This window comes from Rubrivirga litoralis, from assembly GCF_031846415.1.
GTDB classification, from domain to species: domain Bacteria; phylum Bacteroidota; class Rhodothermia; order Rhodothermales; family Rubricoccaceae; genus Rubrivirga; species Rubrivirga litoralis.
Map to the genome: position 1 here is coordinate 1 of NZ_JAVRHT010000017.1, position 85,398 is coordinate 85,398.

Below are 85,398 nucleotides of genomic sequence, written 5' to 3' on the forward strand. Positions count from 1 at the left end.
CTGCTCTACCTGCTCTACCTGCTCTACCTGCTGCGCGGGGCGGCCCCTCCGCTCCCCCGGCGTGTCCTAGATTGGCGGGCCGCCCTGCTCCCGCGCCCATGCCCATTGGAGGCGACGACGTCATCCGCTGCTCGTTCTGCAGCCGGACCGCCCACGAGGTCACCTCGATGGTGGCCGGCCCCGACGTCTACATCTGCGACCGCTGCATCCACGACGCCTCCGGGATCGTCCGGGGCGACCTCCAGCCCTACGTGCCGGCCGCCAGCCGCGTCGGGCGGGGCGGGGCGGGGCGGCCGCAGCGGATGCGGCCGCGCGAGATCAAGGCGGCCCTCGACGCCCACGTGATCGGGCAGGACGGGGCCAAGCGCGCGCTCTCGGTCGCCGTCTACAACCACTACAAGCGGATCGAGTCCGAGGAGTACCTCCACGCCTACGACGACGTCGAGGTCGAAAAGTCGAACATCCTGCTCCTCGGGCCGTCGGGGACGGGCAAGACGCTGCTCGCGCGGACGCTCGCGCGCGTGCTCGACGTCCCGTTCTCGATCGCCGACGCGACGGCGCTCACCGAGGCCGGCTACGTCGGCGAGGACGTCGAGTCCATCCTCTCGCACCTCCTCCAGGCGGCCGACTACGACGTCGAGCGGGCCGAGCACGGGATCATCTACGTCGACGAGGTCGACAAGCTCTCGCGCAAGGGCGACAACGCGTCGATCACGCGCGACGTCTCGGGCGAGGGCGTGCAGCAGGCGCTCCTTAAGATGCTCGAGGGGACCGTCGCGGGCGTGCCCCCGAAGGGCGGCCGCAAGCACCCGGAGCAGTCGCTGGTCCAGTTCGACACGCGGAACGTGCTCTTCATCTGCGGCGGCGCCTTCGACGGGCTCGCCGGCCAGATCGCGCGGCGCCTCTCGCGCGGCCAGATCGGGTTCCAGCTCGACGACGGCGGCCCGCGGCCGGTCAACCCGAAAGACCCCACGCTCTTCCGCTACGCCGAGCCCGACGACCTCCTCCGGTACGGGCTCATCCCGGAGCTTATCGGCCGGCTCCCGGTCCTCACGGCGCTCGACGCGCTCACGCCGGCCGACCTCCGGCGGATCCTGACCGAGCCCAAGAACGCGCTCGTGCGGCAGTACCAGAAGCTGTTCGCCATGGACGGCATCGAGCTCGTGGTCGACGACGAGGCGCTCGACGCCGTCGTGGCCCGGGCCATCGACCTCAAGACGGGCGCGCGCGGGCTCCGGTCCGTCCTCGAAGACGCCATGCTCGACCTCATGTTCGAGGCGCCGGACACGCGCGCCGGCACGATCTGCCGCGTGACGGCCGCGACGATCACCGACGGCGCCGCCCCGCTCTACGAGGAGCGCAAGGCGTCGGCGTAGGCGGACCGGCGACGACCGCCCCGCTCCCGGTGACCATGACCGCGTTCCTCCCCGCCCGCCGCAGGCGTTGCGGAGCGCCCCCGGCGGGCGCCCGCCCCGCCGATAACCGCCCCGCCCGCGGGGCCGCGTCGTGAGCCGCTGGACGCCGGCCCGGATCGGGCTCTGGGGCGGGGCGGCGCTCCTCGTCGCCCTCCTCCTCCTCCCCGCCCCCGACGGGCTGAGCGGGGCGGGGTGGCGCGTGGCGGCGGTCGGGCTGGCGATGGCCGTGTGGTGGATGACCGAGGCGCTGCCGATCGCGGCGACGTCGCTCGTCCCCGTGGTCGCGTTCCCGGTCCTCGGCGTGGCGTCGGTCGACGAGGCGGCGGCGCCGTACGCGAGCCCCATCGTGCTCCTGTTCCTCGGCGGGTTCTTGCTCGCCAAGGCGATGGAGCGGTGGGGGCTCCACCGCCGCGTCGCGCTCTCCGTGCTCGACCGCGTCGGCGGCGCCCCGCGCCGCGTGCTGGCCGGCTTTATCGCGACGGCCGGGCTCCTCTCGATGGGCATCTCGAACACGGCCACGGCCGTCATGATGCTGCCCATCGCGTCGTCGGCCGCCGCCACGCTCCGCGAGGACGGGGCGCCGGGCGCGTTCGACACCACGCTCCTGCTCGGCGTGGCCTACGCGTGCTCGGTCGGCGGCATGGGCACGCTGATCGGGACGCCGACGAACGCGCTCCTGGCCGGCTTCGTGGCCGAGGCCTACGGCGTCGACCTCTCGTTCGCGGGGTGGCTCGCCGTCGGGCTCCCGTTCGCGCTCCTCGGGCTGGCCGTCGTCTACGCCGTCCTCCTCCGGTTCCCGGCCCGCGTGGGCGGGGTGGCGCCCGAGCGCGCGGCGGCGTTCGCGGCGTGGGTGCGCGCGACGCGCGCCGAGCTGGGGCCGGCCAGCCCGCCCGAGCGCCGCGTCGGCGCCGTGTTCGCGGCCGTCGCCGCGCTGTGGACGACGCGGCCGCTGTGGGGCGCCCTCGTGCCGGGCGCGAGCGACGCCGGCGTGGCCCTGCTCGGCGCGCTCGTCTTGTTCGCGGCCCCGGCCGGCCGGTCCGCCCCGCCCCGCCCTCGCTCCGCAGAAGCGGGCGGGGCGGAGTCTGCGGGCGGGGCGGCGCGGCTGCTCGACTGGCCCACCGCCGTCACGATCCCCTGGGGCGTGCTGCTCCTGTTCGGCGGTGGCCTCTCGCTCGCGGCGGCCGTCGACGGCTCCGGCCTGGCCGTGTGGATCGGCGGCCGCCTGGGCGGGGCGGCCGCGCTCCCGCCCCTGCTCGTCGTGGGCGCCGTCGTCGCCGTCGTCGTCGTCCTCACCGAGCTGACGAGCAACACGGCCACGGCCGCTGCCTTCCTGCCCGTGCTCGCCGCGCTCCCGTTCGCGGCCGACCCGCTCGTGGTCCTCGTCGCGGTCACGTTCGCGGCGTCGTGCGCGTTCATGCTCCCCGTCGCCACCCCGCCCAACGCGATCGTGTTCGGGAGCGGGCGCGTCGAGATCGGCCAGATGATGCGGGCGGGCGCCGTGCTCAACGTGGTGTTCGTGGTGCTCGCGACGGCGTGGTGCGCGCTGGCGGTGCCGGCCCTCGTCGACCTCGTGCTGCCGGGCCTCCCCGCCCCGCCCGCAGGCGCGCCCGGCCCGTAGGCCCGCCGGGCGGGGCGGCGACCGTGCCGCCCCTGATGGCCGGCCCGTGTGAGCGTTCGTACTCTCCCCGGCCATGCTCCGCACCGCCTCCCATCACGCCCGCCGCGCGCTCGGCCCGTCCAAGTACTACGGGTCCGGGCTGCTCAAGGTGTTGATGACGGACCCCATCTTCCTGTGGGCGCAGGCGATCTCGTTCAAGACGCTCGTCACGCTGCTCCCGCTGCTCCTGCTGGCGGCCGGCGTGTTCGGGCTCATTCTGCGGGGGCAGGACTCGTTCACGACCGTGGCCTCGTTCCTGCGCACGTTCCTGCCGCCGGGCCAGAGCGACGAACTGGTCGCGCTCGTGTTCGAGCTCCAGAAGGCGTCGGGCCAGCTCACGATCGTCGGCGCGGCGGTCTTCCTGTTCACCGTCGTGACGCTGTTCGCCACGCTCCGCTACGTGGTCGGGGCGGCCATGGGCGAGCGGCGCCACCAGATGCGGTCGCTCTTCGGGGGGTACGCCTTCGACCTCCGAATGATGGTCCAGGTGGGGGTCCTGTTCCTGCTCTCGCTCGCCATCACGGCCGTCGCCACCGTGATCCAGTCGCGGAGCGGGGCGGTCGCCGGCGAGGTCGGACTCGACCCCGCCCTCGCCGAGGCCGCGGGCGGGGTGGTGGCCCGGGTGCTCCTGTTCGTCGTGCCCTACGTGCTGACGGTGGGCATGCTCGTCCAGCTCTACTACTACGTGCCGCGGCCGCACCCCCCGTGGCGGAGCGCGCTGTGGGGGGCGGCCGTGGGGGCCGTCGTGTTCGAGGCGGCCAAGCGCGGGTTCACGTTCTACGCGACCTACCTGGCCGACTTCGACCGCTACGCGGCGCAGGGTCCCGAGGCCGGCGCGCTCGGCGGGCTCGGCGGCGTGTTCGGGCTCGTGCTCGCGTTCGTGTTCTGGGTCTACTTCTCGGGCCTCATCCTCGTCGTCGGCGCGTCGGTGGCCGCCCTCCACGAGCGGCGGCACCGGCCGCGGCGCTCGCGGATCCGCCGGCTGTGGACGCAGATGGGCGCCACGCGGCGGCGCCGCGCGCGGGCCTCCGGCGGCCTCCTGCGCCGGGCGGGGCGGGAGGCCGCCGGCGACGGCCGGGCGCCGGACGCCCTGGGCCGCTCGGACCCCGCCCCGGTCGTCCGGCCGCCGTCGTGAGGCGCCCCCGCCCCGCCCGCCGCCCCGCCCGGGGCGCCCTCCCCCCGACTGCCCCCCGCGTGCCCGCCGTCCGCCCCGCCCTCCTCCTGCTCGCGCTCGCCGCCCTGGCCCCCGCCACTGTGCGGGCGCAGGCCCCGCTCTCGCTCGTCAACGACCGGACGACCGTGTCGTCGATCTCGTTCGATGGGCTCGGGCCGCTCCTCGAGGACAACGTGCGCGAGGTGATCGCGACGACGGAGCCCCAGGTGTCGGTCATCGGGAAGATTACAGGGTTCGCCGCTTCGCTCCTGGGGCGGGGCGACGAGAACGTGTACCCGTTCAGCCCAGTCGAGTTGGCCAAGGACGCCGTCCGCGTTCGGCGGTACTACGCCGAGAGCGGGTTCCCGCGCGCGTCGGTCGGCTACGACGTCCAGCTCGACACGTCGGACAACGCCGTCGACGTCACCTTCCTGATCGAGCGCGGGCCGCCGCTCGTGCTCGACGAGGTCACGTTCGCGGGGCCGGGCCAGACGCCGGTGACCGCGCAGCTCCCGCCGTCGCTCCACGACGACTGGGAGGACTACACGCAGAGCATCCGGCTGCGGAGCGGGACGCGGCTCGACCAGTCGTCGCTGGCCGACCTCCAGCGCCAGACGACGTCGTGGTTCGCCAACCGCGGCTACGCGTTCGCCTACGCCGGGGCCGAGCGGTTCGCGGACTCGACCGGGCTCCGGGCCGACGTCCGCGTCAAGGTCGACGCCGGGCCGCGCGCGCGGATCGGCGACGTCCGGCTGGAGCCCATCGGCGGGCCGCTCTCGGTCAGCGACCGGGTCGTGCTCCGCGAGCTCCCGTTCCAGCCCGGCGACCTCTACGACGCGTCGGAGCTGATCGAGGGGCAGCGCCAGATCTTCGGGCTCGGCCTGTTCCAGCTCGCCCTCGTCAACCTCGCCGAGGGCCAGCCGCGCGACTCGACGGTCGACGTGGTCGTCCAGGTCCGCCAGGGCGACGTCCGCTCGGTCACGGGCTACGCCGGCTACGCGACCGAGGGCGGGGTGACGGGGCGGGGCCAGTTTACGCACCGCAACTTTTTCGGCGGCGCCCGGACGCTCACGCCGGCCCTCGTGTGGCGGACCGGCCTGGGCGGGGAGACGGTCGGGGCCAACCCGGCCACGGCCATCTCGGACTTCCAGGCGACGCTCACGCTCCAGCAGCCGTACGTCTTCGACCGGCGCCTCTCGGCCACGGTCTCCGGCCTGTACCGGCGGCGGAACGACCGGATCGAGCGGTCGAACCAGGTCGAGGCCAGCACGGCCCTCCTGTTTACGCGGAACACGCTCCAAACCGCTTCGCTAACGGCGACCGTCAACTCGCGGACGCTCCTGAACAGCCGCGTGAACGGACTCGGCCTGCTCTCCGAGGACGTCCTCGTCAGCGACTCGACGTCGCTCATGTCGCGGGTGGCGTCGCTCGAACTGGGCGGGACCTACGGCGTCGTCGACGACCCGCTCGCGCCGCGGCGCGGGTTCGTGCTCCGGCCCTCGGCCGCCGTCGCCGGCGGCCCCGTCGGCGGCCTCTCGTTCGGGCGGGGCCGGCTCACGGCCACGGCGCTCTACCCGTTCAACGACCGGGTCGGGCTCGTGGCCCGGGCCACGGGCGGGGTGCTGGCCCCGTACAGCGGCACCGACATCGGCGGCATCCGCGACTACCTCCTCCTCCGCGACCGCCTGTTCTACGCCGGCGGCACGAACGACGTCCGCGGGTGGGGCGAGGGGCTGCTGGGGCCGAAGGTGTTCGACTTCGACCTGGCCCGGATCGACTCGGCGGAGATCGCAGCGACGTACACCGGCGTCGGCGGGCGCGGCAAGGCGTCGGCGTCGGTCCAGCTCAACCTCCCGCTCCCGGTCGGGCCGCAGTGGGGGGCCAACGTGTTCGTCGACGCCGGCCGGGTGTTCGCGCCGGCCGGCGCGCTCGACGGTCTGTTTACGCCGGCCGCGTTCTACGACCCGGGCGAGCCCGTCCCGTCCGGCGTCCCCGGCGCGCTCGACGACGTCCTGGCCCTGTACCGCGACGAGGGCGGGGTCCGCGTCGGGGCCGGGGCCGGCCTCCAGTACCTCACGCCGGTCGGCTTCGTCAGCGTGGCGTTGGGCGTGAAGCTCAACCCGTCGTACTTCGACCGCCGCCCGGCCGAGTCCGGCCCGGCGCTGCTGCTCGCGGCCGGCCTCGCCGGGCTCTCGCCCGACGACCTCGACACCGACGCCGGCCTCGCCGAAGCCCAGCGCGTGTTCGACCAGAACGGGTTCACGAACGCGAGCGACGAGCCGTTCGACGTCGAGGAGGCGCTCTCGCCCAGCTTTTTCAGCCGGCTCCAGTTCCACCTCAGCCTCGGGCAGACGTTCTAGCCCGCCCGCAGAGCGGGGCCGCCCCGCCCGGCCCCCGCCGGTGCGTACCGTTCGGACGGGACGCCCCGCCCAGCGAGCCGACCGCTCCCCACCCAGACCGACGAGCCGCCGCCCCACCGGCAGATCGGCCTGGACCTACTGAACCGCCGCCCCGCCCGTTCACGCCCCCGTGCCCACGCAACCGACCCGCTCCGACTCGTCGCTCGGCGACGGCGCCGCCTCCAAAGCGGCCCGCCCCGCCCCGCCCGACCGCGAGGGCGGGGCGGGGCGGTGGTCGCTCGGGCGGCGGCTGGGCGTCGCCGCGCTCGTGGTGCTCGCGGTCGTCGTCGTGGCGGTCGTCGGCGTCGTGGTGTACCTCCAGACGGAGTCGGGCCGCGCGCGCGTCCAGACGGTCGCCGTCGAGCAGATCCAGAACCTCCTGGCCGACGACGCGACGGTGTCGGTCGAGCGGCTGGACGGCACCTTCCTGACCGGCGCCCGGCTCGTCGGGCTGGACATCGAGCGGGGCGGCGAGACGGTCGTGGCCGTCGACACGCTGACGATCGACTACAACCTGGCGTCGCTGCTCCGGCGGACGTTCTCGGCGAGCGACGTCTACGTGGCCGGGCCGTCGGTCTACGTCCGCCAGCGGGCCGACAGCACGTTCAACGTGTCGGACCTGCTCAAGCCGGCGGCCGACACGTCGTCGTCGGGCGGCTTCGCCGTCGAGCTCGGCCGGGTCCGCGTGCGGCGCGGGCGGGCCGAGGTCCACTGGCTGAACGCCGAGCGCGACTCGGTCCACACGGTGCGCGACCTGCGCGCCGACGTCCAGGACCTCGTCTCGCGCGACGGGACGGTCGAGGGCGCCCTCGACGCGCTCCGCCTGGAGGCCGTGGCCCCGAGCGACGCCGGCCTCCTGCGGGTGGCGGCGGCCGGGCGGTTCTCCTCCGACGAGGTGGCCCTGACCCAGTTCGACGTCCGCAGCCGGGCCGGCACGGACGTGGGCGGGGCGGCGCGGCTGGCGTTCCAGGACGGGGCGCTGCCGGTCTTCGAGGCCGACATCGAGGCCGCCCCGCTCGCGCTCGAGGACGCCCGCGCGTTCGCCGGCGTCGAGCTCTACGGCGACCCGCGCCTCCGGCTCCGGGCCGACTCCGACGGCGGCGCGCTCACGTTCGCGCTCAACGCCGCGCTCGGCGAGGGCGCGCTGACGCTCGACGGCGAGCTCTCGCGCGAGCCCGACGGGCCGGTGGGCTACCGCGCCGAGGGCACGCTCCGCCGGTTCGACCCGTCGGTGCTGACGCGGAACGAGGCGCTCGCGGCCGACATCACGGGCGACCTCCGCCTGGACCTCCGGGGCGAGGGGCTGGAGACGCTGACCGGGCCGTTCGACGTCTCGCTCCGCGAGAGCCGCGTGGCGGGGCGGCAGATCGACCGGCTCGTGGTCGACGGCGCCTTCGAGGCCGGCAGCGTCACGTTCGACGTGAACGGCGCGCTCCCCGGCCTGGACCTCGTGGCCGAGGGCCGCGCGCGGCCGTTCGAGGACGTCCCCTCGTTCCGCGTCGCCGGGCGGGCCGACGACGTCGACCTGGGGCGGCTGCTGCCGGGGGCGGGGCGGTCGGACGCGTTCGCGGGCGAGTTCGCGGTCATCGGGCGCGGCACGTCGCTCGACACGTTCTCGGGGTCGGTCGCCCTCGGCCTCTCGCGCGCCGAGATCGACCTGGGCGACCGGCGGCTCCGGCTGCGCGCGTTCGACCTCGACGCCGACGTCGCCGACGGCCGCGCGGCCTTCGACGCGGCCGCCGTGCTGCCCGACGGTGGGCTCGTGGCGGCGGTCGGGACGGCCGACCTGGGCGCCGACCCGCTGGCGTACACGGTCACCGACGGCCGGCTCCAAGACGTCAACCTCGCCGTGCTCACCGGCGACCCGTCGCAGACCTCGGACGTGACGGGCTCGTTCACGCTGGACGGCCGGGGCCTCGACCCGCAGACGGCCCGCGTCGACCTCGCGGCCCGCCTCCGCCCGTCGAGCTACGGCGACTACCGGCTGGAGAGCGGCCGCCTCGCCCTCGGCCTCCGCCGCGGCGTGGCGACGGTCGACCTCGCCGCCGACCTGGGCGTGGGCGGGGCGGTCACGGCCGCCGGGACGGTCCGCCCGTTCGCCACCCCGCTCGCGTACGACCTCTCGGGGACGGTGCGGAACCTGGACCTCGCGGCGTTCACGGGTAACCCGGACCAGGCGAGCGACCTGACGGGCACGTTCACGGCGACGGGCGCCGGCATCGACCCGGCGACGCTCGACGCGACGGCGCGCGTCCAGATCACGGAGCCGTCGAGCTACGGCGCCCGGCTGCTCGACGACGCCGACCTCACGCTCCGCCTCGCGCGCGGCGACCTCGCGCTCGACGGGACGGTCGGGACGCCCGAGGGCCGGTTCGACGTTGCCGTCACGGGCCGCCCGTTCGACGGCGACCCCAGCTTCGCGTTCGAGGAGACGTGCTTTTCGGGCCTCGACCTGTCGCGGTTCGCGGCCGCCGCCCCGCGCTCGGACCTCAACGGGTGCCTGAGCGGCTCGGTCAGCGGGCTCGCCGACCTCGAGATGGCCCGCGGCGACGGCGTCGTCACGCTCCGCCCGTCGACGATCAACGGGGCCGAGGTCGAGGACGGGCGCGTCGTGTTCGACCTCGTGGACGGGGCCGTCGCGGCCACGCTCACGCTCGACCTCGCCGAGGGCGGGGCGGTCGTGGCCGCGCTCCAGGGCCGGCCGTTCGACGAGACGCCCACGTTCTCGCTCCGCGGGCGGACCGACGCGCTCGACGCGGCCGTGCTCCTGGACCTCCCGCCCGATCAGCCGCTCCGGCTCACGACGACGTTCGACGTCGACCTTCGGGGGACCGACCCCGAGACGCTGTCGCTGACGGCGTCGCTGGCCGGCGGGTCGTCGGTGGCCGGGCCGGTCTCCGTCGACACGCTCCGCGCCGAGCTCGCGCTCGACCGCGGCGTGCTCCGCGTGGACACGCTGCTCCTGGACTCGGACGTGGCCGACCTCACGGGCGGCGGCACGCTCGCGCTCCTCGACGCGGGCGCGGCGTCGGACTTCCGGCTCGCGGGCGAGATCGAGAGCCTGACCCCGATCGCGTCGTACACCGGCGGCACGCTCGGGCTCGAGAGCGGGTCGTTCGCGCTCGCCGCGCGGGCCGCGCCGGGCGACCCGCTCGCGATCACGGGCACCGTCGAGGCCCAGCAGCTCGTGGTCGGCGAGTACGCCGCGACCGGGATCGACGCCGACCTCGACCTGACGTGGGACCGGGCCGCCGCCGACTCGCTGGGGCTGGCCGCGCTCGCGGGCGGGGCGGACGCGTCGTTCTCGGTCCTCTCGACGCCCCAGTTCCTCGTCCAGGAGGGGGAGGCGACCGTGGCCCTCGACGACGGCGAGGTCACGCTCGACGGCTCGGTGCTGCTCGACGAGCGCCGGGACCTCGAGTTTTTCGCCCGCCTCGAAGCCGGCGCCACCCCGCCCACCGTGCTCCTGGAGCGGGGACAGTTCACGATCGACGGCCAGACGTGGGCGCTCCTCCAGCCCGCCCGCATCACGGCCGCCGACGGCGTCGTCGACGTGCGCGGGCTGCTGCTGGCCGCCGACGGCGGAGGCCAGCAGATCGCGGCCGACGGCGAGATCGACTTCAACGGCGACCAGAACTTTATCGTGACCGCCGAGGACGTCGAGATCGGCGGCGTCACCGACCTCCTGGGCTACGACGGTCTGGGCGGCCGGCTCACCGCCACGCTCGTGCTTTCCGGCCCGGCCGCCGCCCCGCTCATCGACGGGACCGTCGCGCTCGACAGCCTCACGTCGCGGGACGACCTTGTCGGCTCGCTGGCCGCGACGGTCGCCTACGCCGACCGCCAGCTCGACCTCGACGCCGTGCTCACGCACGTCGACGGCCAGGCGCTCACGGTGGCCGGCACGCTCCCGCTCGCGTTCTCGCTCGCGCCGGGCGACTCGGCCGCCGCCCCGCCCGCGGCGGCCGGCGTCGACCTCCGCGCGCAGGCCGACGCGTTCCCGATCGCGTGGGCGCAGCCGTTCCTCGCCGACCGCGGCATCACGGCGCTCGGCGGCGACCTCCGGCTCGACCTCGCGGTGAGCGGCACGCAGGGCGCGCCGCGGCTCGACGGGACGGCCCTGCTCCGCGGCGGCCGGCTCGGGATCGAGGCGACGGGCCAGGTGTTCGAGCCGGTCCGCGCCGACCTCCGGTTCGAGAACGACCGCATCGTGCTCAACGACGTCCGCGTGCTCGACGGCGCCCGCCAGGCCCTGTCCGTCGAGGGCTCGGTCCGGCTCCGCGAGCTGTCGGTCGGCGAGCTCGACCTGACGATCGTGCCCGACGACTTTGTCGCCCTCGACACGCCCACGTTCCGGCGGCTCACGCTCGACCGCGGTTCGGAGCCCATCCGGCTCACCGGCACGATCGACCGGCCCGTGCTCCGGGGCGCCGTCGCCCTCGAGTCCGGCGACATCTACCTCACCAACGAGCTGACGGCCAACGACGTCGACGCCGTCGAGCTGACCGACGCCCAGCTCCTCGAGCTCGAGGCCACGTTCGGGCGGACGATCACGGCCCGCGACACGGCCGTCAACCGCTTTGTCGACGCGCTCGACTACGACATCACGGCCGAGATCCGGCAGAACGTCTGGCTCCGCTCGAACGCGCCGGACCTCCAGTTCGACATCGAGTTCGAGGGGAACGTCGAGGCCGTGAAGCCGTCGTTCGCCGAGTCGTCCCGGCTGTTCGGCCAGATCGACCTCGTCCGTGGGACGGTCAATCCGTTCCCGTTCTCGGGCCGCGACTTCGAGATCGTGAACGGGACGCTCACGTTCAACGGCGACCCGCTCGCCGTCGTCCTCGACATCCGCGCCGAGTCCGACGTCCGCCTCCAGGGCAGCGCGCAGGGGAGCGCGGCGACGATCGTGTTCACGTTGCAGGGGCCGTTCAACGAGAACCCCGAGATCACGCTCAGCTCGGACCCCCCGCTCCCCGAGGCCGACCTCATCTCGCTCATCGCGACGGGCCAGCTCTCCGGCGAGGTCGGCGCGAGCGGGGTGGGCGCCGGGTTCCTCCGCAACCAGCTCCAGTCGGTCGGGGGCGGGTTGGTCCCGCTCGACCTGTTCCAGATCGACGTGAACGCCCAGAACCAGGTCGTCATCCGGCTCGGCAAGTACCTCAGCGACCGGCTTTTCATATCGGGCAGCTTCCCCGTGAACAACGGCGGCAACACGCGGCTCGACACGTTCACCGACTCTTACCAGGCGACGCTGGAGTACCAGCTTCGCCGCTGGCTCGCGCTCCAGGGCGCCTACGGCGACCAGACGGGGGTCGAGGCCGGCGCCCAGGCCCAGATCTCCTGGTAGCGCCCGCCCCGCCCGGAGGCGTCCCGCCCCGCTCGGAGGAGAAGAGGGCGGGGAGACGGGGCGGGGCGGCCGCCGAACCGCCCGGGTCCCCGCCCCGCCCCCGTTCCCCCTCCTCGCCCCGGCTACCTTCCGCCCATGGAGTCCCCGCCCCGCCTTCCCGCCCCGCCCGCCGGCCGCCTGGACGGCCCGCCTGACGAATCGCTCACGCAGCGGCTCCGGGCGGGGCGGCGGGCGCGGCAGAACGAGAAGATCCTCCAGGACAAGGAGATCGAGGACAAGGTGGCCCAGCAGGAGGCGGCCGCCCGCGAGCGCCAGGAGTCCCGCCCGTTCGAGGGGTTCCTGAGCGAGGCGGGGCGGCTCTTCGAGTTTGTCGGCCGCTTTTTCTCGCAGTTCTGGCGCCGGCCGTTCGAGTGGCGCGAGCTCACGGCGCAGATGGACGAGGTCGGCGCGAAGAGCCTGACGCTGACCGGCGTCGTCGGCTTCTCGATCGGGATCGTGCTGGCCATGCAGAGCCGGGGGACGCTCGCGCGGTTCGGGGCCGAGAGCTTCCTGCCGTCGATGCTCGCGCTGTCGGTCATCAAAGAGATCGGGCCGGTCCTCACGAGCCTCGTGCTGGCGGGGCGGCTGGGCGCCGGCATGGGGGCCGAGCTGGGCTCGATGAAGGTGACCGAGCAGATCGACGCGCTCGAGGTCGCGGCCCTCAAGCCGTTCCGCTACCTCGTCGTGACGCGCGTGCTGGCGTGCGTCATCATGTTCCCCGTCATGACGGTCCTGACCGACCTCTTGGCCCTGCTTGGGGGCTTCCTGGAGTCCGTGTTCTCGGGCGGCATGGACTACCGCGTCTTTATCGCGACGGCCTTCGACACGATGCGCTTCGTCGACGTCGTGGTGGACACGATGAAGACGTCGGTGTTCGGGTTCATCGTCGGCATCGTGAGCTGCTACCTGGGCTACTCGGTCCGGGGCGGCACGCGCGAGGTGGGCCGGGCGGCCATGCAGGCCGTCGTCGTGTCCAGCCTGCTCATCCTCATCGCCGACGTCGTCATCGTCCGCGCCTCGCTCCTCATCTTCGGCGACATCTCGGGCTCGTCGTAGGGGTTCAGGGTGGGCCGGCTCGGGGCTGGAGCCCTCCCGGCCGGTGCCTCGCCCCCTGAACCGTCGCCCCCTGACCCACCCCGCCCATGTCCCTCTTTTCGCGCCGCGCCGACCGTCACCGAGACGAGGAGACCGGCCGGGCCGCCGACGCCCGACCGGACCCGCTGGGGCCGGAGGGCGAGGTCGGCGACGGTCCCGAGACGCGCCCCGGCGACGAGCCCACGGGCGCCCCGCGCGCCGGCGTCCCCGCCCCGCGCACCGAGGGCGGGGCGGGCGGCGACGGGCGGGACGGCGGCCAGGGCACCGACCGCGGCCTCGACGGCGAGCCGGTCACGGGCAACGCCCCGCCCCCGCCCGACAACGTCGTCGTCGAGCTCCGCGACGTGTACAAGTCGTTCGGCCCCAAGGAGATCCTGAAGGGCGTCAACCTCGCCGTCGAGCGCGGGACGAGCGCCGTGGTCCTGGGCGGGTCGGGGACGGGCAAGAGCGTGCTGACCAAGCACGTCGTCGGGCTCCTCACGCCGACCGCGGGCGAGGTCTGGGTGCTCGGCGACCGCGTCGACCTGCTGGACCAGGACCAGCTCGACCGGAAGCGGACGCGGCTGGGGTACCTGTTCCAGGGCGGCGCCCTCTTCGACTCGATGACGGTCTACGAGAACATGCGGTTCTTCCTCGACCGCCTGACGACGCTCGACCGGGGCGAGAAAGACGACCTCATCGACGAGAGCCTCGAAGACGTGAACCTGCCGGAGACGCTGCACCAGTACCCGGCCGAGCTGTCGGGCGGCCAGAAAAAGCGGGTCGGCCTGGCCCGGACGCTCATCCTCCGCCCCGACATCATCCTCTACGACGAGCCCACGACGGGGCTCGACCCGGTCAGCGTCCGCGTCGTCTCCGAGCTCATCGTCCAGCTCCGCGACACGCGCGGGATCTCGTCGATCGCCATCACGCACGACCTGCTCGCCGCCGAGATCATCACGGACCAGGCCCACTTTCTCAGCGAGGGCCGCATCGTCGCGAACGGGACGCTCCAGGAGGTCCGCCGCTCGGACAACCCCGTCGTCGAGGAGTTTTTCAAGGGGACCGAGGCGTACGGCGCCGCCTGAGGCCCGCCGCTCCGCCCCGTCCGGCGCGGGGCGGGGCGGCACGGCCGCGTGACTTGCCCGCCCCCCCGCCCGACCGTACCCTGCCCCGCCCGGGCGCCCGCCCGGGGTCCCCCACCCCGCCCTCATGTCTCGTCAAGCCCGCCTCGGCCTCGTCGTCATCGTCGGCCTCCTCGGAGCCGTCGGCTTCATGTTCGTCATCGCGAGCCAGGGCAACCTGCTCGGGAGCTCGTTCGGCCTCCGGTCCCAGTTCAACAACATCGGAGGCCTCCTGCCGGGGGCCAAGGTGCTCTACGGCGGCTACGGCGTCGGTCGCGTGACGGGCATCCAGCTCCCGAACGCGCCGGGCCAGCCAATCACCGTGTTCATGCAGGTCGACGAGGAGGTCCGCCCGCTCATCCGCGAGGACAGCCGAGCGGCCATCCAGACCGACGGGCTCGTGGGCAACGTGATCGTCTCGCTCACGCCCGGCAGCCCCGACCTCCCCGAGGTGGCCACGAACGGGGTGCTCGAAGGCGTGGACCCGTTCGTGATCTCGGCCGTGACCGACCGGCTGTTCGCGTCGGTCAGCCGGTTCGACTCGCTGACCCTCAACCTCACCGACATCACGAGCGACATCCGCTCGGGGCAGGGCACGCTCGGCCAGTTCCTCTACGACGAGGCGCTCTACGACAACACCGTGGCTACGACCGAGGAGTTCCAGAACACGCTCCGCACGTTCACGACCCGCGCCGACGCGCTCGTCTCCGTCGCCGAGGACGCCTCGCAGAGCGTGGACCAGATCCTGGCCAAGGTCAACACCGGCGGCGGGACCGTCGCCCGCTTCCTCAACGAGGACGACGTGTACGAGACGTTCCTCGAGACGGCCCAGCAGCTCCAGGCGGGGGCCGCCCAGCTCCAGACCGTCTCGGCCGACGTCCGCGCCATCACGGACCGCTTTAACCAGGCGGCCGGGTTCGCCACGCTGGGCGCGTTCCGGTTCGCCGAGCTGATGGAGGCCGGCAAGCACAACTTCCTGTTCCGCGGCTACTTCGAGGACCGAGGCTACTACGAAATGGCCCCGTTCGAAGTCCGCGAGCGGGCGATTGCCGAGACGCTCGCCGACCTCCAGGAGTGGGAGCGCCGGCTGCTCGCGCAGCAGCAGGAGATCGACGCCGCGCTCCTCGAGCTCGAACGGCGCGGGATCACGCTGCCGGACGCCCCGCCGTCGGACGCCGCGACGCCGGTCGTCCCGCCGCCCGTGGTCCCGAACACCGACGTCCCCCCCCGCCCCGCGCCTGTCCAGACGGGCGGGGCGGCAGACGGGCAGTGAGGGCGGGGCGGGCACCCGTCGCGGCGCGGCGTGCCGGGCGGGGCGGGCTCGCCTGACCACCCCGCCCCTGCGCAGCCTGGCAGGACCGCCCCGCCCACACGCGACACGGCGCGCCGTGTCCCTCCGCCTACGCCGTGGATTACCGCCTGCTCATCGCGCGTCGCTACCTCGCCAGCCGGCGGCGCGTGACGCTGATCTCGGTGATCTCCGGGATCTCGGTCGCTGGCGTCGCGCTCGGGGTCGCCGCGCTCGTCGTGGTCCTGAGCGTGATGAACGGGTTCTACGACGTGGTCCGCGACCTGCTCGTGAGCTACGACCCTCACGTCCGCGTCGAGGCGGCGGACGGGCGCGGGCTGGAGTCGCCGGACTCGCTCGTCGACCTCGCGCGCGGGCTCCCCGGCGTCGTTAGCGCGGCGCCCTACGTCGAGGGCAAGGCGCTGCTCACGACCGACGGCGGCGGCACGCTCAACCAGGTGGTCGTCGTGCGCGGCGTGGACGCGCGGGCGCTCGACGCTGAGGTCGAGCGTTCGGTCCGCGACGGGTCCTTCGACCTCGAACGGCGGGGCGGGGCGGCGGGCGTGGTCATGGGCGGGGCGCTCGCGGCGCGCTCCGGCGTCTACGCCGCCGACCCAGGCGAGGCGGACGCGGGCGGGGCGGCCGTCGCCGGTAGCCGGGTCACGCTGCTCTCGGCGCAGGCGCTCGAACGGGCCGTCGTGCAGTATCCGTTCGGGCTCCCCGACCAGCGCGCGTTCACGGTCCGCGGGACGTTCGAGCTTGAGCCGACCTACGACGAGACGCACGTGTTCGTGGCGCTCGACGAGGCGCAGCGCCTGTTCGGGACGCCCGGGCTGGTGACGGGCGTCGACCTCCGCCTGGACGACCTCGACGACGCGCCGGCCCTCGCCGAAGCGCTCCAGGGCCGGCTGGACGCGGCGGCGCCGGGCCGGTTCAGGGTCCAGACGTGGGCCGACCTCCAGGGCTCGCTCTACAGCGTGATGCGGCTCGAAAAGTGGGCGGCCAGCGCCATCCTCGGCCTCATCATCGTGGTCGCCGCGTTCAACATCGTCGGGGCGCTGACCATGATCGTGATCGAGAAGCGGCGGGACCTGGGCGCGCTCCAGGCCATGGGCGCGAGCCGCCGCGACGTCCGCCGCATCTTCCTGCTCGAAGGGCTCCTCGTGGGCGGGGTGGGGACGGGCATCGGGCTGGCCGTCGGGCTCTCGATCTCGCTCGCGCAGCAGGCGTTCGGGATCGTGAAGCTGGCCGAGGCCGGCTCGTTCGTGATCGACGCCTACCCCGTCGCCATCCGGCTCGTGGACGTGGGCGGGGTGGCAGTCGCGGCGGTCGGGCTGTGCGCGCTCGCGGCGGTGTACCCGGCCAGCCGCGCGGCGCACGTGGACCCGGCGCGGGCGGTGCAGTCGGGGGCGTAGGGCAGCGGGCAGCGGGCAGCGGGCAGCGGGCAGCGACATGCACCACCCCGCCCACAACGCGCGGGCGGGGTGGCGTCGTGGAGGCGACTGGCGGTCGCCCGTGGGCGGGGCGGGCGGGGCAGGAACGCAGGGACACCACGCGTGACGTCCGCATCGGGGGCGCGGTACGCCACCCCGCCCGCAGGAGGCGCGGGCGGGGCGGCGCCGTCCAGGACCGCCCCGCCCTTTGGGTCTGCCCGCGTCGGACACGACGCGTCGTGTCCCTACGGGTGCCCGCCGACGGGCGGGGCGGTTACGGGCGGGGTGGATTTCTGGACTCGCGGCCCGCCGGCCCGTGAACTCGCCGCGAGGCTGGATCCGCCGGGGGGTCGGCAGGTTGGATCGATGCAATCAAGACCTCACGGTCCGAATTAAAAGCGCCCGCCATGCTTCTCTCCCAACGCTGCGAGTACGCCGTCCGCGCCGCCCTCTACCTGGCGGCGGCCGACCGCACGGGGTATGTCGCCGTCCGAGAGATCAGCGAGGCGCTCGGAATCCCCCGCTCGTTCCTCGCCAAGACGGTCCAGGACCTCACGGCCGCCGGCGTCTTTACCTCGATGCGCGGGCCGTCCGGCGGCCTCGCCCTCGCCCGCCCCGCCCACCGGACCACGATTGAGGAGGTGGTCCTCGCCGTCGACGGGTCCGCCCTCTTTACCGAGTGCGTCCTCGGGCTCCCCGGCTGCGACGACCTCCGGCCGTGCCCGCTCCACGCTCAGTGGAGGCCGATGCGCGCCCGCGTCCGCGCCATGTTCGCCGGCGCGACGTTGGGGGACACAGCCGTCCAAGTCCGAGACGGGAAGTTCCGCCTCGCGCTGGAGGCCGGCTGAGTTTTTTTCGACCTAATTAGGACCATTTAGTCTTGATTATATCACCCCGCCCCTATGACCCGCCCCCTCCTCCTCGTCCTCGCGGCGGTCGCCGTGATCGTCCTCGTTGGACTGACCGCGTTCGGCGTCGGTCGGAGCTCCGCCGACGGCGTCGCCTCCGACGTCGCGTTCGCCGAGACCGCCGAGATCACGCTCCCCGAGATCGTGGGGCAGGAGACCGCCGTGCTGACGCAGGCCCCCAACGTCCCGCCGCCGATCGACCGCGACTACGCTTCCCGCGTCGTCGTCGAGATGGAGACGGTCGAGCTCACGAAGGAGCTGGCCGACGGCGTCGAGTACACGTTCTGGACGTTCGACGGCGAGGTCCCCGGGCCGTTCGTCCGCGTGCGCGAAGGCGACCTCGTCGAGTTCCACCTCGCCAACGCCGCCTCCAGCACGGTCCCCCACAACATCGACCTCCACGCGGTCACGGGGACCGGCGGTGGCGCCGAGATCTCGCTCGTCGTGCCCGGCCAAGAGACGGCGTTCGAGTTCCGGGCCATCAAGCCCGGCCTCTACGTCTACCACTGCGCGACGGCGCCCGTCGGGCTCCACGTCGCCAACGGGATGTACGGCCTGATCCTGGTCGAGCCCGAGGGCGGCCTGCCGCCGGTCGACAAGGAGTTCTACGTGATGCAGAGCGAGTTCTACACGGCCGGCGCGACGGGCGAGCCGGGCGTGCAGCCGTTTAGCCTCGAAAAGGCCCGCGACGAGGAGCCCGAGTACGTCGTCTTCAACGGGCGCGTGGGCTCGATGACGGGCGAGGACGCGCTCCAGGCGTCGGTGGGCGAGACCGTCCGCCTCTTCGTCGGCAACGGCGGCCCCAACCTCACGTCGAGCTTCCACGTGATCGGCGAGATGTTCGACCGCGTCTACGGCGAGGGCGGGACGGCCGTGAGCCAGGGCAACGTCCAGACGACGGGCGTGCCGGCGGGCGGCTCGACGATGGTCGAGTTCCTGGTCGACGTCCCCGGCCGCTACACGCTCGTGGACCACGCGCTCTTCCGGGCCTTCAACAAGGGGGCCGTCGGCCTTCTCGAGGTGAGCGGCGACGAGCACCCGGAGATCCTGTCCCGCGTCTCCGCGCTCTGACCGCCCCGCCCTTCCTGACCTCCCCGCCCTTTCCGGCCACTCCGCCCTACGACCTCCCTGCTGCGGCCCCTGCCCAGCGCCGGTCTCCCTCTACACCCACATCCACACCCTCATCCCCATGACCCGCCTCCCCGCCCTCGCCCTCACCTTCGGCCTCGCCCTCTCCGCCTGCGCCGACGCCCCGGCCCCCGACGCCGCCCCGCCCCCGACACAGGCCACAGCGCCGGAGGCCACGGCGCCGGCCCAGGCCGCCGCCGAGATCGCCCCTTATGACGGCCCCGCCGCCGACGTCACGATCACGCCGGTCGGCGAACTGATGGAGTACGCCGAAAAAGAGATCACCGTCCACCCCGGCCAGACCGTCCGGCTCACGTTCGAGAACACGGCGACCAGTGAGGCCATGAGCCACAACGTCGTCGTGCTCCAGCAGAACGCGAGCGTGAACGACATCGGGCAGGCGGCCATGTCGGCGGTCGACACCGACTACATCCCGTCCGGCTTCGACGACCAGATCATCGCGCACACGGCCATGTCCGCGCCGGGCGAGACGGTGACGGTCGAGTTCACGGCGCCGGCCGAGGGCGACTACACCTACATCTGCACGTTCCCCGGCCACTACATGGTGATGCAGGGGACGATGCACGTCGTCCCCGCCTGACCCGCCCCGACCCGCCCCGCCCGCCGAGGGCGGGGTGGTGTCCCCCTACCTTTTCTCCGACCATGTCCCTCGACTCTTCCACCGTCGCCCCACTCGACCGGCTGGCGCCGGACGCGCCCGACGCCGTCGCCAGCCGCGTGCTCCTCAAGGCCGGCGGCGGCTCGGCCACGCTCTTTTCCATCGCCGAGGGCGACGGCCTAAAGGAGCATGCGACGCCGCACGAGGCGCTCTTTACGGTACTGGGCGGGGCGGCCGAGGTCGCGCTCGGCGGGGCGACCCACACGGTCCGCGCGGGCGAGGCGATCCGGTTTCCGGCCCGCGCGCCGCACTCCGTCCGCGCCGTCTCCGACCTCCGGTTTCTCCTCGTCCTCCTCCGCGCCTGACCCGATGCCCCACCTCCCCGACATCGAGACCGAGGCCGACGTCGCCGCCGTCGTCCACGCCTTCTACCACGACATGGAGGCCGACCCCGTGCTCGGCACCTACTTCGCCGGGCTCGACTGGCAGGCGCACCTGCCCAAGATGGTCTCGTTCTGGTCGTCGGTCGTGTTCCAGACCGGCGCGTACCGGGGCCGCCCGTTCGACCCGCACGCGCGGATGCCGGGGCTGGAGCGCCGGCACTTTGCGCACTGGGTCGAGCGGTTCCACGGCACGGTCGACGCCCTCTTCGCCGGCCCGCGCGCCGACCTCATGAAGGGGCGGGCCGAGCAGATCGCGGGCGTGTTCCAGGTCAAGCTCGGGCTCTGGCCCACGCTCGACGCCGAGGCCGCATGAACCGCTCCGCCGCCCTCGAACCGCTCTCGCACGATCACCACGAGGGGCTCGCCTTCGTCGCCCGGCTCCGCCGTGCGCGGCGCGCGGGCGAGGACCCCGCCCCGCTCGCGGCCGACGTCGGCGCGTTCTGGCGCGGCCACCTCGTGCCGCACTTCGAGGAGGAAGAGGCCTACGTGCTCCCGGTCCTCGAGCGGGGCGCCCCGGACCTCGCCGCGCAGATGGTCGAGGAGCACCGGGCGATCCGCGCGCTCGCCGAGGCCGCCGAGGCCGCCGAGGCCGGGACGGCGGCGTGGGACCGCTTGGACGCCTTTGCCGACGCGCTCGCCGGCCACATCCGGTTCGAGGAGCGCGAGGCGTTCCCCGCCGCCGAGCGGCTGGCGAGCGCCGACACGCTCGCCCGCCTCGGCGACGACATCCGCGCCGCCCACGACGCCCGTCCGCCTGCGCCCTGACCCGGGTGCCCGCCACCCCGCCCCGCTCCTGCGATGGCGGGGCGGGCTAGGCCAGCTCGACGACGGTCACGCCGTCGCCGCCCTGGTCGGGCGGGGCGGCGGCGAAGGCGGCCACGTCGGGGCGGCCGGCCAGCTGGTCGTGGATGGCCTGGCGGAGCGCGCCGGTGCCCTTGCCGTGCAGGATCTCGACAGACGGGACGCCGCCCACGAGCGCCTCGTCGACGAACCGCTGCACGCGGCCGAGCGCCTCGTCGACGCGCGCGCCGCGGAGGTCGATGCGCGTGGCGGCCGTCGAGACGGCGACGGAGCCCGTGTCCTCGCCGCGCCGCCCCCGCCCGGGCGCCCGCCGCCCCGCCCCCACGCGGACGGTCTGCTTGGTCGGGCCACCCACCTTCGTCAGCCGGTCCAGCTTGACGCGGCTCGTAAGCGCGCCCAGCGCGAGGACGGCCTCCTTCCCGTTTAGCTCCAGCACCTCGCCGATCGCGTCGGCGTCGTCCAGGCGCACGCGGTCGCCGACGGAGATCGGGCCGGCCGCCGCGGGCGGGGCGGGCTTGGCCGAGACGGGCGCCCGCTGTTTCTGCTTGCGCTGCACCTTTTTCGTGCGGCGCTCGACGCGCGCGCGGGCCTCGTCCAGCTTCGCCCGCGCCTCCTGCGTCCGCTCGCGCTCGGCGCCGGCCTCCTTGATCTCGCGGACCGTGTTCTCGACCGTCGCGTTGGCCTCGGCCAGAATCCTCTCGGCTTCCGCGAGCGCCTGGGCGCGGCGGTTGTCGGCGTCGGCGCGGAGCCGGTCGAGCCGCTGCTCGTAGTCCTTTTGGATTCGCTCGGCCTCGCGCCGCCCCGCCCGCGCGTCGTCGAGCTCGCGGGCGGCTTGCGTGGACCGCTCCTCGAACTCGGCGATCAGGTCTTCGAGGCGGCTCTTCCCCGCCCCGACCAGGTCGCGCGCGTCGCGGACGACGGGGCGGTCGATGCCCACGCGGTCGGCGATCTCGAAGGCGTACGACGAGCCGGGCACGCCGGCGCGGAAGCGGTAGGTCGGCGAGAGGGTTTCGCGGTCGAACTCCATCGACCCGTTCTCGACGCCGTCGGCGTTGTGCGCGAACGCTTTGAGCGCGCCGATGTGCGTCGTGGCGACGGTCAGCGTGCCGCGCCGCGTGAGGCGCTGGAGGACGGCCTCGGAGAGCGCCCCGCCCTCGGCCGGGTCGGTCCCGGTGCCGGCCTCGTCGATCAGGCACAGCGAGCGGTCGTCGGCCGCCTCCAGCATCCGCCGGACGTTCGTGAGGTGGCTCGTGAACGTCGACAAATCGTCCTGGATCGACTGCTGGTCGCCCAGGTCCACGAACAGGCGCGTCACGAGCGGGAGCCGCGTGCCGGGGTCGGCCGGGACCGGCAGGCCGTGCGCGGCCATGAGCGCGAGGAGCCCGACCGTCTTCATCGCGACCGACTTGCCGCCGGCGTTCGGGCCGGTGATGACGAGCGTGTTCGCCGCCCCGCCCCCCAGCTCCAGGTCGAGCGGGACGATGGCGTCGGGCACGTTCGGCGGGCGCTCGGCGTCGGGCAGCGACCGCGCCTCGCGGACGCGGAGGAGCAGGGCGGGGTGGCGCGCACGGACCAGCCGGAGCGCCCCGCCCGCGCCGACCTCGGGGACGAGCGCGTCGAGGTCGGCGGCCAGCCGCCCCACGGCGGCGAGCGCGTCGAGGTGACCGACGGCGTCGAGCGTCCGCTCGATGTCGCGGCGGTGGTGGCGGACGTGGCCGCTCAGCGCTTGCAGGATCCGCCGGACCTCGCGGCCCCGCTCCAGCTCGATCTCGCGGATCTCGTTGTTGAGGTCGAGGACCGACGCCGGCTCGATGTAGACCGTCTGCCCCGTCGAGGACACGTCGTGGACGAACCCTTCCACCTTCCGCTTGGCCTCGGCGCGGACCGGGATGACGGCGCGGCCGCCGCGGATCGTCGGCTGGTCTTCGGTCGCGTATCCCTTGGCGGTCGCGTCGCGGAGCGCCGAGAGGAGCGACGACCGGAGCCGGCTCTGCCGCGCGGCCAGCTCGCGCGAGATCCGCTGCAGCTCGGGGCTCGCGTCGTCGCGGACGCGGCCGTCGTCGCCGATCGTGTCGCCAATCCGCTCTTCGAGCGACTTCAGCACAGCGATGCGCGCCGCGATCTCCCACAGGGCTGGCGCCGCCTCGCGCCGCCGGTGGTGGTAGTCGTGGACTTGGCGCCCGGTCTCGAGCACACGGGCGACCTGGAGGAGGTCGGCGCCGTCGGCCGCGGCGTCCTTCGGCTGGACGCGCCGGAGCACGGCCTCCAGCCGGTCGACCTCGCGGAGCGGCGGGGGCTCGCCGGAGCGGACGAGCTCGGCCATCTGCCCCGACCGTTCGAGCCGCCCGCGCACGAGCGCGACGTCGGCAGACGGCGCGAGCGTTTCGAGCCGGTCGCGGCCGTAGGGCGTCCGCGCGTAGCCGACGAGGCGCTGGCGGACGGCGCCAAACCCGAGCCGGCGGTCGGCGTCGGGGGGGTGGAGCTGGACGGGGTCGGGTGGGGTGGAGCTGCTCATCCCGTCGTGAACGCACCTGGGCGGGGCGGCGTCCCCGGCACGCGCGAAGTCACTCCGAAACCGGGACGCCGCGGTCACGGCACCACGCGGCGAGCTCGGGCTCGCCGAGTTCGCCGGCGGCCACGCCGAGCATGACGGCGACGACCTCGGGCTCCACGGTCTCGATCCAGACTCCGTTCGAGCCCAAGAACGAGTAGAGCGTCATGAACGCCGTCCGTTTGTTGCCGTCGACGAACGGGTGGTTCTTCGCGATCCCAAAGCCGTAGGCCGCCGCGAGATCTGCGAGGTCCACGTCGTCCTCGTACGCCCACCGTTGCCGGGGACGGGCGAGCGCCGATTCCAGGAGGTTCTCGTCGCGGAGGCCAAACCGACCACCGTGCTCGCGGAGTTGCTCTTGGTGGATGGCTTCGGCGAGGTCTCGGGAAATCCAGATCGGCTCGGTCATCACTTCGAGAGCTCGCGGAGAGCGTTCTTGTACTGCTCGGCGCCCTTCCGGTAGGCGGCCATGCCGCGCTCGAAGTCCTCGTCGTACTTCTTTAAGAGCAAGCCGTCCGCCGTCTGGACGACGTGCCAGGTGCTCTTCTCGTCGATCCCGGCGGCCTCCACGACCTCCTTTGGGAACGTGGCGCCGATCGAGTTGCCGATCTTGCGGAACGTGATAGTAGCCGTGGCGCTTTCGGCCTTGTTTGTAGCGGGCGGGGTGGGCATGACGGCGGGGGCGGGGTGGCGTGCCTACGAACGTAACACGTGACTACAGTCGTGCCACCGCCCCGCCCTGTATTCACGCCGCCGCCCCGCCCCGCTCTTCGCGAGCGGCGCCCCAAACACAACCACCCCGCCCGACGTGCTCGGGCGGGGTGGTAGAACGAAGACGACGGGCGGACCCAAAGGGCGGGGCGGCCTACGACTCGACGCCGACCGTCGCGTGGTCGCCGATGTTGAGCTCGCCGGCGAACCCGCGGACGGCCGCGTGGTGGCCCACCATGGACCCGTCGAGCGACGAGCCCTCGACGGACGCCTCGCCAAAGACGATCGTGTTGCGGACGGCCGAGCTCTCGATGGTCGCTCCGCCGTGGACGGCCGCGTACGGGCCGACAACCGAATCACGGACGACGGCGCCCTCGGCGATAAAGACGGGATCGATGATCTGGCTGTTCTCGACGGTCCCCTCGGTGCGGGCCTCGCCCTCATGGTCGAGCACGATCTGCGACGTGCTCTTGATGGCCGGGATCGTCCCGCAGTCGAGCCACTCGGTCACGCGCGCCGTCTTGAACGTGGCGCCGTCCTTGAGCATCCGGTCGAGCGCGTCGGTAAGCTGGAACTCGCCGCCCTTGCCGCGGACGTCCTCGTCCATGAGGTGCTGGATCTCGCGGCCCAGCCGCTCGCCCTCCTTCACGTAGTAGATGCCGACGATGGCCTCGTTCGAGATCGGCGTCTCCGGCTTCTCGACGAAGTCGGTGATCTGCTCGCCGTCCTTGACCACGACCCCGAACCGGGACGGGTCCTCGACCTCCATGACCCAGACGACGGCGTCGGCGTCGAGGTCGGGGGCCTGGTCCATGGTGAAGAGCGTGTCGGCAAAGACGAGCACGCACTCGCCGTCGAGCTTGTCGCCGGCCTGGGCGATGGCGTGGGCCGTGCCCTCGGCCGTCTCTTGGACGCCGAACGAGGCCTCGATCCCGAACCGCGAGCAGATCTCCGTGAGCTGGTCGCGGACCTCGTCGCCGAAGTCCGGCCCGAGCACGAACACGGCCTCGTCGAAGTCGCGCGGGAGCGAGTCCACGAACGTCTCGACGATCCGCTCGACCATGGTCCGCCCGACGACGGGCAGGAGCGGCTTGGGGGTGACGTGGGTGTGCGGGCGGAGGCGCGTGCCGCGGCCGGCCATGGGGACGATGAGCTTCACGGGGTAGAGGGGGCGGGGTGGGGGGAACGGAGTGCCCAACCTAACTCGGACGGCGGCGCCCCGACCGCCGCCGGAGGGGCCGCCCCGCCCCGCCCACGCCCACCGGCCGCGACGGCGGTGTCTAGGGCCGAGGGCGCCGGAGGCCCCGTGCGGGCCGATTTGGCGCGTCCGGGCGGGGCGGCATGGAACTTGGCTCTGGGGCAGGTGTGAGACCCTGTTCGAGGCTCACACTTCCCCCCCGTCACCTCCCCCCACTCATGTACACGTTCCGCATCCGCTACGCGGCGCTCGCGTTTGCCCTCCTGTTGGGCATCACACAGACCGGCTGTTCCAGCCTCAACAACACCGGCAAGGGCGCCATCGGCGGCGCGGCCGCCGGCACCGTCCTCGGCGGCGTCATCGGCAAGATCACGGGCTCGACGGCCCGCGGCGCCATCATCGGAGCCGCCGTAGGCGGGGCGGCCGGCGCCGTCGTCGGTCGGCAGATGGACAAGCAGGCCGAGGAGCTCGACAACGACCTCGAAAACGCCGAAGTGACGCCGATCCCCGGCGACGATGGCGAGACGGCCGGGATCGCGGTCCGGTTCGACAACGACCTCCTGTTCGACCTCGGTGAGTCCACGCTCCGCCCGGGCGTCCAGGCCGACCTCCGCGACCTCGCCTCGAGCCTCCGTAACTACCCGGGCCACGACGCCGTCGTCGTCGGGCACGCCTCGACGGACGGGCCGACGCAGCTCAACCAGAACCTCTCGCAGGCCCGCGCCCAGGCCGTCGAGAACTTCCTGATCAGCCAGGGCCTCGCTGCCTCGCGCCTCCAGGCGTACGGCGTGGGCGAGAGCGAGCCGCTCGCCGGCATCCCGGGCACCGACCCGGCCAACCGCCGCGTCGAGATCGCGATCTACCCGAACGAGCAGTACCGCCAGCAGGTCGAGTCCGAGTACAACTAGGACCCGCCCCGCCCGCTCCGGCGGGCTAGTTTTCGCGGCCCCCGCCCTCTCCGGCGGGGGCCGCGTCTGTTTAGGTCCCCCCGCCCCGCCCCCGATGTCCGACACCACGCCCGTCCAGACCCCCTTCGACGCCGACCGGCCGATGACCCCGCGCGAGCTCGCCGAGTGGCACCAGCGCCGGTCCGAGGACACGTGGCGCGTGTTTCGGATCATGAGCGAGTTTGTCGAAGGGTTCGGGCGGCTCTCGTCGGTCGGCCCGAGCGTGTCCGTGTTCGGGTCGGCGCGGACGCCTCCGGGGACGCCGTACTACGACCTGGGCGTGGCCGTCGGGCGGACGCTCGCCGAGCGGGGCTACGCCGTCATTACCGGGGGCGGGCCGGGCATCATGGAGGCCGCGAACAAAGGCGCGCAGGAGGCGGGCGGGGCGTCGGTCGGGCTCAACATCGCGCTCCCCCACGAGCAAGGCTCGAACCCCTACGTGGACCCCGACAAGAACCTCCTGTTCGAGTTCTTCTTTGCCCGGAAGACCATGTTCGTCCGCTACGCGCAGGGCTACATCGTGCTCCCGGGCGGGTTCGGGACGATGGACGAGCTGTTTGAGAGCCTGACGCTCATCCAGACGCGGAAAACGGCCCGGTTTCCGGTCGTCCTCATGGGCACGTCCTACTGGGGCGGCCTCCTCGACTGGATCCGGAGCACGCTCCTCGACGGCGGCTACATCTCGGCCGGCGACCCCGACCTGCTCACGGTCACGGACGACCCCGACGAGGCGGTCGACGTGATCGATCGGTTCAGCGAAGAGGCCGGCATCTCGCCCAACTTCTGAGGGTTCTCGGAGGGTTGCCTTCGCTCCCCGAACCACCCCGCCCCGCCTGATCGGGCGGGGCGGGGACCAGAGGCGGTTTCTAGGGGCGGGGTGGACGCGGCCGTCTAGTGGAGCAGACACGGGAGGAGCACGAAGGGCGCGAGAACGGCCGTTCTCATCACGGTACGGTCTCTGTAGTTTCGTCCATCGCCCCCGCCCGTTTTCCCCCACCAGGATGTCCCGACTGTCTTTCCTCGCCGCCCCCGCGCTCGCGCTCGCGCTCACGGTCCCCGCCTCCGCGCAGGAGTCGACCCCGGACACGGTGGCCGTCCCGGCCGACTCGGTCGTGGCCGATTCCGTCATGGCCGACTCGGTCGCCGCCGAACCCGTCGTCGCGCCCGACCCGGACCGCGCCCGCGAGTTTTACGAAGAGGGCCGCGCGGCCCTCACCGCCCAGAACTACGACGAGGCGCTGGCCCAGTTTGACCAGGCCCTCCTCTACAACGACGCGTACGCCGTCGCCGCGCTCGGCCGCGGCCAGGCGCTCGCTCAGCTCGGCCGCCTCGAAGACTCCCGGTCGGCCCTCGAATCCGCCGTCGAGATGGCCGAGGCTTCGGACGCCGCGAACGCCGACGACGTCGTGCGGACCACGCAGCGGTACCTCGACCAGATCAACGGCGCGATCGAATCGCGCGCAGCGAACGCCGCCCAGCAGCAGCAGGAGCAGGCGGCTCAGGCCGCGGCGTCCGAAGCCGAGGCGACAAACCAGAAGGTCGAGGAGGCCATCGCCATCCTCCAGGCCAACGAGGTCACGGAGGCCCAGGCCATCGACGCCTACGCGCTCCTCGAGCAGGCCCGGCTCGCCGGCTACGACACGGACCAGATCGCGTTCTACTACGCTAAGGCCCTCAACACGATGAACCGCGGGGCCGACGCAATCCCGTACGCCGAGACCGCTCTCGCCCAGAGCGAGGGGCAGGACGACCGCTCGCTGTACTACATCCAGCTCGGCATCGCCAACATGGAGGCCGGCAACGTGGACGAGGCCCGAGCCGCCTTCGAGGCCATCGACGAAGGCCAGTCCTGGCACAGCTGGGCGCAGCATTACCTCCGCGAGCTCGACCAGAGCTAGGCGGCCGCCCCGCCCCAACCAACTGCGCGCCGCGCCTGGGACCGTCCCGGGCGCGGCGCGCGGCGTTTCTAGCCCGACGGCCGGGCGGGGCGGTCCTAGACCGTGTTCCGACTCCCGTACCACCAGATGGCGGCGAGGAGCAGGATGGGGACGAGGACGCTGAGGTAGACGAGCGGCTCGAGGCCGACGCCGTAGCCCTCGGGGGTCGGGGCGAGGAGCGCGAGGAGGAGGGCGGGCATGCGGGGGGTAGCTTGGGAACGCCCCGTCCGTACGCCCCGCCCCGCCCCGGGGTCCGCCGCCCCGCCCCGCCATGTCCGTCGCCCCCACCGCTCAGGTTCACGCTTCGGCCCACCTCGGCGCCGGCGTCGATGTCGGCCACTTTAGCGTCGTCGGACCGGGCGTCGACGTGGGGGCGGGGTGCCAGATCGGGCACCACGTCGTGCTCCACGAGGGGACCCGGCTCGGGGCCGGCGTGCGCGTCGACGACCACGCGGTCGTCGGCAAGCGGCCGATGCGGGCGGCGCGGAGCGCGACGACGGCCGAGGGCGGGGACCTCCCCCCCGCCCAGATCGGCGACGGGTGCCTCGTCGGGACCGGCGCCGTGATCTACCGCGGCTGCCGCCTGGGCGAGCGCGTCCTCGTGGCCGACCTCGCGACGGTCCGCGAGCGCGTAGCGGTGGGCGACGAGACCATCGTCGGGCGCGGCGTGGCGGTCGAGAACGACACGACGGTCGGCGCCCGGTGCAAGCTGGAGACGAACGCCTACCTCTGCGCCTACACCATGCTCGGCGACGACGTGTTCGTGGCGCCGGGCGTGCTCACGAGCAACGACGCCTTCCTCGGGCGGACCGAAGCGCGCAAGGCTCGGTTCGGCGGGCCGACGGTCCGCGACGGCGCGCGCCTGGGCGTGGGGGCCGTGCTGCTCCCCGGCCGCGAGGTCGAGGTCGAGGCCGTCGTCGGCGCCGGCGCCGTGCTCACGGGCGACGCGCGGGCGGGGCGGGTCTGGATTGGCGTGCCGGCCCGCGACGCGCGGGCGGTGGCGCCGGAGCAATTGAGGGAGAACGGCGGGTGAGCGGGCAGCGGAGCCACCCCGCCCGTACCGTGGCGGGGTGGCTGCCGTAGGGGCGACCGGCGGTCGCCCGTGGGCGAGGCGGCGCCGTTCGGGACCGCCCCGCCCGCATCGTCCGCCACCCCGCCCGCGCCTGGGCGGGGCGGAACAAAACGAGCACCGCCCCGCCCGCGCGTCCCCAGTCCCCTGCCCTCGCTACCTTTGCCCGCCCCGCCCCGGAACGCCCCGCCCTCGATGGATCTCCAGATGGTCGACCTGCGCGCGCAGGTGGCCGCGCTCCGTCCCGAGATCGACGCGGCCATCGCCGCCGTGCTCGACCGCGGCGCGTTCGTGCGGGGGCCGTTCGTGGCCGCCTTCGAGGCCGAGCTCGCCGCCTACGTCGCGGGACTGGCGGAGGGCGGGGCGGTGCACGCGCTCGGGGTCGGGAACGGGACGGACGCGCTCCAGGTCGCGCTCATGGCGCTGGGCGTCGGGCCGGGCGACGAGGTCGTGTGCCCGGCGTTCACGTTCGTCGCGACGGCCGAGGCGGCGGCGCTCTTGGGCGCGCGGCCCGTCTTCGCCGACATCGACCCCGAGACGTTCAACCTGGACCCGGAGCGGGTCGCCGACGCCGTCACGGAGCGGACGAAGGCGGTCGTGCCGGTCCACCTGTTCGGGCAGATGGCGGACCTCGCGGCCATCCGGGACGCCGCCGGTGACGTGCCCATCGTCGAGGACGCGGCGCAGGCGCTCGGGGCGACGCGCGACGGCCAGGCCGCCGGGACGGCCGGGGCCGTGGGCACGCTCTCGTTCTACCCGTCGAAAAACCTGGGCGCGTTCGGCGACGGCGGAGCAGTCCTCACGACCGATGCCGACCTCGCCGCGCGCGTGCGGGCGATCGCCAACCACGGCGCCGAGCGGAAGTACCACCACACGCGCGTCGGCGTAAACAGCCGGCTCGACGCGCTCCAGGCCGCGATCCTGTCCGTCCAGCTCCGGCACCTCCCGGCGTTCACCGACGCCCGCCGCGCCGCCGCTGCCCTGTACGACGCGCACCTCGACGGGCTAGACGAAGTCGTCCGCCCCGCCCGGGCTGCGGGCGCGTGCCACGTGTTCCACCAGTACACGGTCCGCGTGCCGGCCGCGCTCCGCAACGGGCTCCGCGCGCACCTCGCTGCGCGCGGCGTGCCGACGATGGTGTACTACCCCGAGCCGCTCCACCGGATGGCGCCCTACGCGGGCGGGGCGGCGGACCTGCCGGAGACGGATCGGGCCTGCGCCGAGGTCCTCTCGCTCCCCATGCACCCGCACCTGACGGCGAGCCAAGTCGCTTCGGTCGCCGAGGCCGTCGCGGCGTTCGTTCGCACCGCGTAGCGGGCGGGGCGGCCACCCCGCCCCGGCGCCCGTCCCTTTCCCCGTTACCCGCCCCGCCCGTGTCCTCGTTCGCGTTTTCGGAAGCCGTCCGCATCGGGCACGTCGGCGTGGGACGGTGGGGGCTGAACCTGCTCCGCAACACGGCCGCGCTGCCGGGCGCCGAGGTCGTCGCCGTGTGCGACCGGCGCGACCCCGCGCTCGCCGCCGCGGCCCGCCTCGCGCCCGGCGCCCGCGCCGTCCGCGACGTCGACGCGCTCCTGGCCGACGCCGCCGTCGAGGCCGTCGTGGTCGCCGTCGAGACGCCGCTCCACTACGAGGTGGCGCTGGCGGCGCTGGAGGCGGGGAAGCACGTGTTCGTCGAGAAGCCGCTGGCCCAGACGGCGGCCGAGGCCGAGCGGCTGGTCCGCGAGGCGCGCGAGCGGGGGCTCCGCCTCATGGTCGGGCACCTCCTCCGGTACCACCCCGCCTTCCGCCACGTCGAGCGGCTGGCGGCGGACGGCGCGCTCGGCGAGATCCGCTACGTGCACAGCATGCGCGTCAACCTGGGCGTGGTCCGCGACCGCGAGAACGCGTTCGACAGTCTGGCGCCGCACGACCTCGCCGTGGCGCAGGCGCTCCTCCCGGGCCGCCCGGTCGCCGTCGCGGCGCAGGGGCAGGCGTTCCTCCAGCCCGGCGTCGAGGACGTCGTGTTCGCGACGGTGACGTACGAGGGCGGCCAGATCGCGCACCTCCACTGCTCCTGGCTCGACCCCCACAAGGTCCGCCGGACGACGGTCGTGGGGAGCGAGAAGATGGCGACGGTCGACGACATGGAGCCGGCCGAGAAGGTCCGCGTCTACGACAAGGGGATTGACCCGAGCGCCGAGGCCGGCTACGCCTCGTTCGCCGGCGCGCTGACGGTCCGCTCGGGCGACATCGTCGTGCCGCGCATCGCGCCGGCTGAGCCGCTGCGGCTCGAAGTCGAGGAGTTCGTGGCGTCGGTCCGCGAGGGCCGCCCCGCCCTCACCGACGGCGACGACGGCCTCGCCGTCGTCCGCGTGCTGGAGGCGGCCCGTCGCTCGCTCGCCGAGGGCGGGGCGCGCGTCGAGATCCCGTAGCCGCGGGCGGGGCGGGGCATCAGGACATGGGGACTGGGGAAAGTGCCTCCGCCCCGCCCCCAGCGCTTTGGGCGGGGCGGGCTTTCTAAACCGCCCCGCCCTCTCTCGCCCAGGAGGAAGAGGACCAGCGTTACCGCCCCGCCCCGGCTCCCCTTCCGCCTTCTGCCTTCCGCCTTCCGCCTTCCGCCGCCCACTCGTCCACTGATGGCCCCACCCCGTCGCGCCAGTCGAGCGGGGCGAGGCCGAGGGCCGCGAGCGACGGGGCGATCTCCAACTCGACGCGGGCGGGGCGGCGGGCGGCCGTCGGGTAGCCGGCCGTCGCGATGGGGTCGACGGGCACGGCCGGCGTCACGCCCCGCTCGGCGCCGGCGGCGACGGCGGCCTCGGCCAGCCCGTGCCACGTCGTGAGCGGGGCGCCGGCGACGTGCCACGTCCCCCACGGCGCCCGGCCCTCGGCCGCGAGCGCCGCGGCGTGGAGGCAGGCCCGCGCGAGGGCCGTCGCCCACGTCGGGTGCCCCCACTGGTCGGCGACGACGCCAAGGCGGGGGCGCTCGGACGCCAGGCGCAGCATGGTCGACACGAACGAGCCGGGGCGGCCGCTGAAGACCCACGCCGTGCGCAGGATGAGGTGCTGGTCTAGCCTCTCGCGGACCGCCGTCTCGCCGGCCGCCTTTGACGCCCCGTACACGCCGAGCGGGGCGGGCGGGTCGTCGGGCACGTACGGCGTCCCTTTCGTCCCGTCGAACACGTAGTCCGTCGAGAGATGGACGAGCGGGACGCCCGCACGCGCGCACGCCTCAGCGACGTGGGCCGCCCCGTCACGGTTGACGGCGTACGCGCGGTCAGCCTCGGCCTCAGCGCGGTCGACGGCCGTATACGCCGCCGCGTGGACGACGACATCGGGCTCGGCTTGCTCGACGGCGCGGAGCACGGCGTCGCGGTCCGTCACGTCGAGGCCGCCCCGCCCTACGCCCACGACGCCCGCCCCGCCCAGGCGCACGGCCTCGGCGCCGACTTGGCCGCCGGCCCCGGTCACGAGCGCCCTCACGAGACCGCGACCTGCGGGAGGTCGTCGGCGCCGAGCGCGTCGAGCCGCGGGTACGCCCGGTCCTTGTCCGAGAGCAGCGGCTTGTCGACCGGCCACGGGATGGCGAGCCCGGGGTCGTCCCAGACCACCCCGCCTTCGTCGCCGGGGCGGTAGACGTCGGTGCACTTGTAGACCACGTCGGCCTGTTCCGAGAGCACGGCGAACCCGTGGCCGAAGCCGGGCGGCACCCACAGCTGGCGCGGCGCCTCGTCGGAGAGCGTGAACGCCTCCCACTCCCCGAACGTGGCCGACCCGGCCCGGAGGTCGACAACGACGTCCCAAATCGCCCCCCGCACGGCCGCGACGAGCTTCCCCTGCGGGTGCCGCTTCTGGAAGTGGAGGCCGCGAATCGCGCCCTGCCGGCTCCGACTGTGGTTGTCCTGCACGAACGGTGCAGCAATCCCGGCTTCGGCGTAGCGTGCAGCGTGGTACTGCTCGAGGAAGAACCCACGGGCGTCGGCAAACACGCGGGGCTCAATGACGAAGACGCCAGGGAGGGAGGTGTCGTGGACGGTCACGGGGCGGGGTGGAAGCCTGAGTCGGGGAAGCTAGCGGGGTCCGCCCCGCCCGCCGCACGGCGTGGCAGGCAGATCGGGGCGGGGCAGCCGTCTTTGCGTCCGCTCCACACGCCCCCGTTGCCCCCGACCCGGGACGGGGCCTACCTTGGTCGACCTGCCCGCCGGAGCCGGCGTCCGCCCTCCAGCGACTCCGTAGCTCAGTTGGCAGAGCAGCTGGCTTTTAACCAGCGGGTCGTAGGTTCGAGCCCTACCGGAGTCACCCAGGCTCATCTTCGGCCTTGTTCTTTCGCGCCTCGGCGCCCACCCCGCCCGGGTGGTGAAATTGGTAGACACGCACGCTTGAGGGGCGTGTGGCTTAACCGCCGTGCTGGTTCGAGTCCAGTCCCGGGCACCCACGCAAAGCCGCCTGGTCTTCGGACCGGGCGGCTTTCGTCGTCTTGGGCCGACGCGCGGGCAGGGCGGCTCCGGGCGAGCGGTCCCCGCCCCGCTGGCGCGGGCGGGGTGGGGACCGCCGTCAGAGCGCGCGGACGACGGGGACGCCGCGGCCCACCTGCCCGTCGCCCGAGTGCCCGCCGGCCGACGCCCCGCTCCCCGTCGGAGCCGCCGCCTCGGGGCGGTAGGTCGGGACGAGGCCGCGGAACGCCTGGCGGACGGCGTCGCCGTCGCCAGAGCGGGCGGCCTCGAACAGGGCGTCGAGGAGCGGCGTGATGTCGCCGGCCGGCCGCGACTTCCGGGCGACGAAGATCTTCTCGTGCGGGGACGGCTCCGTTCCCTCCTCTGAGAGCAGGAGCTCCTCGTAGAGCTTCTCGCCGGGGCGCGCGCCGGTGTACTCGATGTCGATGTCGCGTCCGGGCTCGAGCCCCGAGAGCAGGATGAGGTCGCGGGCGAGGTCCGCGATCCGCACCGGCTCGCCCATGTCGAGCACGTAGACGCGGCCGCTCTCGGCGACGGCGCCGGCCTGGAGCACGAGACCGGCGGCCTCGGGGATTGTCATGAAGTAGCGGACCATGTCGGGGTGCGTCACGGTCACCGGCCCGCCCCGCCGGATCTGGTCGCGGAACAGCGGGACCACGCTTCCCCGGCTTCCGAGCACGTTCCCGAACCGGACCGACACCATCGTGCACCCCGCGCACCGCCGGGCGGCGTCGGCGACGACCATCTCGGCCACGCGCTTCGAGGCGCCCATCACGTTCGTCGGGTTGACGGCCTTGTCCGTCGAGACGTTGACGAGCGTGTCGACCCCGAACTCGACGGCGAGGCGCGCGAGCGCGAGCGTGCCGCCGACGTTGTTCCACACGGCCTGCTCGGGGTTGGCCTCCATGAGCGGGACGTGCTTGTGGGCCGCGGCGTGGAACACGACCTCGGGTCGATGCGCCTCGAACACGGCCCGGAGCGACCGCTCGTCGCGGACGTCGCAGATTACCGGCCGCCGTGCGAGGGCGGGGTGGCTCCGGGCCAGCTCGCCGTCGATCCGGAACACGCTGTTCTCGCCCCGCCCGAGGAGGACGATCTCGCCGGGCGCAAACGGGGCAATCTGACGCACGACCTCGGACCCGATCGACCCGCCCGCCCCAGTCACGAGGACCGTCCGGCCTGAAACGAGCGCCTCAATGGGACCCGTCTCGAGGCGGACGGACTTCCGCCCCAGGAGGTCCTCGACGTCGACGCGGCGGATGTTCGAGACCGAGACGCGGCCGCTGACGAGGTCGAGGAGCCCCGGAACCGTCCGGTGCTGAAGGCCCGCCTTGCTCGCCCGCTCAACCACGCGCCGCACCACGCCGCCGTCGTGCGACGGCATGGCGATCAGAACTTCGTCGGCATCGACGCGGTCGGCGACGACGGCCAACTCGTCGATCTCCCCGAGCACGGGGAGGCCCGCCACCCTCTTGCGCAGCTTCGACGGATCGTCGTCAACGAACCCGACCGGCCACCGGCCGGCTTTCGGGTGGCGAAGCATCTCACGTACGACAGCGACGCCAGCGTCGCCGGCCCCGGCCACGATCACGCGCCGGCCGCGCTCACCGCGGCGGCGGCTCTGGAGAATCCCCCTTTCCTCGTAGTACAGCCGCGCCGCAAACCGGAGCCCCGCGAGGCCTAGGATCGCAAGCATGGCCTCGATCAGCGGGACGCTTCGGGGGACGAACACGTCGCCCACGCTGGCGGCGGCGGCCACGAACTCCACCAGAGCAACGGCCACGACCGCCACCAGCAGGGGGACCATGTCGCGCAGTCCAACCCGATGCCACGAGCGGACGCGCCGGTTCATCCCGATGAGGACGACCGCCTTGAGCAGCCCACCCACCGCCGTGTACGTCAGCACGTCGGCCCCGAACGCGAACGCGCCCGCGTCGAGCCGGAGCACGAACGCGAGGGGCGCGGCGAGGAGCCACACCCCGTAGTCGAGGGAGGACTTTAGAACGAGTCGTGTCATGCAGGGGACCAGAACCCAGGGACAGCGGGTCCTAATGACGGTGGGGGGGAACGCGAAAGTACCGGGGCCGCTCGGGGGCGGGGCGGCGCCACATGTGGAAACCGGGTGGACGGGGGTCCGGCGCTGGGGCCGGCGCGCTCTTGGCGCGTGGGGCAGACGCTTTTCGCACATGCGCTTGCATCTTCTCCTACACGTGCCGCACCGCTCCGCCCCGGCTTCACCAATTTATCTCTGCGCTCCCGGCCCGTAGGTCAAACAGGTGTGGCCCACGTCACACCGCCCCGCCCGGGGGGCCAGCGGGCTCCAGCTGAGGGGAATGAGACGCACCCGGCACGGGCGGCTGGGGGGGGGCGGTAGCGCGGAGCGCTGCGAAAAGAACGATGGGCACGCCCGCACCCACTCCGATCAACAACCATACCGCCCCGCCCAACCAGGCAAGTCCCGCGGCGGCCGAGACCGCACCGAGCGCGCCGTAAAGGGCGGCGACCGCGCGGTGCCCCGCACCGGTCACGACGAGGCGCTGGTAGAGGTGCGAGCGGTGCGCCGCGAACACGTTCTCTCCGCGGAGGAGGCGGCGCACGAGCGTGAACCCGCCGTCGAACACGAACGGCCACACGAACGCGAGCGCCGCTAGCGGCAGGCGTGGGTCGCTGCCGACGAGAGCCAGGGCCGCGAACGTGAAACCGAGAAAAGCGCTCCCTACGTCGCCCATGAACACCCGCGCCGGCGCCCAGTTGTGGACGAGAAAGCCCAGCGCCGCCCCGCCCATGGCCGCGCCCGTCCACCCCGCGACGAGGCCGCCCCCAAGCGCGCCGACAGCCGCCCACGCCGCACCCGCGACGACGGCCTGGAGACCGGCGATCCCGTCGATCCCGTCCATGAAGTTGTAGACGTTGGTCAGTCCGACCACCCAAAGCCCCGCGACGAGTCCGCCCGCCGCGCCGAGCGGGACGGCGCCGAGGCCAGGAAGCGTGACGGCGGTCCACGCGCCGAGCGCCCAGACGGCGGCGGCGGCGGCGGCGACCTGGACGGCCAGCCGGAGGCCCGCCCCGAGCGGCCGGACGTCGTCCGCCCCGCCCAGCGCCGCGACGGCGAGGGCGGGGAGGCCGAGCCCGAAAACCGAGCGGGGTGGGGCGCCAGCGGCGAGCGCGAGCGCCCACGCGGCGGCGGCGCAGAGCACGAGCGCGAGGCCACCGCCGCGCGGCGTCGGCGTGGTGTGTGAGCTCCGCTCGTTGGGGACGTCGAGGACGCCGCGCCGGAGCGCGAGGCGCCGCACGGCGCCAACGAGCGCCCACGACGCGGCGGCCGCGCCCGCGGCGAGGAACACGAGCGTCACGGCGCGCTCAGGAGAGTCGCCCACCCCGCCCTCAGGTCGGCGTGGGCGGGGCGGTAGGTGGTCTCATCGATCAGGCGTCGCCCGTCGACGGCCACGTCCTCGGTAATCTTGTCGACGGCCGACGCGCCTGGGACGTCCCGGCCCAGGCGCGCGGCGACGGCCGACGCCGCCGCGGCCGCCGCGCGCACGGGCGGGGCGGGCACGTAGAGCACGCTCGGCCGACGGTCAACAGCCTGCTGCATCGCCCGCACGACGGCGTTGAACGTCCAAACGCGGCCGTCCGTCAGGTTGTAGAGCGCGCTCGGGAGCGGGGTGGTGGCGGCCAGAGCGAACGCCGCCGCGGCGTCCTCGACGTGGACGAGCGTCCGCCGGTTCTGGCCCGTCCCGGGCAGCACGCGGAGCCCGCGGCGGAGAGCGCCCAAGAGCTGCCGGTAGTTTCCCCGCATGCCCGGCCCGTAGACGGCGGCGAGGCGCAGGACCACCCCGCCCGCGAGGTCGGCGACGATGCCCTCGGCCTCGCGCTTGGTGCGGGCGTAGGGCGTCTCGGGCGCCGTCGGATCGGCCTCGGTCCAGGGCGCGCGGCCGGCGCTCGGACCGTACACGTTGATCGTGCTCGCGAACGCGAACCGGGCCACGCCAGCGCGCTCGGCCGCCGCCGCCAGTCGCTCGGTCCCGCCTACGTTGACGCGCGCGTACTCGTCGGCCAGCTCGGGCGGCGGGTCGACCACGTGGAGGAGAGCCGCGAGGTGGACCACAGCGTCGGCCCCGTCGGCGCCGCGCGCGAGCGCGTCGGCATCGGCGAGCGACCCGGCCACACGCTCGGCGCCGGCCGGGAGCGGCGCCGCCGCGTCCCGCGTGAGCACGCGGACGTCCGCCCCGCCCGCGACGAGTCGGCGGACGACGGCCGGGCCGACGGCGCCAGTCCCTCCGGTCACGAAAACGGTCACCGCCCCACCCCGCCCGCGACCGGCTCGCGGACCGGCTCTCCCAGAAGAGCCCCCATGACGATCGCGTTGATCCGGCGGTAGTCGTAGCGCTCCTCGGCCAAGCGCCGCCCCTCCTCCCCCATCCGGGCCACGCGGGCGGGGCGGCCCACGAGCGACTGCATGGCGTCGGCCAGGGCGGCCGGGTCGCGGGGCGGCACGACGAGCCCGTTGACGCCGTCAGCCACGGCCTCGCGGCACCCGGGGTTGTCCGTCGTGATGACGGCGCGGCCGGTCGCCATGGCCTCCATGATGCTCCGCGGGTAGCCCTCGCGGTAGAACGACGGGAGCACGAACACGTCGGCCTCGCGGAGCCAGCCCTCGACGTCGTCGACGTGGCCCCGCCATTCGACGCCAGCGGCGTCCGTGCGCCGGCGGAGCTCCGCTTCCGAAACGGCGTCGTAGCTGTCGTCCGCCCCGCCCAGCATGACGAACCGGGTGCCCGGGTGCTCGGCCTTCACGCGGCGCGCGGCCTCGACGAAGTCCCACACCCCCTTCTGCTCTAGCATCCGACCGACGTAGAGGAACGTCGGAGCGGGGCGGCCCGGGGGCGGGGCGGGTGCGAACTGGTCGAGGTCGATGCCCATCCCCTCGACCCGCCGCAGACGGTCCGCTCGCAGCCCGACATCGTCGCGGAAGTACGCCTCGTCCTCGGCGTTGAGGACGAACAATGTGTCGTAGGCGGTGCCGGCCACGCGGTAGGCGGCTGCGAGGACCCGCCGCCGCTTCCCGTTCCCGCCACCGCTGACCCCGAGCCCCTCGATCATCGCCACCCGGCGGGGAATCCCGAGCCCGGCCGTCGCGACCGCCGTGTAGAGGACGGGCTTGACGAAGTGAGAGAAGACGGCGTCGGGGCGGAGGCCGCGGAGCGCCCGGCGGATCGAGAGGACGGAGCGGGCCTCGTAGGTGAGGCTCCCTTTCGAGCGGTCGAACGCGATCGGCGCCGTCTCGGCGCCGGCCGCCTGCAGAACGTCGCGCGACGCGGGGTCGCAGTCCCACCCCGGCGAAAACACGACGACCCGGTGCCCGGCTGTCGTCAGGTCGCGGACGAGGAGGGTCCTGAACCGGGCCAGCGCAAAAGGCTGGTTCCCAACGAAGGCAACGGTTTGCCGCCCCGCCGTAGGACGGCCGAGGCGAGGGGCGGGGTGGCGGGCGACGAACGGCGCGGTCATGGCGTAGGGTCAAGTCGGGGGGCGCCCGGCGTGAGGCCGGCGGCCTCTCGGAGCGTGGCGTCGAGCCGGGGGGCCACGCTCGCGAGAGAGTACCCGTCGCGGACGCGGGCGCGGCCCCGCTCCCCCATCGTCTGGCCCAAGGAGCGGTCGGCGCGGAGCCGATCGAACGCCGCGTGCCACGCGTCGGGGCCGTCGGCGAGGAACCCGTTCCACCCGTCCGTCACGATCTCGGCGTTAACGCCGACGGGCGAGGCGACGACCGGGCGCCCGGCGGCCATGCATTGGACGAGCTTGAACCCGCACTTCCCCCGCTCCCACGGCTCGTCCGGGAGCGGCATGATTCCGACGTGGAAGCGCCCCATCTCAGCCACCTCCGTCGCCCCGCTCCACGGCCGGACCTCGACCGGGACGTCACCGAGCGGGCGCCCCTCGACACCGACGAGGACTACGCGCGTATCGGGGCGGGCAGCCTCTCTAGCGAGGACGTCCCGGAGGACGTGGAGCACCCGCTGCGAGCCGGGGGACCCGATCCACCCGATAGTAAATGGCCCTTCGGGCAAGGGCGCTACCGGCCCGTAGCAGTCGAGGTCGACTACGCTCGGGAGCACCTCAATGTGCCGAGCTCCGGCCGTCCTCGCCCGAGCGGCAAGGTAGCCGTTTCCCGCAACGACCGTCCGTGCACCTCGCATCAAACGGTCCACCTTCCGGCCGAACACGCGGCGGACAGCCGCGCGGCGGTGGGTGTCGTACGTGTGGAATGTAGCGTCGTCGTAGTCGACTACGTAGGGCCGCCCCCTGAAAAGCGCCCGCTCGGCGGCGTACGGGACGAACGGGAGCAGTTCCTTCTCGACCCAGATCAAGTCGTGGTCCGCGCGCCCGAGGAGCCGGGCAGCCCGCCGGAGGTAGGCCCAGGCGAGCCGGTCCGGCCGGCGCCCCCCCGTCTCGTAGAGGCGGCGGACGTAGGCATCGTCGAGCAGCCCCGCCCGCTCCACCCGCCACCCCGCCCGGCGGAGGGCGGGGACGAACTGGCTCCCGCGGACCCGGCTGCTCGACCCCAGGTCGCCGTACCGCGTCAGCATCAGGAGCCGGCCCGTCGAGCGGTCCGGCGGCGGGGCGGCGGGGCTCCCCCGGTCCGCTGAGGCCGCGCCGGTCATACCACCTGAGCCACGAGAGCCGCGGGCCGTGCCTGCCGGCGCGCAGTAAGGCTCCGTCGCCTGAGCTGGGCTACCCACAGTTCGCACGCGAAGACGAGGAACACGAGCTGCATGCCAAGAACCCGGAGCCGGAGGGCCGTCCCGAGGTTGTCGTTGTAGATCGCGATCAGGCCGAACCAGGCGAGTGCGAGGAGGAGGAGGTACCGACCTCCCGGCGTCTTGCGTACCTGCCCCCGGAAGACGCGGTAAAGCGCGTACGCAATAACCGGGACTTCAAACACGAACCCAACCAGCGTCGACAGGCTGTTCACCTGGAAGGGGAGCGGCCCGACCGCATTCGACACGAAGCTGTACGCGTAGAGAGCGAGGAATCCCCAGGGAGTAGTGGCCGACGCGAAATCGATACCCAACGTCGACCCTCCCTCCATCGCCTCAAAAGTCTGCCGAAAACGGAGGTAGTGCATGAAGTCGGCAAAGAAGTTCATACGCACGAGCAAGGCAAGCATCAGGAGGCCGAGGGCCGCCCCCGAAGCCAGAATGGCCCCCTTCCGCCGGCTCTGCCGGAGCCCCACGACGCCTAACCACGCAACCGTTCCTGCGACGAACGCGACGGCCGCGTACCACCGGAACGCAAAGAGGCCGCCTAATGAGATCACGAGCCCGATGCCACCCCGCGCCCTCCGGACGAACACCTCGTACCCGTAGTACGCGCACGCGAGATAGGACGCGTAGATCATGAGGTCGCGGTAGATCGAGAACGAGCCGTAATACACAACCGTAGGGAACAGACCGAGAAGCACCAATGTGACAGCCTGAGACCGAACGGATGGCCGCTGCCGCGTAGCTTCCCACGACAGCCGGTCGAGGAGGCGGAGCCCATAGACCAGGACGAGGACCGAGGCGACAAACAGGAATGCTTTGAACAGGAACAAGCCCCGGAGGCCCATCCAGTGCATGAGAAGCCCAATGGCGAGTGGCCACACGTTCGGCGCCCCCGGAAGCCGCCCGGTCTCCGCTACGTGGCCCGCGATCCGCCGGTACGTAATTCCGTCGTCGCCTCCGAGTATGATGGGGCTCAACCCTCCCATCCCCACGTCGACCGACCATACATGGACGAAGATGACGACGGCGAGCTTCGCAAGCGCGATGAGGAGCAGGAGCAGGATGGTTTGAGTTCGCACAGCGGATTACCTGCACCAACGCCGAAGGACACCAGCAATGTAAATGGACGGCTCCGACACCAATCGGTAGGATCGGGTAAATCCGACTGCCAATCCCTAGTTGGAGTGGGCGGGGCGGACGGCATCGAACGCTCGACGATACTCGCTCGTGCTCCGGTCGAGGCTGAACCGCTCAACGCCCCGCGCTCTTGCCCGGCCGCGGTATGCTTCCCGTTTTGAGATAACGTCCGATATGATCCAGTCGGCAGCGAGCTCCATCCAGTCCCCCCGCCCCCCCGCGACGAGGAACCCCACGCCTTCGACGGCCACCCCCTCTCCAATCCCGGCAGAGGCCACCGTCGGCACCCCGCACAGGAGGTACTCAGCGATTTTGACCGGAGCCACGGCGCGCTGCGAGAAGAAGGGGGTACGTAGGGCGAGGCCGACGTCGGCTGCCGCGAGATAGCGCGGGACCTCCAGCGGAGGAACGCGCCGCACGATGGCGGCCCCGCCCACCCCGCTCGCCTCAACGAGCGGGCGGGCCAGGTCCGGCTCCCCCGTCAGGAGCAAGAACCGAGCATCGGGACGGCGGCGGCAGACGGCGCTGAACAGCGCGATCATGTCGCCAACGCGGTACTGAGGTCCCATACTGCCGGCGTAGACGAGGAGCGGGGCAGCGAGCGCCACGCCGAGTTCCTGGCGCGTCCGCGAGCGGTCGCTCTCCATTCCCGGCGCGAAGACGTTGGGGTCGCGGCCGTTCGAGACCACGAAGGCACGCCCGCCGAGGTCCCGCCCCGCCCGCTCAGCCAGGACACCGACTGCCCATTCGGTCCGCGTAACGACGGCGTCAGCCTGGGCGACCGCCCTGTCTTCGAAGGCTCGGAGGAGCCGGTACGCCTTCCCGTCCCGGCTCCAGCCCCCGAAGTCGGCACGCTCGTCGGCCATTAAGCCGTCCGCGTCGTAAAGGAGGCCTGCGGGTGGGGCGAGGCGGCGGGCGCCTAGCGCCATCCCTGCACACAGGTTGCTCCGCGGCATGACCACGTCGACCCTGTGTCGCCGCACTTCGCTAGCGACGGCGAGCGCCCCCCGCCCGACGCTCGCCAACGTGGCCGGCCCGAGCGGGCGCCGCCACACGGAGACGAACCGGAGGTCCACGCCAGCCTTGGCTGCGAGCCGCTTCGCCTCATCCTCGCGGTGCGCCTGATCCCACCCGAAGTGGAGCACGCGGAGCTGGTCGCCGCCGCGAAGGGCTCCGGTTAGGAGCGGGAGGAAGAGAGACTCGAGGTACCGTGTGTTCGGCCCCTCCCAGTTGACGAACAGTACAGTCATAGGAGCGGTTGTGACCTCACCGCCCGCAGGCCTCGGAGCCACGAACGGAGCGACGCCGGGAGCAGACCGAGCGTGAGGCTGCGGGCAGATCGGGTTACCCATTCAGCGTAGGGACGCGGACTTTTCTGGAGCCGTGCGGCCTCCCGGTAGGCCCCGAGTGCCAAAAGGCGGCGGCCTGAGCCGGCCGCTGAGCGGCCCTTCGAGAGGTACACGTTGGCGAGCGCTACAGAATACTCCTCTGCATCCAAGTGGGACTCGTATTTATGGACCGTCCTCAGGTGAGCCTCAAAGTTCCCCTCCACGTTCAGACCCAGATTGCTTCCCGTGTACGTTTTGACCACCAGAGGCTCGGGGATGTAATGGAGCTTGTGCCCGTGAAAGGCAATCGCTGCATAGAAATCGAGGTCCTCCGCAACGAGCGACTCGTCAAACCCTCCTACCTCCTCATACACCTCTCTCTTGAACAGTACGGATGGGGCGACGGCAGTGACCTGGAGCGACACGAGCTCGAAGAATTGGGCGCCCTTCGCCGCCGGATACAGCCCAGTGATGTCGATGAGCCGCCCGTCCATGTGGTCATTGTACGCTGACGTGTGGATCAGTCCGTAGTCTGGGCCAAGGGCCGCGAGGGCCGTGACCTGCTTCTCGATCTTCGAGGGGAGGAAGTAGTCATCTGACGCGAGTACAGCTACCAAGCTGCCGCGCGTCCGTGCAATTCCGTAGTTCAGCGTCGACGACACGCCCCCGTTTCCCTTCTGGAACGCTTCGAATCGCCGATTGGTCGCCTCTTGCACGCGCTGGACCTCCTCCCACGACCCATCCGTTGACCCGTCGTCGACGACGACGAGTTCGATGTGGGGATACGTCTGGTCGAGCACGCTCTGGATGGACCGTGCTACATACGCTTCGTGGTTGTACGAAGGGATCACGACGCTCACGAGGGGCAGTTCGCCCTCTCCGCCGAGGAAAGGCAGTTCGCTCATGTTTTGACTCCCCCGGTGGGGAGTCGGCTCCAGGTGCGGAGGAAAATGTAGGCAACGATGTGGCCCGGCCGCATGCGAGGCCAGTCGCGCAACTGCATGTGATGGCCCAGTTCCGTCATCAGCCCTGACATCCTCCGACGCACTTCGGACGTGCCGAGCGCGCGGCGCTGCTGGTAGGTGGCCCACCCCGTCCCGATAGCGACCTCGACTGCTCGAATGACGTCAGGACGGCTGAAGTTCTCGATCGTGAACCGAACGAGCCACCTCTGCGAGTCCAGCACGTCGACCCGGTGCCGGTGGAGGCCTACCGAGGTCGAAGAGGGGTTGAGCCGGTAGAAGTACTTTTTGTTGCACAGCCCGACAGCCGTCGCACGCAAGAGCACCCGGCGTGTGAGAAGCTCGTCCGCGTTGTAGCCGGGCTCGCGGAAGCCAGCGTATGCGTCGGCATAAAGTGATTTTCGGGCGAGGCCAAGGGGGTGCATCTGCCAACCTCCGAGCGTTCGGCGAGCCGCTTCCCGGCCCGTCATCGGAAAGTCAGCCGGGTCGAGCGGGACAAGGTGCCACAGGCGCTCACCATCAGTCTTCCACAACTGCCAGACGCATAGGTCACACCCCGTGTCGAGGACTCGGTCGAAGGCCGCGGCTACGGCTCCCTCCTCTACTGTGTCGTCAGCGTCGACGAGCGCAATCCAGTCACACGCAGCTCGTTTGACGCCGGTCCGGCGGGCCTCGACCGCCCCGCCATTCTCATCCCTCCTCACCACCTCGACGTTGCCGTACTCGGAAGCGAGGTGGCTGGCCACCTCGTCGGACCCGTCGGTAGATACGTCGTCGACGATCACGATCTGCTCCGGCCGAGTGCCTCTATTGATGGATTCGACGCACTCGACGAGGTACGCCCCCGAGTTGTAGTTCGGGATCACGACGGTGACGGGGATGGTGCGGCTCATTCGGGGCGGGGTGGTCTGCGGACCATACTGAGGAGCCGGCTGAGACGGCCTGCGACAGAGGGCATCGCATCCATCTCGCGGAAGCGGTGGATCGCGAACGAGGCCGCCAAGGCCGACAGCGCCAGCCCCACCGCAGCTGACGCCCCGTCGGATACCTGGGAGGCCCCCGCCGTTAGAATAGCCGCGCCGAGGAGGGCGGCGAGGTAGAAGGCCGGCCGACGGTGCATGGACACGCCGTGCCACGGGCGGACGCCTCCCCAGCCGATGGCGACGCTCCACACGAGATAGAGGCAGAATGCGGCCCCCACTCCGACCAATCCCACGCGGGGGACGAGGAGGTGCGTGGCACCCGCGAACACCGCCTGCCCCGTTAGCTCGAGAGCGAGGAACGCTGCAGACCGCCCCCTCGCGAGAAGGGCGAACCCGATCGTCCAAGTCGCCATCTTCAGCACGTCGGCGACCACGAGCCCACGCAGGAGGTCGTCGCCGGCGCGGAAGTCGGACGAGTAGAGGGCGGTGAGGACCCACGGGGCCAGCCCTAACACGGCGAGCAAAAGAGGTCCAGCCAGCAGCACGGCCACCTCCAGCTGCTCGTTGACGGCCGCCCGGAACGCCTCTGGGCGGTCCGCGACTTGAGCGAGGCGCGGATAGTAGTCGGCTGCCATCGCTCCTAGAATCAGCCCGAGGTACTGGATCGAGATGGCGGAGGCTGCCTGGTATTGGCCGGCCGCGTCGACGCCGAGGTGACGGGCGAGGACCGACCGGACGAAGAGATCGACCACCCCGCCCGCGACGCCGGCCACCATCAGCACCCAGCCGAGGCTGATCATGGCGCGCCACTGGGACCACACAGCCGCCCCGGGCGGGGCGGCGGCACCCCGCACCGGGCGGAGCGAGCGTGTAAACCAAAAGGCAGCCCCCATAGTGGCTACTGGGGTTGAGATCACGAACCACCGAATTCCGTCGCTCCGGAAGATCGCCAGCAGCGTCAGCCCGGCGGCAGCGGCGACGACCGCCCCGGTGACGCTCGCCCGCGCAAGGTCGCCGGTCCGCCGGAGCCCCTGGAGCAGGGCCATCTGCGCCCCAGCCACGAGAGCGGCTAACACGCCGACGCTCACCCACGCCACGTCGGCCGCCCGGGCACCCGAGCCGAAGACGTACCGCGCGATGGGGACGCTCAGCAGGGACAAGGCGGCGAGGCCTACGAGGCCGAGCAGAACATTGGACCGCCAGAGTGCACGGCGAATCGCACCGAGGGCGGCGGGGTCTCCTACTGCCGCTGCCACTGAGCGGACGCTGCTGCTGGCCAGCCCCAGCCCGAGAACGGTCGTCGCCGTCGTCATCACAGACGTCAGCAACCCGATGATCCCCAGGCCCGCCGGACCGATGAGGAGGGCGACGCCCTTTGCCCGGGCGAGCCCGACGAGGATCGTAATTAGGCTCCCCCCCCCGACGATCGATGTCGCGCGGAGGATAGACCGATACGTGGGCTCGTCCGAGAGCGGCTGGCCCTCCTCCTCAATCTGACTCGGCGCGGCCGCGGCCACCGGCTGCTCGGTGCTCATCCGAAGGACCGGACCGCCTGGACTACCCGTGCCGCACCCTCGGGACTCAGGTGGGGGCCAATCGGAAGGCTTAGGACCTCGCGGTGGACCGCCTCCGCCACAGGGAGGCTCCCCTCCCCCATTGCGAGATCCGCATACGCCGGCTGGAGATGCGGCGGGACCGGATAATGGACGAGTGTCTGAACGCCCCGCCCCGCGAGGTGGGCTGCGAGCGCGTCGCGCCGGGCGTGGCGGACGACAAACAGGTGCCATACGGGATCCACCCCGCTCAGCACATAAGGCAGGACCACCCCGCCCACGTCGCTCAAGCCGTCGAGGTAACGATCAGCGACTGCAGAGCGACGTGCGTTCCAGGCGTCCAGGTGAGCGAGCTTAACGCGGAGGAACGCCGCCTGGAGCGGGTCGAGGCGCGAGTTGAAGCCGACGACCTCGTTGCGGTATTTCTCGCGGGACCCGTAGTTACGAAGCACGCGGACACGGTCGGCGAGGTCGGCGTCGTCGGTCGTTATGGCGCCGGCATCGCCAAAGGCGCCCAGGTTCTTACCGGGGTAGAAGCTGAAGGCGGCCGCGTCGCCGAGCGCTCCGACGCGGCGGCCGTGGTAGCGAGCGCCGTGGGCCTGCGCGGCGTCTTCGATCACCGGCACGCCGTGGCGGCGGGCCACCTCCCGAATCGGGTCCATGTCCGCCGGCTGCCCATAGAGGTGCACGGCGACGATCGCCTTCGTCCGCGGCGTGATGGCGGCTTCGAGGCAGGCGGGGTCCAGGTTGTACGTGGCCGCGTCAGGCTCGACCGGAACCGGCCTCGCATTGGTGTAAGTGGCCGCGAGCCACGTCGCGATGTACGTGTTCGATGGGACGATCACTTCGTCGCCTTCCTCTACTCCGTACGCCCGGAGGAGGAGGTGAATGGCTTCGAGCCCGTTCCCGACGCCGACGCAGTACTCGGCGCCGCAGTAGGCGGCGAACTCCGCCTCGAACGTCTCGACCTCCGCCCCGCCCACGTACCACCCCGATTCCATCACGCGCCGGTAGGCGGCGTCGAGGTTGCCGCGGAGTTCGTCGTAGGCCGCGTGGAGGTCGAGAAACGGAACGTTGGAATCAATCACGGACGGCGTGGAGGAAGTTGTCGTAGTCGCGGATGTAGTCGGCCTCATCGTAATGGTCCGACGCAAGCACGAGGTAGATGGACCCGGGGTCAAAGTTGACCTCTGATGCCCAAATCATTGGAGGAATGTGGAGACCCCGCCACGGCCGGTTGATGTGGATAGTCTCCTCCGCCTCTCCATCGTCGACACGGACGTCCAGGCTGCCGGAGAGGCAGACGATGAATTGGTGGAGGCTGCGGTGTGCGTGAGCCCCTCGATTGGTCCCGGTTGGTACGTCATAGACGTAGAACACGCGCCGGATCTCGAAAGGCACGTGCCCTCCCCCCTCGATGAACGTGAGGTTCCCGCGGGGGTCCGTCATCTTAGGGAGGTCGATGAGGACGCAGTCTTGGACCGACGCATGGGGGACGGGGCGGCTCATTCCACCTCCTCTGGGCTTAGCTCGCGCACCGCCTCGCGCGAGTTGTCTAGCGCGTAGGCAGTCCCTTCTCGGTCCTGCGCGCGACCCCTCTCGTCAAACGCCAGCCGCGTTCCGTCTCGGCCCACCCAGCCCACGATGCGCGCGGGGCTCCCAACAACGAGCGCAAAGTCTGGCACGTCCCGCGTGATGAGCGCCGCCGCCCCGACAAGCGCCCACCGTCCGACCCGCCGACCCGCCAAGACTGTCGCGTTTGCGCCGATGCTGCATCCTTCGGATAAAACAGTCTGGTCGTACTGCTCGGGTCGGCGCCGGCTCCGAGGTAGGAGGTCGTTCGTAAACACAGCACTCGGACCAATAAAGACGTCGTCCTCCACGCAAACACCATCCCACAGGTACACGCCGCACTTCACCGTCACGCGGTCTCCTACGATGGCGCCGCCCTCGACAAACGTATGGTCGCACACGTTGCAGTCGGCACCGACGGCGGCTCCGGCCGCGATGTGCGCAAACGCCCACACGCGCGTACGCGCGCCAACAGTGGCACCATCGTCGACAAGGGCGTGAGAGTGGAGAGCGGCGTCAGGGTGAACGCTGGACGGGGCGGACGCGCTCATGCCACCACCTCCGCCTCGGCGGCCAAGCGCAGCAGGTACTGCCCGTACGCGTTCTTCGCGAGCTGGGCGGCCAGCCGCTCGACATCCTCGGCCGAGATCCACCCCTGCTCGAAGGCCACCTCCTCGGGGCACGCGATCTTCTGCCCCTGCCGCTGCTCGATGGTCTCGACGAAGTTGCCGGCCTGGAGTAGGCTCTCGTGCGTCCCCGTGTCGAGCCACGCGAAGCCCCGCCCCATCCGCTCGACGGCGAGGTCGCCGCGCTCGAGGTAGACCCGGTTCACGTCGGTAATCTCGTACTCGCCCCGCGCCGACGGCGCGAGCCCGGCCGCGACGTCCAGCACGTCGTTGTCGTAGAAGTAGAGCCCCGTCACGGCGTAGTGCGAGCGCGGCACGGAGGGCTTCTCCTCGATCGACACCGCCTGCCCGTCGTCGTCGAACGAGACCACTCCGTAGCGCTCGGGGTCCGAGACCCGGTACCCGAAGACCGTCGCACCCCGCTCGCGCTCGGCCGCGCGGCCGAGCATGTCCTGGAGCCCCGCCCCGTAGAAGATGTTGTCGCCCAACACCAGCGCCACGCGGTCCGCGCCCACAAAGTCACGGCCGATCGTGAACGCCTGCGCGAGCCCGTCCGGCGACGGCTGCTCGGCGTACGAGAGCGACATGCCCCACCCCGCCCCGTCGCCCAGGAGCCGCTGGAAGTGCGGGAGGTCCGTGGGCGTCGAGATCAGGAGCACGTCGCGGATGCCGGCCAGCATCAGCGTCGTCAGCGGGTAGTACACCATCGGCTTGTCGTAGACCGGGAGCAGCTGCTTGCTCACGCCCTGCGTGATGGGGTAGAGGCGAGTGCCGGAGCCTCCGGCGAGGACGATGCCTTTCATGTCGGGGTCGAGCCGTGTCGGGGGTGAGCCGCCCCGCCCGCGGGCGGGGTGGCGGGCGGGGGCGACGTTACGCCGCGGCGCCGAGGCGCTCCAGGTCGTAGCGGTCGCGGAGGACGGTCTCGCACCAGTCGGCGTGGTCGAGGTACCACCGAACCGTCCGCTCCATCCCGCTCTCGAACGTCTCGTCCGGCGTCCAGTCCAGATCCCGCCCGATCTTGCCGGCGTCGATGGCATAGCGGAAGTCGTGGCCTGGCCGGTCACGGACGTGCTCGACGAGCGAGCCGTAACCGCCGTCCGGCGCGCGCTCCGGCGCCAGCCGGTCCAGGTGCCCGCAGAGAGTCTCAACCACGTCCAGGTTCGTCCGCTCGTTGTGACCGCCCACGTTGTAGGTCTCGCCCGGCGCGCCCCGCTCGAGCACGCGGACGAGTGCACGCACGTGGTCGTCCACGAACAGCCAGTCGCGGACGTTCTGGCCGCTCCCGTAAACCGGGATGGGCCGGCCGCGCAACGCGTTCAGGATCACGACCGGGACCAGCTTCTCGGGGTACTGGTACGGCCCGTAGTTGTTGGAGCAGTTCGTGGTCACGACCGGAAGCCCGAACGTGTGGTGCCACGCCCGGGCGAGGTGGTCCGAGGCGGCCTTCGTCGCCGAGTACGGCGAGTTCGGGGCGTACGGCGTCGTCTCGGTAAACAGGTCGCTCTCGCCCAATGTCCCGTACACCTCGTCTGTCGAGACGTGGACGAAGCGGAAGGCGTCAGCCGCCCCGCCCGAGAGACGGTCGCGGTGCGCGCGGGCCGCTTCGAGGAGCGTGTAGGTCCCGACCACGTTGGTGCGCACAAAGTCGGCCGGGCCGTCGATCGAGCGGTCGACGTGGCTCTCGGCCGCGAGGTGCACGACGGCGTCTGGCGCGTGCTCGCGGAACACGCGGGCGACCTCGGCGGCGTCCGCGACGTCCACGTGCTCGAACGCGTAGCGGTCGCTGCCCGCGACCGGCGCGACGGTCGACGGGTGCCCCGCGTACGTCAGCGCGTCGACGTTGACGACCGAATGGTCGGTTTCCCGAACGAGGTGGCGGACGAGGGCCGAGCCGATAAAGCCGGCGCCGCCGGTGACGAGGATGCGCATGGGCGGGGCGGCCTAGTTGCTGCCGGAGAGCTGCGAGACGATGACGACGGCGGCAGTGACGAGCCCGGCTACGCCGCCCGCGATCCCGATCACGTCGCGGAACGTGGTCCCCGACCGCTGGCGAACCGCCACCTCGATCACGTCGCCGTCCTGGGGGGGTGGGAGGGATACCCGGCTGCGCGCAAAGGCGTCGAGCGCCCCCTCGAACAGCGGCTCCTCAAGTCCGGGACGGACGTAGCGGACGGTCACCTCCCGTTTGTCGTTGTTGAACAGAGGCGGCAGGAGCGGGCCACCCGCCAGCGACAGGATCCCCTGCGCGTCGACCTCCGGTCCGACTTCGTAGAGCCCCGGCTGCTGAACGGCCCCCCACACATCGACGCGTGCAACGGCCTCGACACCCACCGTCAGCACGTCTCCTTCGGTGAGGGCGGGGTGGGCCTCTGGCTCGACGACGAACTGCGAGACCGGCGCGTTGTAGAGCAGTCGGCCTTCACTCGGCCGGTACACGCGGACGTACACCTCGGGGTCGCCCGGCTCCTGCTCGGCCTCGACGGACAGGCCGGCCAGCGAGAGCACGCCCTGGACGTCGAACCCACTTCCTACCTCGTAGACGCCGGGATTCTGAACCCCGCCCCAGACGTAGACGCGCGTCGTGGGCTCCCCCGGACGGGCGTTCACGTAGTACCCGCCCGTCGTAGCCTCGCGACCCTCGACGCGCCCGATCGTCTGGGCGAGGGCGGGGGGGGCGGCGAGGGCCGCGGCCAAAACGAGCGCCGTGAGGGCGGGGCGGAGTAGCATGGATTAGGCAGCGGGAGAGCCGTAAGCGTAGTCGCTCCCGTAGCGGCTCGCGTACTTGCTCTTGTAGCCGTACGACTTGGCAATGTCGAACCCGTTGAGGACCGACCCGATCACGCTCGCCCCCACGCCGCGAAGAGCCTCCAGCGCCGCCTCTACGTCGTGGTCGTTCGTCTGGCCCGCCCGGCACACGACCACCGTCGCGTCGCACTGCGTCGAGAGGAGCGCGGAGTCGGTCGCCGCGAGGACAGGCGGGGTGTCGAAGACGACCACGTCGAACTGGTCGCGGAGGTCCTCGATCACGTCGCGCATCCGCTTCGAACCCAAGAGCTCGGACGTGTTGGGGACGAGCTTGCCGGCCGGGAGCAGCCAGAGGTCGTCGGCCACCTCGGGGAGCGAGGCCACGTCGACCGGCCCGCTCTCGAACAGGTGCTGGACGAGGCCGGGCTCGCGCGGCACGCCGAACTTCTTGTGCGCGGTCGGCTTGCGGAGGTCGGCGTCGACGAGCAGCACGCGCCGCCCCGCTTGGGCGAGAACCACGGCGAGGTTCGCCGCCGTCGTGCTCTTCCCCTCCGACGGGTTCGAGCTCGTGACGAGGACCGTCTTGACGACCACATCGGGCCGGCTAAACTGGACCGCCGTGCGGAGCGCCCGGTACGCCTCGCTGGCCGCGGCCATCGGGTTGAGGAGCGAGACGAGGTGCGCGTCGACCTCGCGGCCTCCGACGTCCACCGCCTCCTTTCCTCCGAAGTCGCGCTGGATCAAGTCCGTCGTGCTCGGGATTGTCGCGAGGACGGGGGCACCGAGCGCCTTGAGGTCGTCCGGCCGGTGGATCCGGTGATCGAGGCGAACCTTCCCCACAGCGACGACGCACCCGATGACGAGCCCGAGGAGCCCCCCCAGCGCCACGTTGCGGAGCCGGTGGGGCGCAAACGGGTACGCCGCGACAAAGGCGGGGCGAATGACCTGGGCGTAGCCTAGCTGCGACTCCTCAGCCAGCCGGGCCTCCTGGAGGCTCACTTCGAGCCCACCGTAGAGCTGCTCCCGGGCCTCCCGCTCGCGCTCGAGCTGAGCGAGTGCGACAAGCTGCTCTGGGACCCGGCTGAGCTCGCCCTCGTAGTCGCTCAGCCGTGCCGCGAGTTGGTCGCGCTGCGCGATCGCCTCGTCGAGCGACACACGCTCGTCGGCCATCCGCGAGCGGAGCTCAGCGGCCCGCTCGAACCCTGAGCGCTGGTCGCCCGGGCCGGTCGCCGTCGCCAGCGACTGGTCCGTGAGCCGCTCCGAGATCTCGCGGATCCGGTCGCGCGCCAGGCCGACCTCGCGGCGGAGCTGCAAGACGCGCTCGCCCGGCGCGGCCGACTCGCGGAGCCGGGGGTTCTCAGAGTAGAATGTGTCGAGGTCGCCTTGGAGCTCGACGAGCCGCTCCTGCGCCGCCTCAAGCTCGGCATCAAGGCCCGATCCAAGCCGGCCGGCCAGGTTCGGCTCGATCCGCTGGAGCTCCTCTTCGAGCGCAGAGATCGATGCCCGTCGCGTTTCGACCTCAATTCCGGCCTCGTCACGCTGAGCCTGGAGGTCGGCAATCCGTTCGACGATCCGGCTCGACTCCTCGTCAAGAGCAATGCCTCCCTCGGTCTCTAGGTAGCGGCGGACGGCGGCGTCCGCGTCCTTGAGCCGGTCCTCCTGCGTGGCCACCTGCCGCTCGAGGTACTCTCGCGACTCAGTAATCCCGGACCGGCTCGACTCCTGCGTCCGGTCCTGGAAGGCGGCCGCGTAGAGGTTGGCGACGAAAGCAGCCTCCTCGGGGTCCGTGCTCTCCACCCCGACACGGATGGCGTCGGCGTCGGGCTCTTCGAGCTCGCTCGTCACGTACTCCCCCTGGAGCCGGAACGCGACCTCCCGAGCCGAGGGCGGGGCGGCGTCGCCGTCGGCCGGTTCTAAGATCGTGAGCGGCCGGTCGGTCCCCGGGATCCGCTTCTGCTGGAGGAGCCGCTCGGCGACCGAGAGCGCGAGCGGGTACGACTGCCGGAGCACGAGGAGCTCGTTGCTCAGGTTGCGCTCGCTCCCGAACGCACCGCCGCCGACGGCGTTGGGGAGCTTCGGGAGGATCGCTCCAAAGTCTCCCTCTTTTTTCTGGACCAGGAGGACGGCGTAGGAGCTGTACCGCGAGGGCGTGACTAGGCTGTAGACCCCGGCCAGTACAACGCCGATGAGGAACGCCCCCAGGACGATCCACTTGCCCCGAAGGAGGACGTCGAGCAGCCCGCGGAGGTCGACCCCGTCGTCGCCCCGGGCGTAGAACGGTTCCTCGACCGGGAGCCGTGCTCCCGGCGCGAGGTCGGCCGGCGCGATCTTGTGGGGGGGCAGCGACATGGAGACGATCGAGGGCCTTAGCAGAGACCCGGGGGCGGGGCGGCCAAGGTAGAGGACACGGTGACTTCCCTACGGGGACTCCTCCGCCAAGAGTATGTGCAGTCTCCGGGGACTCCGCGCGCCCCGCTCCGCCCCGCCCGCCCCGCCCGTTCTTTCGCCCCGCCCCGCCCCGCCCCGCCCCGCCCCGCCCCGCCTGTGCGCCTCGCCGTCCTCTCCGACATCCACGCCAACGCGGCCGCTCTCACAGCGGCCCTCGCCGAGGTCGACCGCCGGGGGGCCGACGCCGTGGTGTGCCTGGGCGACGTCGTCGGGTACGGCCCGGACCCCGGCGTGTGCGTCGACCTCGTGCGCGCGCGGTCGGCAGCGACCGTCCTCGGCAACCACGACGCGGCCTTCGCCGACGACGCGGAGCTCGCACGGCTCCCCCGCGACGGGCAGACGGCGATCCGCCTCCACCGCGAGCTCCTGAGCCCGGACCAAGCCGCGTGGCTAGCGGGCCTGCCGCTCGTGGACATGTACGAGGGGACGACCCTCGTCCACGCCGCCCCGCTGGAGCCGGCTCTGTGGACCCGGCTCGACGCGTTCGACGCCGTCCGCAACCAGTTCGCGGCGTTCGACACGGCCGTCTGCTTTGTCGGTCACTCGCACGTGCCGGCCGTCGTCTCCGACACCGTCGGGGCGTTCAAGGTGCGGCCGGGCCGGCGCTACCTCATCAACGTGGGGAGCGTGGGGCAGCCGCGCGACGGCGACCCGCGGCTGTCGTTCGGGCTCTTCGACACGGACGCGTTCACGTACGAGAACGTCCGGGCGCACTACGACGTGGCGCGGACCGTGGCGCGGGTCCGCGAGCGGGGCCTCCCCGAGAGCCTCGGCCAACGGCTCGTCCGAGGCGCCTGAGCAGAGGGCAGCCCGCGCCGCCTCCACCCCGCCCGACTGTCCTACGGGATGCGGCGGAGCTCGACGCGGTCGGCGTCGTCGGGGTCGAGGCCGAGGACGTCGGCCGCAGCCGCCGAGAGCTCGACGAGATAAGACTGACTGACCGGGCCGCGGTCGGTGACGCGGACGAACGTGCTCCGGCCGGTCGCCGGGTTCGTCACGAGGAGGACCGATCCCAGCGGGACCTCGCGGTGGCTCGCCGTAAAGGCTTCGGGGTCGTAGGGCTCGCCGCTCTCGGTCCGCCGCCCCGCCATGACGTCGGGGTAGACGAGGGCGAGGCCCTCGGCGAACGGCGGCGGGAGCGCGCGGCGGGAGGCCTCGGCCGGGTCGACGGGCCGGGTCAGGTACACGGCCGTGCCCGGCGCGAGCGGGGCGGTCGTGAGCGCGTTGCCGGCCGCGAGCTCGTCGACCGAGAGCCCGAGCGAGGCGGCGATCGAGTACAACGTCTCGCCGGGCTCGGCAAAGTGGACGAGGTCGGCCGGGACCGTCGTCTCGTTCACCGACCACGGGCGGGCGGTCCCAAAGCGGACCGGCTCGACAGGCGCCGCCCCGCCCGGAACGACGGCCGCCCCGCCCGAGGCGACCGCCCCGCCCGGAGCGGCGGCGGTCGAGGCGGCCGCCCCGTCCCCCAGGGCGAGGCGCTGGCCGACCTGGATCTGGTCGCCCTCGATCCCGTTGAGCCGCCGGAGCTCGTCGACCGTCGTGTCGTAGCGGAGGGCGATGCGGAACAGGGACTCGCCGGGCTCGACCACGTGGACGCCAGCGGCCGGAGCGGCGGCCGCGACCGCGGGCGGGGCGGCCGCGACCGCGGGCGGGGCGGCCGTCGGGAGCCGCGGCGGGGTCGCCGCCGGCTGGGGCATGGGGCGGGGCGGCGGACCGGCCTGGGCAGGCGCGCCGTCGGCCACGCGAAGCCGCTGGCCCACCGAGATGGCGTCGCCTTCGAGCCCGTTGAGCTCGCGGAGGCGCTCGACAGTCAGCCCGTACGACCGCGAGATGCGGAACAGGGTCTCGCCGGGCTCGACGACGTGGACGCCCGCCGTTTGCGCAGACGCGCCGAGCGGGGCGAGGAGGACAGCCGCGAGCGCGAGCCAGGTGCGTGTGTGCGTCATCTAGTCGTCGAATCCCAGGCCCTCGGCCTCGAGGAGAGCGCCCTGAAGCTCGGCCCGGGCATGGGGGTCGCCCGCGGCGGTCGCCACGGCGATGCCGGCGCGGAGCGTGGCGCGGGCGTCGTCGTCGCGGCCGAGGGCGCGGTAGAGCGCGCCGAGGTGGTAGTAGGTCCCGACGTAGTCGGCGTGCTCGCGGACGAGCCCCTCGTAGTAGCCCAGCGCCTCGTCGGTCTCGCCCCGCCCCGCGTGCTCCTGGGCGAGCGCGAACCGCGTGAACGGGTCGTCGGGGTCGTCCTGGAGGAAGGTGCGGAGGGCGGCGAGACGGTCCATGCCCGAAGATAGCGGCCGCGCCGGGGCGGGGCGGCGTTGTGCCCTCGCCCGCCGCGCCGTCACCACGAGCCGCCCGCACCGCCCCCGCCGCCGAAGCCGCCGCCGAAGCCGCCGAACCCGCCGCCTCCCCCGAAGCCGCCGCCGCCGAACCCGCCCCCGCCGCCGAAGCCGCCACCCCCGAACCCTCCGCCGAAGCCCGGAAGCACGATGATCCCCGGCCCGCTCCGCCGCCGCCGCCCCGCCCCGCCCGAGCCGCGCGACGACGGGGGCGGCCCCTTCCGCGACGAGATCACCACGAGGACGATGAACAGGACGAACAGGAAGCAGAGGACCGACTGGATGGCTCCGCCGTCGCCGCTCGGCTCCCGCGCCGTGGGCGCCGCGAACTGGCCCGACAGCGCGGACGCGATGGCGTCCGTCGCCGCGTCGATGCCGGCGTAGAACGCGCCCTGGCGGAACCGGGGGACGATCACGTTGCGGACGATGTCGGACGAGATCGCGTCCGTGAGCGCCGTCTCCGCCCCGTACCCCGTCGCGATAAACACGTCGCGGTCCTCGACGGCCACGAGCAGGACCACGCCGTCGTCCTCGCCGGCCCGCCCGACGCCCCACGCTCGCAGGACGTCCGTCGCGTAGTCCGCCGGCGCCACCCCGCCCGTCGTCGGCACGGCGACGACGGCGATCTGGCTCCCCGACGACTCGGCGAACGCGGTCAGCTTCCGCTCCAGGGCTTCGGCCTCCCCGCCCGAGAGCACGCCCGCAAAGTCGTTGACGAGGCGGGGCGGCGTCGGCCGCGCGGGGATGTCGTACCGGGCCTCGTAGGGCCGCCCGTTCTGCGCGCTGGCGGCGGCCGCCGCGAAAAGGACGACGGCGAATGCGAGACGGCGGATCACGGGCGGGGCGGGGTGGCGGACGAGGAGCGGTGGGCGGCGAGCCGGACCGGCCCTGCGGGCACAGCGGCCGAGGTTGGACCGCGGCGTGGCGGAGAGCGCGGTGCTCGTCAAGCCTCACGAGGGCGAGCAGCAGAGCGAGGGCGGGGCGGCGCGAGGTGAGCCGCCCGGAGGCGCTCTAGAACTGCACCTCCGGGGGACGCTCGGCGCCCTCGGTCGCCTCGAACGGCGTCCGGCGGTCGACGCCGGCGATCCCGGCGACGAGGTTGGACGGGAACGAGCGGACGCGGCCGTTGAGGTCGGCGACGGCCTGGTTATAGTCGATCCGCTCGGTCCGAATCCGGTTCTCGATCCCTTCGAGCTGGCTCTGAAGGCGGAGGAAGCCTTCGTTGGCCTGGAGCTGCGGGTACGCCTCCGACACGGCGAGGAGCCGCCCGAGCGAGGCCCCGAGCGCCGTCTGCGCCTCCTGGTAGCGCGCGAGCGCGGCAGGGTCGTCGAGGTCGTCGGGCGACACCTGGATCGACGTCGCCCGGCTCCGCGCCTCGATCACGTCCTGGAGCGTCTCGCTCTCAAAGTCGGCCTGGCCCTGGACCGTGTTGACGAGGTTGGGGACGAGGTCGGCCCGGCTCTGGTAGGCGGCCTCGACGTCGGCCCAGGCGCCGGCGACCTGCTCGTCCTCCTGGACGAGGCTGTTGTACGTGCCGCAGCCGGCGCAGCCGGCGAAACCGACGAGCAGGACGACGACGAGGAGGGCGATGGCTCCGGTGCTTCTCATGGCGGGGCGGTCGGGGGCAGGTGGGCAGAGCGCCTTCCTACGCAGTCCCGTCCAAAAGGATGCTCCCCTCCGGCACGACCCCGCCCCGCCCCGGCTAGAAGAGCGCGGGGCGGGGCGGCGATCGCGGGCGGGGCCGCAGCACCGCCTACAAACCAGCGCGGACGCCCCACTGGGGAGCGCCCGCGAAACGTACCGGCAAACACCGCGGGGCTACATCCCGGACCCGGTGGGGCGAGCGCCCGCCCCGCCCATCGCGGTCATCGGCCGCATCATGGCGTCGCGTCGGGCCGAGTAGAACCCGGCGTCCACGAGGCCCAGGCGGTCCGTGGCCTGCTGCCGAGCGGCGGCGTCGAACCCGCGCCGGCTCATGCCGCGGACGGTGCCCAGCTCGCGCTGGTACTGGTCCCGCTGGCGGCGGAGGGAGATCAGGTCGCGGGCGGCGTCGGAGCGCGCGTCGCCCGTGGCCCGGTCGTAGCGGCCGCGGAGGTCGCCGATCTGGTCGTCGTACTGGTCGAGGCGGTCGGACGCCGTGCGGAGGTAGGCGCTGCGGTTCGGGGCCGACGACAGCTGCGAGCGGTACACGTTGCCGGCGAGCTCGTCGTAGCGGCGGCCGTAGTCCTGGCGCATCCGCTGGGCGGCCTCGGGGTCCGACATCGCGGCGTCCGACGAGCCGAAGTCGGTGCGGAGCTCGTCGTAGGACCGGCGGAGATCGTCGTAATCCGCCCGCGTCTCGTCGTCCGCCGAGCGGCCGAGCACGTCGAGGTCCTGACCGAGCCGGTCCAGGTCGGACTCGTACGACGCCCGGTAGTCGTCCATCATGCCGGTCTGGTCCATCATCCCGGTCTGGGACGTCTGGGGCGGGGTGGTCGTCGGGGGCGTCTGGGCCACCGCCGGCACAGCGATGAGGCCGGCCGCGAGGAGGAGAAAGCGTTTCATAAGGGTGGGGGAAGGGAAAAGCCCTTGTACCCGCGCGGCCGCCCGCCTGGGTCCGCCGCCGCGCACGTTCCGGCCCCGCCCGACGGCGCCCCGGGCGCCCCGCCTGTGGCCTGCCTCGTCCCTCTCCCCACCCCGCCCCGGCGGAACCGCGCACGCGGGGCGGGGCGGTCGCCACCCCGCCCGCTCGTCCTCAGTACAGCCCGACCGGGTCCACGTCGAGGTTGACGCGGTGGCCGCCGGGCGCCCCGACGCGGTCGCGGACCGCGCGCACGACGGCGGCGAGCACCGACGGCGGGAGCGTCCGCGGGGCCTTGACCAGCAGGTGGTACCGCCACCACTTTTTGACGCGGCCGACGAGGGCGGGGGCCGGGCCGAGCACCTCGACGCCGGCCACCTTCTGCGCCTCCTGCCCGAGCGCCACGCCCCACCGCTCGGCGAGCGCCTCGGTCGACCGCTGCTCCGGCCCCTTCACCTCGACGCCGACCAGCCGGCCGTACGGCGGGTAGCCCAGCGCCAGCCGCTCGGCCATCTCGACGTGCGCGAACCCGTGGAAGTCGTGGGCGAGCGCGAACCGGATGGCCGCGTGGTCCGGGTTCCGCGTTTGCAGCAGCACCTCGCCCTGGAGCTCGTGCCGCCCCGCCCGCCCCGCCACCTGGGCCAAGAGCTGGAACGTCCGCTCGGACGCGCGGAAGTCGGGCAGGAGCATGCCCGTGTCGGCGTCGACCACGCCGACGAGCGTGACGCGCGGGAAGTCGAGGCCCTTGGCGACCATCTGCGTGCCCAGCAGGATGTCGGCGTCGCCCCGCCCGAAGCGGTCGAGGATCTTGCGGTGGGCGCCCTTGCGGCTCGTCGTGTCGAGGTCCATGCGGAGCACGCGGGCCTCGGGGAAGACCTCGGCGATCTCCTCCTCGACGCGCTGCGTGCCCTGCCCGAGCAGGCGGAGGTCGCGCTCGCCGCACTCGGGGCACGCGGGCTGGAGCCGCTCCGTCAGCCCGCAGTAGTGACAGCGGAGCTGGTCCGAGAGCTTCCCGTAGCGGTCGCGGTGGACGGTCAGCGAGACGGCGCAGTCGGTGCACGTGGGCGTCCACCCGCAGTCCTCGCACGTGACCACGGGCGCGTAGCCGCGCCGGTTCTGGAGGAGGATCGTCTGCTCGCCCCGCCCCAGTCGCGCCTCGATCGCGAGTCGGAGGTCGTGGCTGAGGGCGCCCTTTAGCCGGCGGACCTGCTTTTCGCGGCCCAGGTCGATCACGCGGACCGGCGGGAGCGGGGCGGGCGCGTGCGTCGTGCCGTCGGGGCCGCGGACCGGCACGCGGTCGGGCATCTCGAGCCGCGTGTACTTGCCCGCGTTCGCGTTCGCGACCGACTCCAGCGACGGCGTCGCGCTGCCCAGCACGCAGACCGCGCCGGCCCGGTGCGCCCGCATCACGGCCACGTCGCGGGCGTGGTAGCGCGGGGCGGGGTCGAACTGCTTGTAGCTCGCCTCGTGCTCCTCGTCGACCACGATCACGCCGAGGTTGTCGAGCGGGGCGAAGACGGCCGAGCGCGGGCCGATGACGATGGGGTAGCGGCCGTCGCGGATGCGCGTCCACGCGTCGAGCCGCTCGCCCGGGCTCATCCGGCTGTGGAGGACGGCCACGGCGTCGCCGAACGGCGCCCGGAAGCGGCGGACGGTCTGCGGCGTGAGCGCGATCTCGGGGACGAGCACGATGGCCGTCTTCCCCTTGTCCAGCGCCGCCCGCAGCGCGCGGAGGTAGACCTCGGTCTTGCCGCTCCCGGTCACGCCGTGGAGCAGGAACGTCCCGCCCCGCCCCGCCCGGATCGCGCCCGCGATGGCGTCGGTCGCCGCCTCCTGGGCGGGGTGGAGGTCGACGGGCGGGGCGGCCTCGGGGGCCGGCCCGTCGAGGCCGTCGGCGCGGCGCTCGACCTCGGCGTCGAAGGCCTCGACCAGCCCGCGCGCCTCCAGGCTCTTGACCGTCGACGACGTGGCGCCGGTCGCGGCGAACGCCTCGGCTTGCACCGCCCCGCCCTCGCCGACGCCGGCGAGGTGCTCCAGGAGCGCCGTCTGCCGGGCGCCGCGGACCGTCCTGCTGTTGCCGCCCGCGGGCGGGGTGGCGAGGCGGAGGTGGCGGGCGGTCTTGGCGCGCGCCCGCGCCTCCTGGACCTCGTCATCGAGGCGGACGGCGCCGGCGGCCTCCAGGCGCCGCAGGAGGTTCTGGGGGACCGTCTTGCGCCCGAGCACGCCGGCCACCTGGGCGACGGGCAACCCGGCCCCGTTCCGCTCCTGGAGCGCGCGGAGCACCTTCCGCCCGCGCGGCTCGTCCCAGGCGTCGGGCGGGGCGAGGCCGTGGACGACGCGGCGGCTCTCGACGCCGGTCCCGCTCGGGAGCGCGGCTTTGAGCGCCTCGCCCCAGGTGCAGAGCGTGTAGTCGGCCACCCACTTCGTCAGCGCGAGCAGGTCGGCCGGCACGGCGGGGCGGGCGTCGAGGACGTCGTACAGCGGCTTGAGCTTGGGGGCCGTCTCCGGGTCCAGGTCGTCGTCGCCGAAGCGCTCGACCACGACGCCCGTGAGCGTCCGCCGCCCAAACGGGACGACGACGCGGGCGCCGGCCACGGCCTCGGCGTCCATCTCGGGCGGCACGCGGTACGTGTAGACGCCGTCGACGGGCGTGAGCGGGACGACCTGGGCGAGCGGCGCGGCGGGCGGGGCGGGCATGGCCGCAAGCTAGCGGGCGGGGCGGGGGGATTGGGGGAGGGATTGGCGGATGCGGGGTGGAGGCGCGGCGCTCGGCGTCCGTCCCGCGCTCGGCGTCCGCCCCGCCCGCTCACAAGCGGAGGCGCACCAGCTCGCGGGCCGTCTCGTCGTCGAGACCGGGCGGGGCGGGGGGCACGCCGCGTAGGGCGGCCGGCACCTCAGCGCGCCGGCCCTGCCGGTCGAGCGCCCGCGCGAGGCCGACGCGCGCGCCCACGGCGTCCGGGTGGCCGGGCGGGTAGGCCGCGTCGAACCGCCGGGCGGCCTCGCGGAAGGCGGCTTCGGCGTCGGCGTCGCGGCCGGCGTCGTGGTAGAGGGCGCCGAGGAGTGCCCAGTCGACGCCGACCTCGACGTGGTCGTCGCCCAGGCTGGCGCGGTCGCGGGCGAGAGCGTCCTGGTAGTACCGCTCGGCGTCGGCGTAGCGGCCGCCGTCGTGGTACGCCGACCCGATGTTGACGAGCGCGATGGCCACGTAGGGGTGACTGTCGCCGAGCGTCGTGCGCCATGTGCCGAGGGCTGCGCGGTACTCGCGGAGCGCGCCGTCCAGGTCGCCCTGCTCCTGGGCGAGCGCGCCCAGGTTGTTCCGCACGGCGGCCACGTCGTCATGAGCTTCGCCGTGGTGCGTCCGGTAGACGGCGAGCGCGCGTCGGTAGAGGGCCTCGGCCTGGGCGGGGCGGCCCCGATCCTGCTCAACGACGGCGAGGCTGTTGAGCGTGAGCGCCGTGTGGAGGTGGTCCGGCCCGAGCGCCTGCTCTTTGATGCGGAGCGCCTCGCGGAGCGCACGGGCGCCCTCGTCAGGGCGCCCGAGATCGGCCCGGAGCACGCCGACGTTGTGGAGGTCGGTCGAGAGGTGGGCCGAGTCGCCGTCTGTGCGGCGCGCGTCGAGGACGAGCGCGTAGAGGCTGTCCGACGCCGCGAGGTCGCCCTGGAGCCGGAGCACGTTGGCGAGCCCGCCCAGCGCGTGGAGCCGGTTCTCGGGCGGGGCGGCCGCGAACGCCCGCCGGTAGACGCGCTCCGCACCGTCGTAGTCGCCCCGGATCTTGAGCACGCTGGCGAGCCCCAGGTGGGCCTCGGTCCAGAGCGGGGTGCCGGTTGGGGCAAGCGCGCCGGCGGCCCGGTACAGCGAGTCGGCGCGGCCGAAGTCGCCCAGGTTCCGGTGGATCCGGGCCAGCGCCACCTGGAGCCGCCCCCGCTCGCGCGGGTGGTCGGCGAACGCCGCGCGGACCTGGGCCGTCCCCCGGTCGAGGAGGTCGTAGACCGTCGCCGTGTCGCCGCGGGCTTCGAGCGGGTCGCCCTCCTCGAACAGGCCGATCAGGAAGTCGACCGTGGCGTCGGACGCCGCCCGCTCGGCCTCGGCCTCGGCGCGGGCGCTCGACAGGCGGAGCGTGTAGCCGGTCACGAGGGCGGCTACGAGCACGACGCCCGCTGCAGTCGCCGCCACGCCCTGCCGGTGGCGGCGGACGAACGACCGAGCGCGGTAGCTGACCGAGTCGGGCCGGGCCTCGACGGGGAGCCCGGCGAGGTGGCGTTCGAGGTCGCGCGCGAGCGCGGCCGGTCCGTCGTACCGGCGCTCGGGCTCTTTGCGGAGCGCCTTGAGCACGATCCGGTCGAGGTCGCCGCGGAGCCGGCGCCGGAGCCGGGCGGGGTCCGTCGACCGCGCGGCGGCCCGGGCCTCCGCCCCACCCTCGGCCGTGGTCACCGACGGCTCGGGCGGGGTGGCCTCCAGGACGGCCCGCTCGACGGCCGCCCGGGTCCGGCCGTCGGCGGCGTAGGGGCGCCGGCCCGTGAGGAGCTCGTAGAGCAGGGCGCCCAGCCCGTAGACGTCGGTCGCCGTCGTGGCGTCCTCGCCGCGGACCTGCTCGGGCGCCGCGTACTGCGGCGTCATCACGCGCCGGTCGGCGGCGGTCACGGGCGCCGTGAACGGGGCGGCCTCGTCGAGCAGCTTGGCGATCCCGAAGTCGAGGAGCTTGACGCGCCCCGCCCCGCCCCCAGAGGTCTCGCTTGCCGCCCCGCCCCCAGAGGCCGCGCCTGCCGAGTCCGCGCCCGGGGTCTCCTCGACGAGCACGTTCGACGGCTTGATGTCGCGGTGGACGACCAGCATCCGGTGGGCGTAAGCGACGGCCTGGCAGACCTCGCCGAACAGGGCGAGGCGCTCGGCGACGCCGAGCTGCCGGCGGTCGCAGTAGTCCGTGATCGGCTCGCCGCGGACGTAGCCTAGCGCGAGGTAGGGGCGCCCGTCCGACGCCGTGCCGCCGTCGAGGAGACGGGCGATGGCGGGGTGATCGAGCCGGGCGAGCACGTGGCGCTCGGCCCGGAACCGGGCGACGAGGTCGGGCGCGAGCCCGGGCCGCACCAGCTTGACGGCGGCCTCGGCGCGGTAGGCCCCGTCGGCCCGCTCGGCCCGCCACACCTCGCCCATCCCGCCCTCGCCGACGCGCTCGACGAGCCGCCACGGGCCGGCCCGCTCCGGCGGCGGGAGGGACAGGCCGTCGCCGTAGACGGGCACGCCGTCGCCCGCGTCGCCGTCGAGGTCGAGCAGTCGCTCGACCTCGGCGCGGAGCGCGGGGTCGGGGCCGCCGTCGGGAGCGCGGACCTCGCGGTCGAGGTACGCGCTCCGATCTTGCACGTCGATGTCGGCGGCGGCGTCGAACAGGCGGGACACCCGTCGCCAGCGGTCGGGGGTCATGGGGCCACAGTCAATTGCTAGAGTGTAAGGCTTTGGCGGCCGGGTCCTCCCGTGCACGTCGCGGGCACCGCCCCGCCCCCTGGCGCGGAACGGAGGACCATGCGGGATCGAGCGACGTCGGCACCGGCCACGAGGCAAACACGGGAGCCAACTCCCGCACGCGCACGTCCCGTTCCAGACGCCGCCATTCAGAAGCTAGCCTGCACCCTCTGGCGTGGTCAAAAAAGAGCGCCCGTTTGCCCCAGTTCACGGCCATGTCGCCGGGCGGGGCGAGCGCTGGAAAAGCCGCACCGCCTCGCCAGGAACCGTCTCCGCCCCGCCCTACGCCAGCGTCGAGATCGCGTCGGGCGGGGCGGCCCCGAGCTCGCCGCGGAGCCACGCCCGCGCGCGGCGCCAGTCGCGCGTGACGGTCGCCTCGGAGACGCCGAGCGCGGCGGCCGTCTCGTCGATCGAGAGCCCGCCGAAGACGCGGGACTCGACGACGCGGGCCGCCCGCTCGTCGAGCGCCGCCAGCCGCCGGAGCGCGCCGTCGACCGTCAGGATTTCCTCGATCTGGGGCTCGGTGAGGAGCGCCTCGGGCGGGGCGGCGTCGAGCGAGGCCGCCACCAGGCCGCCGCCCCGCTTGAGCGCCCGCTGCGACTCGGCGTAGCTCACGAGCACCTGCCGCATGGCCCGGCTGGCGACGCCGAGAAAGTGGCCGTGGCCCTCGAACGGGTCGGCCCCGGCGACTTTGAGGTACGCCTCGTGGACGATCGCCGTCGTGTTCAGCGTGTGGTTCCCGTGCCACCGCGCCCGGTGCGCCTTGGCGAGCCGGCGGAGGTCGTCGTAGAGCCGCCGCGTGAGGACGTCCGGCGTGCGGTCGGCGGCGCGCGAGTCGGCGCGGAGGGCGATGACGAGGTCGCGGGCTGGAGCGTCGACGTCCAGAACGGCGGGTTCCATCGGGACAGGGGTGGAACGCTCCAAAGTAGGGGCGGGCATCGGCATTCGGCATCAGGTGACTCCGCAGCTGTGGGCTGCCTGGGCGGGGCGGGCACGGGGGAGCTTCGGCGCCTCTCCCTCCTCCTCCCACGCATTCTGGCCCGACGTCGTGTCACGGCCCGCCCCGCCCCGCCCTTACGTCTCGAGAATCCCTACTGCACGGGGAAGTCGAAGTACGTGCCCGGGTGCGGCTCGCCGCGGAGCGAGAAGTGCCACCACTCCTTGGAGTAATTCTGGAACCCGCGCCGGCCCATGGCCGCCCGGAGCCGGTCGCGGTTGCGGCGGGCCTCGGCCGAGAGGCCCGGGCTGTCGGTGGCGGCGAGCGGCGAGAGGCAGTCGTAGGCCGTCCCCATATCGAGGTCGCCCTCGTCGAGCCGCTCGCCCCACGCGCCGTCGCACCGGGGGAGCGGGTCGGGCGGGGCGGGGAACGACGTGCGCACGGCGTCCTCGGCCGGGAGGCGGACGACCGTGAGGTCGACGGTCGAGCCCCGGCTGTGGCCGCTCCGGGTCGAGATGTAGCCGCGCGCGAAGAGCCACCCCTTCGGCTCCGTCGGGTAGAACGCCTCCTTCATCGTCGTGTCGCGGAGGCCGGTCCACCGGGCAAAGTGGCGGACGGCCGTCTGGGGCCGGTAGCAGTCGTAGACCTTGAGCCCGAGGTCCTGCCGCGCGAGGTCGTCGGCGACGGCGGCGAGCGCGTCGGCGGCCTCGCTCGTCAGAATGCACTCGGGGGCGTCGTAGCCGTCGATCGGCTCGCCGACGAAGTTGAACGCCGTCGTGTACCGGATTTCCTGGGCCACGCTGGGCGCCACGTCGCGGAGGCGCACGAACCCGTCCGGCAGCGGCGGCCGGGCCGCCGTGTCACGCCGGGCCGTCCCCACGTCCGCCGCCCCGCCCCGCTTCGACTCCAGCGACACGAGGGCGACGTCCGCCTCGGGCGGGGTGGCCGCCGCCCCGCCCCCGTCGGCGGGCGGGGCGGGCGTGGGGCCGCACGCGGCGAGGAGCGCGACGAGGAGCGCGGCGAGCGGGGCGGGGCGGGCGCTCAGGGGCGGGGGCATCGGGACACCGGGCGGGGACGGCGGGTAAGCTATCGCTCCGAACGCTCCGCCCCGCCCGCCCATGCCCCTCCCCCTCCCCGAGTACGACGACCTCGACGCCACGGGCCTCGCCGCCCTGGCCCGCCGCGGCGACGTTTCGGCGGCCGAGCTCGCCGACGCCGCGCTCGCGCGGGCCGAGGCCCGTGACCTGGGCGCGTTCGCGCACCTCGATCCCGCCGCCGCCGTCCGCCGACGGGCGGAGGCCGCCCCGCCCGGGCCGTTCCAGGGCGTCCCGTTTGCCGTCAAGGACCTGGTACACCCGGTCGCCGGGATGCCGATGCGCGAGGGGTCCGACGCGCTCCGCCACCACGTGCCCACGACCGACGCCACGCTCGTCCAGCGCTACCGGGCGGCCGGGCTCGTGCTCCTGGGCAAGACCACGACGCCGGAGTTCGGGCTGATGGGCGTGACCGAGCCCGAGGCGTACGGCCCGACGCGGAACCCGTGGGCGCCGGACCGGACGCCCGGTGGATCGAGCGGGGGCGCCGCCGCCGCCGTCGCCGCGCGCGTGCTCCCGGCCGCCGACGCGTCCGACGGGGGCGGCTCGATCCGCATCCCCAGCGGGTACTCGGGGCTGTTCGGGCTCAAGCCCTCGCGCGGGCGCGTCCCCGACGGCCCGACCGTGGGCGAGGTGTGGCACGGGGCGAACGCGAGCCTCCCCGTCACGCGGACGGTCCGCGATGCGGCCGCTTTCCTCGACGCCGTCGCCGGCCCGTCCCCGGGCGACCCCGTCGCGCTCCCCCGCCCCGCCCGCCCGTTCGCCGACGCCGTCGGCGAGGACCCGGGGCGGCTCCGGGTCGGGTTTTCCGTGCGGTCGCCGCTGGGAACTGACGTCGACCCGGCGTGCGTCGAGGCCGTCGAGGACGCCGCGGCGCTCCTCGCCGAGCTCGGACACGACGTCGAGGAGGCCGCGCCCGAGGTCGACGGGCGCGCGCTCGCCCGGAGCTACTTCATGATGTACTTCGGGCAGGTCGCCGCCTCCGTCCGCCGCGCCGAGGCGATCGCGCCCGGCGCCCGGCGGCGCGTCGAGCCGGTCACGCGGCTCTTGGCCGAGGTTGGCGAGCGCGTCTCGGCCGCCGAGTACGCCGCGTCGCTCGACGGGTGGAACGTCTACGCCCGCGCCGTCGGCCGCTTCCACGAACGGTACGACCTCTACCTCACGCCGACGACGGCCGTGCTCGCGCCGCACGTCGGGGCGCAGGCGCCGACGGCCACCGAGCGCCTCCTCGCCGGGGCCGCGGCGCGGGCGCGGGCGGGGCGGCTCCTGCTCAAGAGCGGGTTCGTCGAGCAGCTCGTCATCGAGCGGCTCGCGGACACGCCGTTTACGCAGCTGGCCAACCTCGCGGGCCTCCCCGCCATGTCGGTCCCGCTCACTCAGACCGCCCCGCTCCCGGGCGCCCCGCGCGGGCTCCCGGTCGGCGTCCAGTTCGTGGGCCGCCCGGCGAGCGAGGCCGGGCTCCTCCGGCTCGCGGCCCAGCTCGAGGCCGCGCGCCCGTGGGCCGACCGCCGCCCCGCCCTCGTGGGCTGACGCCGCCCCGCCCGTCCCGTTACGCGGGGGCGGGGTGGGAGCGCAACGCACCGACGCGAGGTTGGCTCGGTCCGTGACGCGTGACGTTGCTTCTGGGGGCTCCCTCACGCACCACGAACCACGCGTCCGCTCACGCGCGGCCCCGCCTCGCGCGCCGCCCCGCCCCTCACGCGCGGCGCAGTCGTCGGGGGCGGGGCGGGGCGGCGCAGACCGTAGCTTCTGCGGCCCGCCACCCCGCCCCCTGGGACCGCCTCATGTCCACGCCCCTCGTTACGATCGCCGCCGTCGTCGTGCTCGGCATTGGCGCGCAGTGGGTCGCGTGGCGGACCCGGCTGCCGTCGATCCTCCTGCTCCTCGCCGCCGGCTTCCTGGCCGGGCCGGTCACCGGATTTCTGCCGCAGGAGGCGCTTCAGGGCGAGTGGCTGTTCCCGTTCGTCTCGCTGGCCGTCGGGATCATCCTGTTCGAGGGCGGGCTCACGCTCCGGTTCGACGAGTTCCGCGAGGTGGGCCGGTCGGTCATCAACCTCATCACGATCGGCGTGGGCGTGACGGGCGTGCTCGGCGCCGTCGGCGCCCACTACCTCGCTGGGTTCTCGTGGGAGGTGGCGATCGTGCTCGGCGCGCTCCTGACCGTCACCGGCCCGACGGTCGTGCTCCCGCTGCTCCGCCAGGTCCGCCCGGCGGGGCGCGTGGGGACGATCGCGAAGTGGGAGGGGATCACGATCGACCCCATCGGGGCCATCCTCGCCGTCCTCGTCTTGGAGACCGTCATCCTGCTCCGCGAGCCGGCCGAGGCCGTCGTGGGCGAGCACGCGAGCCCGTGGAGCGCGCTCGCGACCGGGATCGCTTACGAGGTCGTGGTCGGCGTGGGCGTGGCGGCGCTCTCGGCGGGCCTGCTCATCCTGCTCCTCCGCCGCCGCCTCGTGCCCGACTGGCTCCAGAACCCGGTGGCGCTCATGGTGGTCATCGCCGCGTTCGCGATCTCGAACGCGCTCCAGGAGGAGGCCGGGCTCCTCGAGGCGACGCTGCTGGGCATCTTCATGGCGAACCAGAAGTACGTCTCGGTCCGCCGGATCGTCGAGTTCAAGGAGGACCTCCGCGTGCTCCTCATCTCGCTCTTGTTCATCGTGCTCTCGGCCCGGCTCGACCCCTCGGCGTTCGAGGTCATGCTGGCGCCGGGGCCGCTCCTGTTCCTCGGCGCGCTCATGCTCGTCGTGCGCCCGCTCGCCGTCGTGCTCTCCAGCCTCGGCACCGGCCTGACGTGGAAGGAGCAGGCGTTCCTGTCGTGGCTGGCCCCGCGCGGGATCGTGGCGGCGGCGGTCGCGAGCCTGTTCGCGTTCCGGCTCGAGGAGTTCTTCCCCGAGGAGGCCGCCCTCATCGTCCCCGTCGTGTTCCTCATCATCGTGGGGACCGTCGCCGTCTACGGCCTGACGATCTCGCCGGTGGCGCGGGCGCTGGGGCTGGCGCTCCCGAACCCGCAGGGCATCCTGTTCGTGGGCGCCCAGCCGTGGGTTCGCCGCGTGGCCAAGGCGCTCCAGGACCTGGGCGTGCGGACGCTCCTTATCGACGCCAACGCGCGGAACGTGCGGCTCGCGGTCCGGGCGGGGCTCCCGGCCAAGCGGGCCAACGTACTCGCCGAGGGCGTCATCGACGACCTCGACCTGAGCGGGCTCGGGCGGCTCCTGGCCGTCACCCCGAACGATGAGGTCAACTCGCTGGCGGCCCTCCACTTTGGCGAGGTGTTCGAGTCCAACGAGGTGTTCCAGATCCCGGTCCGCTCCGACGGCCCGCAGAGCGCGGCCACCGAGATCCCGCGCCACCTCCGCGGGCGCCCGCTGTTCTCGACCGACGCGACCTACACGTCGCTCGACGAGCGGTTCGACGCGGGCGCCGAGATCCGCGTGCTCCGGCTCGCCGACGGCGGGGCGGGGTGGCTCCGCGAGGCGTCGGACGACGGGGCGTTCACGCCGCTGTTCGTGGTCCGCGGCGAGAAGGTCCGGGTCTACGCCGAGGACGCCGACATCACGCCGCAGCCGGGCGACGCGCTCGTGGCGCTCGTCGACCCCGACCCGGAGTCGGAGGCCCTGTGGCGCGACGCCATGGACGGCGCCGACCTCCACACGCCGGCCGCGGACGACCGGACGCCGTCGAACGCGGCGACCCCGCCGCCCGTCGCCCCGCCCGGCAACGGCCAGTCCGGCGCGCCGGCCACCCCGCCCCGAGCGTAGGCGGCGAGCAGCGGGCGGGGCGGTCGTTGGGCCGCCCCGCCCGACGACGGGCATCCGTAGGGATACGACGCGTCGTGTCCAATGTGGGCGGACCACCTATCGGGCGGGGCGGTCTTCGACAGCGCCGCCCCGCCCCGCGCTGCCCGACGACATCCCCGCCCCGCCCGGCGGTGGGCGGGGCGGCCGCATCGCCCGGCACCCCGCCCCGCCCGGCGCGTCCAACGCGCTCCCCCACCCCGCCCCGCCCGTGCGCATCGCCCTCTGCCAGATCAATCCGACCGTCGGCGACCTCGCCGGGAACGTCCGGCGCGTGCTCCGCGACGCCCGGCGCGCGGCCGAGGCCGGGGCCGAGCTCGCCGTCTTCCCCGAGCTGTGCGTGACGGGGTACCCGCCGCAGGACCTCCTCGACCGGCCGGCGTTCCTGGACGACGTGGACGGCGCCGTCACCCTGCTCGCGCGCGAGGCGCCGGACGGGCTCGCGCTCCTCGTCGGCGCGCCGGTGCGGAACGAGACTCCCGTCGGGAAGCGGCTGTTCAACTCGGCCCTGCTCCTCGCGGGCGGGGCGGTGCAGGACGCCGTCTCGAAGACGCTGCTCCCGACGTACGACGTGTTCGACGAGGTCCGCTACTTCGAGCCGTGCCCCGAGCGCCGCGTGATCGAGCACGGCGGCGTGCGGCTGGGGGTCCACCTGTGCGAGGACATGTGGAACCACTCCGGCGGAGCCGACGGGGAGCAGGTGCCCTACCACCTCTACGCCGCCGACCCCATCGCCGAGCTGGCCGCGCTCGGCGTGGACCTGTTCGTGAACCTCTCGGCGAGCCCCTACGCGGCGGGCAAGCCGGCCGAGCGGCGGCAGATCATCCGCGAGAGCTGCCGCGAGCACGGCGTCCCGTTCGTCTACGTGAACCAGGTCGGCGCCAACACCGAGCTGATCTTCGACGGCGGCAGCCAGGTGCAGTCGGCCGCGGGCGGGGTGCTGTGGCACGCGCCGCTCTTCGAGGAGGCCTTCCACGTGTGGGACACCGAGGCGCCGGGCGGGGCGGTGGAGGTGCCCGTTGAAAGCCGTGAGGCCGGCGGAGCCAACACGGTGGCCGAAGTCCACGACGCGCTCGTGCTCGGCGTCCGTGACTACGTGGCCAAGACGGGGCCGGGCGTGTTCGACAAGGCGCTCGTCGGGCTCTCGGGCGGGATCGACTCGGCGGTCACGTGCGCGATCGCCGTCGCGGCGCTCGGCGCCGACCGCGTGGTGGGCGTGACGATGCCCTCGGCGTACTCGTCGTCGGGCTCGGTCGACGACAGCCGGGCGCTGGCCGAGAACCTGGGCATCGCGTTCCACGAGGTCCCGATCCGCCCCGCCGTCGACGCCTTCGGCGCGATGCTCGCCCCGCTCTTCGAGGGGACCGAGGACGGCGTGGCCGAGGAGAACGTGCAGGCCCGGGCGCGGGGCGTCACGCTCATGGCGATCTCGAACAAGTTCGACCACCTCCTGCTCACGACCGGCAACAAGTCCGAGGTGGCCGTCGGCTACTCGACGCTCTACGGCGACATGGCGGGCGGGCTGGCCGTCCTCGCCGACGTGTTCAAGACCGACGTGTACCGGCTCGCCGAGCACGTCAACGCGCGGGCGGGGCGGGACGTGATCCCGCGGAGCACGATTACAAAGCCGCCGTCGGCCGAGCTCCGCCCGGGGCAGACGGACCAGGACTCGCTGCCGCCGTACGACGTGCTCGACGCGGTCCTCGTCCGCTACGTCGAGGGGCACGCCTCGCCCGCAGCGATCGCGGCCGAGACCGGCTTCGATCGGGCGCTCGTGGACCGCGTCGCGCGCCTGGTGGACCGGAGCGAGTACAAGCGGCGGCAGGCGGCGCCGGGGCTCCGCGTGAGCCCGAAGGCGTTCGGGAGCGGGCGGCGCCTCCCCATCGTCATGCAGCGCACGCGCGTGACGGAGCGGGGCGCGGCGGAGCGCGTCGAGGGCGCCCCGGCGGCGGTGGGCGTCGACGCCTAGCCGCCCCGCCCCAAACGAGGCGGTGCCGCCGGAGCCCGCCGCCCCGCCCGACCCATGACCACGACCGACACCGACATGGACCTCTTCAACATTACCCGGCTCGACCACGTCGCCTCGTGGTGGGTCCGCCTCCAGCGCGATGGCGAGAAGATCGACCGGCGGTTCCGCGACCGTGACCACGGCGGCACGGACGGGGCGCTCGCGGCGGCCCAGGCGTGGCGTGAGGCTCAGATCGAACGGCTCGGCCCCACCCCGCCCTCCAAAGCGTCGCACATGCTCACGCCCGAGGCGCGGCGCCGGAACCGGCGGGCCGTGACCCAGACCGGCGTGACCGGCATCGGCGTGACGGTCAAGGAGTTCTCGGCCTCGAGCGTCCCCTACGTCACCGCGTACTGGATCGACGGGGCGGGGCGGCGCCGGCAGACGTCGTTCTCGGCCGGCCGCCACGGCGTCGACGGCGCGCTCCGCCTAGCCGCAAAGGCCCGGGCGCAGACGACGGAGTGGCACGGCGAGCCGGCCCGGACGGCGGACGAGCTCTACGAGGCCGCCGAGGCCCGCGTCCGCGAGCTGGTCGAGGCGGCGTAGGGCAAAGTCAAAGGGCGGGGCGGGGCGGCCCGCCTCACACCGTCTCCGGCGCCCGCCGGCGGACGGCGAGCAGGACGGCCGCGACGGCGAGCGCCGGTCCCCACACCCACAGGACCTCGCTCGCCAGCACCTCCAGACCGCGCGCGCTGACGAACCCGTCGATCCCGATCGGCGACACCTCGATGGGACGCCACGGGAAGAACAGCCGGTCGTTCGAGAACGGGGCCAGCAGGGCCACGCCGTGCCCGCCGTCCGTCAGCATGTCGAGGAGGCCGTGCGAGGCCGTCGCGGCGAAAAAGTAGGCGCCCAACGCCGCCCGGTGAGCCGACCGGCGGAAGAACACGGCGACGACCACGGCGGCGAGGATCGCCGCGAACACGAGGGAGTGCGAAAACCCGCGGTGGCCGAGCGGGTGCTCGTACGGGATGCCGAGCCGGAAGGCGAGCACGTCCAGGTCTGGGACGACCCCGCAGGCGGCGCCGAGCGCCCATAGCCGGAGCGGGCGGACGGTCCGCTGGACGGACGGGCCGAGCGCGAGCGCGGCGACAGCGTGGGTAAAAACGGTGGGCACGGCGTCGGAGGGGGAGCCCCAAAAGTACGGATCGGGCGGGGCGGCTGAGCCCGGCAATCGCGCCCCGCCCCGCCCGTTGGGACCGCCTGCACCGCTCCGTTTGTGTTGCCCGCCCCGCCCGTGCGCCTCGTTGTCGTCCTGCTCGTCGTGTCGGCCCTCGTTGGAGCCGCCCCGCCGGCGCTCGCACAGGGCGAAGCGCCCGCGCCGGGCGGGGCGGGCGACCCCGTCCTCTTCGTCCACGGCCTGTCCTACTCCGACCTCGCGTGGCGCGACGTGGCGACGGCGCTCGCGGCCGACGGCTACGGCCTCCCCTACACGATCCACGCCGACCTCAACGCGAGCGAGCGGACGGACGCGGCGAGCGACGTCGTCGTATCCGAGATCGTCCCCACGCGGCGCCGGCCCGACCGGACGCCGGTCGCGGTCGGGGGCGGGGCGGCGGAGCGCGTCGACTCGCGCCTGTTCTTCGTCAACTTCGAGGCCGTCGCCGACACGGCCGCCGGCACGCTCGCGCCGTACGCGCGGCGCGGGGCGGGGCGGTCCGAGAGCAACGAGTCGGGCGTGGTCAAGCAGGGGGCGGCGCTCGGGCGGGCCGTCCGCGCGGTGCTCGCCGCCACGGGCGCCGAGCGCGTCGTGCTCGTCGGGCAGTCGATGGGCGGGCTCGCCGTCCGCGAGTACCTCCAGCGCCGCGACGCCGACGGCCGCCCACGGTGGTGGGCCGAGCCCGACCGGCCGGACGGCCACCGCGTCTCGGCGGCCGTGACGTATGGGACGCCGCACCAGGGGAGCAACCTCGGCGCCGGGCTCTGCGACGGCGAGGGCGGCGGCTCGCTCCTCAGCGTGCTGACCGAGGCGTTCGCCGGCGCGCGCACCGAGGCCATCCGCGACCTCCGCGCCGTCTACCCGTGCTCGGCGCTCGGCGCCGGCCGCTACCTCTACGGCGGCGACGAGGCCGACACGGACGAGTTCGAGGACTTCGACGTCGACGCCGACGGCGCCGTGGGCGGGGCGGTCGTCGGGATCAACGCGGGCGACCCGGGCCTGCCGTACGCCGTCGACAACCCGGCCATGCCGCTCCCGCCGGACGTCGAGTACGTCTACGTCGTGGGCAGCGTGTTCGGGCTGGGCACGGACCTCGTGGTCGAGGCCTCGCGGCAGGTCCTCCAGCGCCGCGACGGCGCCCGCCCCGCCCTCGCGCCCGAGGGCGCCCGCCGCGTGGTGACGGGCCGGCCGCACCTCCAGCAGACGCGCGACGTCCAGACGATCCGCGAGGTGCTGGCGTCGCTGGGCGGCTGAGGGCGGGGCGGCGCGCCTCCAGAACCGCCCCGCTCCGGCCGCCCCGCCCCGCTCAGGCGTCGCCGAAGACCTCGGCGAACTCCGCCCGCTGCGCCTCCCCGCCCAGCATCAGGAGCTCCGCGCCCGGCGCGAGCACGGTGTCGGCCGAGAGGTCCGTCGCGGCCTCGTCGCCGTGGTGAAGCGCGATCACGCTCAGCCCCGTCCGCGCCCCGATCTCCGTCTGGGCCAGCGTCTTGCCGCGGAGCGACCGGGGCACCGGGACCGAGAACAGGTCGACGTCCTCGCCCAGCACCACGAGCTCGCGGCCCTTGAGCACCGAGAGGACGGCGCGGGTCCCCAGCGTCGCGTAGCTGAGCACGAAGTCGGCCCCGGCCCGGTGGATGGACTCGAGGTTCCGGTCGTACGTGATCCGGCTGACGATGCGGAGGTCCGGGTTCAGCTTCCGGCAGTACGACGCGAGGTAGATGTTCATCGCGTCGTCGTTGGTCGTGAGCAGGACCGACGGGGCCTCCAGGATGCCGGCCTCGCAGAGCCGGTCGTAGTCGGCCGCGTCGCCGGCGACGACGCGGCCGCACTCGGGCGCCAGCCGCGCGCACAGCTCGGGCTCGCGCTCGACGAGGTTGACCGGCACCCCGCGCCGCCGGAGCGACCGGACCGCCGCCGCCCCGACGCGGCCCCCGCCGATGACGACGACGGGGTTCGGGTTCACGCTGTAGATGACGAGGAGGTCGTCGAGGGCCTCGAACTGGGCCTCGGTCCCGATCACGGCCAGCACGCTCGCGTCCGTGAGCGGCGTCTCGGGCCGGGCGGGGTGGAGGTGCCCGCGCTCCCAGACCCCGACGATGCTCACGCCCGAGACCTCGCGGAGCCGGGTCTCCCGGACCGTCCGGTTCGCGAGCGGCGTCCGGTGGACCGGGAGCTCGGCGACGAGGAGGTCCTCGTAGTGGCCGATGGGGTGCGACCGGGCGTGGAGCGCGTTGACCCGGCTCGCGAGCTGCTCGCCCAGCCACTGCTTGAGCGGGAGGACGTGCGTGGCCCCGCTCAGTTCGAGCACGTCGACCGACTCCTGCGCGCTCGCGATCGCGACGACCGGCTCGTCGGGGGCCACTTCCCGGACCGTCAGGATGATGTTCGTGTTGACGGTGTCCTCGCGGTTGGCGAGGACGAGGCGGGCGCGGTCGAGCGCGAGCGCCTCGTACGTCGCCCGGCTGTCCACCCCGCCCGCGACCACGGAGACCCCGTCGAGGTAGAGCTCGGCGGCCGTCGTCGGGTCCTCTTCGAGGACGACGTACGGGACGCCCTCGCCCTCCAGCCGCCGGATGAGCCCAGGCGTGATGGAGTCGTAGGCGCAGATCACGACGTGCCCTGCCAGCCCCGGCGGCACGCGGCGCGGCGCCCGCATCTGGACCTGCGACTCCAGCCACGGCGCGTAGAAAAAGCGGATGAACGCGAACGGGAGGACGATGAGCAGCAGCAGGATCCCCGAGACGAGCACGAGGATGCTGAACAGGCGCCCCAGGTCGCTCTCGAACGTGATGTCGCCGAACCCGAGCGTGCTCATCACGGTCAGCGTCCAGTAAAACCCCGTGACCCACGAGTGCTCCTCGCCCTCGTGGAGCATGACGAAGTGGAACGTGATGGCGAAGACCACAACGACGGCGGCCACGAACGCGACCACCTTCATCAGCGACCGGACGTTGCGGCGGACCGACGTGTCGCGGAGGAAGTAGGAGAGGTGGGCGCCGACGGTCTTCATGCGTACCGGCTCGGGGGCTGCGGTGGGGCCGCCCCGCCCGGATCGGGCGGGGCGGGAAACGGCGGGTCGCCCCGGTGACAGGGCGCGCCACCCCGCCCGAGGGCGGCCGGGGGCGGGGCGGCTAGGGCGCGGCCGGGGCGGGGCGGTACGCGTCGGCGAGCGCGCGGATGCCGGCGGCCTCGCCGATGACCGTCAGCCGGTCGCCCGCTTCGAGGACCGTCGAGCCGCCGGGGACGGCGATCTGGCCCTCGCGGTGGACGAGCGCGACGAGCACGCCCGGCGGCAACGTCACGTCCTTTAGCGCCCGCCCGACGAGCTCGGCCGTCGGCCCTGCGGGGTCGACGGTGAGGCCGAGGTAGCGGTCGTTCTGGATGAGGACCTCCTTCAGGTCCTGCTCGGTCGCCGCGCGGCGCCACTCGCGCAGGAACGGCTCCTCGTCGATCCGGCTCGCGATGTTAGCGAGTGTTCGGAGGTGGCGGCCCGGGGGCTCCTCGGGGCTCAGCAGGAAGAACGCAGCGTAGACCCGCTCGTCGGCGTCGGGCCGCGCGTCGCCCGTCGTGTCGACGGACACGACGAGCCCGGGCCGGCTCCGCACCATGACCAGCTCGGGCCGGTCGACCTCGGGGAGCCGGAGGTGCGGGAGCGCCGCCCCGCCCGAGACCGGCGTCGAGCCCGTGCGCGAGCCGTCGAGGAAGCCCTGCACGATCCGGGCCGGCGAGAGCCGCGCGCGGTCGGCCAGGAGGACCGCCGCGTCGTGGGCCACGTCCTCGAACGACCGCTCCTCGTCGAGGTCGACGACGGCCGCGCGCGTGACGAGGTGCTCGAACGGGGTCTCGTCGGCCAGCCCCTTCTCCTTCAGGATCGTGCGGAGCTCGCCGTCGAGCCCCTCGTAGCGGCGCTGCCCGAGCCGCGCGAACAGGTGGTAGATGGCCCCCTCGCGCACGACCTCGGCGTTCGGACGGACGTACCGGACGTACCACGCGATGCCCACGAGCACGACGGCCAGCGACAGCTCGATCGCGAGCAGCCCCAGCTCGGCAATGAGGAAGATCGGGGCCACGACCCCCACGATCTGGACGTAGGGGTAGAGCGGGCTCCGGTAGCCCGGCACGTAGCTCGGGATCCGCGACTCCCGCATCACGATCACGGCCACGTTGAGGAGCCCGAAGACGAGAAGCTGGAAGGCGCTCGCGAGCTTGGCGATCCCCTCGACGTCGAGGGCCACGATGACGAAGATCATGAGCACCGACGTGAGTACGATGGCGGGGACCGGCGTCCCGAACCGCCCGAGCGTGGCCAGCCGCGGCGTGACGAGGTGGTCGCGGGCCATCGCGAGCGGGTACCGGCTGGCCGCGAGGATGCCCGCGTTCCCGGTCGAGGCGAACGCCGCGATCGCGGCGATCACGATCAAGAGGAGCCCCCAGCGACCGGGGAGCCAGTCGAAAAAGGCCTCGGCCGCCGTCGCGACGGGCGTTAGGTCGCTCCTGAGCTCGGACGGCTCGAGGACGGCGATCATGATGAACACGCCGACGCAGTAGATGGCCGTCGCCGTCGCGAGCGAGAGGAACATCCCGAGCGGGAGGTTCCGGTCGGGGTCCTGGACCTCCTCGGCGACCGACGCCACCTTCGTGAGCCCGGCGTACGACACGAACACGAGCCCGATCGTCGCGAGCAGCCCCTCGGCCCCGAACGGGAGGAACGGCGTGAACTGCCGCGACACCTCCGCCCCGCCCAGATCCACGACCGCGCCGATCCCCTGGACCACGAAGAACGAGAGGACCACGACGAGGATGGTCACGAAGACGCGCTGGAGCCCGCTGGTCTCTTTGGCCCCGAAGATGTTGAGGAGCGCGAACGCGACCGTCAGCCCCACGGCGAGCGCCTTGATGGGGATGTCCTCGACGAAAAAGACGAGGTAGGCCCCCATGCCGACGAGCGCGAACGCGCTCTTGAGGATGAGCGCGAGCCACGTCCCCAGCCCGCCGACGGTCCCGGCGAGCGGCCCCAGGCTCCGGTCGAGGAAGTAGTACGCCCCGCCCGCGCGCGGCATAGCCGTCGACAGCTCGGCGACGGAGAACATGGCGGGCAGGATGAGGACCCCGGCCAGGAAGTACGCGAGCACCGTCGCCGGTCCGGCCTTGGCCGTCGCGAGTCCGGGGAGCAGGAAGAACCCGGAGCTGAACATGGCCCCGGTGCTGATCGCGTAGACGTCGAACAGCGTGAGCGTCTTTTTGAGGCGGGCGGGCTCCGTGGACACAGGGGCGGGGTGGGCGAAGGCCGAACATACGGGATGGCCCGCCCGCCGCCCCGCCCCGGATCGCGCGGGCGGGGCGGGCGCCGAGGGCGGGGCGGAGCCGAGGGCGGGGCGGGCGCAGGCAACCACCCCGCCCGTGTTCAGCGGCTCCGGGCGGGGCGGTGCTGTGGGCGGGGCCAGTTCCCCTCCTGGACAGGAGGGGCTAGGGGTGGTGGACCGGGCGAGCGCCCGGCCCTACGCCAGCCCAGGCGTATCGTCGTGGGAGACGCCAACCACGGCACCCAATGGAGCGACAGCACAACAGGCCACGGCTAAAACCTGTCCGCCAGGATCTCCGAAACCATGCGACGCCTGCCGAACGAGCTCTGTGGCAGATGATTAAGGGGCGGCAACTGGAAGGGCGCAAGTTCCGTCGCCAGCACAGCGTCGGACGTTACGTGCTGGACTTCTACTGCCCTGCCGAGGGCCTCGCCGTCGAACTGGACGGAGCTGTTCACGCCGACCCTGCCCGCGCGGAACATGACGCAGCACGCCAGCGGGCGCTGGAAGCGTGGGGTATGCGCGCCCTCCGGTTCGAGAACCACAAAATCCTCCAGACGCCTGACGCTGTGCTGGAAGCGATCGCCGAGGCATTTTCTCCTGGTGGTGCTCGCCCGGTCCACCACCCCTAGCCCCTCCTGTCCAGGAGGGGAACTGAGCCGCCGCCCCGCCCCGCCCGCAGCGGGTACGAACGGGCGAGGCGGCGCGTACACTCCGGCATGCCCATCGACGCCGCCCGCCTGGAGGACTTTGCCGCCGCCGTCCGCCCCCGGATCGCGGGCAGCCTCCGTCTCGACGCCCTCAGCCGAGCGCTCTACGCCACCGACGCCTCGCTCTACCGCGAGCCCCCGCTCGGCGTCCTCGTGCCCCGCCACGCCGACGACGTCCAGGCGGCGCTGGAGGAGGCGGGGCGGTTCGGAGTCCCGGTCGTCGCGCGCGGGTCGGGCTCCAGCCTCGCCGGGAGCGCCGTCTCGGCCGGGCTCGTGGTCGACACGACCAAGCACCTCCGCGAGATCGTGGCGCTCGACGCCGAGGCGCGGACGGCGACCGTCCAGCCGGGCGTGGTCCTGGACGACCTCAACGCGGCGGCGCGCGCGCACGGCCTCCAGGTCGGGCCGGACCCGGCGTCGTCGAACCGGGCCACGATCGGCGGCATGCTGGGCACGAACGCGACCGGCACGCACTCCATCCAGTACGGCTCGGTCGTGGACTGGACCGAGTCGGCGCGGGCGCTCCTGGCCGACGGCACGCCGGTCTCGTTCGCCCCGCTCTCGCCCGAGGCGTGGGCGGCGAAAATGCGCGCGGGCGGGGCGGAGGGCGAGGTGTACCGGCGCCTCGACGCGCTCCTGAAGGTCCACGAGCAGGCCGTCCGCCGCGACACGCCGGAGCACTGGCGCCGCGCCGGCGGCTACCGCCTGGAGCGGATGTTCGAGGCGCCCGAAGTCGACCGCGGGCCGGGGCGACCGTGGAACGGCACGCGCAACGTCGCCGCCCTCCTCGCCGGCAGCGAGGGGACGCTCGGGATCGCAACCGAGATCACGCTGGGGCTCGTCGAGCGGCCGACGCACGCGGTCCTGGGCGTCGTCCACTACGCCACGCGGCGCGAGGCGCTCGAAGCCGTCGAGGGCATTTTGGAGACCGGCCCCACGGCCGTCGAGCTGTTCGACCGGATCGCGCTGGAGCGGGCGCTGAACGTGACCGAGTACGCCCCGAAGCTCCACTTCGTCCAGCGGAACGCGGACGGGAGCCTGCCGGCGGCGCTCCTCATCGTCGAGTACAGCGGCGGCTCGGATGCCGAGACGCGCGACGGGCTCGACCGCCTGCGCCGGCACTTGGGGGGCGGGGCGGTGATCACCGAGGCCTTGGAGGACGCGCACATGGCCGACGTCTACGCCGTGCGCAAGGTGGGGCTGGGGCTGGCGATGAGCGCGCGGCTGCCGGTCCAGGCCGCGGCGATCGTCGAGGACGCGGCCGTCCCGGTCCGCCACCTGCCGGCCTACATCCGCGAGATGGAAGAGGCCATGTCGGCCGAGAACGTCGACGCGGTCGTCTACGCGCACGCGAGCGCCGGCTGCCTCCACGTGCGCCCGTTCCTGGACCTCCGCCGCCCCGCCCAGGTCGAGGCGCTGGAGGCGATCGCGCGGGCGTCGATGACGCTCGCCAAAAAGTACGGCGGCGTCATCGCGTCGGAGCACGGCGACGGCCGCGCGCGCGGCGCGCTCGCCGAGGACTTCTACACGCCGGCCCTCTACGCGGCCTACCAGGCGACCAAGCGCGCGTTCGACCCCGACGGCCGCCTCAACCCGGGCAAGATCGTCGACGTGCCACCGCTGACCGAGGCGCTGCGGATGGGGCCGGACTACCACCCCGCCCGCGTCGAGACCGGCCTCGCGTTCCACGACCCGCGCGGCGTCGACGCCGGGTTCGCGTCGGCCGTCGAGGCGTGCAACGGGTCGGCCGTGTGCCGGAAGATCGGGGCGGGGACGATGTGCCCGCCGTTCATGGTCACGCGCGAGGAGAAGGACTCGACGCGCGGCCGCGCGAACGCCTTGCGCGAAGCGCTGACCGGCGACCTCGGCCGCCTGACCGGCCCCGAGGTCGCCGAGGCGCTCGACCTGTGCGTGTCGTGCAAGGCGTGCAAGTCCGAGTGCCCGGCGTCGGTGGACATGGCGGCGCTGAAGACGGCGTGGCAAGAGCAGAAGTGGAAGGAAGAGCGGCCCGGCGCGCGGACGCGCCTGTTCGCGCACCTCCCCGTCCTCGCGCGGCGCCTGGCCGGCCCGCTCGCGCACGTCGTCAACCGCGCGAACGCGAGCCCGCTGGCCCGCCCCGCCCTCGACCGGCTCGGGATCGCGCGCGAGCGGCCGCTGCCGTCGTTCGCCACGCGCCCGTTCTCGGCCGCGCGCGACCGCCCCGCCCCCGACGGCTCGCTCGGAGCGGACCCCGACGCCCCGCGCGTGGCCCTCTACGTCGACACGTTCGGGCGCTTCCAGGAGCCCGAGATCCCGCGCGCCGCGCTCCGCGTGCTCCAGGCCGCCGGCGCGCGCGTCGAGGTGCCGGCCTACCGCTGCTGCGGGCGGACGTACCTGTCGAAGGGGTTCGTCCCGCACGCGACGCGCCTCGCCCGGCGCCTGGTCGAGACCTACGCGCCCTACGCCGAGGGCGGGGTGGCGATCGTCGGCCTGGAGCCGTCGTGCGTCCTGACGCTCCGCGACGAGATCCCGCGGCTCCTCCAAGACGACCCGCGCGCCGCCGCCGTGGCAGCCGCGGCCATGACCTTCGAGGAGTGGTGCGCGGCGCACGCCGACCGCCTCGGCGCGCTCGACTGGCAGACGGCGGGCGGGGCGGCCGACGCGGCGCTCGTCCACGGCCACTGCCACCAGAAGGCGCTCTCGTCGATGGGCGCGAGCCGCGCGTGCCTCGGCGCCGCCGGCCTCGCCGTGACCGAGAGCGGGGCGGGGTGCTGCGGCGTTGCGGGCGCCTTCGGCTACGAGGCCGAGCACTACGCCGTCTCCGTCGCGATCGCCGAGGACCGGCTGGCCCCGGCCGTCCGCGCCGCCCCGCCCGAGGGCGTGGTCGTCGCGGCGGGGACGAGCTGCCGCGAGCAGATCGAGCACACCACGGGCCGCCGGGCGCTCCACCCCGCCCAGGCGCTCGCGGCGCGGCTGTAGGGCGGGGCGGCCTCGTAGCCGCGCCACCCCGCCCCGCTCAGTAGAGGAACGTGGTGAAGCCGGCCGAGAGGCCGTAGGTCGAGGAGTTGTCGTCGAACTCGAAGTCGAACGTCCGGTAGAACGCCTGGGCACGGAGGGCCACGTTCCGGGCGACGGGGATCGAGACGCCGGCGCCCAGACCGCCGCCGACGTTGAAGTTGCTATTCGTCCCGCCGCCGAGGCCGATCTCGGGAGCAAAGCTGATGCCCTCCGTCGTCACGCTCGACCGTTGGTAGGCCAGCGACACATCGGCCTCGACGAACGGGCGGATGCCGGGGCGCCCGCCCCCGACGTAGTAGGTCACGCTCGGGCCGACACCGAGCACGGTCGACGAGAACGTGGACTCCTGGAAGCCAGAGACGGTGTAGAAGGAGGACTCGGACCGTAGGTAGCTGAGCTGGAGGTCGACGCCCAGCGCGAGCCCGTCGGCCACGAACAGGCCGACGCGCGGGGCGACGGAGGCCGTGGTAAAGTCCCCCTGCCGCGCGAGCGACGCGGACCCGCCGAGCAGGCGGACGCCCCTCGCGGTCTGCGTCCACGTGGCCGGGTCGTCGGGGGCGGGGCGGGCGTCCGTCTGGGCGAGCGCGGGGGCGGCGAGGCCGAGGGCCAGGACCAGGGCGGGGAGGCGCATGGGAGCAGGGCGGGGTAGAAGAGTCGCCAAGCTCTGGCCGCCCCGCCCACGTCCGCCGCCCCCAACGACGTGCCCTGGCGGCGCCGACGCCGCATGGTGTCCGGCAGGGGACTCCTCCCCCGCCCCGCCCCCCGCCCCGCTCCACCCCGCCCCACGGACTCGGCCGACCCCGGCCGAGACCCGTCTGCCGAGCCGGAGACCGACGGAGACATGACGGCTTGGTGAATCCGCCGCGTTGAGCGCAGCCCGTCGGCGGTCGATACGTCTACGGGCACGCTCGCCCCCCCGCCCCGCCTCCATGTCCGCTCCGCGTCCCCCCGCCCCGCCCACCGAACCCATCGCCTGGAAGCAGGTGGCGTCGCTCGCGCTCATCGTCGCCGGCGTGTGGGCGCCGCTCGCGCTCGCGCTGCTCCTGGCGTAGAGGCCTGGTCGGGGGGATCAGCGCGCGGGCGGGGCGGTAGGGGACGCCCCTCACCACCCCGCCCTCTGGGTCCGCTCTGCTATGCCCGCTCGCCTCGGCCACCTCCGCCTCGACGTCAACGACCTCGACCGACAGACCGCGTTCTACACCGAAGCCTTGGGGCTCACGGTCCGCGAGCGGACGTCCGACGACGAGAGCCACTACGCCTTCCTCACAGACGACCAGCCGATTCCGGGCGGGGCGGACGACGGGATGCACCACCGGCTCGTCCTCCGCCAGTCGCGCGACGCGTCGAAGCAGACCCTCGGCGAGACCACGCGGCTCGACCACTTCGCGTGGGAGGTCGACGACGAGGCCGAGCTACTAACGTTCGTCGAGCGGCTCCGCGCGATGGGCGTGGAGACGGACCTCCAGGAGGCGCAGATCGCGTGGCAGTGCTACGTCCACGACCCCGAGGGCGTCAAGCTGGAGGTCTACTGCGACCGCCGCGCGCGGCCGGACGGGGCGCCGCTCTGGAAGGGCCGGCAGGAAGACCTGTCTGAGGACCGGCTGCGCGAAGCGGCGGCGCGGTAACACTGACGGCGCGGGCGGGGCGGCTCGCTGCCCGAACGCCGCGTAGAAATCCGTCCGCCCCGCCCGAGCAGGGCGGGTTGCCGTCGCTCCACCCCGCCCGCCCCGTTTCACCGTTGGGAGCGGGGCGGCTCCAGCAGGCGGGGCGGAGCGATCTTCCCCGCCCCCCTTACCGCCCCGCCCCGGGGCCTGCCCGTGTCCCGGTCCAGCGGCCTGCTCCTCCACGTCACGTCCCTGCCGTCGCCCTACGGCGTGGGCGACGTGGGTGACGGCGCGGCCCGGTTCGTCGACGCGCTCGCGGCGGCCGGCCAGCGCGTGTGGCAGGTGCTCCCGCTCGTGCCGCCCGGCGACGGCGACTCGCCCTACGCGAGCCCGTCGACGTTCGCGCTCAGCCCGCTCCTCATCAGCCCCGAGCGGCTGCGCGACGACGGGCTGCTCACGGACGCCGACCTGGCCGCCCCGCCCTCGCTCCCCGACGACCGGGTCGACTTTGCCGCCGCCCGCCAGTACAAAGAGGCGCTGCTCGCGTCGGCCTACGAGCGGTTCCAGGACGGGGCGGGCGGGGCGGCGCTGCGCGGCGCGTTCGAGGACTACGCCGAGCGCGAGGCGGCGTGGCTGGAGGACTACGCCCTGTTCGTGGCGATCAAGGCCGACCAGGGCGGGGCGGCGTGGACCGAGTGGCCCGCTGCCCTCGCGCACCGCGACGAGCGCGCGCTCGCCGAGGCCCGACGCCAGCACGCCGAGGCCGTCGACCGCGAGCGGTTCGACCAGTTCGTCGCCGAGCGCCAGTGGGCGGCCCTCCGCGAGCGGTGCCGGGCGGCCGGCGTCGAGGTCCTGGGCGACCTGCCGATCTACGTCGCCCTCGACAGCGCCGACGTGTGGGCTGACCGCGACCTTTTCGATCTGGACGAGGCGGGGCGGCCCCGCGAGGTCGCCGGCGTGCCGCCCGACTACTTTTCGGCGACGGGCCAGCGCTGGGGGAACCCGCTCTACCGCTGGGACCGGATGGCCGAGAACGGCTACCGCTGGTGGCGCCGGCGGCTTCGCCGGACACTCGCGCTCGTCGACCGCGTCCGCCTCGACCACTTCCGCGCGTTCGAGGCGTACTGGGCGATCCCCGCGAGCGAGGAAACGGCGGTCGAGGGGCGCTGGGTCGAGGGGCCGGGGAGCGCCCTTCTCGACGCGCTCGAAGCCGACGCCGGCCGCCCGCTCCCGATCGTGGCCGAGGACCTCGGCCTCATCACCGACGGCGTCCGCGACCTCATCGCGCGGCACGAATTGCCGGGCATGGCCGTGCTCCAGTTCGCGTTCGGCGGCGACGCGCAGAACGCGTACCTCCCCCACAACCACCGCCGCCGCCAGGTGGTCTACACCGGGACCCACGACAACGACACGACGGCGGGGTGGTGGGCGGCCGCCCCGCCCGAGGTCCGCGCCCACGTCGAGCGCTACCTCGGCCCGAGCGCCGAGTCTGTTCCGCGCCGCCTCGTGCGGGCCGCGTGGGCGTCGGTTGCCGACCTCGCCGTGGTTCCGGTCCAGGACATGCTCGGCTTGGGTTCGGACGCCCGGATGAACACACCGGGCGAGGCCGCGGGCAACTGGGCGTGGCGCCTCACGAGCGACCAGCTCGACGCGCTCCCGACCGAGTGGCTCCGCAACCTGACCGAGACGACGGGGCGGGGTGAGGGCGACGAGTG

The 85,398-nt window shown here is 73.4% G+C and carries 67 protein-coding genes, 2 tRNA genes and 1 pseudogene; 34 read left to right on the top strand and 36 right to left on the bottom strand.

Annotated features, from left to right (window positions below):
* Nucleotides 1-98: 98 nt before the first annotated feature.
* From clpX to RM540_RS08545, 15 genes and pseudogenes are all read left to right on the top strand, one after another.
* Complete coding sequence (clpX, locus tag RM540_RS08475; RefSeq protein ID WP_311663121.1) at nucleotides 99-1,376, top strand: ATP-dependent Clp protease ATP-binding subunit ClpX; 1,278 nt, start codon at nucleotides 99-101, stop codon at nucleotides 1,374-1,376.
* Between the two features lie 130 nt (nucleotides 1,377-1,506).
* Nucleotides 1,507-3,033 (top strand): SLC13 family permease, encoded by a 1,527-nt coding sequence (locus RM540_RS08480; protein WP_311663122.1) that lies wholly within the window; start codon nucleotides 1,507-1,509, stop codon nucleotides 3,031-3,033.
* Between the two features lie 73 nt (nucleotides 3,034-3,106).
* Entirely contained in the window at nucleotides 3,107-4,207 is a 1,101-nt protein-coding gene (locus tag RM540_RS08485) for a YihY/virulence factor BrkB family protein (RefSeq protein WP_311663123.1), read from the top strand.
* 59 nt (nucleotides 4,208-4,266) lie between these two features.
* Complete coding sequence (locus RM540_RS08490; RefSeq protein ID WP_311663124.1) at nucleotides 4,267-6,585, top strand: BamA/OMP85 family outer membrane protein; 2,319 nt, start codon at nucleotides 4,267-4,269, stop codon at nucleotides 6,583-6,585.
* Nucleotides 6,586-6,754: 169 nt separating this feature from the next.
* Complete coding sequence (locus tag RM540_RS08495; protein WP_311663125.1) at nucleotides 6,755-11,971, top strand: translocation/assembly module TamB domain-containing protein; 5,217 nt, start codon at nucleotides 6,755-6,757, stop codon at nucleotides 11,969-11,971.
* A 135-nt stretch (nucleotides 11,972-12,106) separates the two neighbouring features.
* Nucleotides 12,107-13,066, top strand: a complete 960-nt coding sequence (locus RM540_RS08500; protein WP_311663126.1) for an MlaE family ABC transporter permease — start codon at nucleotides 12,107-12,109, stop codon at nucleotides 13,064-13,066.
* 86 nt (nucleotides 13,067-13,152) lie between these two features.
* Nucleotides 13,153-14,172: an ABC transporter ATP-binding protein gene (locus RM540_RS08505; RefSeq protein ID WP_311663127.1), complete on the top strand. Its 1,020-nt coding sequence runs from the start codon at nucleotides 13,153-13,155 to the stop codon at nucleotides 14,170-14,172.
* Between the two features lie 124 nt (nucleotides 14,173-14,296).
* The gene (locus RM540_RS08510; RefSeq protein WP_311663128.1) at nucleotides 14,297-15,481 is read left to right on the top strand and encodes an MlaD family protein; all 1,185 of its coding nucleotides are present in this window, start codon (nucleotides 14,297-14,299) and stop codon (nucleotides 15,479-15,481) included.
* 134 nt (nucleotides 15,482-15,615) lie between these two features.
* The gene (locus RM540_RS08515; RefSeq protein ID WP_311663129.1) at nucleotides 15,616-16,911 is read left to right on the top strand and encodes an FtsX-like permease family protein; all 1,296 of its coding nucleotides are present in this window, start codon (nucleotides 15,616-15,618) and stop codon (nucleotides 16,909-16,911) included.
* Between the two features lie 425 nt (nucleotides 16,912-17,336).
* Nucleotides 17,337-17,777: an RrF2 family transcriptional regulator gene (locus tag RM540_RS08520; protein ID WP_311663130.1), complete on the top strand. Its 441-nt coding sequence runs from the start codon at nucleotides 17,337-17,339 to the stop codon at nucleotides 17,775-17,777.
* Nucleotides 17,778-17,831: 54 nt separating this feature from the next.
* Nucleotides 17,832-18,893: pseudogene (nirK, locus tag RM540_RS08525) on the top strand (copper-containing nitrite reductase); the annotation flags it as partial.
* A 133-nt stretch (nucleotides 18,894-19,026) separates the two neighbouring features.
* Nucleotides 19,027-19,566: a plastocyanin/azurin family copper-binding protein gene (locus tag RM540_RS08530; protein ID WP_311663132.1), complete on the top strand. Its 540-nt coding sequence runs from the start codon at nucleotides 19,027-19,029 to the stop codon at nucleotides 19,564-19,566.
* Between the two features lie 62 nt (nucleotides 19,567-19,628).
* Complete coding sequence (locus RM540_RS08535) at nucleotides 19,629-19,949, top strand: cupin domain-containing protein (protein ID WP_311663133.1); 321 nt, start codon at nucleotides 19,629-19,631, stop codon at nucleotides 19,947-19,949.
* A 4-nt stretch (nucleotides 19,950-19,953) separates the two neighbouring features.
* Complete coding sequence (locus RM540_RS08540) at nucleotides 19,954-20,340, top strand: group III truncated hemoglobin (RefSeq protein WP_311663134.1); 387 nt, start codon at nucleotides 19,954-19,956, stop codon at nucleotides 20,338-20,340.
* Nucleotides 20,337-20,792, top strand: coding sequence for a hemerythrin domain-containing protein (locus tag RM540_RS08545; RefSeq protein WP_311663135.1), 456 nt, complete (start codon nucleotides 20,337-20,339; stop codon nucleotides 20,790-20,792). The genes RM540_RS08540 and RM540_RS08545 overlap by 4 nt, the downstream gene beginning before the upstream one ends.
* Nucleotides 20,793-20,838: 46 nt before the next feature.
* Here RM540_RS08545 and RM540_RS08550 read toward each other — a convergent pair whose 3' ends face one another.
* From RM540_RS08550 to RM540_RS08565, 4 genes are all read right to left on the bottom strand, one after another.
* Complete coding sequence (locus RM540_RS08550) at nucleotides 20,839-23,343, bottom strand: endonuclease MutS2 (RefSeq protein ID WP_311663136.1); 2,505 nt, start codon at nucleotides 23,341-23,343, stop codon at nucleotides 20,839-20,841.
* A 49-nt stretch (nucleotides 23,344-23,392) separates the two neighbouring features.
* The gene (locus RM540_RS08555) at nucleotides 23,393-23,791 is read right to left on the bottom strand and encodes a type II toxin-antitoxin system death-on-curing family toxin (protein ID WP_349256308.1); all 399 of its coding nucleotides are present in this window, start codon (nucleotides 23,789-23,791) and stop codon (nucleotides 23,393-23,395) included.
* Nucleotides 23,788-24,051, bottom strand: coding sequence for an AbrB/MazE/SpoVT family DNA-binding domain-containing protein (locus tag RM540_RS08560; RefSeq protein WP_311663138.1), 264 nt, complete (start codon nucleotides 24,049-24,051; stop codon nucleotides 23,788-23,790). The genes RM540_RS08555 and RM540_RS08560 overlap by 4 nt, the downstream gene beginning before the upstream one ends.
* A 193-nt stretch (nucleotides 24,052-24,244) precedes the next feature.
* Nucleotides 24,245-25,249, bottom strand: a complete 1,005-nt coding sequence (locus RM540_RS08565) for a sugar phosphate nucleotidyltransferase (protein WP_311663139.1) — start codon at nucleotides 25,247-25,249, stop codon at nucleotides 24,245-24,247.
* A gap of 257 nt (nucleotides 25,250-25,506) precedes the next feature.
* Between RM540_RS08565 and RM540_RS08570 the strand changes: the two genes are divergently transcribed.
* The 3 genes from RM540_RS08570 to RM540_RS08580 all read left to right on the top strand — a co-directional run bounded on the left by RM540_RS08570 (nucleotide 25,507) and on the right by RM540_RS08580 (nucleotide 28,133).
* Nucleotides 25,507-26,196 (top strand): OmpA family protein, encoded by a 690-nt coding sequence (locus tag RM540_RS08570; RefSeq protein WP_311663140.1) that lies wholly within the window; start codon nucleotides 25,507-25,509, stop codon nucleotides 26,194-26,196.
* Between the two features lie 94 nt (nucleotides 26,197-26,290).
* Nucleotides 26,291-27,022 (top strand): LOG family protein, encoded by a 732-nt coding sequence (locus tag RM540_RS08575; RefSeq protein ID WP_311663141.1) that lies wholly within the window; start codon nucleotides 26,291-26,293, stop codon nucleotides 27,020-27,022.
* Between the two features lie 214 nt (nucleotides 27,023-27,236).
* Nucleotides 27,237-28,133, top strand: a complete 897-nt coding sequence (locus RM540_RS08580; protein WP_311663142.1) for a tetratricopeptide repeat protein — start codon at nucleotides 27,237-27,239, stop codon at nucleotides 28,131-28,133.
* A 95-nt stretch (nucleotides 28,134-28,228) separates the two neighbouring features.
* Here RM540_RS08580 and RM540_RS08585 read toward each other — a convergent pair whose 3' ends face one another.
* The gene (locus RM540_RS08585) at nucleotides 28,229-28,372 is read right to left on the bottom strand and encodes a hypothetical protein (protein ID WP_311663143.1); all 144 of its coding nucleotides are present in this window, start codon (nucleotides 28,370-28,372) and stop codon (nucleotides 28,229-28,231) included.
* 71 nt (nucleotides 28,373-28,443) lie between these two features.
* Here RM540_RS08585 and RM540_RS08590 point away from each other — a divergent pair, with 71 nt between their 5' ends.
* The 3 genes from RM540_RS08590 (at nucleotide 28,444) to RM540_RS08600 (ending at nucleotide 31,652) form a co-directional block, all read left to right on the top strand.
* The gene (locus RM540_RS08590; RefSeq protein WP_311663144.1) at nucleotides 28,444-29,205 is read left to right on the top strand and encodes an acyltransferase; all 762 of its coding nucleotides are present in this window, start codon (nucleotides 28,444-28,446) and stop codon (nucleotides 29,203-29,205) included.
* A gap of 198 nt (nucleotides 29,206-29,403) precedes the next feature.
* On the top strand, nucleotides 29,404-30,555 hold the full coding sequence (locus RM540_RS08595) for a DegT/DnrJ/EryC1/StrS family aminotransferase (protein ID WP_311663145.1): 1,152 nt from the start codon (nucleotides 29,404-29,406) through the stop codon (nucleotides 30,553-30,555).
* Nucleotides 30,556-30,614: 59 nt separating this feature from the next.
* Nucleotides 30,615-31,652 carry a Gfo/Idh/MocA family protein gene (locus RM540_RS08600; RefSeq protein ID WP_311663146.1) on the top strand — a complete coding sequence of 346 codons (1,038 nt, stop codon included), beginning with the start codon at nucleotides 30,615-30,617 and terminating at the stop codon, nucleotides 31,650-31,652.
* A 130-nt stretch (nucleotides 31,653-31,782) separates the two neighbouring features.
* Here the strand turns inward: RM540_RS08600 and rfbD are convergent, their stop codons facing one another.
* Both rfbD and rfbC read right to left on the bottom strand, forming a co-directional pair.
* On the bottom strand, nucleotides 31,783-32,688 hold the full coding sequence (gene rfbD / locus RM540_RS08605) for a dTDP-4-dehydrorhamnose reductase (RefSeq protein WP_311663147.1): 906 nt from the start codon (nucleotides 32,686-32,688) through the stop codon (nucleotides 31,783-31,785).
* Nucleotides 32,689-32,696: 8 nt separating this feature from the next.
* On the bottom strand, nucleotides 32,697-33,257 hold the full coding sequence (gene rfbC / locus RM540_RS08610; RefSeq protein ID WP_311663148.1) for a dTDP-4-dehydrorhamnose 3,5-epimerase: 561 nt from the start codon (nucleotides 33,255-33,257) through the stop codon (nucleotides 32,697-32,699).
* A gap of 186 nt (nucleotides 33,258-33,443) precedes the next feature.
* Between rfbC and RM540_RS08615 the strand changes: the two genes are divergently transcribed.
* Both RM540_RS08615 and RM540_RS08620 read left to right on the top strand, forming a co-directional pair.
* A tRNA-Lys gene (locus RM540_RS08615) sits at nucleotides 33,444-33,516 on the top strand.
* Nucleotides 33,517-33,564: 48 nt separating this feature from the next.
* Nucleotides 33,565-33,648 (top strand) — tRNA-Leu (locus RM540_RS08620).
* Nucleotides 33,649-33,771: 123 nt separating this feature from the next.
* Here RM540_RS08620 and RM540_RS08625 read toward each other — a convergent pair.
* The 16 genes from RM540_RS08625 to RM540_RS08700 all read right to left on the bottom strand — a co-directional run bounded on the left by RM540_RS08625 (nucleotide 33,772) and on the right by RM540_RS08700 (nucleotide 53,630).
* Complete coding sequence (locus tag RM540_RS08625; protein WP_311663149.1) at nucleotides 33,772-35,688, bottom strand: polysaccharide biosynthesis protein; 1,917 nt, start codon at nucleotides 35,686-35,688, stop codon at nucleotides 33,772-33,774.
* Nucleotides 35,689-35,959: 271 nt separating this feature from the next.
* Nucleotides 35,960-37,048, bottom strand: coding sequence for an MraY family glycosyltransferase (locus tag RM540_RS08630; protein ID WP_311663150.1), 1,089 nt, complete (start codon nucleotides 37,046-37,048; stop codon nucleotides 35,960-35,962).
* Entirely contained in the window at nucleotides 37,021-37,959 is a 939-nt protein-coding gene (locus RM540_RS08635) for an NAD-dependent epimerase/dehydratase family protein (protein WP_311663151.1), read from the bottom strand. Before RM540_RS08635 ends, RM540_RS08630 begins: the two co-directional genes overlap by 28 nt.
* A gap of 8 nt (nucleotides 37,960-37,967) precedes the next feature.
* Nucleotides 37,968-39,179, bottom strand: coding sequence for a glycosyltransferase family 4 protein (locus RM540_RS08640; RefSeq protein ID WP_311663152.1), 1,212 nt, complete (start codon nucleotides 39,177-39,179; stop codon nucleotides 37,968-37,970).
* Nucleotides 39,176-40,333 (bottom strand): glycosyltransferase family 4 protein, encoded by a 1,158-nt coding sequence (locus tag RM540_RS08645; protein WP_311663153.1) that lies wholly within the window; start codon nucleotides 40,331-40,333, stop codon nucleotides 39,176-39,178. The genes RM540_RS08640 and RM540_RS08645 overlap by 4 nt, the downstream gene beginning before the upstream one ends.
* Nucleotides 40,330-41,514 (bottom strand): hypothetical protein, encoded by a 1,185-nt coding sequence (locus tag RM540_RS08650; RefSeq protein ID WP_311663154.1) that lies wholly within the window; start codon nucleotides 41,512-41,514, stop codon nucleotides 40,330-40,332. Before RM540_RS08650 ends, RM540_RS08645 begins: the two co-directional genes overlap by 4 nt.
* Nucleotides 41,515-41,610: 96 nt before the next feature.
* Entirely contained in the window at nucleotides 41,611-42,822 is a 1,212-nt protein-coding gene (locus RM540_RS08655; protein WP_311663155.1) for a glycosyltransferase, read from the bottom strand.
* Nucleotides 42,819-43,805, bottom strand: coding sequence for a glycosyltransferase family 2 protein (locus RM540_RS08660; protein ID WP_311663156.1), 987 nt, complete (start codon nucleotides 43,803-43,805; stop codon nucleotides 42,819-42,821). Before RM540_RS08660 ends, RM540_RS08655 begins: the two co-directional genes overlap by 4 nt.
* Nucleotides 43,802-44,755: a glycosyltransferase family 2 protein gene (locus tag RM540_RS08665; RefSeq protein WP_311663157.1), complete on the bottom strand. Its 954-nt coding sequence runs from the start codon at nucleotides 44,753-44,755 to the stop codon at nucleotides 43,802-43,804. Before RM540_RS08665 ends, RM540_RS08660 begins: the two co-directional genes overlap by 4 nt.
* Nucleotides 44,752-46,320 carry an O-antigen translocase gene (locus RM540_RS08670; RefSeq protein ID WP_311663158.1) on the bottom strand — a complete coding sequence of 523 codons (1,569 nt, stop codon included), beginning with the start codon at nucleotides 46,318-46,320 and terminating at the stop codon, nucleotides 44,752-44,754. The genes RM540_RS08665 and RM540_RS08670 overlap by 4 nt, the downstream gene beginning before the upstream one ends.
* Nucleotides 46,317-47,423 carry a DegT/DnrJ/EryC1/StrS family aminotransferase gene (locus RM540_RS08675; RefSeq protein ID WP_349256310.1) on the bottom strand — a complete coding sequence of 369 codons (1,107 nt, stop codon included), beginning with the start codon at nucleotides 47,421-47,423 and terminating at the stop codon, nucleotides 46,317-46,319. Before RM540_RS08675 ends, RM540_RS08670 begins: the two co-directional genes overlap by 4 nt.
* Nucleotides 47,419-47,847, bottom strand: a complete 429-nt coding sequence (locus RM540_RS08680; RefSeq protein WP_311663160.1) for a sugar 3,4-ketoisomerase — start codon at nucleotides 47,845-47,847, stop codon at nucleotides 47,419-47,421. The genes RM540_RS08675 and RM540_RS08680 overlap by 5 nt, the downstream gene beginning before the upstream one ends.
* Nucleotides 47,848-48,457: 610 nt before the next feature.
* Complete coding sequence (rfbA, locus tag RM540_RS08685) at nucleotides 48,458-49,339, bottom strand: glucose-1-phosphate thymidylyltransferase RfbA (RefSeq protein WP_311663161.1); 882 nt, start codon at nucleotides 49,337-49,339, stop codon at nucleotides 48,458-48,460.
* A 67-nt stretch (nucleotides 49,340-49,406) separates the two neighbouring features.
* Nucleotides 49,407-50,465, bottom strand: a complete 1,059-nt coding sequence (gene rfbB / locus RM540_RS08690; protein ID WP_311663162.1) for a dTDP-glucose 4,6-dehydratase — start codon at nucleotides 50,463-50,465, stop codon at nucleotides 49,407-49,409.
* Between the two features lie 12 nt (nucleotides 50,466-50,477).
* Nucleotides 50,478-51,263 carry an SLBB domain-containing protein gene (locus tag RM540_RS08695; protein WP_311663163.1) on the bottom strand — a complete coding sequence of 262 codons (786 nt, stop codon included), beginning with the start codon at nucleotides 51,261-51,263 and terminating at the stop codon, nucleotides 50,478-50,480.
* A 3-nt stretch (nucleotides 51,264-51,266) separates the two neighbouring features.
* Nucleotides 51,267-53,630, bottom strand: coding sequence for a polysaccharide biosynthesis tyrosine autokinase (locus tag RM540_RS08700; protein ID WP_311663164.1), 2,364 nt, complete (start codon nucleotides 53,628-53,630; stop codon nucleotides 51,267-51,269).
* Nucleotides 53,631-53,825: 195 nt separating this feature from the next.
* Between RM540_RS08700 and RM540_RS08705 the strand changes: the two genes are divergently transcribed.
* The gene (locus RM540_RS08705; protein WP_311663165.1) at nucleotides 53,826-54,527 is read left to right on the top strand and encodes a metallophosphoesterase family protein; all 702 of its coding nucleotides are present in this window, start codon (nucleotides 53,826-53,828) and stop codon (nucleotides 54,525-54,527) included.
* A gap of 41 nt (nucleotides 54,528-54,568) precedes the next feature.
* On the opposite strand, the gene RM540_RS08710 is transcribed toward RM540_RS08705, so the two are convergent.
* The 9 genes from RM540_RS08710 to RM540_RS08750 all read right to left on the bottom strand — a co-directional run bounded on the left by RM540_RS08710 (nucleotide 54,569) and on the right by RM540_RS08750 (nucleotide 66,071).
* Nucleotides 54,569-55,675: a LysM peptidoglycan-binding domain-containing protein gene (locus RM540_RS08710; protein ID WP_311663166.1), complete on the bottom strand. Its 1,107-nt coding sequence runs from the start codon at nucleotides 55,673-55,675 to the stop codon at nucleotides 54,569-54,571.
* Nucleotides 55,676-56,002: a tetratricopeptide repeat protein gene (locus RM540_RS08715; RefSeq protein ID WP_311663168.1), complete on the bottom strand. Its 327-nt coding sequence runs from the start codon at nucleotides 56,000-56,002 to the stop codon at nucleotides 55,676-55,678.
* A 59-nt stretch (nucleotides 56,003-56,061) separates the two neighbouring features.
* Nucleotides 56,062-56,895 carry a TPM domain-containing protein gene (locus RM540_RS08720; protein WP_311663170.1) on the bottom strand — a complete coding sequence of 278 codons (834 nt, stop codon included), beginning with the start codon at nucleotides 56,893-56,895 and terminating at the stop codon, nucleotides 56,062-56,064.
* 175 nt (nucleotides 56,896-57,070) lie between these two features.
* Nucleotides 57,071-57,667, bottom strand: a complete 597-nt coding sequence (locus RM540_RS08725) for a LemA family protein (protein WP_311663172.1) — start codon at nucleotides 57,665-57,667, stop codon at nucleotides 57,071-57,073.
* A 210-nt stretch (nucleotides 57,668-57,877) separates the two neighbouring features.
* Nucleotides 57,878-58,603: a hypothetical protein gene (locus tag RM540_RS08730; RefSeq protein ID WP_311663174.1), complete on the bottom strand. Its 726-nt coding sequence runs from the start codon at nucleotides 58,601-58,603 to the stop codon at nucleotides 57,878-57,880.
* A gap of 190 nt (nucleotides 58,604-58,793) precedes the next feature.
* A complete protein-coding gene (gene priA, locus RM540_RS08735; protein ID WP_311663176.1) occupies nucleotides 58,794-61,316 on the bottom strand; it encodes a replication restart helicase PriA in 2,523 nt (840 codons plus the stop codon).
* Nucleotides 61,317-61,425: 109 nt separating this feature from the next.
* Complete coding sequence (locus RM540_RS08740; RefSeq protein WP_311663178.1) at nucleotides 61,426-64,038, bottom strand: serine/threonine-protein kinase; 2,613 nt, start codon at nucleotides 64,036-64,038, stop codon at nucleotides 61,426-61,428.
* A 321-nt stretch (nucleotides 64,039-64,359) separates the two neighbouring features.
* Complete coding sequence (locus RM540_RS08745; RefSeq protein WP_311663180.1) at nucleotides 64,360-64,977, bottom strand: ECF-type sigma factor; 618 nt, start codon at nucleotides 64,975-64,977, stop codon at nucleotides 64,360-64,362.
* A 191-nt stretch (nucleotides 64,978-65,168) separates the two neighbouring features.
* Complete coding sequence (locus RM540_RS08750) at nucleotides 65,169-66,071, bottom strand: M15 family metallopeptidase (protein WP_311663182.1); 903 nt, start codon at nucleotides 66,069-66,071, stop codon at nucleotides 65,169-65,171.
* Between the two features lie 61 nt (nucleotides 66,072-66,132).
* Between RM540_RS08750 and RM540_RS08755 the strand changes: the two genes are divergently transcribed.
* The 4 genes from RM540_RS08755 (at nucleotide 66,133) to RM540_RS08770 (ending at nucleotide 72,456) form a co-directional block, all read left to right on the top strand.
* Entirely contained in the window at nucleotides 66,133-67,638 is a 1,506-nt protein-coding gene (locus tag RM540_RS08755; RefSeq protein ID WP_311663184.1) for an amidase, read from the top strand.
* Between the two features lie 254 nt (nucleotides 67,639-67,892).
* Entirely contained in the window at nucleotides 67,893-69,866 is a 1,974-nt protein-coding gene (locus RM540_RS08760) for a cation:proton antiporter (protein ID WP_311663186.1), read from the top strand.
* 247 nt (nucleotides 69,867-70,113) lie between these two features.
* Nucleotides 70,114-71,871, top strand: coding sequence for an NAD+ synthase (locus tag RM540_RS08765; protein ID WP_311663188.1), 1,758 nt, complete (start codon nucleotides 70,114-70,116; stop codon nucleotides 71,869-71,871).
* Nucleotides 71,872-71,925: 54 nt separating this feature from the next.
* Nucleotides 71,926-72,456: a hypothetical protein gene (locus RM540_RS08770; RefSeq protein WP_311663191.1), complete on the top strand. Its 531-nt coding sequence runs from the start codon at nucleotides 71,926-71,928 to the stop codon at nucleotides 72,454-72,456.
* 34 nt (nucleotides 72,457-72,490) lie between these two features.
* On the opposite strand, the gene RM540_RS08775 is transcribed toward RM540_RS08770, so the two are convergent.
* The gene (locus tag RM540_RS08775) at nucleotides 72,491-73,027 is read right to left on the bottom strand and encodes a metal-dependent hydrolase (RefSeq protein WP_311663194.1); all 537 of its coding nucleotides are present in this window, start codon (nucleotides 73,025-73,027) and stop codon (nucleotides 72,491-72,493) included.
* 120 nt (nucleotides 73,028-73,147) lie between these two features.
* On the opposite strand from RM540_RS08775, the gene RM540_RS08780 reads away from it, so the two are divergent.
* Nucleotides 73,148-74,323, top strand: a complete 1,176-nt coding sequence (locus RM540_RS08780; RefSeq protein WP_311663196.1) for an esterase/lipase family protein — start codon at nucleotides 73,148-73,150, stop codon at nucleotides 74,321-74,323.
* A gap of 52 nt (nucleotides 74,324-74,375) precedes the next feature.
* Here RM540_RS08780 and RM540_RS08785 read toward each other — a convergent pair whose 3' ends face one another.
* Nucleotides 74,376-76,079 (bottom strand): potassium channel family protein, encoded by a 1,704-nt coding sequence (locus RM540_RS08785; protein WP_311663198.1) that lies wholly within the window; start codon nucleotides 76,077-76,079, stop codon nucleotides 74,376-74,378.
* 121 nt (nucleotides 76,080-76,200) lie between these two features.
* On the bottom strand, nucleotides 76,201-78,336 hold the full coding sequence (locus RM540_RS08790; protein WP_311663199.1) for an amino acid permease: 2,136 nt from the start codon (nucleotides 78,334-78,336) through the stop codon (nucleotides 76,201-76,203).
* 281 nt (nucleotides 78,337-78,617) lie between these two features.
* Here RM540_RS08790 and RM540_RS08795 point away from each other — a divergent pair, with 281 nt between their 5' ends.
* Complete coding sequence (locus tag RM540_RS08795; RefSeq protein WP_311663201.1) at nucleotides 78,618-79,004, top strand: endonuclease domain-containing protein; 387 nt, start codon at nucleotides 78,618-78,620, stop codon at nucleotides 79,002-79,004.
* A gap of 87 nt (nucleotides 79,005-79,091) precedes the next feature.
* Entirely contained in the window at nucleotides 79,092-82,040 is a 2,949-nt protein-coding gene (locus RM540_RS08800; protein ID WP_311663203.1) for an FAD-binding and (Fe-S)-binding domain-containing protein, read from the top strand.
* Between the two features lie 37 nt (nucleotides 82,041-82,077).
* Here RM540_RS08800 and RM540_RS08805 read toward each other — a convergent pair whose 3' ends face one another.
* On the bottom strand, nucleotides 82,078-82,710 hold the full coding sequence (locus tag RM540_RS08805; protein WP_311663206.1) for an outer membrane protein: 633 nt from the start codon (nucleotides 82,708-82,710) through the stop codon (nucleotides 82,078-82,080).
* Between the two features lie 298 nt (nucleotides 82,711-83,008).
* On the opposite strand from RM540_RS08805, the gene RM540_RS08810 reads away from it, so the two are divergent.
* From RM540_RS08810 to malQ, 3 genes are all read left to right on the top strand, one after another.
* Nucleotides 83,009-83,131, top strand: coding sequence for a hypothetical protein (locus RM540_RS08810; protein WP_311663208.1), 123 nt, complete (start codon nucleotides 83,009-83,011; stop codon nucleotides 83,129-83,131).
* Between the two features lie 81 nt (nucleotides 83,132-83,212).
* Complete coding sequence (locus RM540_RS08815) at nucleotides 83,213-83,704, top strand: VOC family protein (protein WP_311663210.1); 492 nt, start codon at nucleotides 83,213-83,215, stop codon at nucleotides 83,702-83,704.
* Nucleotides 83,705-83,890: 186 nt separating this feature from the next.
* Nucleotides 83,891-85,398: 4-alpha-glucanotransferase (gene malQ / locus RM540_RS08820; protein ID WP_432280808.1), on the top strand; the 1,508-nt coding region annotated here is incomplete at its 3' end.

Excerpts from the sequence above, each read along its gene's own strand:
- RM540_RS08745 (WP_311663180.1), bottom strand. The coding sequence starts at position 64,977 with ATGGAACCCGCCGTTCTGGACGTCGACGCTCCAGCCCGCGACCTCGTC.
- RM540_RS08800 (WP_311663203.1), top strand. The coding sequence starts at position 79,092 with ATGCCCATCGACGCCGCCCGCCTGGAGGACTTTGCCGCCGCCGTCCGC.
- RM540_RS08585 (WP_311663143.1), bottom strand. The coding sequence starts at position 28,372 with ATGCCCGCCCTCCTCCTCGCGCTCCTCGCCCCGACCCCCGAGGGCTAC.
- RM540_RS08645 (WP_311663153.1), bottom strand. The coding sequence starts at position 40,333 with ATGACCGGCGCGGCCTCAGCGGACCGGGGGAGCCCCGCCGCCCCGCCG.
- RM540_RS08580 (WP_311663142.1), top strand. The coding sequence starts at position 27,237 with ATGTCCCGACTGTCTTTCCTCGCCGCCCCCGCGCTCGCGCTCGCGCTC.
- RM540_RS08550 (WP_311663136.1), bottom strand. The coding sequence starts at position 23,343 with ATGAGCAGCTCCACCCCACCCGACCCCGTCCAGCTCCACCCCCCCGAC.
- RM540_RS08755 (WP_311663184.1), top strand. The coding sequence starts at position 66,133 with ATGCCCCTCCCCCTCCCCGAGTACGACGACCTCGACGCCACGGGCCTC.
- RM540_RS08680 (WP_311663160.1), bottom strand. The coding sequence starts at position 47,847 with ATGAGCCGCCCCGTCCCCCATGCGTCGGTCCAAGACTGCGTCCTCATC.
- RM540_RS08795 (WP_311663201.1), top strand. The coding sequence starts at position 78,618 with ATGGAGCGACAGCACAACAGGCCACGGCTAAAACCTGTCCGCCAGGAT.
- RM540_RS08625 (WP_311663149.1), bottom strand. The coding sequence starts at position 35,688 with ATGACACGACTCGTTCTAAAGTCCTCCCTCGACTACGGGGTGTGGCTC.
- RM540_RS08500 (WP_311663126.1), top strand. The coding sequence starts at position 12,107 with ATGGAGTCCCCGCCCCGCCTTCCCGCCCCGCCCGCCGGCCGCCTGGAC.
- RM540_RS08750 (WP_311663182.1), bottom strand. The coding sequence starts at position 66,071 with ATGCCCCCGCCCCTGAGCGCCCGCCCCGCCCCGCTCGCCGCGCTCCTC.
- RM540_RS08510 (WP_311663128.1), top strand. The coding sequence starts at position 14,297 with ATGTCTCGTCAAGCCCGCCTCGGCCTCGTCGTCATCGTCGGCCTCCTC.
- RM540_RS08730 (WP_311663174.1), bottom strand. The coding sequence starts at position 58,603 with ATGAAACGCTTTCTCCTCCTCGCGGCCGGCCTCATCGCTGTGCCGGCG.
- RM540_RS08575 (WP_311663141.1), top strand. The coding sequence starts at position 26,291 with ATGTCCGACACCACGCCCGTCCAGACCCCCTTCGACGCCGACCGGCCG.
- RM540_RS08535 (WP_311663133.1), top strand. The coding sequence starts at position 19,629 with ATGTCCCTCGACTCTTCCACCGTCGCCCCACTCGACCGGCTGGCGCCG.
- RM540_RS08810 (WP_311663208.1), top strand. The coding sequence starts at position 83,009 with ATGTCCGCTCCGCGTCCCCCCGCCCCGCCCACCGAACCCATCGCCTGG.
- RM540_RS08785 (WP_311663198.1), bottom strand. The coding sequence starts at position 76,079 with ATGAAGACCGTCGGCGCCCACCTCTCCTACTTCCTCCGCGACACGTCG.
- RM540_RS08715 (WP_311663168.1), bottom strand. The coding sequence starts at position 56,002 with ATGGACCGTCTCGCCGCCCTCCGCACCTTCCTCCAGGACGACCCCGAC.
- RM540_RS08725 (WP_311663172.1), bottom strand. The coding sequence starts at position 57,667 with ATGAGAAGCACCGGAGCCATCGCCCTCCTCGTCGTCGTCCTGCTCGTC.
- RM540_RS08520 (WP_311663130.1), top strand. The coding sequence starts at position 17,337 with ATGCTTCTCTCCCAACGCTGCGAGTACGCCGTCCGCGCCGCCCTCTAC.
- RM540_RS08805 (WP_311663206.1), bottom strand. The coding sequence starts at position 82,710 with ATGCGCCTCCCCGCCCTGGTCCTGGCCCTCGGCCTCGCCGCCCCCGCG.
- rfbA (WP_311663161.1), bottom strand. The coding sequence starts at position 49,339 with ATGAAAGGCATCGTCCTCGCCGGAGGCTCCGGCACTCGCCTCTACCCC.
- RM540_RS08660 (WP_311663156.1), bottom strand. The coding sequence starts at position 43,805 with ATGAGCGAACTGCCTTTCCTCGGCGGAGAGGGCGAACTGCCCCTCGTG.
- RM540_RS08570 (WP_311663140.1), top strand. The coding sequence starts at position 25,507 with ATGTACACGTTCCGCATCCGCTACGCGGCGCTCGCGTTTGCCCTCCTG.
- RM540_RS08710 (WP_311663166.1), bottom strand. The coding sequence starts at position 55,675 with ATGACGCACACACGCACCTGGCTCGCGCTCGCGGCTGTCCTCCTCGCC.
- priA (WP_311663176.1), bottom strand. The coding sequence starts at position 61,316 with ATGCCCGCCCCGCCCGCCGCGCCGCTCGCCCAGGTCGTCCCGCTCACG.
- RM540_RS08700 (WP_311663164.1), bottom strand. The coding sequence starts at position 53,630 with ATGTCGCTGCCCCCCCACAAGATCGCGCCGGCCGACCTCGCGCCGGGA.
- RM540_RS08530 (WP_311663132.1), top strand. The coding sequence starts at position 19,027 with ATGACCCGCCTCCCCGCCCTCGCCCTCACCTTCGGCCTCGCCCTCTCC.
- RM540_RS08640 (WP_311663152.1), bottom strand. The coding sequence starts at position 39,179 with ATGACCGCGCCGTTCGTCGCCCGCCACCCCGCCCCTCGCCTCGGCCGT.
- RM540_RS08770 (WP_311663191.1), top strand. The coding sequence starts at position 71,926 with ATGACCACGACCGACACCGACATGGACCTCTTCAACATTACCCGGCTC.
- RM540_RS08545 (WP_311663135.1), top strand. The coding sequence starts at position 20,337 with ATGAACCGCTCCGCCGCCCTCGAACCGCTCTCGCACGATCACCACGAG.
- RM540_RS08760 (WP_311663186.1), top strand. The coding sequence starts at position 67,893 with ATGTCCACGCCCCTCGTTACGATCGCCGCCGTCGTCGTGCTCGGCATT.
- clpX (WP_311663121.1), top strand. The coding sequence starts at position 99 with ATGCCCATTGGAGGCGACGACGTCATCCGCTGCTCGTTCTGCAGCCGG.
- RM540_RS08740 (WP_311663178.1), bottom strand. The coding sequence starts at position 64,038 with ATGACCCCCGACCGCTGGCGACGGGTGTCCCGCCTGTTCGACGCCGCC.
- RM540_RS08540 (WP_311663134.1), top strand. The coding sequence starts at position 19,954 with ATGCCCCACCTCCCCGACATCGAGACCGAGGCCGACGTCGCCGCCGTC.
- RM540_RS08695 (WP_311663163.1), bottom strand. The coding sequence starts at position 51,263 with ATGCTACTCCGCCCCGCCCTCACGGCGCTCGTTTTGGCCGCGGCCCTC.
- RM540_RS08655 (WP_311663155.1), bottom strand. The coding sequence starts at position 42,822 with ATGACTGTACTGTTCGTCAACTGGGAGGGGCCGAACACACGGTACCTC.
- RM540_RS08665 (WP_311663157.1), bottom strand. The coding sequence starts at position 44,755 with ATGAGCCGCACCATCCCCGTCACCGTCGTGATCCCGAACTACAACTCG.
- RM540_RS08590 (WP_311663144.1), top strand. The coding sequence starts at position 28,444 with ATGTCCGTCGCCCCCACCGCTCAGGTTCACGCTTCGGCCCACCTCGGC.
- RM540_RS08485 (WP_311663123.1), top strand. The coding sequence starts at position 3,107 with ATGCTCCGCACCGCCTCCCATCACGCCCGCCGCGCGCTCGGCCCGTCC.
- rfbB (WP_311663162.1), bottom strand. The coding sequence starts at position 50,465 with ATGCGCATCCTCGTCACCGGCGGCGCCGGCTTTATCGGCTCGGCCCTC.
- RM540_RS08560 (WP_311663138.1), bottom strand. The coding sequence starts at position 24,051 with ATGCCCACCCCGCCCGCTACAAACAAGGCCGAAAGCGCCACGGCTACT.
- RM540_RS08505 (WP_311663127.1), top strand. The coding sequence starts at position 13,153 with ATGTCCCTCTTTTCGCGCCGCGCCGACCGTCACCGAGACGAGGAGACC.
- RM540_RS08670 (WP_311663158.1), bottom strand. The coding sequence starts at position 46,320 with ATGAGCACCGAGCAGCCGGTGGCCGCGGCCGCGCCGAGTCAGATTGAG.
- RM540_RS08815 (WP_311663210.1), top strand. The coding sequence starts at position 83,213 with ATGCCCGCTCGCCTCGGCCACCTCCGCCTCGACGTCAACGACCTCGAC.